112 protein-coding genes and 2 pseudogenes (1 of these 114 cut by a window edge) are annotated in these 110,209 nt (G+C 72.4%); 61 read left to right on the top strand and 53 right to left on the bottom strand.

The window, feature by feature from the left end; all coding sequences use genetic code 11:
* The 4 genes and pseudogenes from ACIQU4_RS35955 to ACIQU4_RS35970 form a co-directional block, all read left to right on the top strand.
* Nucleotides 1-347, top strand: a 347-nt coding sequence (locus ACIQU4_RS35955) for a hypothetical protein (protein ID WP_403740072.1), incomplete at its 5' end; no start/stop codon positions are given.
* Nucleotides 348-1,050: 703 nt separating this feature from the next.
* Nucleotides 1,051-1,447 (top strand): annotated as a pseudogene (locus ACIQU4_RS35960) (transposase); the annotation flags it as partial.
* Nucleotides 1,448-1,748: 301 nt separating this feature from the next.
* On the top strand, nt 1,749-2,708 hold the full coding sequence (locus tag ACIQU4_RS35965; RefSeq protein ID WP_403740075.1) for a RimK family alpha-L-glutamate ligase: 960 nt from the start codon (nt 1,749-1,751) through the stop codon (nt 2,706-2,708).
* Nucleotides 2,709-2,725: 17 nt separating this feature from the next.
* Nucleotides 2,726-3,994: an MFS transporter gene (locus ACIQU4_RS35970; protein WP_403740078.1), complete on the top strand. Its 1,269-nt coding sequence runs from the start codon at nt 2,726-2,728 to the stop codon at nt 3,992-3,994.
* A gap of 363 nt (nt 3,995-4,357) precedes the next feature.
* Here ACIQU4_RS35970 and ACIQU4_RS35975 read toward each other — a convergent pair whose 3' ends face one another.
* Both ACIQU4_RS35975 and ACIQU4_RS35980 read right to left on the bottom strand, forming a co-directional pair.
* Nucleotides 4,358-5,344 (bottom strand): hypothetical protein, encoded by a 987-nt coding sequence (locus tag ACIQU4_RS35975; RefSeq protein ID WP_403740081.1) that lies wholly within the window; start codon nt 5,342-5,344, stop codon nt 4,358-4,360.
* A gap of 257 nt (nt 5,345-5,601) precedes the next feature.
* Nucleotides 5,602-6,162, bottom strand: a complete 561-nt coding sequence (locus ACIQU4_RS35980) for a hypothetical protein (RefSeq protein WP_403740084.1) — start codon at nt 6,160-6,162, stop codon at nt 5,602-5,604.
* Between the two features lie 682 nt (nt 6,163-6,844).
* Here ACIQU4_RS35980 and ACIQU4_RS35985 point away from each other — a divergent pair.
* The gene (locus ACIQU4_RS35985) at nt 6,845-7,246 is read left to right on the top strand and encodes a hypothetical protein (protein ID WP_403740087.1); all 402 of its coding nucleotides are present in this window, start codon (nt 6,845-6,847) and stop codon (nt 7,244-7,246) included.
* Between the two features lie 11 nt (nt 7,247-7,257).
* Here ACIQU4_RS35985 and ACIQU4_RS35990 read toward each other — a convergent pair whose 3' ends face one another.
* Nucleotides 7,258-7,437, bottom strand: coding sequence for a hypothetical protein (locus tag ACIQU4_RS35990; protein ID WP_403740089.1), 180 nt, complete (start codon nt 7,435-7,437; stop codon nt 7,258-7,260).
* 49 nt (nt 7,438-7,486) lie between these two features.
* Nucleotides 7,487-7,693, bottom strand: coding sequence for a hypothetical protein (locus tag ACIQU4_RS35995; RefSeq protein ID WP_403740092.1), 207 nt, complete (start codon nt 7,691-7,693; stop codon nt 7,487-7,489).
* 240 nt (nt 7,694-7,933) lie between these two features.
* Here ACIQU4_RS35995 and ACIQU4_RS36000 point away from each other — a divergent pair, with 240 nt between their 5' ends.
* Nucleotides 7,934-8,161: a hypothetical protein gene (locus ACIQU4_RS36000; RefSeq protein ID WP_403740094.1), complete on the top strand. Its 228-nt coding sequence runs from the start codon at nt 7,934-7,936 to the stop codon at nt 8,159-8,161.
* Between the two features lie 31 nt (nt 8,162-8,192).
* On the opposite strand, the gene ACIQU4_RS36005 is transcribed toward ACIQU4_RS36000, so the two are convergent.
* The 3 genes from ACIQU4_RS36005 to ACIQU4_RS36015 all read right to left on the bottom strand — a co-directional run bounded on the left by ACIQU4_RS36005 (nt 8,193) and on the right by ACIQU4_RS36015 (nt 10,968).
* Entirely contained in the window at nt 8,193-8,993 is an 801-nt protein-coding gene (locus ACIQU4_RS36005) for a tyrosine-type recombinase/integrase (protein ID WP_403740096.1), read from the bottom strand.
* Nucleotides 8,994-9,663: 670 nt separating this feature from the next.
* A complete protein-coding gene (locus ACIQU4_RS36010; protein ID WP_403740099.1) occupies nt 9,664-9,990 on the bottom strand; it encodes a helix-turn-helix domain-containing protein in 327 nt (108 codons plus the stop codon).
* Nucleotides 9,991-10,251: 261 nt separating this feature from the next.
* On the bottom strand, nt 10,252-10,968 hold the full coding sequence (locus ACIQU4_RS36015; protein ID WP_403740102.1) for a hypothetical protein: 717 nt from the start codon (nt 10,966-10,968) through the stop codon (nt 10,252-10,254).
* Nucleotides 10,969-10,996: 28 nt separating this feature from the next.
* Between ACIQU4_RS36015 and ACIQU4_RS36020 the strand changes: the two are divergent.
* Nucleotides 10,997-11,395 (top strand): annotated as a pseudogene (locus ACIQU4_RS36020) (hypothetical protein); the annotation flags it as partial.
* An 8-nt stretch (nt 11,396-11,403) separates the two neighbouring features.
* Here the strand turns inward: ACIQU4_RS36020 and ACIQU4_RS36025 are convergent.
* Nucleotides 11,404-11,910, bottom strand: a complete 507-nt coding sequence (locus ACIQU4_RS36025; protein ID WP_403740104.1) for a DUF6233 domain-containing protein — start codon at nt 11,908-11,910, stop codon at nt 11,404-11,406.
* Between the two features lie 111 nt (nt 11,911-12,021).
* Nucleotides 12,022-12,459: a cupin domain-containing protein gene (locus ACIQU4_RS36030; RefSeq protein WP_403740107.1), complete on the bottom strand. Its 438-nt coding sequence runs from the start codon at nt 12,457-12,459 to the stop codon at nt 12,022-12,024.
* A 572-nt stretch (nt 12,460-13,031) separates the two neighbouring features.
* Here ACIQU4_RS36030 and tpg (ACIQU4_RS36035) point away from each other — a divergent pair.
* Nucleotides 13,032-13,430 (top strand): telomere-protecting terminal protein Tpg, encoded by a 399-nt coding sequence (gene tpg, locus ACIQU4_RS36035; protein ID WP_403740110.1) that lies wholly within the window; start codon nt 13,032-13,034, stop codon nt 13,428-13,430.
* Nucleotides 13,431-13,596: 166 nt separating this feature from the next.
* Here the strand turns inward: tpg (ACIQU4_RS36035) and ACIQU4_RS36040 are convergent, their stop codons facing one another.
* Together ACIQU4_RS36040 and ACIQU4_RS36045 are read right to left on the bottom strand one after the other, a co-directional pair.
* Nucleotides 13,597-14,040, bottom strand: a complete 444-nt coding sequence (locus ACIQU4_RS36040) for a hypothetical protein (protein WP_403740113.1) — start codon at nt 14,038-14,040, stop codon at nt 13,597-13,599.
* A gap of 268 nt (nt 14,041-14,308) precedes the next feature.
* The gene (locus tag ACIQU4_RS36045; RefSeq protein WP_403740115.1) at nt 14,309-15,157 is read right to left on the bottom strand and encodes a hypothetical protein; all 849 of its coding nucleotides are present in this window, start codon (nt 15,155-15,157) and stop codon (nt 14,309-14,311) included.
* 40 nt (nt 15,158-15,197) lie between these two features.
* Here ACIQU4_RS36045 and ACIQU4_RS36050 point away from each other — a divergent pair, with 40 nt between their 5' ends.
* Genes ACIQU4_RS36050 through ACIQU4_RS36060 form a run of 3 tightly spaced genes read left to right on the top strand, consistent with a single transcriptional unit; the run spans nt 15,198 to nt 17,269 of the window.
* On the top strand, nt 15,198-15,521 hold the full coding sequence (locus ACIQU4_RS36050; protein WP_403738547.1) for a type VII secretion target: 324 nt from the start codon (nt 15,198-15,200) through the stop codon (nt 15,519-15,521).
* A gap of 3 nt (nt 15,522-15,524) precedes the next feature.
* The gene (locus ACIQU4_RS36055) at nt 15,525-16,826 is read left to right on the top strand and encodes an amidase domain-containing protein (RefSeq protein ID WP_403740118.1); all 1,302 of its coding nucleotides are present in this window, start codon (nt 15,525-15,527) and stop codon (nt 16,824-16,826) included.
* Nucleotides 16,826-17,269 (top strand): hypothetical protein, encoded by a 444-nt coding sequence (locus tag ACIQU4_RS36060; RefSeq protein ID WP_403740121.1) that lies wholly within the window; start codon nt 16,826-16,828, stop codon nt 17,267-17,269. Before ACIQU4_RS36055 ends, ACIQU4_RS36060 begins: the two co-directional genes overlap by 1 nt.
* Here ACIQU4_RS36060 and ACIQU4_RS36065 read toward each other — a convergent pair.
* Nucleotides 17,263-17,868: a transposase gene (locus ACIQU4_RS36065; RefSeq protein WP_403740410.1), complete on the bottom strand. Its 606-nt coding sequence runs from the start codon at nt 17,866-17,868 to the stop codon at nt 17,263-17,265. The two genes, ACIQU4_RS36060 and ACIQU4_RS36065, sit on opposite strands and share 7 nt — an antisense overlap.
* A gap of 123 nt (nt 17,869-17,991) precedes the next feature.
* Between ACIQU4_RS36065 and ACIQU4_RS36070 the strand changes: the two genes are divergently transcribed.
* Together ACIQU4_RS36070 and ACIQU4_RS36075 are read left to right on the top strand one after the other, a co-directional pair.
* Nucleotides 17,992-18,528: a hypothetical protein gene (locus ACIQU4_RS36070; RefSeq protein WP_403740413.1), complete on the top strand. Its 537-nt coding sequence runs from the start codon at nt 17,992-17,994 to the stop codon at nt 18,526-18,528.
* Between the two features lie 486 nt (nt 18,529-19,014).
* Complete coding sequence (locus tag ACIQU4_RS36075) at nt 19,015-20,295, top strand: LuxR C-terminal-related transcriptional regulator (RefSeq protein ID WP_403740124.1); 1,281 nt, start codon at nt 19,015-19,017, stop codon at nt 20,293-20,295.
* 151 nt (nt 20,296-20,446) lie between these two features.
* Here ACIQU4_RS36075 and ACIQU4_RS36080 read toward each other — a convergent pair whose 3' ends face one another.
* From ACIQU4_RS36080 to ACIQU4_RS36105, 6 genes are all read right to left on the bottom strand, one after another.
* Entirely contained in the window at nt 20,447-21,040 is a 594-nt protein-coding gene (locus ACIQU4_RS36080) for a hypothetical protein (protein ID WP_403740127.1), read from the bottom strand.
* Nucleotides 21,037-21,318, bottom strand: coding sequence for a hypothetical protein (locus ACIQU4_RS36085; RefSeq protein ID WP_403740129.1), 282 nt, complete (start codon nt 21,316-21,318; stop codon nt 21,037-21,039). The genes ACIQU4_RS36080 and ACIQU4_RS36085 overlap by 4 nt, the downstream gene beginning before the upstream one ends.
* Before the next feature lie 112 nt (nt 21,319-21,430).
* The gene (locus ACIQU4_RS36090; RefSeq protein WP_403740132.1) at nt 21,431-21,871 is read right to left on the bottom strand and encodes a hypothetical protein; all 441 of its coding nucleotides are present in this window, start codon (nt 21,869-21,871) and stop codon (nt 21,431-21,433) included.
* A 17-nt stretch (nt 21,872-21,888) separates the two neighbouring features.
* Nucleotides 21,889-22,302 carry a hypothetical protein gene (locus ACIQU4_RS36095; RefSeq protein WP_403740135.1) on the bottom strand — a complete coding sequence of 138 codons (414 nt, stop codon included), beginning with the start codon at nt 22,300-22,302 and terminating at the stop codon, nt 21,889-21,891.
* A gap of 59 nt (nt 22,303-22,361) precedes the next feature.
* The gene (locus ACIQU4_RS36100) at nt 22,362-23,741 is read right to left on the bottom strand and encodes an FAD/NAD(P)-binding protein (RefSeq protein WP_403740138.1); all 1,380 of its coding nucleotides are present in this window, start codon (nt 23,739-23,741) and stop codon (nt 22,362-22,364) included.
* Between the two features lie 8 nt (nt 23,742-23,749).
* On the bottom strand, nt 23,750-23,893 hold the full coding sequence (locus ACIQU4_RS36105; RefSeq protein WP_403740141.1) for a hypothetical protein: 144 nt from the start codon (nt 23,891-23,893) through the stop codon (nt 23,750-23,752).
* A 421-nt stretch (nt 23,894-24,314) separates the two neighbouring features.
* On the opposite strand from ACIQU4_RS36105, the gene ACIQU4_RS36110 reads away from it, so the two are divergent.
* The gene (locus ACIQU4_RS36110; RefSeq protein WP_403740144.1) at nt 24,315-24,581 is read left to right on the top strand and encodes a hypothetical protein; all 267 of its coding nucleotides are present in this window, start codon (nt 24,315-24,317) and stop codon (nt 24,579-24,581) included.
* Nucleotides 24,582-24,599: 18 nt separating this feature from the next.
* On the opposite strand, the gene ACIQU4_RS36115 is transcribed toward ACIQU4_RS36110, so the two are convergent.
* From ACIQU4_RS36115 to ACIQU4_RS36125, 3 genes are all read right to left on the bottom strand, one after another.
* The gene (locus ACIQU4_RS36115) at nt 24,600-25,229 is read right to left on the bottom strand and encodes a class I SAM-dependent methyltransferase (RefSeq protein ID WP_403740147.1); all 630 of its coding nucleotides are present in this window, start codon (nt 25,227-25,229) and stop codon (nt 24,600-24,602) included.
* Between the two features lie 68 nt (nt 25,230-25,297).
* Nucleotides 25,298-25,510, bottom strand: a complete 213-nt coding sequence (locus ACIQU4_RS36120) for a hypothetical protein (RefSeq protein ID WP_403740149.1) — start codon at nt 25,508-25,510, stop codon at nt 25,298-25,300.
* A 176-nt stretch (nt 25,511-25,686) separates the two neighbouring features.
* Entirely contained in the window at nt 25,687-26,448 is a 762-nt protein-coding gene (locus ACIQU4_RS36125) for a hypothetical protein (RefSeq protein WP_403740152.1), read from the bottom strand.
* A gap of 317 nt (nt 26,449-26,765) precedes the next feature.
* Between ACIQU4_RS36125 and ACIQU4_RS36130 the strand changes: the two genes are divergently transcribed.
* Together ACIQU4_RS36130 and ACIQU4_RS36135 are read left to right on the top strand one after the other, a co-directional pair.
* Nucleotides 26,766-27,239, top strand: a complete 474-nt coding sequence (locus ACIQU4_RS36130; protein ID WP_403740154.1) for a hypothetical protein — start codon at nt 26,766-26,768, stop codon at nt 27,237-27,239.
* 299 nt (nt 27,240-27,538) lie between these two features.
* Nucleotides 27,539-27,784, top strand: coding sequence for a hypothetical protein (locus tag ACIQU4_RS36135; RefSeq protein WP_403740157.1), 246 nt, complete (start codon nt 27,539-27,541; stop codon nt 27,782-27,784).
* Nucleotides 27,785-27,819: 35 nt separating this feature from the next.
* On the opposite strand, the gene ACIQU4_RS36140 is transcribed toward ACIQU4_RS36135, so the two are convergent.
* Both ACIQU4_RS36140 and ACIQU4_RS36145 read right to left on the bottom strand, forming a co-directional pair.
* Nucleotides 27,820-28,707 carry a DUF1648 domain-containing protein gene (locus ACIQU4_RS36140; protein ID WP_403740160.1) on the bottom strand — a complete coding sequence of 296 codons (888 nt, stop codon included), beginning with the start codon at nt 28,705-28,707 and terminating at the stop codon, nt 27,820-27,822.
* A gap of 74 nt (nt 28,708-28,781) precedes the next feature.
* Nucleotides 28,782-29,129, bottom strand: a complete 348-nt coding sequence (locus ACIQU4_RS36145) for a GntR family transcriptional regulator (protein ID WP_403740163.1) — start codon at nt 29,127-29,129, stop codon at nt 28,782-28,784.
* An 84-nt stretch (nt 29,130-29,213) separates the two neighbouring features.
* Here ACIQU4_RS36145 and ACIQU4_RS36150 point away from each other — a divergent pair, with 84 nt between their 5' ends.
* The 5 genes from ACIQU4_RS36150 to ACIQU4_RS36170 all read left to right on the top strand — a co-directional run bounded on the left by ACIQU4_RS36150 (nt 29,214) and on the right by ACIQU4_RS36170 (nt 34,771).
* Nucleotides 29,214-29,783, top strand: coding sequence for a GNAT family N-acetyltransferase (locus ACIQU4_RS36150; protein WP_403740166.1), 570 nt, complete (start codon nt 29,214-29,216; stop codon nt 29,781-29,783).
* Nucleotides 29,780-30,577, top strand: coding sequence for a methyltransferase domain-containing protein (locus tag ACIQU4_RS36155; RefSeq protein ID WP_403740169.1), 798 nt, complete (start codon nt 29,780-29,782; stop codon nt 30,575-30,577). Before ACIQU4_RS36150 ends, ACIQU4_RS36155 begins: the two co-directional genes overlap by 4 nt.
* 904 nt (nt 30,578-31,481) lie before the next feature.
* The gene (locus ACIQU4_RS36160) at nt 31,482-32,534 is read left to right on the top strand and encodes a bifunctional DNA primase/polymerase (protein ID WP_403740415.1); all 1,053 of its coding nucleotides are present in this window, start codon (nt 31,482-31,484) and stop codon (nt 32,532-32,534) included.
* Complete coding sequence (locus ACIQU4_RS36165; protein ID WP_403740171.1) at nt 32,531-34,210, top strand: phage/plasmid primase, P4 family; 1,680 nt, start codon at nt 32,531-32,533, stop codon at nt 34,208-34,210. Before ACIQU4_RS36160 ends, ACIQU4_RS36165 begins: the two co-directional genes overlap by 4 nt.
* A 183-nt stretch (nt 34,211-34,393) precedes the next feature.
* The gene (locus ACIQU4_RS36170) at nt 34,394-34,771 is read left to right on the top strand and encodes a DUF6009 family protein (protein ID WP_030872546.1); all 378 of its coding nucleotides are present in this window, start codon (nt 34,394-34,396) and stop codon (nt 34,769-34,771) included.
* 155 nt (nt 34,772-34,926) lie between these two features.
* Here the strand turns inward: ACIQU4_RS36170 and ACIQU4_RS36175 are convergent, their stop codons facing one another.
* The 7 genes from ACIQU4_RS36175 to ACIQU4_RS36205 form a co-directional block, all read right to left on the bottom strand.
* On the bottom strand, nt 34,927-35,682 hold the full coding sequence (locus ACIQU4_RS36175) for a VOC family protein (protein WP_403740175.1): 756 nt from the start codon (nt 35,680-35,682) through the stop codon (nt 34,927-34,929).
* A 67-nt stretch (nt 35,683-35,749) separates the two neighbouring features.
* Nucleotides 35,750-36,304, bottom strand: a complete 555-nt coding sequence (gene tpg / locus ACIQU4_RS36180) for a telomere-protecting terminal protein Tpg (RefSeq protein ID WP_403740178.1) — start codon at nt 36,302-36,304, stop codon at nt 35,750-35,752.
* A 6-nt stretch (nt 36,305-36,310) separates the two neighbouring features.
* A complete protein-coding gene (gene tap, locus ACIQU4_RS36185) occupies nt 36,311-38,485 on the bottom strand; it encodes a telomere-associated protein Tap (protein WP_403740181.1) in 2,175 nt (724 codons plus the stop codon).
* A 136-nt stretch (nt 38,486-38,621) separates the two neighbouring features.
* A complete protein-coding gene (locus ACIQU4_RS36190; protein WP_403740184.1) occupies nt 38,622-39,629 on the bottom strand; it encodes a ParB/RepB/Spo0J family partition protein in 1,008 nt (335 codons plus the stop codon).
* Nucleotides 39,626-40,921: a ParA family protein gene (locus ACIQU4_RS36195; RefSeq protein ID WP_403740187.1), complete on the bottom strand. Its 1,296-nt coding sequence runs from the start codon at nt 40,919-40,921 to the stop codon at nt 39,626-39,628. The genes ACIQU4_RS36190 and ACIQU4_RS36195 overlap by 4 nt, the downstream gene beginning before the upstream one ends.
* 204 nt (nt 40,922-41,125) lie before the next feature.
* Nucleotides 41,126-41,803 (bottom strand): ScbR family autoregulator-binding transcription factor, encoded by a 678-nt coding sequence (locus ACIQU4_RS36200; RefSeq protein WP_403740190.1) that lies wholly within the window; start codon nt 41,801-41,803, stop codon nt 41,126-41,128.
* Nucleotides 41,804-42,145: 342 nt separating this feature from the next.
* Nucleotides 42,146-42,706, bottom strand: a complete 561-nt coding sequence (locus ACIQU4_RS36205; protein WP_403740193.1) for a flavoprotein — start codon at nt 42,704-42,706, stop codon at nt 42,146-42,148.
* A 166-nt stretch (nt 42,707-42,872) separates the two neighbouring features.
* Here ACIQU4_RS36205 and ACIQU4_RS36210 point away from each other — a divergent pair, with 166 nt between their 5' ends.
* The 3 genes from ACIQU4_RS36210 (at nt 42,873) to ACIQU4_RS36220 (ending at nt 45,063) form a co-directional block, all read left to right on the top strand.
* The gene (locus ACIQU4_RS36210) at nt 42,873-43,088 is read left to right on the top strand and encodes a DUF4287 domain-containing protein (RefSeq protein WP_403740195.1); all 216 of its coding nucleotides are present in this window, start codon (nt 42,873-42,875) and stop codon (nt 43,086-43,088) included.
* Between the two features lie 81 nt (nt 43,089-43,169).
* Complete coding sequence (locus ACIQU4_RS36215) at nt 43,170-44,006, top strand: NAD(P)H-binding protein (protein ID WP_403740196.1); 837 nt, start codon at nt 43,170-43,172, stop codon at nt 44,004-44,006.
* 40 nt (nt 44,007-44,046) lie between these two features.
* Complete coding sequence (locus tag ACIQU4_RS36220; RefSeq protein ID WP_403740199.1) at nt 44,047-45,063, top strand: AraC family transcriptional regulator; 1,017 nt, start codon at nt 44,047-44,049, stop codon at nt 45,061-45,063.
* Here ACIQU4_RS36220 and ACIQU4_RS36225 read toward each other — a convergent pair.
* Both ACIQU4_RS36225 and ACIQU4_RS36230 read right to left on the bottom strand, forming a co-directional pair.
* Nucleotides 45,060-45,539, bottom strand: a complete 480-nt coding sequence (locus ACIQU4_RS36225) for a GNAT family N-acetyltransferase (RefSeq protein ID WP_403740202.1) — start codon at nt 45,537-45,539, stop codon at nt 45,060-45,062. The genes ACIQU4_RS36220 and ACIQU4_RS36225 overlap by 4 nt on opposite strands.
* 210 nt (nt 45,540-45,749) lie before the next feature.
* Nucleotides 45,750-46,244, bottom strand: a complete 495-nt coding sequence (locus ACIQU4_RS36230; protein ID WP_403740205.1) for a DUF1772 domain-containing protein — start codon at nt 46,242-46,244, stop codon at nt 45,750-45,752.
* A 154-nt stretch (nt 46,245-46,398) separates the two neighbouring features.
* Between ACIQU4_RS36230 and gdhA the strand changes: the two genes are divergently transcribed.
* The 10 genes from gdhA to ACIQU4_RS36280 all read left to right on the top strand — a co-directional run bounded on the left by gdhA (nt 46,399) and on the right by ACIQU4_RS36280 (nt 58,330).
* On the top strand, nt 46,399-47,805 hold the full coding sequence (gene gdhA, locus ACIQU4_RS36235; protein ID WP_403740207.1) for an NADP-specific glutamate dehydrogenase: 1,407 nt from the start codon (nt 46,399-46,401) through the stop codon (nt 47,803-47,805).
* A gap of 162 nt (nt 47,806-47,967) precedes the next feature.
* A complete protein-coding gene (locus tag ACIQU4_RS36240) occupies nt 47,968-49,320 on the top strand; it encodes an AMP-binding protein (RefSeq protein ID WP_403740417.1) in 1,353 nt (450 codons plus the stop codon).
* A gap of 251 nt (nt 49,321-49,571) precedes the next feature.
* Nucleotides 49,572-50,090 (top strand): hypothetical protein, encoded by a 519-nt coding sequence (locus tag ACIQU4_RS36245; RefSeq protein WP_331742549.1) that lies wholly within the window; start codon nt 49,572-49,574, stop codon nt 50,088-50,090.
* Between the two features lie 86 nt (nt 50,091-50,176).
* Nucleotides 50,177-51,019, top strand: coding sequence for a DUF4097 family beta strand repeat-containing protein (locus ACIQU4_RS36250; RefSeq protein ID WP_403740210.1), 843 nt, complete (start codon nt 50,177-50,179; stop codon nt 51,017-51,019).
* A gap of 63 nt (nt 51,020-51,082) precedes the next feature.
* Nucleotides 51,083-52,117: an ATP-binding cassette domain-containing protein gene (locus ACIQU4_RS36255; RefSeq protein ID WP_403740212.1), complete on the top strand. Its 1,035-nt coding sequence runs from the start codon at nt 51,083-51,085 to the stop codon at nt 52,115-52,117.
* Nucleotides 52,114-52,902 carry an ABC transporter permease gene (locus ACIQU4_RS36260; RefSeq protein ID WP_403740215.1) on the top strand — a complete coding sequence of 263 codons (789 nt, stop codon included), beginning with the start codon at nt 52,114-52,116 and terminating at the stop codon, nt 52,900-52,902. The genes ACIQU4_RS36255 and ACIQU4_RS36260 overlap by 4 nt, the downstream gene beginning before the upstream one ends.
* A gap of 573 nt (nt 52,903-53,475) precedes the next feature.
* Nucleotides 53,476-54,588 (top strand): bifunctional DNA primase/polymerase, encoded by a 1,113-nt coding sequence (locus ACIQU4_RS36265; RefSeq protein WP_403740218.1) that lies wholly within the window; start codon nt 53,476-53,478, stop codon nt 54,586-54,588.
* Nucleotides 54,589-54,617: 29 nt separating this feature from the next.
* Nucleotides 54,618-56,207 carry a phage/plasmid primase, P4 family gene (locus ACIQU4_RS36270; protein WP_403740420.1) on the top strand — a complete coding sequence of 530 codons (1,590 nt, stop codon included), beginning with the start codon at nt 54,618-54,620 and terminating at the stop codon, nt 56,205-56,207.
* On the top strand, nt 56,204-56,593 hold the full coding sequence (locus ACIQU4_RS36275; protein ID WP_053692515.1) for a DUF6009 family protein: 390 nt from the start codon (nt 56,204-56,206) through the stop codon (nt 56,591-56,593). The genes ACIQU4_RS36270 and ACIQU4_RS36275 overlap by 4 nt, the downstream gene beginning before the upstream one ends.
* Nucleotides 56,594-56,818: 225 nt before the next feature.
* The gene (locus ACIQU4_RS36280; protein WP_403740222.1) at nt 56,819-58,330 is read left to right on the top strand and encodes an FAD-dependent monooxygenase; all 1,512 of its coding nucleotides are present in this window, start codon (nt 56,819-56,821) and stop codon (nt 58,328-58,330) included.
* 65 nt (nt 58,331-58,395) lie between these two features.
* Here the strand turns inward: ACIQU4_RS36280 and ACIQU4_RS36285 are convergent, their stop codons facing one another.
* Entirely contained in the window at nt 58,396-59,067 is a 672-nt protein-coding gene (locus ACIQU4_RS36285) for a ScbR family autoregulator-binding transcription factor (protein ID WP_403740225.1), read from the bottom strand.
* Nucleotides 59,068-59,191: 124 nt separating this feature from the next.
* On the opposite strand from ACIQU4_RS36285, the gene ACIQU4_RS36290 reads away from it, so the two are divergent.
* On the top strand, nt 59,192-60,034 hold the full coding sequence (locus tag ACIQU4_RS36290; protein ID WP_403740228.1) for an SDR family oxidoreductase: 843 nt from the start codon (nt 59,192-59,194) through the stop codon (nt 60,032-60,034).
* 39 nt (nt 60,035-60,073) lie between these two features.
* Here the strand turns inward: ACIQU4_RS36290 and ACIQU4_RS36295 are convergent, their stop codons facing one another.
* A complete protein-coding gene (locus ACIQU4_RS36295; RefSeq protein ID WP_403740231.1) occupies nt 60,074-61,075 on the bottom strand; it encodes a ScbA/BarX family gamma-butyrolactone biosynthesis protein in 1,002 nt (333 codons plus the stop codon).
* A 442-nt stretch (nt 61,076-61,517) separates the two neighbouring features.
* On the opposite strand from ACIQU4_RS36295, the gene ACIQU4_RS36300 reads away from it, so the two are divergent.
* The 6 genes from ACIQU4_RS36300 (at nt 61,518) to ACIQU4_RS36325 (ending at nt 68,057) form a co-directional block, all read left to right on the top strand.
* A complete protein-coding gene (locus ACIQU4_RS36300; protein ID WP_403740235.1) occupies nt 61,518-62,198 on the top strand; it encodes a ScbR family autoregulator-binding transcription factor in 681 nt (226 codons plus the stop codon).
* A 389-nt stretch (nt 62,199-62,587) separates the two neighbouring features.
* Nucleotides 62,588-63,436, top strand: a complete 849-nt coding sequence (locus ACIQU4_RS36305; protein WP_403740238.1) for a BTAD domain-containing putative transcriptional regulator — start codon at nt 62,588-62,590, stop codon at nt 63,434-63,436.
* Between the two features lies 1 nt (nt 63,437).
* On the top strand, nt 63,438-64,244 hold the full coding sequence (locus ACIQU4_RS36310) for a ScbR family autoregulator-binding transcription factor (protein WP_403740240.1): 807 nt from the start codon (nt 63,438-63,440) through the stop codon (nt 64,242-64,244).
* Between the two features lie 64 nt (nt 64,245-64,308).
* On the top strand, nt 64,309-65,133 hold the full coding sequence (locus ACIQU4_RS36315) for an acyl carrier protein (RefSeq protein ID WP_403740242.1): 825 nt from the start codon (nt 64,309-64,311) through the stop codon (nt 65,131-65,133).
* Between the two features lie 84 nt (nt 65,134-65,217).
* On the top strand, nt 65,218-67,239 hold the full coding sequence (locus tag ACIQU4_RS36320; RefSeq protein WP_403740245.1) for a polyketide synthase: 2,022 nt from the start codon (nt 65,218-65,220) through the stop codon (nt 67,237-67,239).
* Nucleotides 67,236-68,057: a 4'-phosphopantetheinyl transferase family protein gene (locus tag ACIQU4_RS36325; protein ID WP_403740248.1), complete on the top strand. Its 822-nt coding sequence runs from the start codon at nt 67,236-67,238 to the stop codon at nt 68,055-68,057. Before ACIQU4_RS36320 ends, ACIQU4_RS36325 begins: the two co-directional genes overlap by 4 nt.
* 56 nt (nt 68,058-68,113) lie before the next feature.
* Here the strand turns inward: ACIQU4_RS36325 and ACIQU4_RS36330 are convergent, their stop codons facing one another.
* Nucleotides 68,114-68,788, bottom strand: coding sequence for a nucleotidyl transferase AbiEii/AbiGii toxin family protein (locus ACIQU4_RS36330; RefSeq protein ID WP_403740251.1), 675 nt, complete (start codon nt 68,786-68,788; stop codon nt 68,114-68,116).
* Nucleotides 68,785-69,156 (bottom strand): hypothetical protein, encoded by a 372-nt coding sequence (locus ACIQU4_RS36335; protein ID WP_403740254.1) that lies wholly within the window; start codon nt 69,154-69,156, stop codon nt 68,785-68,787. The genes ACIQU4_RS36330 and ACIQU4_RS36335 overlap by 4 nt, the downstream gene beginning before the upstream one ends.
* A 290-nt stretch (nt 69,157-69,446) precedes the next feature.
* Here ACIQU4_RS36335 and ACIQU4_RS36340 point away from each other — a divergent pair, with 290 nt between their 5' ends.
* Nucleotides 69,447-70,370: an MBL fold metallo-hydrolase gene (locus tag ACIQU4_RS36340; protein WP_403740257.1), complete on the top strand. Its 924-nt coding sequence runs from the start codon at nt 69,447-69,449 to the stop codon at nt 70,368-70,370.
* On the opposite strand, the gene ACIQU4_RS36345 is transcribed toward ACIQU4_RS36340, so the two are convergent.
* Complete coding sequence (locus ACIQU4_RS36345) at nt 70,296-71,261, bottom strand: BTAD domain-containing putative transcriptional regulator (RefSeq protein WP_403740260.1); 966 nt, start codon at nt 71,259-71,261, stop codon at nt 70,296-70,298. The two genes, ACIQU4_RS36340 and ACIQU4_RS36345, sit on opposite strands and share 75 nt — an antisense overlap.
* A gap of 213 nt (nt 71,262-71,474) precedes the next feature.
* On the opposite strand from ACIQU4_RS36345, the gene ACIQU4_RS36350 reads away from it, so the two are divergent.
* From ACIQU4_RS36350 to ACIQU4_RS36375, 6 genes are all read left to right on the top strand, one after another.
* Nucleotides 71,475-72,296: a BTAD domain-containing putative transcriptional regulator gene (locus tag ACIQU4_RS36350; RefSeq protein ID WP_403740263.1), complete on the top strand. Its 822-nt coding sequence runs from the start codon at nt 71,475-71,477 to the stop codon at nt 72,294-72,296.
* A gap of 158 nt (nt 72,297-72,454) precedes the next feature.
* Nucleotides 72,455-73,237 carry a thioesterase II family protein gene (locus tag ACIQU4_RS36355; protein ID WP_403740266.1) on the top strand — a complete coding sequence of 261 codons (783 nt, stop codon included), beginning with the start codon at nt 72,455-72,457 and terminating at the stop codon, nt 73,235-73,237.
* The gene (locus tag ACIQU4_RS36360) at nt 73,234-74,499 is read left to right on the top strand and encodes a beta-ketoacyl-[acyl-carrier-protein] synthase family protein (protein ID WP_403740269.1); all 1,266 of its coding nucleotides are present in this window, start codon (nt 73,234-73,236) and stop codon (nt 74,497-74,499) included. The genes ACIQU4_RS36355 and ACIQU4_RS36360 overlap by 4 nt, the downstream gene beginning before the upstream one ends.
* Nucleotides 74,496-75,764 carry a ketosynthase chain-length factor gene (locus tag ACIQU4_RS36365; protein ID WP_403740272.1) on the top strand — a complete coding sequence of 423 codons (1,269 nt, stop codon included), beginning with the start codon at nt 74,496-74,498 and terminating at the stop codon, nt 75,762-75,764. The genes ACIQU4_RS36360 and ACIQU4_RS36365 overlap by 4 nt, the downstream gene beginning before the upstream one ends.
* 56 nt (nt 75,765-75,820) lie before the next feature.
* Nucleotides 75,821-76,084, top strand: a complete 264-nt coding sequence (locus tag ACIQU4_RS36370) for an acyl carrier protein (protein ID WP_403740274.1) — start codon at nt 75,821-75,823, stop codon at nt 76,082-76,084.
* Nucleotides 76,085-76,088: 4 nt separating this feature from the next.
* Nucleotides 76,089-77,375, top strand: coding sequence for an FAD-dependent monooxygenase (locus ACIQU4_RS36375; RefSeq protein ID WP_403740276.1), 1,287 nt, complete (start codon nt 76,089-76,091; stop codon nt 77,373-77,375).
* A gap of 41 nt (nt 77,376-77,416) precedes the next feature.
* Here the strand turns inward: ACIQU4_RS36375 and ACIQU4_RS36380 are convergent, their stop codons facing one another.
* On the bottom strand, nt 77,417-77,857 hold the full coding sequence (locus ACIQU4_RS36380; RefSeq protein ID WP_403740279.1) for a nuclear transport factor 2 family protein: 441 nt from the start codon (nt 77,855-77,857) through the stop codon (nt 77,417-77,419).
* 174 nt (nt 77,858-78,031) lie between these two features.
* Here ACIQU4_RS36380 and ACIQU4_RS36385 point away from each other — a divergent pair, with 174 nt between their 5' ends.
* The 7 genes from ACIQU4_RS36385 to ACIQU4_RS36415 all read left to right on the top strand — a co-directional run bounded on the left by ACIQU4_RS36385 (nt 78,032) and on the right by ACIQU4_RS36415 (nt 86,844).
* On the top strand, nt 78,032-79,627 hold the full coding sequence (locus ACIQU4_RS36385) for a class I adenylate-forming enzyme family protein (protein ID WP_403740281.1): 1,596 nt from the start codon (nt 78,032-78,034) through the stop codon (nt 79,625-79,627).
* A 65-nt stretch (nt 79,628-79,692) separates the two neighbouring features.
* Nucleotides 79,693-81,471 carry an FAD-dependent oxidoreductase gene (locus ACIQU4_RS36390; protein WP_403740283.1) on the top strand — a complete coding sequence of 593 codons (1,779 nt, stop codon included), beginning with the start codon at nt 79,693-79,695 and terminating at the stop codon, nt 81,469-81,471.
* Entirely contained in the window at nt 81,468-82,295 is an 828-nt protein-coding gene (locus ACIQU4_RS36395; protein WP_403740286.1) for an SDR family NAD(P)-dependent oxidoreductase, read from the top strand. The genes ACIQU4_RS36390 and ACIQU4_RS36395 overlap by 4 nt, the downstream gene beginning before the upstream one ends.
* Nucleotides 82,295-83,254, top strand: a complete 960-nt coding sequence (locus ACIQU4_RS36400; protein ID WP_403740289.1) for an aromatase/cyclase — start codon at nt 82,295-82,297, stop codon at nt 83,252-83,254. The genes ACIQU4_RS36395 and ACIQU4_RS36400 overlap by 1 nt, the downstream gene beginning before the upstream one ends.
* A gap of 98 nt (nt 83,255-83,352) precedes the next feature.
* Nucleotides 83,353-84,309 (top strand): aromatase/cyclase, encoded by a 957-nt coding sequence (locus ACIQU4_RS36405; protein ID WP_403740292.1) that lies wholly within the window; start codon nt 83,353-83,355, stop codon nt 84,307-84,309.
* A 127-nt stretch (nt 84,310-84,436) separates the two neighbouring features.
* Entirely contained in the window at nt 84,437-86,245 is a 1,809-nt protein-coding gene (locus ACIQU4_RS36410; protein ID WP_403740295.1) for a condensation domain-containing protein, read from the top strand.
* 56 nt (nt 86,246-86,301) lie between these two features.
* Entirely contained in the window at nt 86,302-86,844 is a 543-nt protein-coding gene (locus tag ACIQU4_RS36415; RefSeq protein ID WP_403740298.1) for a GNAT family N-acetyltransferase, read from the top strand.
* Between the two features lie 5 nt (nt 86,845-86,849).
* Here the strand turns inward: ACIQU4_RS36415 and ACIQU4_RS36420 are convergent, their stop codons facing one another.
* Nucleotides 86,850-87,128 (bottom strand): PqqD family peptide modification chaperone, encoded by a 279-nt coding sequence (locus ACIQU4_RS36420; protein WP_403740300.1) that lies wholly within the window; start codon nt 87,126-87,128, stop codon nt 86,850-86,852.
* 270 nt (nt 87,129-87,398) lie between these two features.
* Here ACIQU4_RS36420 and ACIQU4_RS36425 point away from each other — a divergent pair, with 270 nt between their 5' ends.
* The 5 genes from ACIQU4_RS36425 (at nt 87,399) to ACIQU4_RS36445 (ending at nt 93,799) form a co-directional block, all read left to right on the top strand.
* The gene (locus ACIQU4_RS36425) at nt 87,399-87,695 is read left to right on the top strand and encodes an antibiotic biosynthesis monooxygenase family protein (protein ID WP_403740303.1); all 297 of its coding nucleotides are present in this window, start codon (nt 87,399-87,401) and stop codon (nt 87,693-87,695) included.
* Nucleotides 87,685-88,503 carry an acyltransferase domain-containing protein gene (locus tag ACIQU4_RS36430; protein WP_403740305.1) on the top strand — a complete coding sequence of 273 codons (819 nt, stop codon included), beginning with the start codon at nt 87,685-87,687 and terminating at the stop codon, nt 88,501-88,503. The genes ACIQU4_RS36425 and ACIQU4_RS36430 overlap by 11 nt, the downstream gene beginning before the upstream one ends.
* Before the next feature lie 193 nt (nt 88,504-88,696).
* Complete coding sequence (locus tag ACIQU4_RS36435) at nt 88,697-90,478, top strand: acyl-CoA dehydrogenase (RefSeq protein ID WP_403740309.1); 1,782 nt, start codon at nt 88,697-88,699, stop codon at nt 90,476-90,478.
* Between the two features lie 16 nt (nt 90,479-90,494).
* On the top strand, nt 90,495-91,331 hold the full coding sequence (locus ACIQU4_RS36440) for a 4'-phosphopantetheinyl transferase family protein (protein ID WP_403740312.1): 837 nt from the start codon (nt 90,495-90,497) through the stop codon (nt 91,329-91,331).
* 194 nt (nt 91,332-91,525) lie between these two features.
* Complete coding sequence (locus ACIQU4_RS36445) at nt 91,526-93,799, top strand: peptide synthase condensation domain-containing protein (RefSeq protein WP_403740315.1); 2,274 nt, start codon at nt 91,526-91,528, stop codon at nt 93,797-93,799.
* 22 nt (nt 93,800-93,821) lie between these two features.
* Here the strand turns inward: ACIQU4_RS36445 and ACIQU4_RS36450 are convergent, their stop codons facing one another.
* Nucleotides 93,822-94,904, bottom strand: coding sequence for a serine hydrolase domain-containing protein (locus ACIQU4_RS36450; protein ID WP_403740423.1), 1,083 nt, complete (start codon nt 94,902-94,904; stop codon nt 93,822-93,824).
* 334 nt (nt 94,905-95,238) lie between these two features.
* On the opposite strand from ACIQU4_RS36450, the gene ACIQU4_RS36455 reads away from it, so the two are divergent.
* Nucleotides 95,239-95,442 (top strand): EF-hand domain-containing protein, encoded by a 204-nt coding sequence (locus ACIQU4_RS36455; RefSeq protein ID WP_134076314.1) that lies wholly within the window; start codon nt 95,239-95,241, stop codon nt 95,440-95,442.
* 75 nt (nt 95,443-95,517) lie between these two features.
* On the opposite strand, the gene ACIQU4_RS36460 is transcribed toward ACIQU4_RS36455, so the two are convergent.
* From ACIQU4_RS36460 to ACIQU4_RS36520, 13 genes are all read right to left on the bottom strand, one after another.
* Entirely contained in the window at nt 95,518-96,933 is a 1,416-nt protein-coding gene (locus ACIQU4_RS36460) for an MFS transporter (protein WP_403740318.1), read from the bottom strand.
* A gap of 99 nt (nt 96,934-97,032) precedes the next feature.
* Nucleotides 97,033-98,283, bottom strand: a complete 1,251-nt coding sequence (locus ACIQU4_RS36465; RefSeq protein WP_403740321.1) for an MFS transporter — start codon at nt 98,281-98,283, stop codon at nt 97,033-97,035.
* 23 nt (nt 98,284-98,306) lie between these two features.
* Nucleotides 98,307-99,662, bottom strand: a complete 1,356-nt coding sequence (locus tag ACIQU4_RS36470; RefSeq protein WP_403740324.1) for a M16 family metallopeptidase — start codon at nt 99,660-99,662, stop codon at nt 98,307-98,309.
* Nucleotides 99,659-101,008: a M16 family metallopeptidase gene (locus tag ACIQU4_RS36475; RefSeq protein ID WP_403740327.1), complete on the bottom strand. Its 1,350-nt coding sequence runs from the start codon at nt 101,006-101,008 to the stop codon at nt 99,659-99,661. The genes ACIQU4_RS36470 and ACIQU4_RS36475 overlap by 4 nt, the downstream gene beginning before the upstream one ends.
* Nucleotides 101,005-101,535 (bottom strand): GNAT family N-acetyltransferase, encoded by a 531-nt coding sequence (locus ACIQU4_RS36480; protein WP_403740330.1) that lies wholly within the window; start codon nt 101,533-101,535, stop codon nt 101,005-101,007. The genes ACIQU4_RS36475 and ACIQU4_RS36480 overlap by 4 nt, the downstream gene beginning before the upstream one ends.
* The gene (locus ACIQU4_RS36485; protein ID WP_403740333.1) at nt 101,532-102,458 is read right to left on the bottom strand and encodes an aminoglycoside N(3)-acetyltransferase; all 927 of its coding nucleotides are present in this window, start codon (nt 102,456-102,458) and stop codon (nt 101,532-101,534) included. The genes ACIQU4_RS36480 and ACIQU4_RS36485 overlap by 4 nt, the downstream gene beginning before the upstream one ends.
* The gene (locus tag ACIQU4_RS36490) at nt 102,445-104,460 is read right to left on the bottom strand and encodes an alpha/beta hydrolase family protein (RefSeq protein ID WP_403740335.1); all 2,016 of its coding nucleotides are present in this window, start codon (nt 104,458-104,460) and stop codon (nt 102,445-102,447) included. Before ACIQU4_RS36490 ends, ACIQU4_RS36485 begins: the two co-directional genes overlap by 14 nt.
* The gene (locus tag ACIQU4_RS36495) at nt 104,460-105,803 is read right to left on the bottom strand and encodes a TfuA-like protein (RefSeq protein WP_403740338.1); all 1,344 of its coding nucleotides are present in this window, start codon (nt 105,801-105,803) and stop codon (nt 104,460-104,462) included. The genes ACIQU4_RS36490 and ACIQU4_RS36495 overlap by 1 nt, the downstream gene beginning before the upstream one ends.
* The gene (locus ACIQU4_RS36500) at nt 105,800-107,008 is read right to left on the bottom strand and encodes a YcaO-like family protein (protein WP_403740341.1); all 1,209 of its coding nucleotides are present in this window, start codon (nt 107,006-107,008) and stop codon (nt 105,800-105,802) included. Before ACIQU4_RS36500 ends, ACIQU4_RS36495 begins: the two co-directional genes overlap by 4 nt.
* A complete protein-coding gene (locus ACIQU4_RS36505; RefSeq protein WP_403740344.1) occupies nt 107,005-107,949 on the bottom strand; it encodes a JmjC domain-containing protein in 945 nt (314 codons plus the stop codon). The genes ACIQU4_RS36500 and ACIQU4_RS36505 overlap by 4 nt, the downstream gene beginning before the upstream one ends.
* Nucleotides 107,949-108,812, bottom strand: a complete 864-nt coding sequence (locus ACIQU4_RS36510; RefSeq protein WP_403740347.1) for a JmjC domain-containing protein — start codon at nt 108,810-108,812, stop codon at nt 107,949-107,951. The genes ACIQU4_RS36505 and ACIQU4_RS36510 overlap by 1 nt, the downstream gene beginning before the upstream one ends.
* A 101-nt stretch (nt 108,813-108,913) precedes the next feature.
* Nucleotides 108,914-109,087: a hypothetical protein gene (locus ACIQU4_RS36515; RefSeq protein ID WP_159044106.1), complete on the bottom strand. Its 174-nt coding sequence runs from the start codon at nt 109,085-109,087 to the stop codon at nt 108,914-108,916.
* A gap of 184 nt (nt 109,088-109,271) precedes the next feature.
* Nucleotides 109,272-110,209: the end of an SDR family NAD(P)-dependent oxidoreductase gene (locus tag ACIQU4_RS36520; protein WP_403740350.1), read on the bottom strand. It continues 4,327 nt past the right edge of the window; 938 of the gene's 5,265 nt are visible here — the last part of the coding sequence; the start codon falls outside the window, past its right edge; it ends in the stop codon at nt 109,272-109,274.

Consider the following 110,209-nt stretch of genomic DNA (forward strand, 5'->3'; position numbering starts at 1 on the left):
GGGACGTGAATCATCCGGTGCCCGTCCCCGGCGACGACTCACCCGGCGGCGGGAACATGGGGGCCGTGTTCGCCGTGCCGCTCTTCGCCCTCCTCTCAATCGTCTGCCTGCTCTTCCCGCTGCTATGGGGGATCACGGTGATGCGCAGGCGGAAGGGCCGGTCGGTGCAGGAGCTGGTGGTGCTCTCCACCGTCCTGCAGGGGGTCGCCCTGCTGCTGGCTCTGCCGGTCGCGTCGAGCCTGCCGTACGGCTGGGCCGGTGTCACAGCCCTCGCCGCCGCTGAGCTGCTCGCCCTCGGCATCGCCCTGCAACCGCTCTGGTCGCGACGCCGGGCCGCGACCGCCTAGTATCCGGCTACAGATCGTGATCTTGATCGTTTTCGGCAGGGTTCTCCGGGGTTCGTGCGGGGGCGTGCTGTCCTGAGGCTGTCCGAGTACCTGATCCATATCCCGTTTTTTGACGGGCTTGGGGTTCTAGGCTGGAGAGGTGTCCGAGGGATCCGGGCGGCTCGGGGAGCGGGTGTGCAGGGGTTGTGGTGACCGGCTGGGGCCGGCCTCGCGGTCGGACGTGGTGTTCTGCTCGGCGACGTGTCGTGCCAGGTCGTGGCGGTGGGAGCGTCGGTTGCGGCGGCGGGTGCAGTCGGAGTTGAGCGGGTCGGGCAGGGTGGTGTGTCCCTTGTGCGGGACTGCCTGGGTGGCCGGGGTGGATCGGCGGTCAGACGCCGTATTCTGCTCGCGGCGGTGCCTGATGAGGGATTGGCGCTCCCGAAGCGAATCGTTCGACGAACGGTCACAGTGACCGCTGGGCGAACGCGTCCGAATCGGATTTTCGGTGACCGGAGCTGGTGGCTCGCGAGCACGTAAGAGGTAGGCCCCGCAGGAGGCTTGGACCACGATCATCATCGGTGATCACGTAACAGCGCTCGACGCCGACTGCGAGCGTCAGTCTTCTTTGAGGGCTCAAGGGCCCGGATCAACGGAGGACGTCGTGCTGACGCCAGCGGCCAGCGTCGAACTGATGCCTTCAGCGGTCCCATCTACTGCCCATTAGATCAACGGCAGGAAGCGGCACCTGGTAGTCGACACCAAAGGCCTGCCACTGTTCGTGATAGTCACCCCCGCCGACATGACCGACCGTGACGCGGCGAAGGAAGTCCTGTTCCGGCTGCGGCTCATGCACCCCGAAATCACGATCGTCTGGGCCGATTCCGCCTACGCCGGACAGCTTGCCGAATGGGCGAAGAAGTACCTGAAGACGGTCAGTCGGCCAAAGAACGCGGTCGGGTTCGTGATCCTGCCTCGCCGTTGGGTGGTCGAGCGGTCGATCGCGTGGGTCATGCACGCCCGCAGACACGCCCGAGACTACGAACGCCTCATCCAGCACTCAGAATCGCTGATCACCTGGGCCGCGATCACCCTCATGACCAGGCGAATCACCCGCCGACAGTCCCGCCGAGCCGGTCAGTCGGCCCCTCGCGAACACACCCGGGACTGACCCTCTCACCGCCACCAACCGGACCCAGCCCCACCCTTCGCCCACTGTGACACGGTGCCGCCCGGGTGGAGTCGCGTCCCCTGCACCTCACCGCAAAGAGCGACGCCTTCGTTGAGAACTCCAACCCGGATCCCGGCCTGCGCCATCTGGGTGAGACCAGCAGCGTTCTGCCTGCCTTCGTCCGATATGGGCAGGGCTTGGTAGGGGTGGCGGATTGTCCGGCGGCCCGTTGATCGGGAGGAGTCCAGGTGTCCGTGGCTGGCAGTGACGGGAGCCGTACGGATCTGGTGGATGGTGGTTCCGATGTGTGGCTGGTGCTGGGTGCCGGCCTGTCGCAACGGCCGGTGACCAGCCTGATCACGGGTGCTCTGGAAGGTGAGTTCGGCGACCGGTTCGCTGTCGTGGGCAGCGATGAGCTGTTGATGAGGGCGGGGCGTGGCGGTCTGACGCTGCATGGTCTGGATGGGCGTGGGCTGGCAGCTCCTCGGGTGGCGTACGGGCGGGTTTGGACGCCCGGTGCGGGCGTGGATCGGGAGATCACGCTTTTGCGGCATCTGGAGACGATGGGCAGCGTCCTGCTGAACCCGGCGGATGCGGTGCTGGCATGTCTGGACAAGTTCTGGCAGATGCAGCGTCTCGCGTCGGCGGGACTAGCGGTACCCGAGACCCACATGAGTGCGGGCGGCTCGCTGGAGGCGGTGATCGGTGCCGGGTTACCGCAGCCATGTGTGGTGAAGGCGGTCCGGGGGCACCGCGGTGAGCAGGTGTTCTTGGCGCCGGACACTGAGACCCTCCGCACCGTCCACGGCGGGCTCGCACCGGATACTGCCTGCCTATTTCAGGAGTACGTCGGATATTCCCATGGCCGTGACCTGCGGGTGGTGGTCGTCGACGGACGTGCGGCCGGTGCGGTCGTGCGTACCGCCAGTGGAGGGGAGTTCCGTTCCAATCTGGCTCTGGGCGCGACCCTCACGCCCTGCACGGGCCGTTACCCCCAGGGGGAGGAACTCGCGGTCCGGGCCGCCTCCGTCATGGGGCTCGGTGTCGCAGGGGTGGACCTGCTGTTCGCCCCGGACGGCGACTTTACCGTCTGCGAAGTGAACGCCAACGCCGGCTGGCAGCCCAAGATGAAAGAGATCGCCCCCGCGCTCGCGGCCGCCTGCCGGACCCGTCTGACGGCTGCTGAAGGCCGCGTCGCATCGTCGGGCCAATAGGCCGAGGAGCCCAACCCGTGCCCGTGCCCCCGCCCCGGTTGAACCGCTGGCCGCTGCTGAAGAGCCCGAATTTCCGGCTCTTCGCCCTTGGCCAGACGGCGTCCAACACGGGGACGTGGATACAGAAGGTGGCCCAGGACTGGCTGGCCCTGGAGCTGTCACACGGTAACGGCACGGTCCTGGGCATCACCACGGCCCTGCAGTTCCTGCCCCTCCTACTGCTCGGCCCCTACGGCGGTGTCCTCGTGGACCGGCACTCCACGCGGCGGATCCTGCTCGCCTCCCAGACGGTCATGGCAGCCCTGGCGCTGATCCCCGCCCTGCTCGTCGCCACCGGCACAGCCTGCCTGGACACCCTCTACATCCTGGCCCTCGCCCTCGGGCTCACCATGGTCGTCGAGAAGCCCGCCCTGCAGGCCTTCATCGGAGAATCCGTCGCACCCGGCCAGCTCGTCAGCGCCCTCGCCTTCAACAGCGCCGTCCTCAACCTCGCCCGCATGGCCGGCCCCGCGCTCGCCGGCCCCCTCATCGTCCTCTTCGGCCCCGGCCCCGCCTTCCTCGCGAACACCTTCTCCTACCTGACCGTGATCGTCTGCCTGCTGCGCATGGACCCGGGGGCCGGCCGCCCGGCCCCTCCAGTTCCCCGTGGGAAGCAGCAAGTGCGGGCGGGACTGCGCTACGTCCGCGACCGTCGCGACCTCGCGCTCACCCTGATCCTTGTCGCGGTCGTTGCCGCGTTCGGCATGAACTTCCAGATCACCACCGCACTGATGATCACCCGCGTCTACCAGGCCCCGGCCGCCGTGTTCGGGCTCGGCAACACCGCCCTGGCCGCCGGCTCCGTGATCGGCTCACTCCTGGCCGCCCGCCACCCGCGGGTGACCGGCCGCCGACTGGCGGCCGCCGCTCTCGCCTTTGGGGCGCTGGAGACCGCGTGCGCCCTGATGCCCGGCCCGGTGTCCTTCCTCGTACTTCTGGTCCCAACGGGAACCGCACTGCTGATCTTCCTCACCGCCGCCAAGGCCCGCCTCCAGCTCGGCGTCGGCGATGGCATACGCGGACGGATCATGAGCCTGTACCTCCTCGCCACCCTGGGCACCACACCCCTGGTGGCCCCCGGCATCGGATGGGTCGCCCAGAACACCGGCCCCCGCACTGCCCTCGCCTTGGGCGGCACCGTATCCGCCGCCGCAGCGATCACGATCGGCGTGCTCTACCCACGCCCGCCCGCACCTCCCGAAGTCAGACCTCATCCGGTCGGTACCCACCAGCCACACATCATCTGAACAGACCCCGTACGTTCGCCCGCCGCCGACGACCCGGCCACGACAAAGACACGGTGGCTGCCGGCGACCCACCTGCGGCGCGGATAAATCCGGTACCCAGCAGCCGCGGCCCTCGCCCAGGAACGTCCAGGGTGAGGGCCGCAGTACTGCCGAGGCACGATCCAGAATCCGAGCCGCTCGCTCCAGTCAGCCGACAGGGACCATCAGCTGGCCTCCGGCGAGACGTGCCGAAGGCCACAGCCGACGGGCCGCTCAAGCTGCCTGACCTGTACGAGTACGCCGGCATGACCGAGGAGAACGACTTCAGCCCCCACTCGCGAGCGCCATGCCCGTATCTGCGCCCCGCAAGGTAGGGCGAGTGACTCAGCGAGGACAGGTGACAGCGCCGACGGGAACACCGGCAGCAGTCGACCCCCCGGACTCAAGCCAGCGGTCTACCCCGGCGGGCACTGGGAGTGCGAGCTGTTGCTGGGCCGCGTAGAGCGCTGGGTTGTCCTGCTCGATCCGCTTCAGGCGGTCGCCGCGGCGATGGATGGTGCGCACTTCCAGCACACCGGGCTGCTCCGCCCGTACGGCGCCGAGGGTGGTGGTGCACTGGTCGGTGTAGCCGGGCGGCAGGTGGCAGTTGCAGTGCTCGTCCGCGATGGCGACGGGCAGGCCCCAGGCGGGTGCTGCGAGCAGGGCCGTCAGCCGTCGGTGGCCGGTAGCGCCGTGGCCTTGAGCGAAGGTGGGGTCGATGATCCAGCGCTCGCCGCCTTCGCGTTCACGGCAGTTGAGCCAGCCGGTCACAGCCAGCGGCACACCCAGGGAACGGATCAGACCGCCCCGGCGTAGCAGTCCGCTGGTCAGCCAGGCCGACGCCGTGGCGCCCCGGCGAATCGGCCGCCGGTAGGGGCGCTCTGCCAGGTGCCACCGGTCCGGCCGATCTCGGTGGCACGGCGTCATGCCATAGGTGCTCATTTCGTGGTCCTGGGCATCGACCGCCTTCTGCCATTCATCGGGGTCCAGGCCCAGCAGGGTGACGGAGGCGGTTGTGCCCGGCCGACGCAGCACCACTTGGTCGTTCTCGACATGAGTGCGGGCCCCGGGCACCCCCGTGATCTCGCCGTACTCGTCGGCGCGCGGCAGCAGCACCTTGGCCAGATCCCGGGCCTGGGTCTCCTCCGGGGCGCGCCGCCCGACCACGTCGCTCTCGAATCGGATCGCGAGGCGGTCGGGGCGCGGGTCGACGTACTTGATGCCCCACGGGTGCACGGTGGCGATCTGCCGCCAGGCCAGTGCGGCCATTACCCCGGACTCCAGCAGCAGCTGGTCAGCGTTCGGCTGCGGGATCAGCAGGAATGATGGCAATTCTTGAAAGCGACCACCCGTGCTCCTCGCCTCACTTGGTCCCGTTCTCAAGCGAGTGGGGAAGTTCGGTGAGCGGCGAATGCGGAGTGGGCCGAGGCCCCCCGCTCGATCAGTGCGCAGGCCCCGTCGGCCCGTCAAGGGCGCCTTCAGCGTTGCTTACGCGGTGCGCTTCGCGCACCCCTGGACGGGCGCCGCGCCCCTGGTGCTGGCCAGCTATCAGGCGGCCCTTTGCTGCTCGCCGTCGGCACGAGGACCGTTCAGGTGCTTGCCTCGTCCGCTCGAGCCGCACCCTGGCTGCGGGTCCGGCGCAGGTAATAGGCCCGGGTCGCCACCGCCAGCAGTGGCCCCCAGGCAAGAATCGGGGCGTAGCAGGCCCACAGTGCCCAGGCGCCCGGTCCGCTCGTCGGGAACGCCTCGCCGTTGTCGTTCAGCGGCGAAACGAAGTGGAAGAAGTAGTTGAGCGTGGCGTAGGCGGACAGCGCCGTGGCGAGGAAGGCGCCCACCGAGGCGGGGACCACGGCCACGCGAACCGGCAGCACGCGGCCGCCGACGAACGGCACCCAGGCGGGCAGCCGTTCACCCCAGGGCTGGACCAGCCCCAAGGCGAGCAGCGCCAGGCACTCGGCGACCAGCGAGAGCGAGAGCACGTACGACCGCTCCCCCGGCAGCCAGACGTGCCCGGCGTACCAGTCGGGCCAGCCGGCGACGAGCGCGATGCGCCACAGCCCCGAGGGCAGGGCGCACAGGGGGATGGCGTGCGCCGCCCACCTGATGCGGCGTGGCACGTCGAGTACAGCCTCGGAATAGATGGCGCTCATCGTGGTCTTCCTTTCGCCCGGAAGTTCCGGTACCGCCATGCTCGCCCCGGCGTCGGAGGCCTCGCGTCCCTCGATGGTGCGGACCATCTCCCCCCTTGCGAGGGAGACATGGGGATACCTGAGGCCTACCCGGCCCCGGTGGGCAACCACCACCGGGGCCGGGCGCCGGTGAATTCCGGGGCAGTGCGTGAATCCACTGTCGTACGGCGGTCTGGCGAGTACATCGAGGACCTCTTCAGGAGGTGCGGCCCGCTGTCTCTCCCCCTGGTCGCCGGGCCGCAGGTGAGCGCGGATCTGGCTGGGGAATCAAGCCGAGCAACTCTGAGGCAGCCCCGAGCGCCTGGTGGGGAGATTCAGATGTCGCCATCAGTGCGGGCTGCTCCTCGGTGGTTGCGGTGTCCAGCTGACGACGAAGCTGTACACCGATCGCGTCTGCCACTTCGCCCACCACCCGGGTGCGGACGTGCCTTCGCACCGGTGCGGCCGGCGTGCCCGCGGGGTGGCGAGCGCTGACCACCTGTACGTGAAGGCCGCGGCCGCCGCCTGGCTCCGCACGGCCGGCCACCCCGAGGACCTGGTCGACTTCGACTTGGGGCTTGAGACTGGTAGGCCCGCATGTTCAGGAGTCGCGTATTCGCCGTAGCCGCCAGTCGATCGACACCCTGTGTCGATGCTTTGCGGCATGATGATCGCCGTGAACACCGAGGTACTGATAGATGTCTGGCAGCGGCTTCTTGCCGACCCCCGCACGTCGTGGGTGCTGTTCGAGCATGGCACTTGTGTCGTGCTGACCGCTCCGGAAGGGAAGCTGGCTGAACAGGCCACCACCCTCCTGAAGGAGTTCGGCCCGGTGCATGCCGGATCTTCGGCAGGAGATTTTGGGGTGATCGACCTCAAGGACGCCGAGGGATGGGTCGTCACCGGGCACCACAACGACGTCCTTACCTATGTCGGCCCTGATGAGCCTCAAGATCAGTCGGAGATCGCTGTCGGGCTGTTCGGACGCTCCAAGCGCCATCGGGATGGCACAGAACTTCACGTCGTCCACGTTGAGGACAAGCGAGGCTCAGCCGACTCAGCGTGAGTGCTCACGTTTCACCGCTCGTGGTCACCGGGGGCGTATCGGCTCCAGGTGCCACCGGCCTCGGTGACGAGCCGGGTGGCGGTTTCCTCGTGATAGCCGAGGGCCTTGGCGATGACCGGCGCGGGGGGCCTGGAGGACGAGGTGCCGAAAGGCGGAGGTCCGTGCTCGTTGGGCCGGGACACCGAGGTCACGGAGGGGGCCCAGCAAGCTGGTCGGGTTCGCTTGGCCGGTTCGGCAAGATCAACGGACGAAATCACAGACCTTGTCGGCCGGGCACGGCTTGCCACCGCCGGGGCCGTTGGTGAGCGCAATCAGGTAGAACACCGCCACCAGCAGCAAAAAGCCGCCTATGACGACCCACAGCACATTGCGGCCGTACCAAGCCGTCATCTTCTCGCGCCGGGTGCGGCGAGCCGGGCTGGCCGCGTCGTGACGGTCACCCGTCATGATTCCCCCCAGGATTGCTCACTCTGCGGACATGAGTACCTGGGCTATTCCCACCTCTGCCCGACGGCATGCGGATCGCCCGGGGGCGCTTGACTGGTAGGCCCGCATATTGAGGTGTCGCGTGTTCCAGCTTGGACGGCTCTCCTTGGTCACTCTGGGTGGCGAGGCCGGTGTTCGTGGTCCGTCCTCGGACGATAGGTTCACCGTGGTGTGTTCGAGCCACTTCTGGAGGGGTCACCGGTGGACATTTTCGCGATCATGGAGGCGCTGGCCGAACAGGGCATAACCGTGCTGTTCAAGGCTGATGCTGAGCGGATGGCAGAGAGGCGGAAGCCCTGGACGTTCGTGGCCAGTGGCGCCCCGTTGCGTGACGACATCCTCGTGCGTACCGATGCTGCGTCGGTGGAGCAGTGCCTCGAAGCCTGCCTGCCCCGCCTGCGCGAACTGGGCTTCACTATTCCCGAGTGACGAGGCATGCCAGCTGGAGCGGCGCGACAACTCACCGTGTGTGGTCACCGGGGGCGTATCGGCTCCAGGTTCCCCCGGCCTCAGTGACCAGGCGGGTGGCGGTCTTGTCGTGGTAGCCGAGTGCTTTCGCGATGACGGGGGCCGGGGCTTGGAGGACGAGCTGACGGATCGCGGAGGTCCTGCTGCGCTGCGGAGGGACGCCGATCTCGCGCAGGTGGGCTTGCAGGCTGACCGGGTTCATCGGCTGTCCAGGCTGACGGCCGGGGAAGAGCCACTGTGAACTCCTGCTGCTGGCGTAGGGCAGGTGCTGGCGAGACTGCATGTAGGCCCGCATCAGGTCGGCGACGGGTTCCGGCAGCGGTGACGGCGGGTCTCCCAGCCGGACGGTGACGGTGGTCTCGTCGTCGGTGATGTCGTCGATGGTGAGGCGGACGATGCGGCTGACGGGTTGCGCGTAGAGGAGAACGAGTGCGGCGGCGACCCGGGCCCGCAGGGGCAAGGAGTCGTCGTTGAGGACCCGGCGGAGGATCGTGAGCCGGCGGTGCTGGTGCAGCGGTTCCGAGTCCTGGGTGATGACCGCGGGCGGCAGAGTGAGGCGGGGCATCCGGCCGGTCTTCATGCACCACCGCAGGAATGACTGGGACGGGCGGCGGGTTGCCAGGCTCTCGGTGTGCCAGGTGTCGATGTCGGCCTGCTGGCAGTGCCCGATTGCACGTCCTCGGTCGGCGAGCCATGTGAGGAAGGCGCCGGCCTGGGTGACTTCCTGCTTGGTGTGGTTGGTCTGGGAGCGTCCCAGCGGTCCCTTCTCCGCCTTGGTCCGCAGGCGCCGCATCTGGGGCCCAGGTGGCGAAGTGGCGGAGAAGCTGGCGGTGTTCGGGGTCTTCGATGGTGGCGAGCCGTTCGGTCAGCCAGCGTTGGTAGAGCAGTAGCTGCCGGTCGACCTGCGGGAGGACAGCGCTGTCCATTAGCAGGTCACGCAGGTGAGTGACGGTTCGCCAGGGGGTTTCCTGGTGCAGGCTGTCATGGGTGAGCGGGATACTGCCCGTGGCCAGGCCCTGGAGGAGACGGACGACGTTGGGGTTGCGCAGCCAGATGAGACGGCTCTTGGGCCGGTCCATCTCCAGCAGGATCTTGACCAACGGCAGGAACGCCGGGGCGACGCGGCCTGTGCCGTCGTCGAGGAGGCGGACGAGCGTATCGGCGAGGGTGCAGTGTTCGCAGAGGCGTCCGCCAAGCAGCAGCCCCTCGAAGCCGCAGCGATCGCAGAAGAAGTCGCGGACGATGCCCGCGCAGTCACGGCAGATCGGTGCGCCGTCGGTGTCCCGCCCGGGCAGCAGCCGGTCGGTGTCGCAGCAGGGGCAGCGGCCACGGACTCGCATCGCGCGGTCGTAGCAGGTTCGGCAGATCGGACCGTCCGACCACTCGGCGGACTTCGAGGCGCGACGGCCGCAGCGTGCGCAGTCGCGGATCATCCACCGCTCGTACTCCTCGGGCGTCACCGCTCACCCCTCGGGCGTCAGCCGGACCCGTGTGGGTCGGCGGGCGGCCAGGTTGATCGGCGCCTCTTCGCCGGCGGCTCGGCGGGCCGGGAGGTTCTGGGCCGAGGTGGCGATCAGGTCGGTGGGCGTGCAGTCGAGGATGTCGCAGAGCGTGGCCAACACCGGCAGGGACAGTCGTTCGGGGGTGCCGGAGACCAGACGGTGGACCTGGGAGGAGGACAGTGTGATGCCGCGTTCGCTCAGGTGAGGCATCAGTTCGGCGACGGCGAACATGCCGCGGGCGGCCATCAGCTCGCGCAGGCGCCACCGGTAGCTGATCTGGCGTGGCATCAGGAGGTCCTTCCCTGCCGCAGAGCGGCCTCGATGGTGGCGTCCAGGACGCGACGCAGGGAGCGGGTGCGGAAGTCGGAGGAGACGCAGGTGTAGATCGCGGTGGTGGACGGGTGTCGCCTATTCGCATCCGATGCAATTGGCGTCGGTAGGAACATCGGTACAGCGGTTGGCGCTGAGATCGATCATGGTCGGCTAGGACACCGGCTGAGGACTGCGCTGGGGTTCGCGGAAAGATCGCCGGGCGGGTGCCGGGGCTGGCTACGGTCCGCTCGTGCCGGTGGAGTTGACGAGCTTTCGGAAGCGAGGATCTGACTGGAGTCCCGTCAAGCAGGGGTCGCCTTGAGCGTCTTTCTTGTCGTCTTCAGTGACGATGGCGTATCGGAGGTCCTCGATGGCGTACTCCATCTGCTGTTGTCGCGCCTCTGCGATGAGGTCTTTCCGACGCGCGATGAGCATGTGGGTGCATGCGTGGTCATAGGCCAGCCTTGGCGAGGCGGGTGGACCTTCGTGAGAGTGAATTGCCGTGACTTGCCCCTCTTTGAGCGGATCCAGCAGTGCTTTGAGGCTGTCCAGGAGGTTGCGGGCGAGAAGATGCATCACCGCTTGCTGGTGCTGCAACTCCTTCCCTTTCCACGCGACCTCGCTGGGATCGCACAGGCGGTCGAGCTCGGCAGCGTAGTCGCGGATCTTGCCCTGCTCGGTGCGGTCCGCGTCTCCGGCGTCGACGGAGCCGTAGCCGTTGACCCACTGGGTGACAGTGCTGTAGAGGATACGGATCTTGAGCGGCATCCATCCCTCGTCGCGGTCGAGAGCCTTCGAGACCTCGGAACGGTCGTACTGCGCGTAGATGGCGCGGGCGAAGCCACCGAAGTCCGTTTCCTCGTGGAGCTGTAGCCCGTAGGCGGCCCACACAAACTCGAATTGCGCCAGTTCGTTCTGCGGGTCCTCGTCGACCGCTTTGGCGAGAAGTCCCACCTTGATGGCATTTCGGGTTTCGTCTTCGGCGAGCAGCGAAGAGGACCTCGGGCGCCTGGTCGCCGTCACCGACGACGCCCGCGGCGACCTGGTGCATCGTGCCCTCAACGACAGCCCACCCGACACGGCCGCCGGCGTCCGGCACGCCATCGCCCTCTTCCGCGGCCGCGACGCGTCGCCCGAAAGTAAGCGTTCGGCCATCTTCAACCTCGGCCGCATCCTCGAGGAACGCCGCGCCCTGATCAACGAGCAGCTCGGAAAGAGGGACGAAGGCGCTCTCTTCGAGATCGCCAACCGCTTCGACCTGCGCCACCGCCGGGCCGACCAGCGCAGTGAGTACGACGAGGCGTTCCTCGACTGGATCTTCTGGTGGTACCTGGGCACGGTGGAGCTGACCAACCGGCTGATCGCGTCGCGAAGCGCCTGACGTCGCGGTCAGTCGTCGAAACCGGCGTCGAAGCCCTTGAGCACCGGGTCCAGCTCCAGGGCCGCCCCGCACATGGAGCACAGTCGGGTGCCCGGGTGCTGCGCCACGTCCAGGGCCTGGTCCAGGGTGAGCACAGGCGCCCCGGCCGGGGCCTCCTCGCAGTCGACGGCGTGGACTACGCCCCGGCTCGGCCCGCGGACGCCTGCCTTCGCCAGCACCCAGCCCGACGGACGACGCGGCCCCAGCTCCCGCTCCAGGAACGAGGGCGGGTCCAGGTACTCGTTGGGCACGTCGTCGTACGAGACGCCGTCCACGGGCCGTACGTGGTCCGGCGCGCGCACCCAGACCCGGTACTCGGCAGCCTCCACCGCGTCCCCGAACTGATGGAGAGACAGTATTCCGAAGGTGCGGTATTCGGCGGCTGAGCATACGTCGGTCCTGCGGGCCAAGCGCGACCGGCCGGTCACGTCCGCAAAGAAGCATTGGCGTGCGACATCCGCCCAACAGGGTTCCACGACCGCCGGGTGGCCGTCTCGGGCCTGGGCGGCCCACCGCTACCTCGCGGACACCCTCAGCGCCGGGGCCTGGCAGGCCCCGGCTTCCCGGCTGTCAGATTCTGCCCCTACTCAGGCGCAGGAACAGCAGTAGCAGTAACACATCAGCGCGCCGTATCGGCCGACCTCGAAGGAGTACTCCATGCCCGCCGGGACGTACATCCAGTCCCCGGCCGTGAGCTCATAGCCGTTGTAGACGATCGACCCGCTCGCGATGAACCGGATGCCGGCACCGTCGTTGTGCGCGTGCGGGGACGCCTGTGCACCCGGCTCGGCAACCGTGATGTAGAGCTGGGACTCACAGGCCATGTACACCGGAAGCTGCCACTTGCGGAACCCCGGCGGGACATTGTCGACCTCGAGAATCTTGAGCGCCTTCTCGACCCCCTCGTCCTTCGACGTGATGATGCGGCTCTCGACATCGAGTCCGCTCTCGCGGACCGCGTTCTTGATGCGCTCCACTCCCTGCTCGAACGTGAGCCTGTTGGGATCGAAGGTCCGCTTCGCCATGGACTTCTCCTTCTGTGCGACCGTCCCGTGCGTCCGGTCGAAGGAGTGGGTTCCCAGTCTGCTCCGTGGCCCACGGCAGCCGGGGAGGTTTCACTGCGACAGCGTCGTCGGAGTAACTGTGTGGCGCAGTCGCGTTCTCGTTCGGACCGTTGCGGTACGCGGGGAGGCCGTCCTCGTACAGCCAGCCGTCGCGGACCTGGCGCCTGGACCACAGGTGCGCGACGACCTCCTGGTCCCCGGGCAGCAGCACCCGGATGGGGACCGGCACCGGCTCGGGGGCAGAGGACGACGTCATGCCTCCACCGTAGGCGCCGACCCCGACAGGACCAGAGGTGACCTGCACGAACGCAGACTCTGTCCACAGGGCGGGTCCCCGAGCATGCGGCCATGACGATCAACGACTCAGCCGGCCCCGGGCCGCGGCATGGTCCTGGCGGCCCTCGCGCGGGCGGAGCGGAAGGTCTTCACCCGGCCCGCGCCGAAATCCGCAAAGGCCCAGATGAAATTCCTCCTCACGCGGGCGAAGGGGTCCACCAAGGCCCTGGCCGAGCGCCTGGGCGTCTCGCCGGACGGTGGAGCGCTACCGCGCCGGGACCCTGACGACCCCGCAGAAGCACCTCCAGGCCGCACTGGTGGAGGAGACAGAATCCGAGTGGCAACCGCAGGTCAGAGCACAGGTACGCGAGCGGGCGGCCACCTCCAGCGGCATGATGGTGGACGTCACGGCCTACTTCGGATTCACCGGCAAGGGCAGCTCGGACGACGGCCGCGAGCGCTCCATCACCACGGCCATCTCACCCACCTACGTCAAGCAGATCCAGGAGCTCCAGGCAGCCGGAGCGACGGAGGAAGACCTGCATCCGATCGTCGCCGATGCCATCACCGAGTTCTATTTCACGGAATGGGGCACCCGGGCCGCTGGCCTGCGCGCGGATTTCACACACGTTGTGTCCATAGAATTCCGGTTCTGAAACGGCCGAATTCCGAGGCTGCTATAAACCATATTCGTGAGCCGAAGCGCGACAGCTGACACAGACTCGGGCTTGTTCTCACCCGGCAAGCGGCTGTTGTGGGCGGGGCTGCGTTTTCGGGGCGGTGCCCGGGTCGGCTGCCGACCCGGGCACTCGGTTCACGCCTCTACTCCATGAACTGGAAGGTCCACGCCTGGCGTCGGTTGCTGACGTCGAGTGGCCTCAGGGCGATACGGGGCGGGAAGATCCGCAGCAGGCTGAGGTCCAGGGCCAGCTCCGCGCCGTCGACGGGGCCTCCGGGGACGACGACATGGAAGGTGTGCGGCTGGTCGCTCTGGTAGAGCGCCCACTCGCGGGGCTCGGGGTATCCGACGACCGGCTTGTTCATCTCCGGGTCGCCGTCGTAGGAGAGATAGGTTTCGCCGCGGAGATTGCGGATCGTGTAGTTGCCGTTGCTGAGTTTCTCCAGCTGCCATTCCTGCTCGCCGGGGTTGCCGGTGGGCGGCAGCAGGACAACGGGTGTCTTGGGTTCCGATGCCCCGTCCAGCAGCGTGAGCAGTTGCTCGGGAGGGCGGGTGATCGTGTAGGTGCCGTTCGGTACGGGTGCCATGGCGCGACTCCACTTCTGACGTGCGGCGCCCGCGCGGGTCGCCGCTGATCTTTCGGGCCAGGCGAATCCCTTCCCTGCCAATGTGCGACAGAGGGTCGGAAAGGCTCTGTGTCACCCTTCAGGAGTACAGCGGATGCGTCCCGGTGTTCGAATCATCTCGGTGAAGGTGTCCCTCCGGCGCCTTCCGTGATGTGTCCGGTGGCAGTTGCTCTGCGGATCCCATGGCCGGTGACAAGTAGCGTGCCGATCCGGTGACAACTACGGCGCCTCACCAACGCGAAAACGCAGGTCGACAGCTGCCGCTAGTGACACCTACCGTGCGCCGGCACAATTCGGCGGGTCGCCGACAACACTCTGGCGGCGGCCCGCTCCCTGATTCCGGACCACGATTGCGAGGCCGATGATGACCACGCCCTGGACGCCCCGGCGCACCGCTCGCCGTCCGCTCCCCCCGCGCGTAGCCGCGCCCCGCGAGCCGGTTGATCCGGCCCGCATCGGCCGCCGTGTCGTACGGCGCCGGGCGAGGGGCATGGACGCCGCCGTCGCGGCGGCCCTCGAGGAAGCGCGGTTCGACGCGCGGCAAGCGTCCCGGTACGAGGACCTGGCCGACGAGGTCCGCGGCCCGGCGGAGGTCGCGGAGTGGGAGCGCATCGCCGAGCTGCTCGCCGCCGCCGGTCCGGGCACCGTCTACGACCCGGACGTCGACGTCGTCGTCCAGGCCGAGCTCGCCGCCGACGCTGCGGCCGCCGCCCCCGAGGCCGAGCTGCGCGAAGCCGCCCGGATCGCGGCCCGCGCCGACCAGCTCCAGGCGCTGCGCGAGCTCGGCGCCCTGGACCAGGCCGAGCCGGCAGAAGGCGACGAAGCCGTACGCGACGAGCTCACCCGCCGCGCGGGCGGATACGTCCAGGCCGACGTCGACAGCTGGCTCGCCCACGCCCTGGCCGCGCACCGCGGGCACTACCGTGACCCGGCCGCCCGCGCGGCCGCCGTCGGCCTTCTGACTCCGCCGGTCCTCGCGCATGCCGCCCTGCTCGGCGAACTCCTCCGCCTGGTCCCCGGCGCCGGCGCCGACCAGCTGGCATTTCCGGTCAGCGCGGGTTGTCAGATCCGCCCACAAGATCCAGTTACGCTGTTCTCCAGTATTTACGGGGGATTACATGGACATAGACGTCAAGACGTACTACGTGCGGCAAAGCGCGGGTGGTGCCGACTCGGCCGCCGAGAAGGCGTTGGAGAACCTCCGCAAGTCCCTCGATTCGAGCGACACGGCAGCCGGTGGGCACCACGGCTGGGCCTCCGCTGGGGCGTTGAAGCGGTGTGCGACCGCGTGGGAGGACCACATGGTCGACCTGGGGAAGCAGATGAACACCATGGCCGACAACCTCCACACCACGGCCAACGCCTACGACACCACCGACGCCCAGGCGAGGGACGCCTTCGGCAGGCTGCGGCACGGCCTCGCCGACTTCGGGAGGAACTGACCCGTGGTCGCCTATCACGACCTGTACGACTGCCGCGTGGACCAGTGGCAGAAGGCCGCGGACGACTGGGTCGACCTCGCCCGGCGTTCCTCTTCCGCCTGCGAGGACATTCGCGCGCAGGGCAAGAAGCCGCTCGACGACCACTGGGCGGACGCCACCGGCAAGCAGGCAGGCAAGCGCCTGGAGGACCTCGCCGACCGCCTGGAGTCCGGCGGCGACATCATGAAGGGTGTCGCCATGGTCCTCGACGCCCTGGCCCATTCCATGGGCTTCGCCCAGCGCACCCTCTTCCATGCGGCCGAGCTGGCGAACGAGCACGGGCTGGGCATCCAGGACGGCCGCGCCGTGGGCGCGTACACGGGCGCAGCCCCCGTCGGCCCCAACGTCCCGCAGAACGTGCGTGACGCCTACACCAAGGAACTGGGCCACATGGGCACGGTCAACGGGCTGATAGAGGAAGCCCTGCGCGAGGCCTCCCAGGCGGACGCGAAGGCCTCCGCCGAACTGGACAAGCTGGCGAAGACCATCAACGTCGCCGACACCTCGCAGGCGCACAACGAGATCCTCGTCGAGGCGTCCCACGTCGAATTCGACATGCTCAGGGCGGACATCCCGGTCGGGAAGGACCCGCACCTCCAGCGCGCATGGTGGGACGGCCTGACCCCGCAGCAGCAGAAGGACCTCATGCGGGCCGATCCCGTCACCCTCGCCGACCTCAAAGGCCTGCCGCCCGAAGTCGGGCGCGAACTCCGCGGACCCGACGGCAAGATCGACCGGGTCGAGATGGTGCGGTACGCACTCGACCACTGGGACAAGAAAGACGACCTGGACTACGGGGCCTCCGGCAATTGCACCAACTTCGTGTCGTCCAGCCTGGAAGCGGGCGGCATGAAGAAGAAGCTCTCGCCGTGGACGGGGCTGATGGGCGACGACACCTGGGGCCGCCAGAGCGGGATCGGGTGGGACTGGTTCGACCAGAACGCGTACCACTCCGAGTCCTGGGCGCGGGCCGAGGGGCTGCAGAACTTCCTGCTGCGCCACGGCAGCAAGGAGGTCCCGAGGGCGGACGCGCGCCCCGGTGACATCATCTTCTACGAGCAGGTGGCGCCCGGCACGGAAACCGCCCCGGGCGAGACCCACCATGCCGCCGTCGTCACCTCGGTCACCCCTGACGGGGACATCAAGCTGACCCAGCACACGAGCTCCTTCCAGAACGTGAGTCTGGACAGCCGGGAACACATCGCGAACAGGAACGGCGGCGAACAGCGCATCCGCATCGTCCGCCCGGAACCGGATTGGTACTGATGGCCGCCACCTCACCCTCCCCCGCTACGAGCGACGGCACCGCGCGCCCGCGTGCCGTCACGTTCGGCACCGTGACGGCGGCGCTGATGGTGCCGCTCATGATCGTGGCGGGTGTGGCGACCTCCCTGCACACGCAGGAGATCCAGCATGAGTGGGCCGACCGGCAGCGGGAAGCCTGTCGGCACTTGCCCTTCCCGATGGCGGAGTACGCCGCTGGGTGGGCTGGTGCGATCCTCGGCGTAGCGGCGGTGGCGGTGTGCGTGCTGCTCGCGCGGCGGCTGCGCGGCCGGTATGGCCTCCGGCTTGGGGAGACCTGGCCAGGTCTGCTCGCCGGCACCACCGTGTGGTTCAGCGTCCTGGCGATTCCGATGGAGCTGATCCAGCTGTACGTCGTGTACTCGGCCGCCGCGTCGGGGATCAAACTCGGCGACGGGTGTTACTGAGCTTGTAAGCGTGGTGTCGTCGGTGTGAGACCGGTTGCGGTGAGGCATCCGTCGATGGTGTCGCTGCGGTATTGGATCTGGCGGAGGCCGTGTCGTAGCCGGCGGATGAGGTGGTCAGGGTCGGTGAAAGCGGTGTTGGCCTGGCTGGTCCGGCAGAGGACCGACCAGATGCCTTCCCCGGGGTTGAGGTCAGGTGCGTAGGACGGCAGGTGGTAGGCGGTATCCCAGTCGTGGGCGTCGATGAAGTCCCGCATGCGGCGGTCTTTGTGAACGTTGAGGTTGTCCCAGACAAGGACGATCGGGCCCCCGAGCTGCTGGTGGGCGGCGATGAGGAGGTCGCGGTATTCGGTCCGGGCGAAGCTCTTGCGGCCTCCGCTCTTGTGGTCGGTGTGCCGTTTGGGCCGGTAGATCAGGCGTGAGCGTTCGCCGAGTTTGTAACAGCACGGAGCCGCGATGGAGAAGCGGCGCTGAGAGCGTCCGCGGACCCGGATGACCGGTGTGGTGCCGCGCCGGCTCCGAGTCGGCCTACGCCAGCAACCACGGGTCTGACCGCGCTCGGCTTCCACGCCCGTCGCGGGGACAGCGGCCACCTCGACCATGCCCGTCGCATCGCCGACCGCGTCGCGGAGCGCATCGAAGCCGCACTGGACCACCCGGCCGGCAAGAGCCCCGGTGCGGGCCTCACCACCGGAGCGGCCGGAGCCGCGCTGTTCCTCGTCCGCCTGCACGAACGCACCGGCGAGCCCGGTTACCTCGACCTCGCCGAGAAGGCACTGCGCCGCGACCTCGTTCAGTGCGCGGACATCGACGGATCCCTGCAGGTCAACGACGGCTGGCGGTCCGTGATCTACCTCGGCACCGGATCCACCGGCATCGGACTCGCCCTGGCGGCCTTCCTGAAGCACCGCACCGGCACGGGTCTCGTCGACGCCCTCGCCTCGATCCGGCTGGCTGCACGCGGTCAGTTCACCGTCTTCCCCGGTCTGCTCGACGGCCGCGCCGGACTGCTGTACTTCCTGACGGCCGCCGGCCACGGCGCCGACGACGACGCCGCGCTCCAGGGGCACCGGCGCGACGTGTGGCGGCACGCCGTACCCCACGGCGACGGCCTCGCCTTCCCCGGCAGACACCTGGTCCGGCTGTCGATGGACCTCGCCACCGGATCGGCGGGAGTACTCCTGGCGATGGACGGCGCCCACCGCCGCACCGACCATCTCCTGCCCCTGCTCGGCGGGCCGGCACCGGCCACCGCCGCCTGAAGCTTGCTGCACCGATCCCGGTCCAGCGAAACCCCTACCGCAGACAGGAGGTGACCGACATGTCCATCCTCAACCTCCAGCAGCTGGAAATCGCCGAGGAGGAGCCGGCCTGCTGCTCATGAGCACCGCCAGCTTCCAGTGCCACAACACCAGCTTCCACTGAACCACGGGTGACACACCCGTTCAGCTGGTGCGGTGACGATCCGTTCGCGGATCAGGACGGTCTGCGGGGCAGTGCCCCGCAGACCGTCCCGTCATGTACGGCGACGGGTGCGACCACTCCGAAGCGGAGACGCCGCATGCGCGCCGTACTGCCCTTCCACCGGGTTTGGGCCCACATCCACCCCAACCGGCGGCGGATGGATTCCGCCGCCCCCGCACCCGGTCACCCGGGCGGTCTCAGTGGAGCCGCGTACGGGAGCAGTCCCCGCTGCCCCACGCGGTCGTGGAGGCGCAGTCCTTGATGCACCTTTAGGAGGCAAGCACATGGAGACGGGCATGGACGCGGGCATGCCCGAAATCGACAGCGCGGCGATCGTGCTGTACCGGTGGATGCTCGTGCAGGGCGGGCTGCGCGCATCGGCTCTGCCGAGGGCCGCAGCCGAGACCGGTCTGACGGAGGAGGAATGCCGCACCGCGGTGGCCCTGCTCACCGACACCTGTCTGGTGCAGGCCGACAGCGGGAGATGGCAGGCCGTCAGCCCACAGGCGGCGGGAGCGCGGCTGCTGTCCGGGCCCGAGGCCACGCTGCGCGCACATGAGGAAGAGCTGCGTGCGCGCAAGGAGGAACTCCAGCGCCGGCGCGATGCGTTCACCGACCTCACCCCCGTCTATCTCCAGGCACGGCAACACGCCTTCCCGCAGGGCACGATCGACCACCTGCCCGACCAGTTCGCGGTACGAGCGCTCCTGACGGAAGTCATCGACAACTGCCGCGCCGAGGTGCTCGTGTCCAAGCACGGCGGCTCCTTCCCGGAGGCCGCGCTGCGCGAGGCGCTGCCACGTGACCTGTCGCTGCTGGAACGCGGTGTGCGGATGCGCAGCCTCTACCAGCACGCCACCCGCTTCGATCCGGCGACGCGGATACATGCTGAGCAGCTGATCGGAGCGGGGGCGGAAATCCGTACGCTCCCCGAGGTGCTCCCGCAGATGATCATCGTCGACAGGGAGCTGGGCTTCCTGCCGTCCCGGTCCGGCGGGGCGTTGCTGATCCGCGAACCGGACCTGCTCGGCTACCTCCTGGACGTCTTCCACCGGGACTGGGAGTACGCGGCGCCGTTCGCGACGGGCCCTCAGGCGGCGCACGACATCTCGGAGACCGTCAAGCAGAGCATCCTGGCGCTCCTGGCCAAGGGGCTGAAGGACGACTCGATCGCACGACGCCTGGGCATATCGCTGCGGACCTGCCGTCGGCACGTCTCGGAGCTGCTGATCAGCCTGGGCGCACACAGCCGCTTCCAGGCCGGGGCCATCGCCGAACGGCAGGGCCTCACGGGTACGCACGGGCCGTTCCCGCAGCGGAAGGCAGCGGCGGCCCCGAGCCCGGCCCTCGCGTCGGAGCGGGCACCGGTGCGCGTTCCGGGCCCGGCCGGATCGGACGGTCCCGTCCGCTGTCCCGGCTGTGGTGACGCGCTGCCGGCGGCCGACGGCCGTCGGCCGGCACCGGGCCGACCGGCCCGGCACTGCTCGGCTGCCTGCCGGGCGCGGGCCTACCGGGCCCGCCGCAAGCCGGAGCCCGGAGCCGGCGGGCCCGCTATCGGCGCGTGACGAAACACGGCCCCGTCACGAAATCCTTCGTGTGGGCGTGGGCGTGTGCGTGGGCGTGGCTCGCGGCGCGTGGTGGCGGGTACGAGCGGCGCGACTCCTACGTCCGGTACGCCGATCAGGGCTGCCCGGAGCGGACCTTCCGCAACACCCTTCAGGTGCCGGGGGCGACGGGCCGCTTGTAGTAGCGCCACGGGAACCATCCCGCGCCGACCGGGATCCATCCTTCTGCTTCCATCCGCCGGTGCCGCGCTACGGAGGGGAGTGTGACCCGGCAGTGCTCCCAGGGGTTGCCGGACGCCTCCACCTCGTGGAAGAAGGGGCCGTAGCCGACCATGTGCCAGCCGTCACGGCCGGCTTCCTCGAGGGCGGCCATCTCGTTGAACGCGGTCAACCCGCTGAGGGTGCGGCGCTTCGGGGCGTTCGGTCCCTCGGCGGGCGGCGCCGACTGGCCCACGGCCGCGGCCTTGCCCGCGAAGCGCTGCTGGGCGGCCTGGCGGCTCACTCCCAGGACGCGGCCCACCGTGTCCCAGCTGTGGCCGGCGGCCCTGGCGCCCTGGACGGACTCGCGCAGCAGCCGGCTCGCCTCCTCGGCGCCGACGCGCGAGGCGTCCAACAGGCGCAGGTATCCGTGGGCGTCGTGTTCGAGCGAGTCGGCCAGCCCCTCGGGGGCCCCGAGGACGGCTGCGGCGATCCCTTCCCGGATCCGGGCGGTCTCCACCGGGTGGAGGAGCGGTTCGTTGCTCATCGGCGTAGTCCGGCAAGGGGTTCGAGGGCGTCGAGGACTTCCTCGTCGCGGCGCACCTGCTCGGCGTCACAGGCCGCGGCTCGGGCTGACAGGCCCGCCGTGCAGGCGATGAGCGCGAGGCCCGCGCAAGTCAGGGCGGCGGTGGCGGAGTTGGCGAACCGGTCGCCGAACACCACCGCCGTGGCCGGCAGGCTCACGGCGAGCGGCAGTGCGAAGGCCATGGATGTGGTGGCGGGAAAGGGGACCCGTTGCCGGGCCTTCAACTTCAAGATCGACATTCGTCAAGGAAACCTTGACACGGTCGAGTTGTCAAGAATTCCTTGACGCCCGAGGTCCCGCACGGTGGCGACCAGGGCCCCTACAGGGCGCTGCCGAGCGGCCTGCCGATCATCACGGCAGGTCGGTACGTCCCAGCCATGCCGGTTTCACCGGCACGCCGTCCTCGTCGCGCTCCACCAACGGCGGCAACGAGGGAGGGGGCGGGGACTCCGGCGTCGCGGCCGGCAGCGCCTCAGCCTCGGCCGGCTCATCGCCGACCCGTTCGGCCGGGGTGGGGCGGTCGGTGTCGTCCAAGAGTTCGACAGCCGAGAAGCGGGTGGCGTGGGACTGCCACGCGCCGTCGACAACCAGCAGGAATCCATCACCATCGCGGAAGAGGCGGCGACGCTTCGGGCTCCTGGGATGCTCCGGCGTATAGGCGCGCGCCCGCCTCTCCAGCTCCGCCAGAGCCGCCTCCCGCTCACCCTCCACATGCACCATCACGTAGGCCTCGATGTGTTTGCGCTCCCCCAAGCCCACCGTTGTCTCGAGGATCAGTCCCCACGTCGCCATGGCCGTTCCCCTTCCTATCAGCCACCACTGACACTCCCGGCGGTACCCCGGGGGTCGCATTCGACGGTCACTTCGGCGGGCCAGGTCCCGTGCTCGATCATGTGCGCCACGGCGTGGCCGGCGACGTCGAAGGCGACGGTGTCCCGGTCGGCGTAGCCGTCGACCTGACCGTTGGACAGCAGATAGCCACCGGAGGAGCCTTCGGCGCGCGGATCGACCAGATGCTCACCCGGGCCGTCTTCCCCGTCCAGCAACACGACCATCGCGCGTTCGCCGTTGGTGAGCACGGCCAGGAGCCGCCCCGCGTCGTTCTCGAACCACGTCTCCTGGTTCGCCCAGTCCCACCGATGTCGAAGCAGTTGCCGAGCTTCCTGGCCGGAGTAGGCGTGGCCGTCAGAGCCCTGCAGGTGCCACGGGTTGGTGGTGGTCAAGGTGATCCTGCCTCGATCTGGTGTCTCCGAACAGCCGGGGGGCCGTCGCAGCGTAGCCGTCAGCCCGGGTCGGGTACTTGGGCAAGGGTGGTGAGGACGGTCGTGGCGATGTCGTGGGCCTGGGTGCGGATCTCGGGGATGGCAGTGGTTTCCAGGAGGGCGCCGCGGCGGAGGGGGCCGAGGGTCCAGAGGGGGGCCGGCGGGCTCTCGGTACGGGGGTGGAGCCGACCGCAGGGGGCGACGCTGAAGCCGAGGCCGGTGGGGTCGGGGGCGGCCAGCCCGGAGGTGAGGAGGCCGGTGACGAGGGGGTCGTCCAGGCGACGGACGTCCTCCTGGGGCCCGGTGCAGTTGACGACGGCGCCGACGCGCAGGGTGCGGCCGTCGCGGAAGCGGACCATGACGGAGTCCGCGACCGGCACCGCGTCGGCGACCTCACCCGGGGTGACCCGGATCCGGCCCGCGTCCATCTCCTCCCGCAGGGCCCGGGCGCTGGCCTGTGGGATGCGGTGCCGGTGGACGCTCCACAGGCTCTGGTACTGGCGCAGGAAACGGGCCCGGTCGGTGACGGGGAGCCGCTGCCAGATCTCGGCGGTGACCGGGCGCAGGCTGTCGATCCCGACGCGCCAGTTCCCGTACGTGCGGCGGCAGGCCGAGACGTGGCTCAGCAGGGCGCGGCGGATCTGGTGGATGCCCGCGCCCGGGTCGAGGGACGGCGGCGGGGCGGTGGGCAGCGCCGACTCGGCGTGCGGCCGGGGCAGCAGGCCGTGCCGGGAGACCGCCCGTACGGTGCGGCCCGCGCGACCGAGGGTGAGTGCGACGTCGACCATGGTCAGCCCGGTGCCCACGAGGAGGACGGCTCCCTCGCGCGGCAGGGCGGCGAGGGCGCCCGGCGCCCAGGGGTCGGACAGGTAGCGGGGGGAGCTGCGCAGGGCGGGCGGGACCCAGGCCTCGCCGGGGGGAAAGTTGCCCAGGGCGAGGACGGCCGCGTCCGCCCGCAGCGGCTCGCCGGAGCCGAGGATGAGGGTCACGCCGCCGTCGGTCCGGCGCACGCCCACGACCCGCTCGTGGATCCGGTGCAGCCGCCCCGGGCCGGGTCCGGCCGCCGCGTCGGCCAGCACCCCGGCGAGGTACTCGCCGTAGAGCGCCCGGGGTACGTGGTGGGCGCCGGTGTGGACGCCCGGTACGCGGCGGTCCAGCCAGTCGGTGAAGTCCCCCGGCACGTCGGGGTACCCGCTCATCAGGGCGGCGGGGACGTTGAGCAGGTGGTGTACGGAGTCGGTCGCGTAGGCCACGCCCCGGCCGGTGGTGGCGGCCGGGTCGATCAGCCGCACCTCCAGGTCGACCCGGAACGCGGCGGACCGGCGGAGCAGTTGCGCGGCGGTCAGGGTACCGGCGGCTCCTGCGCCGATCACGGCGACGCGGAAGGACGTCTCAGGCATCGGCTCGGTCACCTCCGAAGGGGAGTGTTCCCCGCCTGCCATTGTCGCAGTGAGGTGGTGCCGCCGGCCGGGGCGATCAGGACAAACGAGCCGGTGCTGCGGTGGTCCGCGTACGCGCCGATCGTGAGCGGCTCGGCGGTGCGCAGCACCACGTGGCCGACGGTGCGACGACGGCGCCCTGGTTCGACTACCGGTTCGCGCCGCCGGACGAACTCGCCGCTGCCGTCGCCGAGTCAAGGAGTGCCAGACACCCCCTGGGGCGTGGTGGGCGGCGGGCTGGGCCTCCCGGACGCCGCCCCGTGGTGTCGCCCGTCGCAGGATCTCGTCGATCCGTTCACGCGCCGTGTCTACCTGGCCGAAGGCTGCCGCGAGGACGGCCTGGCCGGATCCTCAAATCCTCTGGCGCATCTCGACGTCGGCCAGATGGTCGCAGACCCGCACGAACCCGGCGGCCTGACATGCTCTCGGAGACTTTCGGATCGTGCCTCGGGGGCTTTCCGCGACGAAAGTTGCCCGCGCGGTCATCCTTCGTGCGGACGAAGGTCGCCGCCCCGGGTCCCTAGCCTGGTCCGCATGACCAGTGACACGGGGGACCGTAGCGACGGGCGGCGATGGCGGCGGGCTGCGATGGGTGTCGTGGCGGGAGTGCTCGCCGCGGCAGGGGTGTGTGCGATCTTTTGGTGGCTGGGCCTGAACCTGGGCGTCGGCGCGGCCTGGCTGTCGGGCAAGGCCGCGGTGAAGGTCGGCTTCTTCGTCGCCGCCGGGGGCCTCGCCGCTGTGACCGTACGGTGGCAGGCGCGCCGTGCGTCGCGGGCCACGCCACCGGAGAAGACGGACTGAGGCCCGTACGCGGACCCTCTACTGGCGGCGGGCCAGCACGTGGGCGTCGAGGAAGCCCCGTTCGGATGCCGGGTCGTGGAGCAGCCGGGCGAAAGGTGCGAGCCCGGCTTCGGCCAGCAGTTCGGCGAACCGGTCCACCGGCCAGCTGTAGGCGGGCGTGACCTTGTGGTCGAAGCGGACCGGCTCCGGTGCGTCGGTCGCGAAGAACGAGACCAGGAGAAGGCCCCCTGGTGCCAGGACGCGTACCTGCTCGGCGAGCAGCGCGGGCAGTTCCCCGGGCGGGGTGTGGATCATCGAGTAGTGGGCCAGCACGCCGCCGAGCGCACCGTCCTCGACCGGCAGAGCCTCCATCCGGGCCTCGCCGAACCGCAGCGCCGGATGGGCCCGCCGGGCGTGGTCGATCATGGCCGGGGAGATGTCGAGCCCGAAGGCATCCAGCTCCAGGTCGTGAAGCATGGCCGTCAGATGTCCGGGCCCGCACCCGACGTCGGCCGTCCGCAGGTTTCCCGTCGCGCGCACCAGCTCGGCGAAGGTACCGATCATGGCCCGCGCGAACGGCCGCGTCTCCAGCCGGTCGGCGAACATCGACGCATAGAGCTCGACGATGTCGTCGTAGGCCGCCTTGGTTTCGTGCTGGTGTTCCGCCACGGGTAGGAAGCTAACATCCGTGCTGTTCGCAGCCGTCTTCCCGACCGAGACCAGCGGGCGGAACGGGGTCAGGGCCTGTAGCCGCTTCCGTACGTGGCTGAATTGTGCACGGCGTTCGAACTGTACGAACTCCGGTCACTGCTCGCCTGCGCCGTGCGGGCCAGCTCTATCAGCAGGCCGTCCGCATTCTCCGTACGCCGCTTGCCACGACGCAGCAGAGTCCGCACCATCCACACCGCCGCCAGACCCATCAGGCCCAGGAAAACAGTCAGCTCAACCACGCCGTATCCCCCGTGCACGCACCGAACTCGAACTCGTCCATGTGATCACTATGTCGCCCGGACCACAAGGCTCCCGCGGATCGTGCCCGGCGAGCGGGGCGCACGCAGGGTCCGGACCGGGAATTCGGACCGGACCCCGCGCCCTACGTGAAACTCGGCCCGGGCGGGCTGTCCCTTTACTTCATCGGCGCCGCGGGGAGGGAGCAGGAGCAGGCGGTGTGGTCCGTGTGGTGGTGTCCGTGGTCGAGCTCGGCGCGCTCGCGGCGGGCGGTGTCGGCCTCTTCGCGGACCGCGTCCAGGCGCTCCTCCAGGTGCGTGACGCGCTCGCGGTAGCGTTCGAGCTCGGCCCGTACGAACTCGACGTCGGCCACCTGCTGCGCGGCCTCCTTGCGGATCCGCTCCGTCTCCTCTTCGAAGCCCTGTTTGGCCTTGTCCAGTTCGGCGATGGCCAGTTCCGCGGCCTCTTCCGCCAGGGCGGTGCGCTGCTCGGCGGCCAGCGTCCGCTGGGCCGAGGCCTTGGTGACCGTCTCGATGCGCTGCTCGGCGGCGGCCGAGTCCGTGATGATGGCCAGCTCTTCGATGTAGACCGGCAGGTCCGTCGCCAGCCGGGACATCAGGGCCAGGATGTCCTCGCGGGTTCCGGATTCGTTCGGGACGGCCTCCATCGTGTCCATTGCGGTCTGGGGGGCGGCCGCCTCAGGGGCTGCGGGTGCGGTTGCCGTCGTCGCCTTGGCCGACTTCTTGGCCTCGGCCGCCTGACGCTTCTCCTCCTTGCGCTCCTGTCGCTTGGCGCGGAAGCGGCGGAAGGCGCCGAGTGCGTTGTGGTCCGGGTGGGCGCAGTAGCGGGGCGCCGGGGCGTCCGGCGTCGGCGCTTCGGCGTGGTTGGTGCAGTCCGGGTAAGCGCACACCGGAAGCGTCTCAACGGCCCCAACAGTCATTTTTTTCCGTCCTTCAAATCAGAAGATGTACCGATCACGCTAGACGCGGACAGGGGTCAACGGGCGTCGCGGAGAGGCCTCGTAAGCAATCGGTAAGATCACGCGCCCATGTGCGCGTTCGGGTCGGGCGGGTGTGCCCTTTCCCCTTTTGCGGACGGGCCGTCGGGCCCGTCTTAGATGGGCTGGAGGTTTCTTGGCTTTTCGGGAAAGGACGTTCATGCACCTGCGCGACGGCGGCAAGGCGCCTGACGGGGAAGATCTTCGAAGCCGCCTCGGGTGACTGGTACGTCACTCCCGACTCCAGCGCGCTGGAGTTCGTGACGGTCCCCTTCGAGGAGGAGGGGGACGCCCCGGAAACGGAGAGGATGGCCATGGCCATGGCGGTCGGCGAGATGGCCGCCGCGTTCGGCATGCTCCACACCCGGGCGGAGTTCGGATCCGTCCTGGGGACGGACACGCGGCTCGAGGACGTCCTGTCCGAGGGCACGACGCATCGGCACGGCGGGAGCGATGTGTACGTGTCCGGCGAGGACCGTGTGTACCCGGCGACGGCGAAGCCGCAGGCGACCGGGGGCGTCAGCCTGGAGAGGATGCTCGCCCTGTTCGAGGCGGTGGTGGGCCAGGAACTCCCGCTCGAATCCCCGTCGAACCCGGCGGATGTGGAATTGCTGGGGGACGAGGCGGAGGAACGCGCCGTTCAAGACCGCGCTCGGCGGCGCCGACCCGAAGCGGGATGCCGCGATCCTCCGGGACGCCCGGCACTTCGCCGGGGAGTACCTCGCGGGCCTTGACGGGCGGACGGCCGAGACGGGAGGGCTGGAGGGGCTGCTGAACCTGGTGTTCTCGTACCTGCTGGCCGGCGCCCGGCAGTCCGTACGGCACGATCAGGCGAAGTACTTCCTGCCGCTGATGAGCCGGATGAGCTTCTCCGCGATGTACGCGGCGCTGCCGCAGGAGGCGAAGTCCGCATTCGACCCCGGCCGCGTCCTGGGAGTTGCCGGTCTCTCGCCGGGCGAACCCGTCTACCGAGTGGGCTTCCAGGACCGTGGGGCGGGCGACGAGGCGGTGTCCCGGGGGGCCGGGGCGCAAGGTGTGGCTGGAGAGCATCGCCTCCGGTGGTCCGGACCTGATGTCGGCGGGTGGCGGGTCCACGGTGACCGAGGGGATGAAGGCGAGTTCGCCGGCCATGGGCCAGCACCGGCGGCTCGATGCCGGGCATGCGGCCGGTGCGGCCGGGCGGGTGCAGGTCGAGCTCCGGCGCCTGCCCGGCGACGTTCCGCCGCAGGAGTGGCTGCCGGTCGCAGCCACCCTGTTCGAGATGTTCCGGAAGGTGTAGGGGGGAACGGGAACGTCCTGACGCCGGGCGCGGGTTCAGGGGCAGGGGCGCTCGGTGTGCAGGGCGGTCAGGGAGTTCAGGAGGGCTGCGGCCCGTTCGGCGTCGTCCACGCTGACCCCGAAGTCCTTGCCCTTGGAGCGGATCACCAGGCATTCGCCGCTGCGCAGCATCACCGTCGCGCCCAGGCCGCTGAGCCGGTAGCCCCAGCCGCCGACCTGCGCCGGGGTGCGGTGCTCCGCGCGGGCCCACTCGATGTCCGCGGCGGGCCAGCGCCGTACCGGCCAGCCGAGGGGGCCGAAGGCCACGTCCAGGCCGGGCTCGGCGATCCGTACCCGTACCGAGGAGCAGGCCAGCACCGTCATCGAGACCGCCGTGAACGGCACGATCAGCAGCCACATCGGCTTCGTCGGATCGCTGCCGGTCCCGGCGAGGAGGGCGGCCAGAGCGATGAGTCCGATGACGGCGGCGAGGAGGGTCAGCCAGGGGTTCGTGGTGCGGGCGAGCCATACGCGGCGTTCGCCCGCGGGGATGTCCATCCTGGGGCCCTGGGCGGGCGAGGCGGGGGCGGTGGGCCGACGGGTTGCCAGCATGCCCGCGAAGGCGGCCACCGATGCCGCCACGACCGTGACCACGGCTCCGACGGTGACCGGGTCCGCGTCGTGCCAGTCCGCGTGGTGGAGGTTCGCCCGTACGATCGAGATCTGCTCCCCCGCCAGCAGCACCCCGCACGAGACCAGTACCGTTCCGCGCCACCGGCGGGCCGCCCGCCAGAACACGGCGCCGGCGACGAGCACGATCCAGACCGAAGCCGGCAGGAGTACGGCCGCCCAGAGCGGAAGCGAGCCGTCGGGTTGGCCGAAGGCCCCCCAGTGCGTCGCCAGTCGGTCCCGGAAACCCCTGCGCGCCGCCAGTGGCGGCGCCACGAGCAGCACGAGGATCCCGGCCGCCCAGGCGGCCGTCCCCCACGCGGCCCCGCTCTTTAATCCCCCACGGTCCTTCACTGTGCCTCCTCGATCATCTCTATGAGATCGGCCTTGCCGTACCCCAGGCGCGCGCCGTCGGCCACCAGCTCCCGTACGCGCACCAGCAGCGCCGATCGACCGTCCGCCCCGCCGGCCACGGTGACCCCGCGGCCGCGCCGGAACTCCAGCAGCCCTTCGTCGCGGAGTGCGCGCAGGCCCCGTAGGACGGTGTTCGCGTTGACGCCCAGCGCCTGTGACAACTCCCGCGCGGGCGGCAGCCGGTCGCCCGGACCGCACTCCCCCTCGGCGATGGCGCGCCGGATGACGCCGGCCACCTGTTCGTGGAGGGGGCGGTTGTCCGCGATGTTCAGCCTCAGCAGCATGATGCCAATGACGCTAGCACCATTCATTTTATTCGGGATCGAATTCGATCGACATTCGGGACGTGAGGGCGTTGGCTCTGCGGTATGCCAGAGCTGCGTACCGATCGTCTTCTGCTCCGCCGGTGGCGGGAATCCGACCTCGAACCGTGGGCGGCGATGAACGCCGATCCCGAAGTGCGGGAGCACCTGGGGGAACTGCTGACACGGGAGCAGAGCGATGCCGTGGCGGCGCGTATGCAGGCCGAGTTCGACGAGCGGGGTTTCGGGTGGTGGGCGCTCGAAAGACGGGAGACCGGTGAGTTCGTCGGCCGTGCCGGCTTGGACGTGGTGGACGAGGGCATGCCGTTCGCGGGGGTGGACGTCGCGGACGTCGTGGACGTCGGGTGGCGGCTGACGCGTTCTGCGTGGGGGCACGGCTACGCCACCGAGGCGGGTCTGGCCTGTTTGGCCTTCGGCTTCGAGGCCCTCGGGCTGGCGGAGATCATTGCCACTACGACCGTCGCCAACGTTCGTTCCCAGTCCGTGATGCGCCGGATCGGCATGACGCGGGACCCGGCCGCCGACTTCGAGGACCCCAGCGTGCCCGAGGGGCCCCTTCGCCCATGTGTGCTGTACCGGACCTCGCGTTCGGCGCCTGGGACCATGGCCCCATGACGCGTGACGACGGCCATCTTCTGGACAATGCGCAGGTCGAGGCCGGTGTTCGGTTCGGTGCGCTCAGTGCGTTGTTCGATCCGACGACCTTCCGGCACATGGAAGGGCTGGGCATCGCTTCCGGGTGGCGGTGCTGGGAGGTGGGGGCGGGCGGGTCCTCGGTGGTGTCGTGGCTGGCCGACCGGGTCGGGCCGGCCGGGCGGGTCGTGGCGACCGACATCGACACGTCCTGGGCCTCCCGGGTCGCGGGAGGGGGCGTCGAGGTGCTGCGCCACGACGTGGGCCGGGACGAGCCGCCGGGGAGCGGGTTCGACCTGGTCCACGCGCGGTTGGTGCTGGTGCACGTGGCCGACCGGGAACGGGCCCTGCGGGCGATGGCCGGCGCGCTGCGGCCCGGTGGGTGGTTGTTGGTGGAGGATGCCGATCCGGCGTCGCAGCCGCTGATCTGCCTGGACGAGTACGGGCCGGAGCAGGTGTTGGCCAACAGGTTGAGGACCGCCTTCCGCTCACTGCTGGCCGCTCGCGGTGCCGACCTGGCGTACGGGCGCAAGCTGCCCCGGCTGCTGCGGGGTGCGGGGCTGGCCGATGTGACCGCGGACGCCTACTTCCCGGTGACCTCCGCCGCCTGCGATGTGCTGGAAGCGGCGACGGTCAGGCAGGTGCGCGGCCGGCTGGTCGAGGCGGGCCTCGCGACCGACGAGGAGATCGACCGGCATCTCGCGAGCGTCGAGTCGGGCCGCCTCGACCTCACCACCTCCCCGATGATCTCCGCCTGGGGGCGCCGCCCGGGCTAGCCGGTCCCGTCGGTGCGGCCGGCTGCTCCGGAGAACCTGGCGCACAGTCCCTCGGCGCGGGGCCGCTCGGCCGGCTCCGCCGTTCGTCATGATGACTTCTCGTAGCGGAATCTGCTGATCCGGTTGTGGCGCGTCGCCCCTCCCTCGGTACCCCCTCCCCCGACAGGTACTGAACGCCGGTGGGTCGGCTTCGGTCCCTGTCCCTTCAGTCACTGCCTAAACCTGCAGGTCAGGGGGGTGAGGCCGGTGGTCCAGGGACTGAAGGGACCCAACTTTCCAGTTATGAGCCGGATATGAACTACCAGGCTTCTTATATGCATGCGCGCATACACACACGCACATAAAGAGTGGAAGTAGTGATTCCCAGTCCCTTCAGTCCCTGCGTCTCCAGGTTCAACGCTCTGACCTGCATGTTTGTTCAGGGACTGAAAAGAGAGGGACTGAACGGGGGTCCGAGTGGTTCAGTACCTGTCTCCGAGTCCGTCTCCTGACACGCTTTCGGGGGCTCCGTCGGGCATGCGGTCCTTGCGCCGTACTTGAGGGCCGCTGGAGCCACCGGTCGGGGGCCGGGTCCCCGGTCGCGACACGCCCGGGGTGACAGCCGAATCGAAGACGGAACTTTTCCGGACGAACCAGGGTAGAACTTCAGGGACTGAGGGACTGAAGGGACTGAATTCTCAATATGGCGGTGCCTGCCGCCCGAGCCCCCGCAGTCCCTGCGGTAATCTCCGCGATAGTGAATCTTCAGTCCCTCTGGTCCCTGAGGCGCAGGTCAGCCAGCCTGTACGCCAGGGACCGGGCCGGGGACACGAATAGCCGCCCCCGACACCGCGTCAAGGAAGAGCCAGTGCTGGTCCATCCCGAGAACCCGCGCCCCGGCGCGACCGGCGGGACGGCGCTGGACGTGGCGGCCTGGCTGGCCTCGCGCGGCTATCCGGTGCACCCCCTGGCCCCCGGGACCAAGACGCCCGCCGCGAACTGCCGGGAGTGCACGGGCCGTCACCACTCCCCCGAGGCGTGCCCCTGCCATGCGCAAGGCCGTTGGTGCCACGGGTTCCACGCGGCCACGACCGACCCGGACACCCTGCGCGAATGGTGGCGCAGGGAGCCCGAGTTCGGCATCGGCGTGGCCTGCGGCGCCGCAGGGCTCGTCGTCATCGACGTGGACGCCCACGCGACCGAGCTGCCCGACCGGCAGCGGCTGCTGCCCGGCATCCCCATCGACGACCGCGTCGACCTGACCGGACTGCAGAGCGGATTCGACACCTTGGCGCTCCTGGCCGCCTACCGGTCCCGGCCCGACCCCTGCGAGGACACCTCGACCCTGCGGGTCCGTACGCCCTCCGGGGGGATGCACATCTGGTACCGGGCGCCCAAGGGAGGTCCGCGGCTGCGGTGTTCCAGCGGGTCGAGCTCCAGGGTCGCGCTGGCCTGGCAGGTCGACGTACGGGCCGAGGGGGGCTACATCGTGGCGCCGACGACGCGTACGGCCGCCGGTGTGTACCGGGCGCTGCCCGGGGCTCGGCTGCCCGCGCCCCTGCCGCTGTGGCTGGCCGCCGAGCTCGTCCGCACGGGGCACGTGGACTCCCCCGCGCCCACCGCACCTCCGACGCCCTCCCCCGGCCCTTCTCCGGCCGCCGGACCCGCGTCGGGTCTTCCCCTGCGCGGAGGTCGACAGGAGGCCGGGAGACGGCTACTGAGGGGCCTTCTGGAGGAAGTCGGCTCCTGCGGGGCGAGCCCGTCCGGAACGGCCTTCAGCGAGAAGCTCAACCGGGCGGCCTTCACCGCGGGCGGGCTCGTCGCCGGCGGCCACCTCGACGCGGCGGATGGCCGCCTGCTCCTGCTCGAAGCGGCGGACCGGGCGCGGCCCCGCCAGTCGCGCCGCAACGTCCTCATCGTCGACTCAGGGCTGCGCGCCGGAAGCGATCGGCCGATCCACCCCAAGGAACGCACATGAGCAGCGCCAAGAGCACGGGGTTCAACGCCCAGGCGGCGGCGGAACAGCTCGCCGCGTTCACGGCCGAGACGACCGTGGAGCCGGGTGTGTCCGGTGAGTCCGCCGCCGCGCCCGCCGGGTCGCCGGCGCCCACGGCGTCCGCCGTGTTCGCCGCCGCGGCGGCGCGCGGCAGGCGGCGCCTGCCCGCCCAGCAGAACGCGGCCCCGATTCCCGGGGGCGGGGGCGCCGCCGACTTCATCCAGACCGGCCTCCTGCACAACCTCAGCGACCGGGGCAACGCCAAGCTGTTCGCCCACCTCCACCACGACCGGTTCCGGCACGTCGAGGGGCTCGGCTGGTACGTCTGGGACGAGTACCGCTGGAAGCGCACCGGCGGCGAGAAGGCCGCCATCTGGGCCGCGGGCGACATGGCGGAGGAACTGCCCCTCCACGACCCGCGCGGCGCCTTCACCGACCGGGAGCTGGCCCAGCACCGCAAGCGCGCGATGTCCACCTCGGGCGTCAAGGCCATGCTCACCCAGGCGAAGGCCTCCCCCGAACTGGCCCTGGACCCCGACACCCTGGACGGCGACAAGTACGCCCTGTGCACCCCGGCGGGCGTCGTGGACCTCCGTACGGGTGACCTGCACAAGCCCGACCCCACGCGGGACCTGCACTCGCGGGCCACCCACCTGGCGCCCGAGGCGATGCCGACGCCCCGGTTCCACCGTTTCCTCGACGAGACGTTCGGGGACGACGAGAAGGGCCAGGAGATGATCAACTTTCTTCATCTCCTGCTCGGCTACTCCATCACCGGCGACGTCGGCGGGCAGGTCCTGCCCTTCCTCTACGGCGTCGGCGCGAACGGCAAGTCCGCCCTCCTCGACGTCGTCATCAAGATCCTCGGGGACTACGCGGACGTGGCGCCGCCCGGCTTCCTGATGGAGCGCGGCAAGTTCAACGAGCACTCCACCGAACTGACCGAACTGCACGGCCGGCGCCTGTTCGTCTGCAGCGAGCTCAAGCCGCACGACAAGTTCGACGAGGCCCGGGTCAAGCTGCTGACCGGTGGTGACCGGCTCAAGGCCCGGCGGATGCGGCAGGACTTCTTCAGCTTCGAGCCCACCCACAAGCTCTGGCTGCTCGGCAACCACCGTCCCGAGGTCGGCACCGGCGGACATGCGTTCTGGCGCCGCATCCGGCTCATCCCGTTCGAGAAGGTCGTCCCCGACCACCGCAAGATCGACAACCTGGCGGAGACGCTCGTACAGGAGGAGGGTCCCGGCATCCTCCACTGGATGATCCAGGGGGCCAAGGCCTATCTCGCCGCCAAGCCGGCCCTGACGGGGCCGAGCGTGGTGCGCAGCGCCACGCAGGCGTACGCGACGACCGAGGACCACATCGGGCGGTTCCTCGCCGAGTGCTGCACCACGGGCGGCGCGGACCTGCCCGACCCCCGCGACCTCAAGGTCGAGCAGGGCGCCCTGTACCGCGCGTACAGTGCCTGGTGCCTCGACGGCGAGGGACTGCGGCCCGCGACCACGCGCGCGTTCGCGACACGCATCCGCGCCGAGGTCGGTGTCGCCTCGCCGAACGAGATGCTCCGCTCGAACGGGCAGAAGTTCTACCCCGGACTGGCCCTCCTGGCCGATGAGGAGCAGACTCCGCGCGAGGCGAACAGGGCAACCACGACGTGATCGGACGATGGGTGATGCCGCCCCGGGGTGGGCACGCCTACGATGGACAAGGACGATGAACAGACCCACCACCCGGCTGCGGCCCGCAGGGCCCTGCTGTATACCGGCATCGGCGCCGCCGCCCGCGGCGTGGAGGGACCAGGGGCCCCACCGGGCCCACGTGATCGAGGAGGGACCCAGGCCATGAGCTCGCTACTGACATCAAGCGATCTCGCCCACGAGGACAAAGTGGTGTGGCTGGAGGACCCCGAAGAGCTCGACTACGTGCGCCAGGCCCTGGACAAAACGCCCCGCCGCCGGGGCAAGCCGCGCTATCACCGCGACGGGCGCATGATCGGCTTCACCGAGCTCGGCGACACCGCCGAGGCGGACCCGGACAGCGGCCTGCAGAAGCGGCGCGTCTTCTACCTGCTGCCGCACGACCGGGATGCCGAGCCGCACGGCCTGTACCGGGAGGGCGCGCCGGGCGAGGCGGTCGATCCGCGGACGATCGGGCCGCGGCAGGTGGGCAGGAAGACCGAGCGCTCGCAGCGGGGTCTGTCGGCGCCTACGGTCGCGTGACGTGGGTCGCGTGACCTGGGTCGCGTGACGTGGCGCCTGCTTGGGCGCCTGACTTCCGGATTCCTGGTCTCCGTTTCTGATTCCTGATTCCGTTTTTCGGTCCCTTGAGTCCCTCCGGTCCCTGTTCGGTCCCTCTCCTGTCCCCCGCTGCGGCGTCAGGACGGGGCGAGGACGCAGAACTCGTGGCCTTCCGGATCGGCCAGGCACGTCCATGGGACGTCGCCCTGGCCGAGGTCGAGGTCGGTGGCGCCGAGGGCCCGCAGCCGGGCCACCTCCGCGTCTTTGTCGTCACCGGGGTACGGCAGCAGGTCGAGGTGGACGCGGTCCGGCACCGTCTTCACGTCGGGCGTACGGATGAACTCGAGGTACGGGCCGACCCCCTTGGCGGAGCGGAACACCGCTTGATCGTCGGTCACCTCGTGCAGGGTCCAGTCCAACGCCTCGTCCCAGAACCGGGCCATGGCCCGCGGATCCGAGCAGTCGACCACCACCGCGGCGATCGGCCCGGTGTCCCGGTAGACCTCCCGGGGCTCCAGCACGCAGAACTCGTTGCCCTCGGGGTCGGCCAGGACCGTCCACGGGACGTCGCCCTGGCCCACGTTGACGGGTGTCGCGCCGAGGGACCGGAGGCGTGCGACCAACTCCGCCTGATGGGCCGCGGAGGTGGTGGCGAGATCGAGGTGCACACGGTTCTTCGTCGTCGTCCTGGGTTCCGGGACGGTGACGACGTCGATGCCGACGGCGACCGGGTCCGGCCAGGCGAAGGGGCCGACGGGGCTGACGGGGCCGACGTACGTGGTTCCGCCGGGGGTCCCGGCGGAAGTACTCCAGCCGAGCGCCGCCGCCCAGAAACGGCCGACCGCCGCGTCGTCGAGAGCCTTGATGTTCACCTGGACGGGTCGCAGAGCCATGCCGGGGATCCTGTGCACTCGCGCTGACACCTCACATCTCGGTCACTTCAGACCCTGTGGGCGGTCCTCAGAACGCGAAGTCGACGTAATCGATGTCGGTGAACTCCACCAGCAGGCCGCCGGCGCGGGCGCCGTTGTCCTTGAAGTAGATCTCCTGGAGGCCTTCCGCGGCGATGGCGCGGAGCTGTGCCTCGCCGGCGCCGGCCTCCTGGGCGGCGAAGAGGCGGCCCGCGTACTCCGGGGGCAGGTGCTGGGTGATCCGGCGCATACGGCCGTCGTCGGTGGTGCCGGGGGCGGCGGTGAACCCGAAGCGGGCGCGGGTCTCGATGACCAGACCGGTCGTCCGGGCGGCCTTCGTACGGGCGCGCTTGCGCACCAGGGGCTGCCAGCGGCGGCGCACCTCGGACTCCAGGCGGGCGGCGAGGGCCGGCTTGGGCTGCCTGAGCTGGTCCCTGACGTAGCGCTCGACCGTGCGCTGGGAGATGCCGAGCAGGCGGGCCGCTTCGCGGGTGGACTTGAGCTGCTTGACGAGGAAACGCATCTGGGCGCCCGCCGACTTGGGGACGGGGCGGGTGAAGTGCTGTTCGTCGGCGCGGGTGAGGCTGTCGTCGATCTCGGGCATGTCCGGCTACTCTCCGTCGGCCGCGGCGTCGTGGCCCTTGATGTGGCGGGCGGGGTTGAGTCCCTGGTCGAGCATCTCGACGGCCCACAGGAGGGGCTGGGTGCCCTCGTGCTTGACCATGCCGGGGCTGACGCCGAGGCGGAAGCCGCCGGGGAGCGGCTTGCCCTCGGGGGTGCGGGGGAGGAAGTCGAGGGGGCTGGGGCCGTCGGAGAGGTACACCGCGCAGTCTGAGAGGACCGCGATGGGGTGGAGGCCGGCGGCGGCGAGCTTGACCATCTTGCGGTGCATGTTGACGCGGGCCGTGGAGATGACGGCGGCGCGGATGTCGGGGCGCCAGGTGGGGCGTTCGAGGGCGGGCCAGGGCTCGCCCGGGCGGTACGCGGCGCCCTGGGGGCGTTCGCGGAGCTTGCCGATGCCGCCCTTGACGGTGGACTTGATGGCCGAGAGGACCGGCTTCAGGACGGGGTCGGGGTGCTCCTGGAGCTCGGCCATCGCCGCGAGGAACTCGGGCTCGGGGAGCGCGGAGGTGACGCCGAGGTCCGCCATGGTGGCCACGTACGCGTCGCGCAGGCGGGTGTACCAGGCGTCGAGGTACGGGCCGTGGTCCGGGCGGAGCCAGGCCTCGGTGGGGTGGACGGGGTGGCCGAGCTCCTGGGCGTAGGCGAGGGTCGGGGTCGCGTACCAGGCGGGGCCGGTGGGCGGATGGCCGCCGGGGGTGAAGGGGCTGGGGAGGCGCGGGTCGAGTTCGAGGGAGGAGAGGTCCGCGAGCCAGCAGCCGGGGATCTTCGGGTCGAAGCGCGGGGCCCGGGTGTGGACGGCCGGGCCGAGGCCGACGGGGAGGCGGTTGGCCGCCGCGGCGAAGGCCATGTTCACGTCGACGCCTACGGCGTGGGTGCGGGTGCACTCGGCGTCGGTGAGGAGCTGGGGGTCGCGGATCCAGTCGTACGCCTCCTCGTCGAGGACCTGGTCCGGGGTGCGCTGGTGGGCGCGGGGGTACAGGGCGGCGACGACCGGGTGCTCGTCGGGGGCCTCCGGGGGGGCCGGGTCGGCGGGGCGGGTGAGGGAGCCGGCGACGGGTGCGGACTCCCACGTGTTGGTGTCGGGGTTGCGGGCGGCGCGGGTGGGCGGGCGCAGGGCCGTCATGAGTTCGAGGCCGGACACGGCGGTGGAGCCGCGGGGGGTGAGGACGCGGGTGGCGTACGTGGTGAGCAGCGCGGCGAGTTCAGGGGCGGGGAGTTCGGCGGTGTGCTCGCCCCAGGCGCGGGCGTCGAGGGCGCCCCAGGGGAGGATCGCGAGCTGGACGCACTGGCGGCCGGTGGTGGGGGTGGCCGGGCGGTAGATGCGGGGCCAGGGACCGAAGCCGCGGCGGGTGAGCTGCCACTTGGCCTTGGCCAGGAGCTTGAGGGTGGGGTGGTTGTCCGGGAGGCGGAGGGTGCGGCGGTCTTCGAGGGTGGGGGGAAGGCCGAGCGCCTCGGCGGCGGCGGGGGTGAGGACGAGGAGGGGGTCGCCGTCCTTGCCGTTGCGGTGGAGGCGGGGGGAGCGGAGGTCGGCGTCGGGGCCGAGGGCCCAGGCGATGAGGGTGGGGAGGTCGGTGCGGGCCTTGGGAGGGAGGGGGAGGAGCAGGCCGGAGTGGGCGTGGGCCTTGTCGGTGCCGTCGAGGACGACGAGGGGGCCGTTGCCTTCGAGGGGGGTGGGGAGGGGGGCCGTGGCCTTGGCGGGCCGCTGCGGGGTGGGGGGAGCGTTAACGGCGTTAACGGTCGGTGGGGCTGCCGGAGCTGCGGCCTGTGCCGGGGCCGGGGCGTTAACGGCGTTAATGCTCGGCGGGGCCGGAGTCGGCGCCTGGGCGTTAACGGCGTTAACGGCGTTAACGGTCGGCGAGGACGCCGGGGGAGGGGGCGGGGCGTTAACGGCGTTAACGGTCGGGGTGGGGTGGAGGGTGGAGAGGCCTTCCAGGAGGCGGGCGTAGGCGGCGCGCTTGGGGGCGCGCGGGGCCGTACGGCCGGTCTCCCAGGACGTGACCGTTTCGCGGCGGACGGAGAGGGTCTTGGCGATCTGGTCCTGGCTCAGGCCTGCGGCTTCGCGCAGGCGCTTGCGCTCGTCCGGGTGGGGGAGCGGGTCCTGGGCGGCTTCCTCCAGCAGCGCGTCGACCGCTGCGAAGAGGCTCTCTTGTTCGTCGGGCATCGGTACTTACCTCCGTGTGCAGCCTAGGTGAACCGCACGGCTGAACGCACATGAAGCGCACGTGGGGGCGCTGACAGCATTAACGGCGTTAACGGCGTTAACGCCCCCTGCGTGGGTGTTGCCCCGGATGCCCGGCTCAGAGTCGCTGCATCAGGAGCTCGGTGACGGCCTTGAGGTCGTCCGGGGTGAGGTGGGCCGTCAGGCCGTCCGCGATCGTCTCCGGGGAGTCCGTCGCGATCGTGATCCGGGGGGCGGCGGGCGCGGGGGACCGGGTGGGTTCGGGCGCCTGTGCCGCAGCCGGAGCGTTAACGGCGTTAACGGCGTTAACGCTCGGAGGGGCCGGAGCCGGATTCGGAGCCGCAGCCGGGGCCGGGGCGTTAACGGCGTTAACGCCGTTAACGGTCGGCGGGGGAGTGTGCGTGCGCTGGCGCGGCGGGTTGGGGGCGTTCAGGGTCTCGTCGGCCGCCGCCTCCTGCCGCTCCTGGGGGAGCCGCCCGATCCGGCGGGCCGGCTCGACCTTGAGCTCCCCCGTGTCGACCTTCTCCTGGAGGGCCGGGGTGAGGTTCAGGAGGGTCAGGCGCTGGGAGACCCAGGCCGCCGTCTTGCCCAGCCGCTTCGCGACCTGGGCCTGGGAGCCGTGGACGTCGACGAGCTCCTGGAGTGCACGGGCCTGGTCCATGGGGGCGACGTCCACGCGGTGGACGTTGGCGATCAGGGCCGATTCCAGGATGTCCGCGGCGGAGGCGGAGAGGGCGTCGTTGACATGGATGTGCATGGTCTTCAGCCCGGCCAGCTGGGCCGCCGCGAGACGGCGGTTGCCGTCGATGACCACGTACGGGGCGCGGCCCAGGCCGTCGGTCTGGCCCGGGTGGGCTTCCATGAAGGCCATGCGGGTGGCGACCGCGAGGGGCTGGAGCTGGCCGCGGGAGAGGAGGGACTGGGCCAGCTCGTCGAGTTCGGTGAGGTCCTCGCGGAGGTTGAACGGGTTGTGTGCGAGGGCCTCGATGGGGACCTCGGACGGCGAGACCATGCCGGAGGTGGGTGCTCCGGTGGCCTCCGCGATCGCCGCGCGGCGGGGGCTGACGCCGACCGGCTGGGCCCGTGCGAAGGATGCCGAGACTCCGAGTTTGTCGGCCTTGCTCATGAGATCTCCCTGGCGAGGGCGCGCAGCGCGATGGCCTGGTCGCCCTTGGGTGAGTAGACGAACAGCGGCTGCTTCACGCGGACGGCTTCGCGCTGTTCCTTGAGGTCGGGAACGATCGCGACGACACGCGGATCCTTTATGTCCATCCAGGCCTGGAGCGAGGAGGTCGCGATGTAGCCGCGGCGGCCGTCGTAGAGGTTGACGACGAGCCCGAGGTAGTCGATGTCCAGGCTGAGGTCGTCGCGCAGGTCGTTGATCTGGGAGGTGAGGAGGTCGTACGCGTCGGCCGACGAGTCCTCCGCCTGTACGACGATCAGTGCGCCCGAGGCGCCCGGCTGCTCGGCGTCGCGGCGGCGCCCGTAGTAGATGGCGGCGTCCATGCTGAGGCCGAGGCTCGGCGGGCAGTCGATGAGGATGACGTCGTACTCGGACTCGACGGGGGCCAGCGCGCGTTCGAGGGCGGCCTCGCGGGCGCGGACGGTGGAGAGGCGGACGTCGAGGAGGAAGGCGTCCGTGCAGGCGGGCAGGAGGTGGAGGCGGTTGCCGAAGCGCTGGTCCGGGACGGGGACGATCAGGTCGGCGAGGGGGCCCTTGGCCTCGCTGGCCATGTGGCAGGTGAGGCTGTCGCCGCCGATGGGCAGCGGCTGCTGGCCGAGCTGCTTGGTGAGGTGGCCCTGGGGGTCGAAGTCGACCAGCAGGACGCGCATGCCGAGGCCGGGCAGGTCTTCGAGGTCGAGGGGCGTCGTTTCGGGGGGCTGGTGCCCGCTCTCCCTTCCGTCCCTTCCGTCCCTTCCGTCCTCGCCGTCTTCGACCGCCGAGAGGCGGGCCAGCTGGCGGGCGATGCGGACGGGGTGGAGGCTGTCCGGGTCCTCGGCGAGGGCCTCGGCGGTGCCGGCGGTGATGGCGGTCTTGCCGACGCCACCCTTCTGGTTGCACACGACGATGCGGCGTACGACGGAGGGCCGCTTGACCGTGGGCGCCGGGTTCATCTCCAGCCAGAGGCGGACCGCTTGGGCGAGACCCTGGATGAGGGAGACGCCGCGGTCCTTGGAGCCGGCGCGGAAGGACTCCCACTGGCCGGAGGGCAGCCAGGTGGAGAACGATTCGGCGCCCGAGGTGTCGACGGGGGAGGGGGCGGAGGCGAGGGCGCTCCAGTGGGCGATTCCCTGGTGGACGGCGTCCTGGATGTCCACCCGCAGTTGTGCGGTGCGGATTTTCAACTCCTGGCGGAGCCACGGGGGGAGCTTGGAGACGACCTTCTCTCGGTCGCTCTGAGGCGAGGGCGAAGTCATGAGAGGGACTTTACTAACGTTCTTGGGCCGATGTGCGCGCCACGCTTGGGTTTTGCTAACGAAATGGTCCGCCATTGCGTGTCGGATTGGGTGCGGGACTCGGCGTGACGGGATCCGGGTACGCGACAGGGCGGCCTCGCACACGCCGTAGCGAGCACCCCCGTGGTTCACCACGGCGTGTGCGAGGCCGCCCTGGATACGTCGTCAGCCGACCGGTACCGCCGGGGAGTCCGGGGCGGTGGCCAGTCCGAGTTCGGCCCGGCACTCGGGCGAGCCGGCCGGGTCGAAGTGGGGGAGGCGGCCTGCGGGGACGATGCCCGGGAGGAGGAAGTTCCACAGGTCGACGATCCGCGTGTGCAGGTCGCCGCGGCCGGTGCGGACGTGTGAGGTGACCTGGATCCCGGTGAACGAGCCGACGAGGAGCGTCGAGAGGTCGTACAGGTCGAGCGACGGGAGGATGTCGCCACGGTCCTGGGCCGGCTTCAGGCAGCCGAAGACGGTGTCGATCCAGATGTTGTACGGGGTGGGGTCGGGGTTGGTGAAGGAGCCGAACTCGATGACGAGGCGGATGGCGGCGCGGATGCGGACGTTGGAGCGCAGTCCGTACGCCATCTGGTGGGTCAGGTCGATGACCGTCTGGAGGCCGGGTTCCTCGATGGCGGGGACGCCGTCGGAGACCTGGAACTGCTCGTCCATCAGGGCGCGGGCGAGGGATTCCTTGGACTGGAAGTGGAAGTACAGGGCGCCCTTGGTGACTCCGGCGTGCTTGACCACGTCGCTGAGGCTGGCGGCGCCGAAGCCGAAGCGGTCGAAGGCGATGGCTGCGCCGTCGAGGATCGCTTGCCGGGTGATCTCGGCACGTTCCTGGCGGGCCCTTGCCATGTGGGGGTCTCCTGGTGCAGTGGCGCTTGCCGCTTGTCTTTTGATGCTTGCCGTTGCTGGTGTGCGGGCTCTGGGCCCGCTGCTGCGGCCAGGGCTCGTACAAGGTTCAATTTAGTCGGATGACGTCAAAGAAAACCAGTCGACAAGTACTTTTTAGTGGGAGGCGACTGACGTGCTGTAGGAGTTGACGCCTTCGACGGCGTTAACGGCGTTAACGCCGTTAACGGTCGGACCCCCGGACCACGGACCCCCGGACCCCTCCGGCACGGTCGGCAGCCTTCGGCGTTAACGCCGTTAATGATCCACAAGGGATGGGCTCCCGCGTTAACGGCGTTAACGCCGTTAACGGTCCGCGGTGTGCGCGGTGGTCGCGGAGTCCAGGGCGGTGAGTGCCGCCGGCCAGGGGAAGTGGGGCGGGGCGTCGGGGCCGGCCGGGCCGGGGACGAAGCCGCCCTCGCCGTAGAGGACGGTGACCCCGGCGCCGCGCAGGGTCGCCAGGGACTGGTCGAACTGCGGGTGGGCGGCGAGGGCGGCGTTCATGCAGGGCATGGTGACCACGGGGGTGCCCTTGCCGATCGCCTCGGCGGCGACGCCGACGGCGAAGCGGTCGGTGAGGCCGAGGGCCCAGGCGTTGAGGGAGTTGAAGGTGGCCGGGGCGAAGAGCAGGGCGTCGGCGGCCGGCCACACGTCTGGCTCGCCCGGGAGTTTGTACTGCCAGCGCACGGGGTGGCCGGTCAGGGCGGCCAGGCCGTCGAGGCTTCCGGAGAGCCAGTGCGCGGCGGTGGGCGTGAGGCCGAGGCAGACGTCCCAGCCGCGGGACTGGGCGTCCTCGATCACGTGGGCCACGTCGAAGACGGGCGGGGCGGCGGAGCAGAGCAGGTAGAGAGTCCTCGTGGGGGTCATACCGACATGTGATCACATTGCTTGATCTCGACCCTAGTTGAGGGGCTGTGATCGGCCACTTTGAGCGAAGCACGAGTCTTTTCGCGGAGCGGCGATGAGTTTTGGGCCGGGGCGGGGTCTACCCCTGGACAGAGGATGGCATCAAGTGCGACAGGAGCATGTGGAGATGAGCAAGCCGGTTGAGGGCCCTGCCAGTTACTTCCCTTCGATCGAGAAGAAGTACGGGCGTCCCGTCGCAGAGTGGAAGGACCTGATCCGGTCCTCGCCGCTGACCAAGCACATGGAACTCGTCTCCTGGCTCAAGGCCGAGCACGGAGTGGGCCACGGCCACGCCAACGCCCTCGTCGCGCACACCCTCGGCGAGGACGCGGGACGGGCCTGAGCCGCCGCCCGTGGACGCTCGCGTATGGAGTTGAGCTTTTCGGCGATGTCGCGTCTCGTCGGTGCGGGCTTGACTTGAGTCATGACACAGACACACGCATCTACGGATAATTCGGCTGCCACCCTCGTCATCGGAGGGAACGGCAAGACCGGGCGGCGCGTTGCGCAGAAGCTCCGCGTCCAGGGGCGTCCCGTACGGATCGGGTCGCGGACCGGGGTTCCCGCCTTCGACTGGAACGTACCCGGAACCTGGGGCCCGGCGCTGGAGGGCATCGACCGGGTGTACGTGACCTACCACCCGGACCTCGGCTTTCCCGGGGCCGCCGAGCAGGTCGGGGCGTTCTCGGAGGCGGCCGTGGCCGCCGGGGCGGGCCGGCTGGTCCTGCTGTCCGGCCGGGGCGAGGAGGCCGCTCGGCGTGCGGAGGAGCGCCTGAAGGCGTCCGGGGCCGACTGGACGGTCGTCCGGGCCAGTTGGTTCAACCAGAACTTCGACGAGGACTTCTTCCTGGAGCCCGTACGGGCCGGGGAGATCGCCCTGCCGACCGCGGACGCCGTCGAGGCCTTCGTCGACACCGACGACATCGCCGACGTGGTGGTGGCCGCGCTCACCGACGACGGGCACATCGGCCGGACGTACGAGCTGTCCGGACCGCGGCTGATCAGCTTCGCCGACGTCGCCGCCGAGCTGTCGAAGGCGACGGGGCGCGAGATCGGGTACGTGCCCGTCTCGGACGAGGAGTACCGGGCCGTGCTCCGCGAGAACGGCCTGCCGCAGGAGTTCGCCGACCTGTTCGCGCAGATCCTCGACGGGCGCAACGCGCATCTGGTGCACGGGGTGGAGGAGGTGCTCGGCCGGCAGCCGAAGGACTTCGCCGACTACGCGCGCGAGGCGGCGGCGAGCGGTGTCTGGGAGGTCTGAGTCTCCGGCACGGGCCGGGCTCGCGGGGGAGGATGGGGCCATGGACACGCTGACCGGTCTCCTCGAAGGGCCCAAGGCGCGGGGCGCCTTCCTCCTCAAGGCCGTCTACAACCCGCCCTGGGCGGTACGGATCGAGGACCGGGCCCCGCTGTCGGTGGCCACGATGGTGCACGGATCGAGCTGGCTGCTCCCCGACGGCGGCGAGCCGGTACGGATCGGCCCCGGTGACGTGGCCGTCGTACGGGGGCCCGAGCCGTACACGATCGCCGACTCCCCGGACACGCCGGTGCAGATCACGGTGGACCCGGACCAGCGGTGCAGCACCGCGGACGGCGAGGACGTCACCGACAGCATGGCGCTGGGCGTGCGCACGTGGGGCGCGGAGCTCCAGGAGGCCGGGTCGGCGGTGATGCTGAGCGGCACGTACCAGGCGCCGAGCGAGATCGGCCGCCGGCTGCTGGGCGCGCTGCCGACGGTCGTGGTCCGGCCGGCGGCGGCCGCGGACGCCACGCTGATCGGGCTGCTCGCCTCGGAGATCTCCCGGGACGAGCCGGGCCAGGAGCTCGTCCTGGACCGGCTGTTGGACCTGCTGCTGATCGGGGTGCTGCGCACGTGGCTCGCGGATCCCGGCTCGGGGGCCCCGGGCTGGTACCGGGCGCAGGGCGATCCGGTGGTCGGCCGGGCGCTGCGGCTGCTGCACGAGAACCCGGCCCACGGCTGGACGGTGGAGGAGCTCGCGCACAAGGCCGGGGTCTCGCGGGCCTCGCTGGCGCGGCGGTTCACGGAGCTGGTGGGGGAGCCGCCGATGGCGTACCTGACGGGGTGGCGGCTGGCACTGGCGGCCGATCTGCTGCGGGAGCCGGACGCCACGGTGGCGACGGTGGCCCGGCGGGTGGGGTACGGGTCGGCGTTCGCGCTGTCGACGGCCTTCAAGCGGGTACGGGGCGTGAGCCCGCAGGAGTTCCGCACGGGGGCGGCGGCTGGGCCGTCGGCCCGGCCGGCGGCCGCTGCCGCCGCCGGGCCCTCGCGCACGGTGGTCCTGCCGGGGACGGCCTAGGCCGGCGGGAGGTCCAGTACGGCCACGGTCTGGCCGCCGCTCAGCTCGCCGGTGAGCTGGAAGCCCAGGCCCAGGTAGAACGGCTCGGGCGTGCCGGGGCCGGGCTCCCAGGTCACGTACGCGCGGTCGGAGCCGCGGCGGCGGAGCTCGGCGGTGACGGCCTGGACCGCGAAGCGGCCGTAGCCCTTGGCCTGGTGGGCGGCGGAGACGTTCAGGCGCCAGATGCCCGAGCGGATGTCGGCGGGGTCGCGCTCCGGGTCCCAGGCGATGTCGACGAAGGCCATGACGAAGCCGACCACCTCGTCGCCGTCGAGGACCGCGCGCGGCCAGGCGGTGTCCCCGTGGACGTAGGCCTCGGCGAGGGACTTGACGACGGGGGAGACGAGACGGGTCTGGTCGGGCCGTACCTGGACCGCGCACACCGCATCGAAGTTGGCTGCGGTGACCGGCTCCAGGCGGAGTGCGGAGGTGCTCATGGCCGCACCCTAACCGAGGGCGTGTCCCGCGCCGGCAGCGGATGTTTCGAGGTGGGATCAGTACCGGTGGAAAGGAGCTTCCCATGCCGACGAACACCGCAGGCGGCGGCCGTGGAACCGCGCAAGGGCCGGCGCGGCCCGGCTGACGGACTCGGGCGCTGGTGCTGTACGGGCGGGCCACCCCGTGTGGTGAAGGCCGTCAGGGCCCCGTCAGAGGCGGCCGCTCAGGACCAGGGCCCAGGCCAGGCAGCCGAGGGCGACCGTGCACAGCAGCGTCCGCCAGCGGTTGGCCGCCGCCCAGCGTGATGCGAAGGCCTGCCGGACGGCGGCCGGGTCGGCGATGCGCTCGACGGGGCCGGCCTGCTCCAGGGCGTTGTTGAGCGGGATGTTGACCCTGCCCGTGACACCGAGCTGGAGGGCGTACGCGACGAGCGCGGCGATCAGCGGTGGCGCGACGGAGCCCGCGCCGGAGGCGAGGTGCAGGATCAGGGCGAGGGCCGTCAGCAGCAGGGAGCCGAGGAATGCGGTCATGAACAGGCCGTTGATGATGGCGACGTTGACGCGCTGCATCACCTCGATGACCGTCCGGTCGTCCGAGCGCCGCAGCGCCGGCATCACGGACACGTCGAAGGCGAAGAACAGACCCGCCATCAGGCCCGTGGTGATGGTCGCGGCGATGAGTGCGGCGAGTCGTGCGACGTCCACGTGCGGTTCCCCCTGCTGAGGTCTGCTTGCGGTCGCTTACGGGTCATCGAATGGTCAAGGCTGCTGATCGTATGGTGGAGGAGTCCTCGGAAAGTGTGTGTCCACGCCACAACTCTGCCGGGAAACGACCGGTTCTCGCGGACCTGCTGGCACCATGCATCCACCTGCCGTCGTCTACGCACCGCGCACTCCCTGGAGGACACACGTGAAGGACTCGAAGGACAGGCTGGAAGCACTGCGGGCCGAGATCGAGCGCCGCAACCCCGCGCAGCCGGAGTTCCACCAGGCGGTGCGGGAGGTCCTGGAGACGCTGGCGCCCGTCTTCGCCGCCCGGCCCGAGTACGCGGATCCGGCGGTGGCGTTGGTGGAGCGGCTGACGGAGCCGGAGCGGCAGATCGTGTTCCGGGTGCCGTGGCAGGACGACCGGGGCCGGGTCCACGTCAACCGCGGCTACCGCGTCGAGTTCAACAGTGCGCTGGGACCGTACAAGGGCGGTCTTCGCTTCCACCCCTCCGTGGACATCGGTGTGGTGAAGTTCCTGGGCTTCGAGCAGATCTTCAAGAACGCGCTGACGGGGCTGGGGATCGGCGGCGGCAAGGGCGGCAGCGACTTCGACCCGCGCGGCCGCTCGGACGCAGAGGTCATGCGGTTCTGCCAGTCGTTCATGACCGAGCTGCACCGGCACATCGGCGAGCACACCGACGTGCCCGCGGGGGACATCGGTGTCGGCGGCCGCGAGATCGGCTACCTGTTCGGCCAGTACCGGCGCATCACCAACCGCTGGGAGGCCGGCGTCCTGACCGGCAAGGGGGCCGGCTGGGGCGGCTCCGCGATCCGGCCGCAGGCCACCGGCTACGGCAGTGTCCTGTTCGCCGCCGAGATGCTGAAGGTGCGGGGCGAGTCGCTGGACGGCCTGTCGGCGGTGGTCTCGGGCTCGGGCAATGTCGCGCTGTACACGATCGAGAAGCTCCAGCAGCTCGGCGCGAACCCGCTGACCTGCTCGGACTCCCACGGCTACGTCGTCGACGACAAGGGCATCGACCTCGCGCTGCTGAAGCAGATCAAGGAGGTCGAGCGCGGGCGGGTGAGCGAGTACGCGCAGCGGCGCGGCTCCTCGGCGCGGTACGTGCAGGGTGGGCGGGTCTGGGAGGTCCCGGCGGACGTGGCGTTCCCGTCCGCCACACAGAACGAACTGGACGGTCAGGACGCCCGTACGCTCATCGCGAACGGGGTCAAGGCGGTCTCCGAGGGCGCCAACATGCCGACCACCCCGCAGGCGGTACGGATCCTGCAGGAGGCCGGGGTCGCGTTCGGGCCCGGCAAGGCCGCCAACGCGGGCGGGGTCGCCGTCAGCGCCCTGGAGATGAGCCAGAACGCCGCCCGCATCGCCTGGAGCGCACAGCGCGTGGAGGACGAACTCGCGGGCATCATGCGCTCGATCCACGCGGTCGCGTACGAGACCGCCGAGCGGTACGGGACCCCGGGCGACTACGTGACCGGCGCCAACATCGCCGGCTTCGAGCGGGTCGCCGACGCGATGCTGGCCCAGGGCGTCATCTGACCGCCGGGCCGACACGCGGACACGCGGACACGCGGACACGCGGACACGCGGACGCGGGGTACGGAGCTCAGGCTCCGGACCCGGTTCCTCAAGCGCCGGTGGGGCGGGCGGGCCGTAGCCTGGGGCCGAGCTGCCGGAGTGAACACCGAGGGGGACGTGACCGTGCTGACGGCGTTGGACGGGGTGTACGGGGATCGGAAGGACGCGATCTCCGTCGCGGGGCGCAGTGCCTCGTACGAGGAACTGCTGGGCGCGGCGCGGGCGGTGGCCGCCGACGTGGCCGGGGCGAAGTCCTTCGCGATGACCGCGACGGCCTCCCTGGAGACCGTCGCCGCCGCGGTCGGGGGGCTGCTGGCCGGGGTGCCGTTCGTACCGCTGCCGCCCGACGCGGGGCCCAGCGAGCGCGAGCACATCCTGCGGGACTCCGGGGCCGAGCTCGTGGAAGTGGACTTCGCCCGGCGCTCCGACTGGACCGGGTCCGCGGTCGCGCCCGAGGACCCGGCGCTGGTGCTTTACACCTCCGGGACCACGGGCGCGCCCAAGGGCGTGGTGCTGACCGGCGCCGCGCTCGCCGCCGACCTGGACGCACTCGCCGGAGCCTGGCAGTGGAGCGCCGAGGACACCCTCGTGCACGGGCTGCCGCTGTTCCACGTGCACGGGCTCGTGCTCGGCGTCCTCGGAGCCCTGCGCACGGGCAGCCGCCTCGTGCACACCGGGCGCCCGACGCCGGAGGCGTATGCGTCGGCGGGCGGGAGCCTGTACTTCGGGGTGCCGACCGTGTGGTCCCGTATCGCCGCGGACCCCGAGGCCGCGGGCGCGCTGTCCGGGGCCCGCCTGCTGGTCTCGGGCAGCGCGGCGCTGCCCGCGCCCGTGTTCCGGGACCTGGAGCGGCTGACCGGGCTGCGGCCGGTGGAGCGGTACGGAATGACGGAGACGCTGATCACGGTCAGCGGGCGGGCGGGCGGCGAGGTCCGGCCCGGTACGGTCGGCACCCCGCTGCCGGGGATCCGTACCCGGATCGCGGCCGAGCCGGGCGCCGAGATCGGGGAACTCCAGCTGACCGGGCCGACGTTGTTCGCCGGGTACCTGGGCCGGCCGGAGGCCACGGCGGCCGCGTACACCGAGGACGGGTGGTTCCGTACGGGCGACATCGCGGCCGTGGACGAGGTGGACGGCGTGCACCGGATCGTGGGGCGGGCCTCCATCGACATGATCAAGTCGGGCGGGTACCGGATCGGCGCCGGGGAGATCGAGAACGCGCTGCTGGACCACCCCGCGGTGAGCGAGGCGGCGGTGGTGGGGCTGCCGGATGCGGACCTGGGGCAGCGGGTCGTGGCGTTCGTGGTGGCGCAGGGGGTGACGGGGGCGGAGCTCACGGACTTCGTCGCCGCGTACCTGTCCGCCCACAAGCGGCCGCGCGAGGTGCGGTTCGTGGCGGCGATCCCGCGCAACGCGATGGGGAAGCCGCAGAAGAAGCTGCTGCTGACGGGGGAGTTCGACCCGCAGTCGGACTGACGGCGGCACGGTGTGGCGTCGTCGTGGCGCCATCTGGCATCACCTGGCAGCAGATGGCACCAGATGGCGTCGGGTGGCGTCGGGTGGTGCCATTTCGTGTTTCCGAGGGTGCCTGAGCGCGCGTGGCGCCACCGTGGTGCAGGGTTTTTCCTCTGCGTTTTCGCAGGTGGGGCTCAGTTTCTCGGGCTCGGCGCCAGGAGTGGTGCCATCGGGGGTTGCATGTGGCGCCACAGTGGTGCCATCATTGAGTCATGGACCTCACGCCCTATGTCGACAACCTCCGCCGCGAACTCGCGGTGGCCGCCGAAGCCGGCGGGGAAGATGCCCGCCGGCTGGCCGAGCGGCTCACTGCTCCTCTGGAGTCGGCGACCCGCCTGACCATGCTCAACGTGCTCTCCGCCGCCATGGACGAGATCACCCGCGAGCTCGCCCCCGGCTCGGTCGACGTACGGCTGCGCGGACTGGACCCCGACTTCGTGGTGACGCTGCCGCCCACCGAGGGCGGCGCCCCCGCCGAGCCGGACGCGCCCTTCGAGCCGCTCCCGAGCCCGATCGCGGCCGACGGCGACGAGGGTGGCACCGCCCGCGTCAACCTGCGCCTGCCGGCCCACCTCAAGGCGCGCGCCGAGGAGGCCGCCAACCGCGAGGGCCTGTCGGTCAACGCGTGGCTGGTACGGGCCGTGTCGGCCGCGGTCGACGGCGGCACCCGGCCGCGGCCGGCGGAGAAGACCCGGACCGTCGGACAGAGCATCACGGGCTGGGTGCGCTAGCCGGGCCCCTGCCCGCACCGCACCACGTCACCCACACCACGTCACCCGCACCACTTCACCCACAGACCCAAGAGGACGGGACAGCCATGCCTTCTTTCGACACTCCCGAACCGATCTCGGCCACGGCGCGCGTGGAGGCCGGTTCCATCCAGTTCGCCGCGGGCGACCGCCCCGACACCGTCGTCGAGGTGCGCCCCCGCGACCCGAAGAAGGACCTGGATGTGCGGACGGCCGAGCAGACCGAGGTCGCGTACTCGGGCGGCGTACTGACCGTCAGGACGCCCAAGTCCAACATGTTCGGCCGCACGGGCGTCGTCGACGTGACGGTCGACCTGCCCACGGGCTCGCGCATCGACATGACCGGCTCCTGGACCCAGGTGCTCGGTGAGGGCCGGCTCGGCGAGGTCCGCGTGAAGACCTCGTCCGGCGATGTCCGCCTCGACACCACCGGGCCGCTGTACCTGAAGGCCTCGCACGGGTCCATCACCGTCGACCGGGTCGAGGGCACGGCCGAGATCACCACCAGCTCCGGCAGCCTGCGCGTCGGTCTCGTCGACGGGTCCGCCGTCCTGAAGAACTCGCACGGCACCACGACCGTCGGCGCCGCGACCGGCGAGCTGCGGGTGAGCGGAGCCAACGGCGACATCGAGATCCGGCGCGCCGAGGACTCGGTCACCGCCACCACCGCCCACGGCACCCTGCGCGTCGGCGAAGTGGTCCGCGGCACCGTCCAGCTGGAGACCTCGTACGGCGCCATCGAGGTCGGCGTCCGCGAGGGCACGGCCGCCTGGCTCGACGTCAGCTCGGCCTCCGGCCAGGTGCGCAACGCGCTCACCCCCTCCGAGACCCCGGAGGGGACCGAGGAGACCGTCCAGGTCCGCGCCCGCACCCGGCACGGCAACATCGACGTCCGCCGCGCCAAGGCCTGAGCCCTCCCCCCCCTTCAACCGGCGCCGTCTTCCGCTCACTTCAGCCTTCGAATGGAGGGCCCCATGCCTTCTTCTGACATGTCCATGCCCAGGCCCAGGCAGGCCGGCGGTCACGCCACGCCCGCCGCCGTCTCCACCACCGGTCTGCGCAAGTCGTACGGTGACAAGGCCGTCCTCGACGGCGTCGATCTGCACATCCCGGCCGGGTCCGTGTTCGCGCTGCTCGGGCCCAACGGTGCCGGCAAGACCACCGTCGTGAAGATCCTGTCCACGCTCATCACCGCCGACGGCGGGCAGGCCCGGGTCGCGGGCCACGACATCGCCACGTCACCGGACGGGGTGCGCGCCGCGATCGGCGTCACCGGGCAGTTCTCCGCCGTCGACGGGCTGATCACCGGCGAGGAGAACATGCTCCTCATGGCGGACCTGCACCACCTCTCCCGCAGCGAGGGGCGGCGCGTCGCCGCCGAACTGCTGGAGCGCTTCGACCTGGTGGAGGCCGCGAAGAAGCCCGCCTCCACGTACTCCGGCGGCATGAAGCGCCGCCTCGACATCGCCATGACGCTGGTCGGCAACCCGCGGATCATCTTCCTCGACGAGCCGACCACCGGTCTCGACCCGCGCAGCCGCCACAACATGTGGCAGATCATCCGCGAGCTGGTCACGGGCGGCGTCACCGTCTTCCTCACCACGCAGTACCTGGACGAGGCGGACGAGCTCGCCGACCGCATCGCCGTGCTCAACAACGGCAGGATCGCGGCCGAGGGCACCGCCGAGGAGCTCAAGCGGCTGATCCCCGGCGGACACGTCCGGCTCCGCTTCTCCGACCCGGCCGCGTACCGCAGCGCCGCTCTCGCACTGCGCGAGGTCACCCGGGACGACGAGGCGCTGTCGCTGCAGATCCCCAGTGACGGCAGCCAGCGCGAGCTGCGCTCCCTCCTCGACCGGCTGGACTCCGCCGGCATCGAGGCGGACGAGCTGACCGTGCACACCCCCGACCTCGACGACGTGTTCTTCGCCCTGACCGGCGGCACCGACCAGACCGACCAGACCGCCCAGACCAGCCAGCCGAACCAGCCCAAGGAGACTGCCCGATGAGCTCGCTCGCCCTCGCCGTCCGCGACTCGTCCACGATGCTGCGCCGCAACCTCCTGCACGCGCGGCGCTACCCGTCCCTCACGCTGAACCTGCTGCTGACGCCGATCATGATGCTGCTGCTCTTCGTCTACATCTTCGGCGACGTGATGAGCGCGGGCATGGGCGGCGGCGCCGACCGCTCCGCGTACATCGCCTACCTCGTACCGGGCCTCCTGCTGATGACCGTCGGCTCCACCACCATCGGCACCGCGGTGTCCGTCTCCAACGACATGACCGAGGGCATCATCGCCCGCTTCCGCACGATGGCGATCCACCGCGGCTCGGTGCTCGTCGGGCACGTCATCGGCAGCGTGCTGCAGTCGGTCGCCAGCGTGGTCCTCGTGGGGGCCGTGGGCGTGGCCATCGGCTTCCGCTCCGTGGACGCCACGGCCCTGGAGTGGCTCGCGGCGTTCGGGCTGCTCACGATGTTCGCCCTGGCGCTCACCTGGATCGCGGTCGGGATGGGCATGGTCAGCCCGAACGCCGAGGCGGCCAGCAACAACGCGCTGCCGCTGATCTTCCTCCCGCTCATCTCCAGCGCCTTCGTCCCGGTCGACGCCATGCCGGGCTGGTTCCAGCCGATCGCCCAGTACCAGCCGTTCACGCCGGCCATCGAGACCCTGCGCGGGCTGCTGCTCGGTACCCAGATCGGCAACAACGGGTGGCTCGCGCTCGGCTGGTGCCTGGCCCTCTCCGTGCTCGGCTACTTCTGGTCGAAGGCGGTCTTCAACCGCGACCCGAAGTAGCCGCCGCAGTCCTTCCCGCCCCGAGGGCGGCGTGCCCCGACACCACGTCGGCGTACGCCGCCCTCGGGCGCGTTCCGGGGGCTCGGCGTTCAGTCGCTGCTCGCTTCCCGCTGGAGCCGGGGTTCAGGGGGGCTCAAGAGGGCCCGGAAGACGCGGAGCCGGGGGCAGCGACTGAAGGAAAGCGACTGAGCGACTCTTCGGTCGCTCGGAGAGCGGGAGAGAAAGTGCAGGTCAGAGGCGTTGGTTGAAGGAAACAGCGACTGAAGCGACTCAAGGTCCGGGTATATGGAGACATTGGCGTGCGCGTGCGCATGCGCGTGTGCGCGTCATATATAGGGGTCTTCAGTCGCTTCAGTCGCTGTTTTGCCTTGCACAGGGCTGTGACCTGGTGTTCTGTGAGCTACTCAACGAGCGACCGAACGAGACTGAGTCGCTGTCCGTTCAGTCGCTCAGTCGCTGGGACTGAGCGTGGACACGTACATCTGTTCTGGCCCATATGCCTCTCGGCACCCAGTGGTTTCGCTAATCTGTTGTTGGGCGTTGAGTCGCTTCAGTCGCTGATGGGGGAAGTGAATGGCAGCTGAGCTGCGGGTTTCGCGCAGCGACCCAAGGCAGTTCACGAGAGCTGCAGCGGTCGTGTCGCAGCCTCTGACGACTGCCACGTGGTGCGCGCGCCAGGGGTGGCCGGTTCACCCTCTTGCGCCGGGCCGCAAGACGCCCGTGGGCAACTGCGACGCCTGCCGCGCGGCGGGCCACGACCGGGGCGCCTGCGACTGCCTGCGGGCGGGCCGCTGGTGCCACGGGTTCCATGCCGCCACGCTCGACTGCGAGCGGATCCGCCAGTGGTGGGGTGCGCGACCCGATCTCGGGGTCGGCGTCGCCACCGGTCCGGCCGGCCTGGTGGTCATCGACATCGACGCGCACGCGACGGAACTCCCCGGCCGCGAACGGCTGCTGCCGGGCATCCCCATCGCCGACACCGTCGACCTGACCGGACTGGCCAACGGGTTCCACACCCTGGGCGTGCTGGCGGCGTTACGCGGTGCCACGAGCCCGGCGGACGACGAGACGACCCTGCGCGTACGGACCCCGTCCGGGGGCCTGCACGTCTGGTACCGCAACGAGAGCGGCCGGCGGTGGCAGTGCTCCGCCGGGTCGGGCAGCGGCCGGGCGCTGGCCTGGCAGGTCGACGTACGGGCGCACGGCGGGTACATCGTGGCCCCGGGGACCGTGACCCCCGCCGGGGTCTACCGGCCGCTGGGGTCCGTACGGATGCCCGCGCCGCTGCCGCTCTGGCTCGCAGGGGAACTGGAGCGCACCGGGCACCTGCCCGCCGAGGCCGTTCCCGGGCCCCGGCCCGTGCCGCCCCGGGCCCGGCAGGCCGTCATCGCGGCAGGCGGGGGACGGGCGGTGTCGGACCGGGTCCTGGCGGGAGTGCTGGCCGAGGTCGCCGGCTGCGCCGCGATGGCCGAAGGGGCCGCGTTCTCCGAGAAGTTGAACCGCGCCGCCTACACCGCCGGGGGACTCGTCGCCGCCGGGCACGTCACCGAGGCAGAGGCCCTGCGGGCCCTGGAGGACGCGGCCGGAGCGGCCCGCCCCGGGCAGGAGCGCCGCTGCCGCGCCATCATCCGCGGCGGGCTGAGTGCGGGCCTTGCGCGCCCGCTGGCCCTCCGAGGCCGCGTGTGAGGCCGCGTGTGAGGCCGGAGAACGACGGAATGCTGGCCGGTTTCGACGTGGAGCCCGGTTTCGACGTACAGGCCGTCGCGGCGCAGATCCTCGCGCAGCCCCTACCGGCGCCCCGCGGCTCCCAGGAGTCCCTGGAGCCCGCCGGATACCCGACAGGCCGGGAGACGGCCGACAGCGGCCCGGGAGAGCCGGTGCCGGGGACCTTGGAGGCCCTGGCGGTGGCGGGCGGTGAGGCGACGGCCGACGGGCTGTTGCCCGACACGCTCACCGACCGGGGCAACGCCAAACTGTTCGTCAAGCTCTACCGCAACGACTACCGGCACGTTCCCGGGATCGGCTGGTTCCGCTGGGACGGCACGCGCTGGCAGATCGACGAGGACGACACCGTCATGTGGTCCGCGGGCGACCTCGCGGAGTCCATAGCCACCACCGACCCCCGGGGCGTCTACACCGCGGCCGCGCTCCAGCAGCACCGCCGCCGCACGCTCAGCACCAGCGGGATGAACGCCATGCTCACCCAGGCGAAGTCCGCCCCGGGCATGGTGCTCAACGCCGCGCGCCTGGACGCCGATCCGTACGCGCTGTGTACGCCCGCCGGTGTCGTGGACCTGCGGAGCGGGCACGTCCGCCCCGCCGAGCCCACGAAGGACTTCCACTCCCGCTCCACCTCGGCGGCGCCGCAGCAGATGCCCACGCCCCGCTGGAACCGCTTCCTGACCGACACCTTCGGCGAGGGGCCGGAGGGCGCGGAGATGATCGACTTCCTCCAGCTGCTGCTCGGCTACTCGGTCACCGGGGACGTCGGCGCCCAGGTCATGCCGTTCCTGTTCGGCTCCGGCAAGAACGGCAAGTCCGTACTGCTGGACGTGCTGATGAAGCTGCTCGGGGACTACGCGGACGCGGCGCCCCCCGGGTTCCTGATGTCGCGTCCGTACGAGGGGCACCCGACCGACCTCGCCGAACTGCACGGCCGCCGGGTGATCGTGTGCAGCGAGGTCAAACCGGGCGACCGCTTCGACGAGGCCCGCGTCAAACTGCTGACGGGCGGCGACCGCATCAAGGCGCGCCGGATGCGCCAGGACTTCTTCAGCTTCGAGCCGACGCACAAGATGTGGCTGCTGGGCAACCACCGGCCTGAGGTCGGCACCGGCGGATTCGCGTTCTGGCGGCGCATGCGGCTGATCCCGTTCGAGCGGGTCGTCTCCGACGACCGCAAGATCGACAACCTGGCGGACGTCCTCGTCACCCAGGAGGGTCCGGGCATCCTCAACTGGCTCATCGACGGCGCCCGCCGCTACCTCGGCGGCGACCGGGACCTCACGGGGCCGGAGCGGGTCCGCATCGCGACGACGGCGTACGCGGAGACCGAGGACCACACCGGGCGCTTCATCGGCGAGACCTGCCGGCTGGAGGCCGATCTGAGGGCGGAACAAGCACAGCTCTACGCGGCCTACAGGGGCTGGTGCCAGAATGAGGGCGCCCCGGCGATCTCTTCCCGGGCCTTCGCGGCGCGCGTACGCGAGTCGGTGGGACTGGCCTCGCCGAAGGAAATGATCCTGTCCAACCAGCGCAAGTACTACCCGGGCATCGGCCTGCTCGCGGACGAGGAGACAGTGTGAGCGCCCTCATCGCAGAAGACGAGATCGTGCACGAAGTGGACCTCGTCTGGCTGGAGGACATCAGCAGGCTCGACTACGTCCGCCAGAGCCTGGACCGGCTGCCGACGCGGCGCGGGCGGCCCGCGTACCACCGCGACGGGCGGATGGTCGGGTACGCGCTGCTGGGGCCGAAGGCGAAGCCGTCGCGTTCCTCCGGCACCTTCCGGCGGCGGGTGTTCTGGCTGCTGCCGCACGACCGGGACACCGCCCCGGAGGGGCTGTACGCGACGGGGGCGCCGGCCGAGGCGGTGGACGCCCGGACGCTGGCACCGGGCAACAAGGGGCGCAAGACGGAGCGTTCGGAGGGCGGGCCGATGTCCTCGGCGGTGCGCGGGCTCCTTCCGTAGCTCCTTGGCTCCTTGGCTCCCAGCGGTGCTCGCTGCCGTGCTCGCTTGCCGTGGTTCCCTGCCGTGGCTCCTCGCGCAGGCCTTGATCCCTCGTACGGCCCGCGTCCCCGAGCGCCTTGCTCCCTCCTTGCGTCTTCCTTGGAAAAGAAACGGGCCACCCGGTATATTTCCGGTCCTGAGGGGTCGTCAACGGGGGAGGGCACCGCTGTGCAGGGGGAACGTCGTATGCGGGCGCAGGTGGCGGTGGTGGGCGGGGGGCCCGTCGGGATGCTCGTGGCGGCCGAGTTGGCCGCGTACGGAGTCGACACGGTGCTCCTCGAATCCCGGGCCCGCGTGTCCGAGCGGCCCAAGGCGACCACGCTGCACGCCCGGGCCGTGCAGTGCCTGGCCCGGCGCGGCCATCTGCCGGCGCCGGCCGTCCCGTACTCCGGCGCCCGGGGCGTCCGGACCGGGAGCCCCTTCCACTTCGCCGGGCTGCCCGGCCTGTTCATCACCGCGCCCGAGACTGAGCCGGAGCCGATCCTCAAGTGCCCCCAGGCGCAGCTGGAGCGGCAGTTCGAGGAGCGGGCCCGGGAGGCGGGCGCGCGGATCCTGCGGGAGCACCGGGTGACCGGGGTGGTCCAGGACGAGGAGCCGGACGGGGTCCGGATCACGGCCGAGGGGCCGCAGGGGCCGGTGGTGTACGACGTGCGGTACGTGGTGGGGGCGGACGGTGCGCGCAGTACGGTCCGCGAGCGGGCGGGCATCGCCTCCGACACCCATCCGGCCACGATCTCCGCGCTGATGGGCGCCGTCAGGCTCGCCGAACCGGACGCGCTGGCTCCGGGCTGGCACCGGACCCCGCGCGGCTGGATCGTGGCCAAGGGCGACGCCGAGGGCAGGACGCACATCCGGACGCTCAACTGCGCGGGGGCGCACGCCGACCGGCACCTGCCGCCCACGCCGGAGGAGCTGCGCCGCGAGGTGTCCTGGATCGCCGGACGCGAGATCGCGATGGGGGAGGCGCGCTGGCTCGGCCGGTTCAGCGATTTCTCCCGGCTGGCGCGGACCTTCCGCGAGGGGCGGGTCTTCCTGGTGGGGGACGCGGCGCACGTGCACTTCCCGATCGGCGGGCAGGGCCTGAGCACGGGGGTGCTCGACGCCCTCAACCTGGCCTGGAAGCTGGCGCTCACGGTGCGCGGGGAGGCGGGCCCGGACCTGCTCGGCACGTACGACGCGGAGCGCAGGCCGGTCGCCCGGCGGGTCATCGAGAACACCCGGGCCCAGCTCGCGCTGATGCGGCCGGGGCCCGAGCTCGACGCCCTGCGCGGGGTGTTCTCGGGGCTGCTGGCGCAGGAGGGGGCCCAGGGGCATCTCGGCGGCCTCATCAGTGCGCAGGACACGGTGCTCCCGGCGGTGCTCCCGGCGCATCCCGGGCGTTCCTGCCCGGGTGCAGGAACGTTTCTGCACAATGCCGCACTGACCACCTCGACCGGCGAGACGGACGTCATCCGGCTGCTCCAGGGCGGCCGGCCGCTGCTGCTGCTCCTCGGCGAGAAGGGCGCCGGCCACCGCGAGGAGGCGCGGGACTGGGACGGGATCCTGCGCGTGGTGCGCGCCCGGCCCACGCCCGACGTGCCGTACGAGGCCCTGCTGGTGCGGCCCGACGGCTACATCGCGTGGGCGCCGGGCGGCGCGGACCTGGCCGACGCGCTGTCGGTGTACTTCGCCAGGGGCGCCCGTGCGGGGTGCCGGTGACGGCGTACCGCCGCCCGGTGCGGGGGTACGGCGCGCCGGGCGGCGGCTCCGACTCCCGCGCGGGGTCAGCCGGGGGTGGTCGCGAGTTCCAGGGCGTCCGCCGCCTTGAGGGCTTCGGCGTAGACCGCGCCTCCGCGGCTCTCGGCGAGGTCGAGCGAGGCGAGGACGGAGGAGACGGCGACGCTGGGCAGCAGGTGGCGCACCAGCGCGGAGGTCCGGGCCGCCAGGTCGCGGTAGTCGCAGATGGCCTGGGACATGGACTGGATGCCCGCGAACGTTCCCACGATCACGTCGGCGGTCTCTTCGGGTACGACCTGGGGCAGCAGCTCGCCCTGCTGCTGGGCCTTCTGGAGCGTGACGGTGACGACCTCGGCCCAGCGTACGAACGGGCCGCTGCGGTCGAGGCCCTGGGCCAGCTGGTCCATGGTCAGCCGTACGCCGGCGCGGACCATGGGATCGGTCTGCAGGCGGTAGGCGTGGAGCATCACCATGTCCACGATCTCCTGCACCTTGGAAGCCCGCTCGGGGACCAGGATCCGCTGGTCCTGCCCGGCGAGGACTCCCTGGGCCAGGTCGTCCTTGGACTGGAAGTGGAAGTACAGGGCGCCCTTGGTCACCCCGGCCTCGGTGAGGATCTGGGAGATCGTGGCGGCTTGGTAGCCGTACTCCTCGAAGATCTTGGCCGCCGCGGTAAGGATCGCCTGCCGAGTGCGGATGGCCCGGACTTGCTCAGCCACGTTGCCTCCTCCCTCCTCTGTTCATGGGGCATGTAAAAAAACCGCCCAGTTCGTATCTTACAGCGGGTGACGGTCATCGGATGGTGGCCGGTGGCGGAAAATGTCAGGTCAGGGAGGGAAGGTCATGATTCTGGTCACGGGGGCCACGGGGACGGTCGGACGCGAAGTGGTCCGAAGACTGCCTGTCGACCTGCGGTTTCGCGTAATGTCGAGAAATCCGGAACGGGTTGTGGGCCTCCGCCCGCCTGTGGAGGCCGTCCACGGCGACCACCGGGACCGGCGGTCGCTCGTACGGGCCCTGCGCGGCGTGAGCGCGGCCTTCCTGGTGACCGCGGACGTCGGCGGCGACGGGGATGCGCGGTTCATCCGGGCCGCGCGGTCGGCCGGCGTACGGCACATCGTGAAACTGTCCGCCGCGGCCGTGGCGGACCCCGGGGCCGATGACCTGATCACCCGGTGGCAGCGCGGGAACGAGGAGCTGCTGCGCGGCTCGGGGATGGAATGGACGCTGCTGCGCCCGCGCTCGTTCATGTCCAACACCCTGTCCTGGGCGGCGACGGTGCGCGCGGAGCGGGTGGTGCGGGCGCTGTGCGGGGCGTCGGGCAACGCGTGCGTGGATCCGCGCGACATCGCGGACGTGGCGGTACGGGCTCTCACCGGGGACGGGCACGCGGGGCGTTCGTACACGCTGACCGGCCCGGAGGCGATCACCGCGGCCGAGCAGACCGCGCAGCTCGCGGAGTTGCTGGGCCGTCCGCTGCGCTTCGAGGAACTGGGCCGGGAGCAGGCGCGGGCGGCGCTGCGGGTCAGGTACCCGCACGAGCTCGTCGAGGCGCTGCTGCAGAGCGCGCAGCGGCAGCGCGCGGGGGCGAAGGCCCAGGTGGACGGGACGGTGCCCGTGTTGCTCGGCCGTCCTGCCGGCTCCTTCCGCGGGTGGGCGAGGGATCACCTGGGTGCTTTCGTGTGAGGGTGCCGCGCGGTCCCGCCGGCGCCGGCTCCCGGGCTGTCAGACGTCGTACGACGCCGCGGACACGGTGGAGCTGAAGACGGGGCTGCCGTTCTGATGACCCGTGACCACAACGGCATCCCGGCCCTCGGGTACGGCTTCACGGGGCAGCGTGTGCGCCTCGATGACACACGGAGCGTCCAGTTCCGCATACCGCTCGAAGGTGCTGTCCATGCCGAGCGGAAGGAAAGCTGAACGTCCCAGCACGGCGGAGGCGGCCTGCCGGGCGGCTTCGAGCAGTGCCATGCCCGGTACATGGTCGACGGGGTGGTCGAACAGCACCGGGTGGCGGGTGTCCGCCCGCAGGAACCAGCGGTTCGGCTGATCGGTGGGGGAGAGGACGACGTCCATGGGCGAGACGCGTCCCACGCTCTGCGGGGCCGCCGGGGCGGTGAGCGGCAGGCGGCGCTGCTCGCCGCTCAGGGCGCGGTCGCCGCGCAGCCGCTCGTAGACGGTGGGCGCGATGCACGTGTACGAGGCGGCCGCGGTCGCCGCCAGTTCGCCGTCGCGGCGCAGGGCGGCCTCGTAGCGCAGTCCGGCCAGCCGGTTGCCGCGGCGCCGTACGTCGGTGCAGGTGACTTCGATGTCGATGGAGGCGGGGGCGCTGCCCACGACGAGCTGCTCGGGCCGCACCGCGATGCTGAGGTCGCGCATCAGGAACTGGTGCCCGAACGGGACACCGAACTCGGCGTGGCCGAGGAGCGCGCCGACCTGGCGGAAGGTCTCCACGGCCATGAGGGGGTCATGGTGGGTGCCGTGTACGGGTATGAAGAAGCTATGGCTGCGGGGCCATTGGGCGGTGACGGTGAAGTGGGTGTCGTCCTGGCGCTCCCAGTCGGTGAGCATGACCTCGGCGACGGCTGCTCGGTGCACTAATTCCTTGGGGACCGTGGTGGTCCATGTGGAGAGGATTGCGGGGCGACTGGCCGAAGTCCAAGTGGCCCGTCGCTTCATTTCTCTGTCGAACCCGGTTAGTTCAACTTGAAACGTGCTCGCAGACATTGCTCCCCCTGGGCTCCGCTGGCGAGAAGGGCTTGTTGCCTCTGGCGGGAAAGATACATACCAACCGGTTTAATTTCTAGCGGTATCCGACCGTCCGTTCGTGCGAACGGCGGATGCTTTCCTTCCGAATATCGCGTTTCCGCTGGTCGGAGCCGGTTCTCTCGGGCCCCGTCCCACTCTAGTCGCACCCTGGGTGACCTTTCGTGGTCCCGGGTGAGTTGAGTGCCATCAGAGCGATTCTCAAGTCTGCTGATCAATGGTGACCGAATGTCTTCGGTCGCTCGGCCCGATCTTCGGTCGCCTTTGGTCCGGCTTGAGCCGAAGGTAAGGCGTAAGAGCCTTCCTCGCCGGAAACCGCGCAGACGGTTTGTTATATTGGGGAGCGGGAGCGACCACCTCGCGACGCTCCATGGCAAGCACCTGCCGGCCCGCCCTCGCGGGCGTGGCACCCCTCGCAGTGACGGAGCAGTCGATGGTCAAACAGGAACGCGCGGCGCGTACGCGCGAAACCCTGATCCGATCCGCAGCCGAGACCTTCGATCGGGACGGCTTCTCGGTGGCCTCGCTCACCGCGATCAGTTCGCTGGCCGGGGTGAGCAACGGGGCGCTGCACTTCCACTTCCCGAGCAAGGCCGCACTGGCGAACGCCGTGGAGGAGGCGGCGCTGACCCGGCTGCTGGCGCTCACGGGGAATGCGCGTGTGGATGTGGAGGGGGGTGTGCTCCCGGCCGGGGAGGGCCGGGTGCAGCTCCTCGTCGACGTCACCCACGGGCTCGCGGGGGCGCTGCGCGCCGACCCGGTGCTGCGGGCCGGGTTCGCGCTGAGCGGCGAGCTGTCCCGGCCGCGCCCGGGCGACCTGCGCGAACGCTGGCGCCGCTGGGTCGAGGAGACGCTGCGGCAGGCGGAGGCGGAGGGCGAGTTGCGTCCCGAGGCGGCGGCCGGGGACGTGGTGACCGCCGTGGTGGCGGCGACCGTGGGCTTCGAGGTGCTCGCCGTACGGGACGGGGCGTGGCTGTCGGCGGCGACGGTGACCCGGTTCTGGCGGCTGCTGCTGCCGACGCTCGTACCGGCGGACCGGCTCGCCGGTTTCGAGGCCGCCGGGACGGCCCGGCGGTCCGTGTAGTCATCGCGTTGGTCCCTCTGGTCCCTCTAGTCCCTCCTGGTCCCTCGCGGGGTGGCGGGGCGGTGCCCCGGCCCTTCGCGTACGAGCGCGGGGGGCCGGGGCGCTTCTGTTCGTGGTGAACGGGTGGGGCAGACGCGTGTGTTCACTCTGTCCGTACGCGGACTTCGCGGTTTGTTTTGCCAAATCTAGGGCCGTCCTGGAGAGAGTACGGAGTGGGGCTACAGCGGCCTCCGCACTCTGACGGTCCGACAAACACGCAGGTCAAGACCGTATTTTGAGGGTTCGTTAGGTGGGCTAAGAAACAAAACAGCGCGGTCGGTTTCGTATTGACAAACCGCCGGTCCTGTTTTTTACTGGCGGAGGCTCATCCACGGACAGGGGAGTATGGCGTGGACATCGAAGTACTGGGCACACTGGCGGTGCGGGAACGCGGAATCTCCGTTACGCCGACCGCCCCGAAGCCGCGACAGGTGCTGGCGCTGCTGGCGCTCCATGCCGACCAGGTCGTTCCGGTGTCGGCTCTGATAGAGGAACTGTGGCAGGGGGCACCGCCGCGCAGCGCACGGACCACACTGCAGACCTACGTCCTGCAGCTGCGGGCCCTCATCGCGACAGCCCTGGAGCAGGGCGAGGCCGCCGGCGAGGGCGAAGCGGCCCCCGCGGGACGGCGTACCGCCAAGGACGTGCTCGTCACGCTGCCCGGGGGCTATCTGCTCAACAGCGGCGGCGGCACCAGCGACGTCCGCGAGTTCGACCGGCTCGCCGGCATGGGCTACCGGGCGATGGACGCGGGCGACTTCCCGGGCGCGGCCCGGCTGCTGCGCGAGGCGCTGTCGCTGTGGTCCGGACCGGCCTTCGCCGACGTACACGGCGGCATCCAGCTGGACATGGAGACGCGGCGGCTGGAGGAGACCCGGCTCTGCGCGCTCGACCAGCGCATCGAGGCCGATCTGCGGATCGGGCGGCACCGTGAACTGCTGGCCGAACTCACCGTGCTGGCCAGCCGCTACCGCACCCACGAGAACCTGCACGGCCAGTTCATGCTGGCCCTGCACCGCTCCGGCCGGCGCGGCGAGGCCCTCGACGTCTACCAGCGGCTGCGCGCCACGCTCGTACGCGAGCTCGGGCTGGAGCCGTCGGCCGCCCTGCGCCGGCTGCAGCGCTCGATCCTCATGGCCAGCCCCGAGACTCCGGTGGCGGCGGAGACCAACAGCGAGCGACTTGTACGCGTGGGCTGAGATGGCCGCCGCACGCGACACCGACACCGACACCGGGAACGCGGCCGGGACCGGGGCCCGGGGCCGCAAGCGCGCCCGGACCACGGGCCGAGGAGGCAGCGCCGTGCAGGAGAGGTCGGAGCGGACCCGCAGGAAGCTCGTGCACGCGGGCGCCGAGATGTTCCACCGCAACGGCTACGCGAACGCGACGCTCCTGGAGATCGCCTCGTTCGCCGGAGTGACCAAGGGGGCGCTGTACTTCCACTTCGCCTCCAAGGACGAACTGGCGGAGGCGGTCCAGCTGCGCGGCTGCGAGCTGCTGCGCGAAGCGGTGCGCGAACTGCGCGCATCCGGCAGCTCCCCGCTCCAGACCCTGGTCGACACGACGCACTGGCTCGCGCTCAACCTGCGTGAGGAACCGGCGATTCCGGCCAGCTTCCGCATCACCAAGGAGTGCGCGGGACTGCCCGCGCTCGCCACCGACTTCCACCGGATCTGGCTCGCGGAGGTCTGCGGGCTGCTGTGCGAGGCCCGGGACGCGGGCGAACTGCGCGCCGAGGGCCGCTGGGAGAGCATCGAATCCCTGGTCGCCGCGGCGGCCTGCGGCATCGAGGCGCTGGCGGCCACGGGCATGCCGTACGCCGAGCTGCAGCGCCGGGTGTCGGGGCTGTGGTCGCTGCTGCTGCCGAGCCTGGTGCCGGAGGGTGCGGAACGGCAGTTCCGGCTCGGGATGCCGGATCCCGACACGGCGCCGCGACGGGTGGCGGACGTACGGGGCGAGAGCGCGCACTGCCCGTCTCGTCCGGTGTTCTCCGGCAGCAGCGCGTGACCGCGACCGTGATTGTGACCCTGACCCTGACCGTGTGCCACCCGACGGCTTGGAGGAGCCTGCGATGACGATGGATCATCCTGCGGACATACTGACCGACCTCATCGGAGTGCTCGGCGACGTCCTGCGGGTCAAGTCGGAGAAGATCGACCCCGAGCAGACCTTCCAGTCCATGGGGCTCGACTCCCTGCTGGTCGTGGAGTTCGTGGCCGTCGTCAACACCCGGTACGGACTGCGCGTGCGCGCGACCGACCTCTACGACTTCCCGACCCCGGTGTCCTTCGCGCGCGAGGTCGCGCGGGCGGCGAGCAGTGCGGCCGGCAGCGCCGCTGCCGCGCCTGCGCCGGTTGCCGCGGCGGCGGCTCCCGTTGCGGCGGCGGGGTACGAAGCGCCGGTCGCCGTCCCGTCCGCCTCCGCCGCTTCCTCCGCTTCCGCCGCCGCCCGGCAGTCGCCGGCGGCCGCCGCGGCGACCCGGATCGCGGAGGTGCTGCGCGAGCAGCTCGCGGGGATCCTGTGCTGCGACCCCTGGGACATCAACACCACGGCCGCGTTCAACGTGCTCGGTGTCGACTCGATGGTGGGCGCGGAGTTCATCGCGGTCGTCAACCGCAGCTTCGGCCTGCAGGAGCGGTCCGTCCTGCTGTACGAGCACCCGAACCTGGCCGCCATGGCCGCGTACATCGCGACGCGGACGGGGGCGGCGGCGCAGGCGGTCCAGGCCGCGCAGGTGGCGCAGGCAGCGCAGGCCCCGGCTGCCCCGGCTGCCACGGCCCAGGCACCCGGCGTACGGCCGCTTCCGGGCGGCGACCTCGACGTCCTGCTGGACGCGATCCGCGACGACCGGCTCACCGTGGACGAGGCTCTCGTGCTGCTCGGCCGTCGCGGCTGAAGCCATGTGGTGTCCGGCGGATCACGGCCGGGCCCGAGGCGTCCGGCCTGATCCACCAGACATTTTCAGAAGGAGCACGTCCAGATGGACGAGAAGGAAGTCCTGACCCGGTTCAAGAACGGCCATCTGGACCGGGCCCAGGTGGCCGCGCTGCTGACCGGCGCCGCAGGTGTCGCCGGCACCGGGGCCGCCGCCACCGGGGCGGGACCCGTCGTCCTCACACTGCCGGACCATCGGCCGGAACCGATCTCCACGACCGGGCCGGAGGCTCCCGCGCGGGACGCGCAGCCGGTCGCCGAGCCGGTCGCCGAGCCGGTCGGGGAGCCGATCGCGGTCGTCGGGATGGCCGGGCGCTATCCGGGGGCGCCCGACCTGGCCGCGTTCTGGCGGCAGGCGCGCGCCGGGTACGACAGCGCCTCGACTCCGCCGCCCGGTCGGCCCGGGGACGAGCCCGGCCACTACCTGGAGCGAGTACAGGACTTCGACCCGGAGTTCTTCGGGATCGACGCGCACGAAGCCGCCCTGATGGACCCCCAGGAGCGGCTGTTCCTCGAAACCGCGTGGGAGGCCCTGGAGGACGCCGGCTGCACCGGGGCCCGCCTCGACGCGCTGACCGCCGCCGACGGGACGCCGCGCAGCGTCGGGGTGTTCACCGGCGCCGGGCCCGGCGACTACGCGCTGCTCGCCGCCCGGACGTGGCGGCGCGAGAGGCCCCGTCCGATGCCGCGGGGCGGCCAGTGGAGCCTGCCCAACCGGCTCTCGGCCCTGCTCGGTCTGACCGGCCCCAGCCAGTCGGTGGACACCGCGGAGTCCTCGGTGCTCGTCGCCCTGCATCTCGCGGTGGCCGCCCTGCGGCGTGGCGAGTGCGCCGCCGCGCTCGTCGGCGGCGTACGGCTGCTGCTGCACCCCTCCAGCCGGCACCCCGGCGCGGGCGAGGGCGTGGGCGCGCTGCTGCTCAAGCCGTTGACGCGGGCCTTGGCGGACGGTGACGGCGTCCACTGCCTGGTCCGCGGCAGCGCGGTCGGCCACACCGCGCCCGACCCCACGGCTTCCGGCCCGGGCCGCAGGTCCCGCGGCGCGGGCACTCGTACGGGGACCGCGGGCGGGCGTACGGCGGCCGCCGCCCGAGCCGCGAGGTCGCTGCGCGAGGCGTACGCCGAATCCGGTGCGTGGCCCGCCGGGTCCGCCCGGCCCGGTACGGCGGATGCCCCGGCCGCCGCCGTACGCCAGGACGCCGCGTCCGGGTCGGATGGAGCCGGGGCGCCTGCGGGGCGGGTGTTGCGGGAGGCGTTGCGGGTTGCCGGGGTTGCCGGGGTTGCCGGGGTGGACGGGGCGGCTGTCGGTGTTCGTGAGGATGCCGGGGCCGTGCGTGCGCTCGTGGGGGACGCGGGCGCTGCCACCGGGGTCGCCGTGCTGACGCGGGCGGTGCTGCAGCTGGGGCACCGGGTTCTGGCGCCCGGGCCGGGGCGCGTCGAGGCGCGGCCTTGGGAGAGCGAGGGGCGCGGGCCGCGGCGGATCTGCGTCGGGGTGCGGGGTGCGGGGGGTGCGGACGCGGAGGTGGTGCTGGAGGAGTACCTGCCGGCCGCCGCCGAGTCGCGTGTGGCCCCGGACCGGGCTTCCGTGGGTCCCGAGCTGTTCTTGTTGTCCGCCCCGACCCCGTCCCATCTGGCGGCCACCGCTCGGCGGTTCGCCCAGATGCTGGGCGGGACCGGGCCGGTGCCGCCGCTCGGCGGGCTCGCGCGTGCCCTGCGGACCGGCCGGGCCGCCATGGACTGCCGGTTCGCGGCCGTCGTCGGTGACACCGGCGAACTGCTGCGGGTCCTGGAGCAGTTCGTACGGGACGGGGCGCCCTGCGCCGATCTGCGGGACGGCGGCGCCGACCCGCTGGGGCTGGGCGCCGTACCGGAAACGGACGGCTACCTCGCCGCGCTCTGGCAGGCCGGGCACCTGCACCAGCTGCGCGGCCTGTGGCTGTCGGGGCTGGACGTGGACTGGGCGGTGCTGGAGCCGGCCCGCGGGTCGTCCGCCGCGGACGTGGTGGCGCTGCCCGCGTCCGCGTTCCTGCGGGTACCGCTGTGGCTGGGCGGCGAGGAGGGGCCGGCATGACGGCGCTGCCGCTCGACCCGGCGGGGCCGGGGGAGAACGAGCCGGCCCCGGTCAACCTGTGGTTCTGCCCCAACGAGGACCTCGCGCCGGGTATCGCCGCGACCTTGGCCTCGTACTGGCTGGACGAGAACGAGCAGGAGGTGGCGGGCCGGTTCCTGTTCGAACGCGACCGCCGGCAGTACCTCGTCGCGCACGCGCTGGTGCGCCGGGTGCTCGCGCTGGAGACCGGCATTCCGGAGGCCGAGGCGATCATCTGGCGGTCGTCGCGCGGGCGGCCGTTCCTGCAGACGCCGGCCGGGGGGCTGCCGCGGGGGGCCGATGCGCTGGACTTCAACCTTTCGCACGCCAACGCGTACAACCTGCTGGGGGTTGCGCGGGGTCTGCGGATCGGTGTGGACGTGGAGCGGCTGGACCGGGGCGAGCGGGGGCTGGACAACATCATCGCGACGTTCTCCGGGGAGGAGCAGGACTGGATCGCCAGTGCCGCGCCGGGGCGGCCGCGGGATCGGCGCGCGCTGCGGCTGTGGACGCTGAAGGAGGCGTACTCGAAGGCGCGGGGACTGGGGCTGGGGCTGCCGTTCGACTCCTTCGCGTTCGCGCTGGCCGAGGACCGGGGGGTGCTGTCGTTCCGGCCGCCGGCCGACGACTCGGCGCAGCGGTGGCGGTTCCTGGAGGTGGAGCCGGTGCCGGAGGTACTGGCGGCGGTGGCGGTCGAGGTCGACGCTGCGCGCCCCCCGGCGGTCCACCTCCACCACGGCTTCCCCTGGGGCCGCGCGGCCCCCCGCCGCCTGGTCCTCCCGGCCCCCGCGGGCATCTGACCCCTCCCGTTGCGCTGCCGAGTGCGTGGCTCGGTGTCCCGGCCTCGGCCTCCCGGTCAGAAGGTCTCGTCCTCCGTGTCGTGGATGGCGAGGCGTTGTTCGAGGTCGGTGGTCCAGGACTGGGCCCAGTGCCTCAGGGCGGTGACGGCTGTGCGGTCGAGGCCGTAGGCATGGAACTCCTCGTCGTCGTACCAGCCGGTGCCGGCGAGGCGGTCGTGGAGGTCTTCGAGGCGGAACTCGTCGCGGCCGTGGCGTCGGCCGAGGTGCTCGAGTTCGGTGATGGTGCGCATGCGGGAGGCTGCGTGGACGTCGATGAGGTCGCGTACGGCGCCGCGGTCGGCGAGGGCGCGGACCTTGGTGCCGATGACGTCGTCGAGGGCGAGGACCGGGCCGTACTCGGTGTGGGCCGGGCTGCTCCACAGGTTCTCTTTGAGGATGTCGACCTCGCATTCGGCGCCGTCTGCGGGGTCGGTGACCATCAGGCGGGCGGACAGCGGGTCGACGGCGATGACGGCGACCTGCCATCCGCGTTTGGCCAGCTCGTGGGCGAGGTCGGTGCTGATGTCGGTCATGGGGGCGGGGTTCTCGGTGGCGACGTCGAGGTCCTGGCTGAGGCGGTCGACGAGGCCGTGGGCCTGCACCGCGTAGCCGCCGGTGATCACGAGGGGGTAGGGCGTGCCGATGGCGATCACGTCGGCCAGGAGCCGGCGGTGCAGCGCGCTGAGGTTCACGCGGCGGGCGTCGTCCGTGTCCGGGCCGTGAGCCGGGGGAAGTGCTCTTCCCACACCTGGCGGATGTGGCGGCTGACCAGGGTGCGCAGGACGGGCCACTGCTCGGTCAGCAGGTCGCGGTCCAGGAACGCGGTCAGGTCGTCGCGCTGCCCCTCGGCCAGGACGGTGCGGTACATGCTCATCCGCTGCCGGGGCCGGTCCAGGTCGTAGACGCGCAACCCGGACCACGCCACGTGCAGGGGCAGCTCCACCACCCCGCGGGACGGGCCGGCCAGCTCGTCGAGGGAGGCGGGCAGGCGGCCGGTGTACCGCTCGCGCAGGACCTCGCCCGCGGGCACCGGTGAGACGGGGGACGACAGCTGAGCCATGCGGCCAGTATCCCGTGCCACGGCCCCCACTGGTACAGCGGACGCGACATCGTGCCCCAGCCGCCCTGTGCTTGGCACGTGCTCCACTCGCACCGTGAGTCGAACGTGCGTTCGTGTGAGCCTTGCGGTTTTCGTATCCGCGGTCGACGGGGGAAACAGGGTTGTTGGAAATCTGCTTGACGGGGGATTGAGGGGCGGGGATTTTCCGGTGGCTCGGGTGTCGGGGAGATTGGAAATCCAGTGGGAATTGAGTGGGGCGGGAGAGGATTTGAGGTCCGGGATTCGGTGGAATGGGAGAGGTGCGCGTGGGCGGGGAGCGGGGCGTTCTTGAGGTGGGGGACGGGGTGCACGCCTATGTGCAGCCCGAGGGCGGGTGGTGTCTGAACAATGCGGGGATCATCAGCCATCGCGGGTTCAGTGCGCTCGTCGACACCGTTGCCACCGAGGAGCGGGCCCGGGAGCTGCGCAGGGCCGCGCTGCGGGTGGCGGGGCGGGCGCCGCGGGCCCTCGTCAACACGCATTTCCACGGCGACCACACGTACGGGAACTTCCTCTTTCCCGAGGCGCTCACCATCGGGCACGAGCGGACCCGGGTCATGGTCCAGGCGGCCGGGCTGCACATGGCCGGGCTGTGGCCCGACGTGTGCTGGGGGGACATCGAGGTCAGGCCGCCCGAACTGACCTTCCGGGACCGGACGACGCTCCATGTGGGGGACGTCCGGGCCGAGCTCATCCACATCGGCCCGGCCGCCCACACCACCGACGACACCGTCGTCTGGCTGCCCGATCAGGGCGTGCTGTTCACCGGCGACCTCGTCATGAACGGGGTCACTCCGTTCTGCGTCATGGGGTCCGTCGCGGGGAGCCTGAGGGCCCTGGAGCGGTTGCGGGGGCTGGGGGCCACCACCGTCGTTCCCGGTCACGGGCCTGTCGGGGGGCCCGAGGTGTTCGATGCCAACGAGGGGTACCTGCGCTGGGTGCAGGGTCTGGCCCGGGAGGGCGTCGCGGCCGGGGTGAGTCCGCTGGAGCTGGCCCGTGCCACCGATCTCGGGCCGTACGCCGAGCTGCTGGACGCCGAGCGGCTGCTGCCCAACCTCCACCGCGGCTACGCGGAGGCGCAGGGCCGGCTGCCCGAGGGCTCACCCCTCGATGTCGGCGCCCTGTTCGCGGAGATGACCGCCTACCACGGGCGGCCCCTGGAGTGCCACGCCTGAGGTCAGCCTGTTCAAGCGCTGGATCAGCCGCTTCTGCTCGCGCGCCAGCGCCTCGATCCGCGTGCCCAGGCGGGCTATCGCGCTGCCGAGTTCGTGGAGCGAGGCGTCCGGGTCCGGCGTCGACAGGGACGGGGCGTGGTGCAGGATCGCCTCCATGCGCTCGCGCAGGGCCGGGCCCGGTTCCACGCCGAGTTCGTCCGCCAGGCGGCGGCGGGCGCGCTCGTACACGCCCAGGGCCTCGGCCTGGCGGCCGCAGCGGTACAGGGCCAGCATCTGGAGCTCGTAGAGCCGCTCGCGCACCGGGTGGCGGGCCGTCAGCCGCTCCAGTTCCCGGGCGGCCTCGGCGGGCCGGCCGCTGCGCAGGTGGGCGTCGTACAGCGTCTCCAGCGTGGTCAGCCGCAGTTCCTCCAGCCGCTCCGCCTCCCTCGTGCACAGGGGCCCCTGCCCGCTGCCCTCCAGCGCCGGGCCGCGCCACAGGGTGAGCGCGTCGCTCAGCAGGTCCGCCGCCCGTACGGGATCGGCGGCGAGCGTTCCCCGGCCCTTCGAGGAGAGGTCGTGGAAGTGGTGGGCGTCCGTCCGCGTCGCGGGCCGTCCCAGCGTGTAGCCCGTCGCGTGCGTGGAGATCGGGTCATGGCCCGCGGCGTCGTGGAGCAGCCGGCGCAGGCGGGCCACATGGGCGTGCAGGGCGTTGGCCGCGCCCGCCGGCGGGCGGTCGCCCCACAGTTCGTGGATGAGCCGTTCGGCGGGCAGCACCTGGCCCGCCCGGACCACCAGTGCGCCGAGCAGCGCCCGCTGTTTGGCGCCGGAGGGCGCGACATACCTCCCCGTGCGGCGGTCGAGCACCTCCACCGGCCCCAGGACGCGGAAGTCCATTTCGGTGTCGTCGTCCACGGCTGCGCTGCCCCCTCCCGGCGGAAATGAAATATGTGCCGGTTTTAATGCCCTGAGCGGAATCTACCAGCTTGTATTTCGCCTGCAACCGTCCGGAGCGGAGGGCTGCTCGACACCTGCTCAAGAATTCCGGGACGGTGCACTGGACACCGCTACCGTGCCGGAGTCGAAGGCTGAAAATCGATGGGAACTCGACGAAATACGGAGGACACCGTGAAGATTCAGGTTCTGGGTCCGTTGAGTGCCGAGGTCAACGGGGGCTCGATTGTTCCGACGGCTGGCAAGCCGCGCCAGATCCTGGCGCTGCTCGCGCTCTATCCGGGGCGGGTGATGCCCGTGCAGACCCTCATGGAGGAGATCTGGGGCACCGACCTCCCGCAGAGCGCGCTCACGACGCTGCAGACGTACATCCTGCAGCTGCGCAGGAGACTCGGCACGGCCATGGGGCCGGGCGTCCCGGGCAGCGCCAAGGACGTGCTCGCGACCCGGCACGGCGGCTACCTGCTGCAGATACCGCCGGACGCGGTGGACGTCCACGCGTACGAAAGCCTCGTGGTGGGCGGACAGCACGCGTACGAGGACGGGGACGACGAGCGCGCGGCCGACCTGCTGCGCAAGGCGCTCGGACTGTGGAACGGCCCGGCGCTGGTCGACGTACGTGTGGGACCGATCCTGGAGATCGAGGTCATGCGGCTGGAGGAGAGCCGGCTCGTGACGGTCGAGCGGCGCATCGACGCGGACCTGCGGCTCGGCCGGCACGTCGAGGTCATCGCCGAGCTGACCGAGCTGATCGCCCGGCACCCGCAGCACGAGGGCCTGCACTCGCAGGCCATGGTCGCGCTGTACCGGTCCGGCCGCCAGGCCACCGCCCTGGACGTCTACCGCAGGCTGCGCAACCGCCTCATAGACGACCTCGGGGTGGAGCCGTCCCCGCAGCTCCAGCGCCTGCACCAGGCGATGCTGACGGTGGATCCGGCGCTGGACGTGGTGGCGGGGGCGCGCCGCGGATCCACTTTCGACCTCTACGCCGCCTAGAGCGGTCCATCCGGTCGCATCCGGTCCCATCCGGTCCCTCTCAGTCCCTCCAGTCCCTCCCAGTGCCTTCCACGGCGGTCTGCACACCGATTCGAGCCGGTCTCAAGCGCGGTCGGTGAGTGTCGAGGCCTACGTAGTGCGGTTCCTGGGAGGTGGCGATGGGCGACAGACAGGCCGTACGGCTGCACTGCTTCGCACATGCGGGTGCCGGAGTGTCCTCGTTCTACCGGTGGGACAAGCTCGCCGGGAGCGGGGTGTCGACCACGCCCTGGCTGCTGCCCGGGCGTGACGAGCGGCGCCGCGAGATCCGGCTGACCGGCCGCGACGAGCTCCTGGCCGACCTCAAGCCCCTGTTCGAGCAGATCGCCGACGGGGCCGGCGCCCCCTACGTCCTCTACGGGCACAGCCTCGGCGCGTCGGTCGCCCTCACGGTCGCCCACGCCGCGATGGAGTACGGGCTGCCGATGCCCGCGCTGCTCGCCGTCGGGGCCAGCCCGCCGCCGGACCTGCCGGCCGCCCTCGCGAACTCCGCCGAGCTGCCGGACGAGGAACTGCTGCGCGTCCTGGACCGGTTCGACGCGCTGCCGCCCGGCGTGCGGCCCGGAGACGTGTGGTTCCGGTCCGTCTTCCCCGTGCTCCGCGCCGACCTCCGGCTCGCCCGCAACCTGCGGGCCGCCGCCGTCGCGCCGACCGCGCCCGGCCCCGTGCCCGTACCGCTGCTCGCGGTCACCGGCACCGAGGACCCCCTCGTCGGCGCCGAGGCCGCCGCGGGCTGGCAGCGCTGGACCACCGGCCGGCTGGTGCGGCGGACCGTGCCCGGCGGCCACTTCTTCGTCCGGGGCGGCGAGCTGCCCCGGATGCTCGGCCGGGCCGCCCGCATCGTGCTGCGCGGACACCGGACGGGCCACCGCGAACCGACAGGACAGGGGGAAGGGCGATGAGACGAGTCGTCATCACGGGCATCGGGGTCGTGGCCCCGGGCCGCCCGGGCACCAAGGAATTCTGGTCGCTGCTGACCGACGGCCGTACGGCCACCCGCGCCATCACCCTCTTCGACGCCTCCGGATTCCGCTCCCGGATCGCCGCCGAGGCCGATTTCGACCCCCAGGAGTCCGGGCTCAGCGCGGAACAGTCGGGCCGCCTGGACCGCGCCGCCCAGTTCGCCGTCGTCAGCGCCCGCGAGGCCCTCGCGGACAGCGGCCTGGCCGGCTCGTACGACGCCGCGCGCACCGGGGTCACCCTCGGCAGCGCGCTCGGCTGCACCACCGGCCTCGACGCCGAGTACGGGGTCGTCAGCGAGCAGGGCACCCGTACGCTCGTCGACCACACCAAGGCCGTGCCCCACCTGTACGACTACTTCGTCCCCAGCTCGATGGCGGCCGAGGTGGCCCGTACCGTCGGCGCCCAGGGGCCCGTGGCCCTGGTGTCCACCGGCTGCACCTCCGGCCTCGACGCGATCGGGCACGCCGTCGACCTCGTCCGCGAGGGCAGCGCCGACGTGATGGTCACCGGCGCGGCCGAGGCGCCCATCACGCCGATCACCGCCGCCTGCTTCGACGCGATCCGCGCCACCTCCACCCGCAACGACGAGCCGGAGACCGCCTCGCGGCCCTTCGACCGCACCCGCAACGGGTTCGTCCTGGGGGAGGGCTCGGCCGTCCTCGTCATCGAGGAGTACGAGCACGCCCGAGCCCGCGGCGCGCACATGTACGCCGAGATCTCGGGTTTCGCCTCGCGCAGCAACGCCTACCACATGACCGGACTGCGGCCCGACGGGATCGAGATGGCCGCCGCCATCACGGCCGCGCTCGCCGAGGCGCGGCTGGTGCCCGGGGACATCGACTACATCAACGCGCACGGCTCCGGCACGAAGCAGAACGACAAGCACGAGACCGAGGCGTTCAAGCGGAGCCTGGGACAGCGGGCGTACGAGGTCCCCGTCAGCTCCATCAAGTCGATGATCGGGCACTCCCTCGGCGCGATCGGGGCCCTCGAAGTGGCCGCCTGCGCCCTCGCCATCGAGCACGACACCGTCCCGCCGACGGCGAACCTGCACGAGCCCGATCCGGCCTGCGACCTCGACTACACCCCGCTGACCGCCCGCCGGCAGCGCACCGACGCCGTCCTGACCGTCGGCAGCGGCTTCGGCGGGTTCCAGAGCGCGATGATCCTGACCAGCCCGAACCCGAAGGCGGACCGATGACCACCGTTCTCGCCGCCCCGATCGCCCCCGCCGCCACACCCGCCTCCCGTACGGCCGCCCCCGTCGTCACCGGCATCGGGGTCGCCGCGCCCAACGGGCTCGGCACCGAGGCCTGGTGGTCCGCCGTCCTGCGCGGCCGCTCCGGCATCCGGCCGGTCAGCCGGTTCGACGCGAGCGGCTACCCGGCCAAGCTGGCCGGCGAGGTGCCCGGATTCGTCGACGCCGAGCACGTCTCCAGCCGGCTGATGCCGCAGACCGACCGCGTCACCCGGCTTTCGCTCGCCGCCGCGAAGGAGGCGCTCGACGACGCCGGGGCCGACCCCGCGCAGCTGCCCGAGCACGCCGCGGGCGTGGTCACCGCCAACTCCTTCGGCGGGTTCGAGTTCGGCCAGCAGGAGCTCCAGGCACTGTGGAGCAAGGGCGGCCAGCACGTCTCCGCGTACCAGTCATTCGCCTGGTTCTACGCCGTCAACAGCGGCCAGATCTCCATCCGGCACGGCCTGCGCGGCGCCTCCGGAGTGATCGTCTCCGAGCAGGCCGGCGGCCTCGACGCGATGGCCCACGCCCGCCGCCAGATCCGCAAGGGCGCCGAGCTCGTCGTCACCGGCGGCATCGACTCCGCCCTGTGCTCCTGGGGCTGGGCCGCCTACCTGGCCGGCGGCGGGCTCACCCACCGCGAGGACCCGGCCCGCGCCTACCTGCCGTTCGCCGAGGACGCGAGCGGCTATGTGGCGGGGGAGGGCGGCGCGCTCCTCGTCCTGGAGGGCGCCGAGGAGGCACGCCGGCGCGGCGCCCGCGCGTACGGCGCCATCGCCGGGCACGCCGCCACGTTCGACGCCGACGGGACCTCCCGGCTCGGCGCGGCCGCGGAACTCGCCCTCGCCGACGCGGGCGTCCACCCCGACGAGGTCGACGTCGTCTTCGCCGACGCGGCGGGCGAGCGCGGCGCCGACCGCGCCGAAGCGGAGGCGATCACTGCACTGTTCGGCCCGTACGGGGTGCCCGTCACCGCGCCCAAGTCGATGACCGGGCGGCTCGCCGCCGGAGGCGCGGCCCTCGACGTGGCCGCCGCCCTGCTCACCCTGCGCGACCAGCTGATCCCGCCGACCACCGGGACCGAACTCCCGGCCGACGAGTACCTGCTGGACCTGGTCACCGGCGCGCCCAGCCCGGCCCTCGGGCTGCCGCTGCGGACCGCGCTCGTACTGGCCCGCGGGCGCGGCGGCTTCAACTCCGCCGTCGTCGTACGCGCCCCGGACGCCTGAGCCCTGACCCGTATCCCCACGAAAAAAGAAGCCCCCCACCAGAACAGAGGGAGACCATGGACCGGCTGGAACTCGACGACCTGAAGCGCATCCTGCGCGAGTGCGCGGGCGAGGAGGAGGGCGTCGACCTCGACGGCGACGTCCTGGACCTGAACTGGTTCGAGCTGGGCTACGACTCGCTCGCCATCCTCCAGACCACCGGCTACATCGAGCGCGAGTACGACGTGCTCCTCGACGAGGAGGCCCTCGACGACGCGGACACCCCGCGCCGCTACCTCGCCATGGTCAACGAGGTGCTGTCCGCACGGGCTGCGGTCTGATTCCGTGATCCAAGAGACCCTCATCACCACTGACACCGCCGCCACCGTCGACACCGACGTCTGCGTCATCGGCGCCGGTCCCGCCGGGCTGGCGCTGACGCTCATGCTGCTGCGCTCCGGAGTCCGCGTGACCCTGGTCGAACGCTCCACCGCGTTCCGCCGCGAGTTCCACGGCGAGATCCTCCAGCCGGGCGGCCAGCGGATCCTCGACGAGCTCGGCGTCCTGGCCGGGGCGGTGGCCCGCGGCGCGGCCCGCCTGCGCGGGTTCCAGGTGCTGGAGCGGGAGCGGGTGCTGCTCGACATCGACTACGGGCGGCTGCCCGCCCCGTACGACCACCTGCTGGCCCTCCCCCAGCCGCACCTGCTGGAGGAACTCCTCGCCGCCTGCGAGCGGCTGCCCGGCTTCACCCTGCTCGAAGGGCACCGGATCGCCGCGCTCCGCCAGAAGCGCCCGGACAGCCCCTGCACGGGCGCGGTGGTCAACGGACCCGACCGGGTGCCCGTCACCGTCCGCGCCCAGGTGGTCGTCGGCGCCGACGGCCGGTTCTCCAAGACCCGCGCGCTCGCCGGCATCGACGCCGGGCGCCGGGAGTCCTTCGCCCACGACGTGGTGTGGTTCTCGCTGCACGCGCCCGGCCGGGCGACCGGGCAGGTACGGGTGCACCGCGCTGCGGGCAGCGCCGTACTCGTCCACGACACCCACCCCGACCGGCTGCGGATCGGCTGGACCCTGCCGCACGGCGGCTGGCGCGGCGCCGTCCGGCGCGGCATCGAGGACATCCGGTGGGAACTGGCCGAGGCACTGCCGCAGTACGCCGACCTCGTGCACGAGCAGATCACCTCCATGGCCGATCTGACCCTGCTCGACGTGTTCGCCTCGCACGCCGGGGAATGGGTGCGCGACGGGCTCGTGCTGCTCGGCGACAGCGCCCACACCCACGGGCCGATCGGCGCCCAGGGCATCAACCTGGCCCTCCAGGACGCCGCCGCGCTGCACCCCGTACTCGTCTCCGCGCTCTCCGACGGGGAGCCGACGGCGCCGCGCCTCGCGCCCTACCGGGACCGGCGCGCCCCGGCGGCGGCCGCCGTGCACCGCATGCAGGTCATGCAGGCCCGCTCGCTGTTCGGCGGGGGCGGGCCGGCCGCCGCGTTCCTGCGGGCGCGGGCGGCGGCGGTCGTCACCCGCACCCCGATCGGTGCGAAGATCACCCGGAAGGTCGCGCACGGCCACGACCCGGCGGGGGTCCGCACCGACCTGTTCCCGGTGCTGCACGTCAACCGGTCCCTGTAGTAGGCCGTTCCCGCCGCCGGTCACCGGTCACCGGTCACCGGTCAAGGCAGGTCGTCGCGCGTCACCAGGCGGTGGGCGACCTGCCAGCCGCCCGGCGCGGGGACCAGTACGTCCTCCATCACGCACACCCGGTGCACCTTCGACTCACCGTCCCGCGGGGTCAGGTACACCAGCGCGTAGCTGCGCGTGTGCACCGTGCCGTCGGGCTGCGGCCGCGCGTCCAGCATGCCCAGCCAGTGCCGCAGCTGCTCGCCGCTGCCGGCCTGGACCTCCGCGTTGCGCCGGACGTTCGCGGCGAGGGCCGCGCGCCCGACCACCGGCGCGGGCAGCGTCGGCACGTCGAAGACCGCGTCCTCGGTGAAGGTCTCCGCCCACGGCTCGGCCTCGAAGGAGTCGAAGAGCTGCATCTGGCGGGAGTAGAACTGCTGGACCTCCGCGTACAGCAGGCCGAACTCCCTCACTGCTGTCGTCGTCGCTGTCATCGGTGGACTCCGTTCGATCGGTTCCCGACAGCATCTGCGCCGCAGATCGAGCGCTCTTCGAAGACTCCTCAAGCGCCGCTGCCCAGGCTGGGCCGACAGGGTCCAAGGGCCGACAGGGTCTAGGGGTTCCGCCGCAGCCGCGGGCGCCCCTTCGGGAGCCAGGAGGAGAGCACCATGGCGAGATTCGTGTACCCGCAACTCCCGCTGGACGGCCTGCTGCGCCGGGCGGCGGTCCGCGACCCCGCCGGCCGGGCGATCCGGACCGCGACCGGCGCCGGCTTCACGACGACGGTGACCTTCGCCGAACTGGACGGCCGGGCCGACCGCTTCGCCTCCTACCTGGAGCACACCCTCGGCCGCCGCGGGGCGCGGGTCGGCGTCGCCAACTTCCTCGACCCGGTCTTCGCCGCCGCCTACTACGGGACCGTGCGCAGCGGGAACACCGTCGTGCTGGTCAACCCGCTGATCAAGGAGGCGGGCCTGGTCCACGTCCTGCGGACGGCCGAGGTCGAGGTGGCGTTCGTACCGGCCGCCACCGCCGAACTGCTGGTCAAGGTGGGCGACCGGCTTCCGCACCTGCGGTCCGTCGTCGTGACCGACGCGCCCGACGGCGTGGTCCCCGGTGACGCCGTGCCGCTGGCCGCCGCGCTGGCCGCCGCGCCGGAGCGGGCGGTGCTGCCCGGGGCCGTCGACCTGGACGCCGAGGTCTGCATCCAGTTCACCACCGGCACCACGGGCCGCCCCAAGGGCGTCCGGCTCACCCACCGCAACCTGGTGGCGAACGCGGCCCAGACCGCCACCGCGCACGACCTCGGCAGCGACTCGGTCACCCTCAACCACCTGCCGCTTTACCACACCATGCACCTCAACTCGGGTGTGTACGCGGGCGCCTGCCAGGTGCTGTGCACCGACCCCGACCCGGTCGCCTCGCTCGCCGCCTCCGCCCGCGCCGAGGCCACCCACTACTACGGGCTGCCCGCGCGCCTGCACCGGCTGGCCCAGGACGAGCGGCTCACCCACGACTTCCCGGCCGGGCGGCGCCTGACCGCCGTGCTCTCCGGCGGCACCGCCCTGTCCCCGACCGCCGCCCGGACCCTGCGCGCCCGCCTCGGCGTCCCCGTCATCCAGGGCTACGGGCTGGCGGAACTCTCCCCGCTCTCCCACTGCCAGGACCCGCGCCGCCCCAAGAGCGGCTCGGTGGGACCCGCCGTACCGGGCACCGAATGCCGCATCGTCGCCGTGGACACGAGTACCCCGCTCGACGTCTACGCCACCGGCGAGGTCCAGGTCCGCGGGCCTCAGGTGATGGCCGGCTACCTCGACGACACCGCGCCCTCGCCGATCGACGCGGACGGCTGGTTCTCCACCGGGGACGTCGGGTACCTGGGCGAGGACGGCGTGCTGTTCCTGGTGGACCGGCTCGACGACGTCTTCAAGTACGACAACGAACTCGTCTCGCCCAGCGGCGTCGAAGACGTCATCGGGGCCGATCCGCGCGTCGCCGAGTGCATCGTGGCGGGCTGGCCCGACCCGGTGCACGGCGCGCTCGTGTGGACGGGCATCGTGCTGCGCGACCCCACCGCCCCCGGTCTGCTCGACGTCCTCGATTCCATCGTGGAGCGCGCCAACGCCCGCCTGAACGACTTCGAGCAGATCCGCCGCGTCGAGGTGCTCGACGCCGTGCCGCGGGGCCCCGTCGGCAAGCCCGAGCGGCGCGCGCTGCGGCTGAGCCTGCGCGGCCGGGCCGCCGCGGAGGCCGCGGCCGTGTGACCTCCCGCGGCCCCTGATGCCCGCGCCCGTCCTTCCGTACGTACGAACAGCAGAGGAGCAACCACGTGGCGAGCAGTGCCGGCACACCGTCCGGAGCCGGGTCCGCCCGGGTACTCGTGGTGGGGGCGGGCCCCGTGGGCCTGACCGCCGCCCATGAACTGGCCCGGCGGGGGCTGCGCGTACGCCTGGTCGACGGAGCCCCCGGACCGGCCCGCGAGAGCCGCGCCGTGGCCGTCCACCCGCGCACCCTGGAGACCTTCGACCAGATGGGGGTCGTGGACGGGGTCCTCGCCCGGGGCCGCAAGAACCGGGCCTTCACGATGTACGCGCGCGGCAGCCGGCTGGTCCGCCTCGACGCGGACTACGAGACGATGCCCACCCGCTTCCCGTACAGCCTCATCATCGGGCAGGCCGAGACGGAGGCCGTGCTGCGCGAGGCCCTCGCCCGGCTCGGCGTCGGCGTCGAATGGGGGGTGCGGCTGGGCTCGTTCGAGCAGGACGGGGAGGGCGTACGGGCCCGCCTGGAGCACCCCGACGGCAGCGCCGAGCAGTACGAGGTGCCCTGGCTGGTGGGCTGCGACGGCGGCCACAGCACCGTGCGCAAGCAACTGGGGCTGCCGCTGCTCGGCGAGTCCAGCGAGACCTGGGCACTGGCCGACGTGCCCGTCTCCACCGACCTGCCGCCCGACACCATCTACTGGGTCCACACCGGCAGCCAGGCCCTGATGATGGTCCCGTACCAGAGGGAGGGGTACTGGCGGCTGCTCGACACCGCCCCCGGAGCACGGCCGGGGGACGCGGCGCGGCGCTTCTCGGAGAAGCTCAGCGCCGGGCTCGGCCGCCCGGTGCGGGTCGGCGAGCCCGAGTGGACCTCCGTCTTCACGTTCCAGCAGCGGATGGTGCCGCGCATGCACGACGGCCGCTGCTTCGTGGCGGGCGACGCCGCGCACGTGCACAGCCCCGCCTCGGGGCAGGGCATGAACACCGGCATCCAGGAGGCGTACAACCTGGCCTGGAAGCTGGCGATGGCCGCCCGCGGGCAGGCGGGGCGGGAGCTGCTGGCCACGTACGGGCAGGAGCGGGTGCCGATCGGCAAGGCGCTGATCGGATCGACCCGGAAGGCCACCTTCCTGGTCCAGTTCAAGAACGCCCTGGCCGGGGTGGCGCTGCCCGTCGTCTTCACCTTCGTACGCACCCTCGGGCCGCTGCGCCGGGCCATCCAGCGCAAGGTCCTCGGCGGCATGTCCGGGCTGCGGCTGTCGTACGAGGACAGCCCCCTGAGCACCGCCGACCCGCTGATGGGGCTGCCCGTCGGCTCCCGGGCCGCCGCGGCGGCCGAGCGGCGCGGGGATCCGGGCTCGGAGGCGCTGCGGGCCGAACTGCGGGACGTCCGCTGGTCCCTGGTGTGGGAGGCGGGCGGTCCGGGCGAGGTCGGGCGGGGCGCGGCGGCCGCGGCCGCCCGCGCGTACGGCGACTGGCTGTCGGTACGGACGGTGGGGGAGGGGGCGTCCGGTGTGGCCGGGGCGTCCGGTGTGGCCGGCGTGCCCGACGGCCCCGGGCCGCTGGCCGATCCCGACGGGGTGCTGCGGCGCGCGCTGGGACTGCGGCCCGGCGGCTGGCTGCTGATCCGGCCCGACGGCTACGTGGCCGCGGGCGGCGCCGCCCTGACCCGGCGCGCCCTCTCCCGGGCGCTGGCACCGCTGGGGCCGCTGGCACCGCTGGGGCCGCCGGCCGCCCTGCCGTCCGCCGAGCCCGAACCGGGCCTCGATCCCGCTTCCACCGCATCTCCAGAGCTCCGCGACACGGTCGGAGTTCCACCACGGGTACTGGAGGCGCACCGATGACGACAACGTCCACGACGACAACACGGTCAGCGCCGTCGGCGGCACCGGAGAAGCCGGTCGCCCTCGTCACCGGCGGTACGAGCGGCATCGGCCTGGCGGTCGTACGGGACCTGGCCGCACGCGGGCACCGGGTGTTCCTGTGCGCCCGGACCCCGGAGAACGTCGAGCGGACCGTCGAGGAGCTGCGCGCGGAGGGCCTGGACGTCGCCGGCGCCGCCGCCGACGTCCGCTCCCGCGAGGAGGTCGCGGCGCTGGTCGCCGCCGCCGTCGCGGAGTGGGGCGGCCCGGTCTCCGTCCTGGTCAACAACGCCGGGCGCAGCGGCGGCGGTCCGACCGCCGACATCACCGACGAGCTCTGGTACGACGTCATCGACACCAACCTGAACAGCGTCTTCCTGCTGACCCGGGAGGTCCTGGGGCGCGGCGGCCTAGGCGGGGCGCCGTGGGGCCGGATCATCAACATCGCCTCCACGGCGGGCAAGCAGGGCGTCCTGCTGGGCGCCCCCTACTCGGCGTCCAAGCACGCCGTCGTCGGCTTCACCAAGGCCCTCGGCAAGGAGCTGGCCCCGGCCGGGATCACGGTCAACGCGGTGTGCCCCGGCTACGTCGAGACGCCGATGGCGCAGCGCGTCCGGGCCGGCTACGCGGCGGCCTGGGACACCACGACCGAGGACGTGCAGGAGCAGTTCGAGGCGAAGATCCCGCTGGGGCGCTACGCGACCCCGGAGGAGGTGGCGGCCATGGTCGGCTACCTGACCACGGACCTCGCCGCGTCCGTCACCGCGCAGGCGCTGAACGTCTGCGGCGGGCTGGGCAACTTCTGATGGCGGCCGAGCGGGTGCACCGTACCGTGCACGAGACCGAGGTGGCCGCCCCCGCGGGCGTGGTCTACGGACTGATCGCGGACCCCGTGCAGTGGCCGCTGTACTTCCCGCCCAACGTGTACGTGGAGCGGCTGGAGTTCGACGGGGTCCACGAGCGGCTGCGGATGTGGGCGACGGCGAACGGCCGGGTCAAGTCCTGGACCTCGCGCCGGATGCTCGACGCGGCCGCGCGGCGCATCGAGTTCCGCCAGGAGGTCCCCGCGGCCCCGCTGTCGGCGATGAGCGGTACCTGGATCGTGGAGCCGCTGGGCGCCGAGCGCTCGCGGCTGGTCCTGCTGCACGACTTCTCGGTCGTGGGCGACCGGGCCGAGGACGTCGAGTGGGTCGAGCGCGCCACCGACACCAACAGCCGGGCGGAGCTGGGGAACCTGGCGCGGCTGGGTGAGCGCTGGGGCAGTCTCGACGACCTCGTGATGTCCTTCGAGGACACCGTCCGCGTGGACGCCCCGCCGGAGCTGGTCTACGCGTTCCTGGAGCGGGCCGAGCAGTGGCCGCAGCTGCTGCCGCACGTATCGCGGCTGGAGCTCACCGAGCCCGCGGAGCTGCCCGGCGTGCAGGTGATGGCCATGGACACGGTGACCGCGGACGGGTCCGCGCACACGACGGAGTCGGTGCGGGTGTGCTTCCCGGCGGCCGGCCGCATCGTCTACAAGCAGACCCGCACCCCTGCCCTGATGTCCGCCCACACCGGCGTGTGGACGGTCACGGGCGGCGCGTACGGCTCGACGGTCACCTCGCGGCACGGGGTGGTGCTCCGGGAGGAGGCGATCGCCGGGGTGCTGGGCGCGTCGGCCGATCTCGCGGCGGCCCGCCGGTACGTGCGCGAGGCGCTCGGCCGCAACAGCACGGCCACGATGACGTACGCGAAGCAGTATGCGGAGGCGGCGCTCGCGCGCTGAGGCCGAGCGTGCTTCCGGCTCGGGCTCCAGGTCGTCTCGACCGGAGCTCCGGCCGGTACGGACAGACTCTGGATCACTTGTGACGGAAAGGTGTGGCGATGTCGGTCCAGCAGGTGCACCGCACGTCCTATTCGGTGGACGTCAACGCGCCCGCGGGCGTGGTCTACGGGCTGATCGCGGACACGACCCAGTGGCCGCTGTACTTCCCGTCGAGCATCCACGTCGAGCGGCTCGACTTCGACGGCTCCCGGGACCGGTTCCACATGTGGGTGACCGCGAACGGGACCGTCAGGTCCTGGCTCTCGCGCCGGACGCTGGACGCGACCCGGCTGCGCATCGACTTCCGCCAGGAGGTCCCCGCCGCCCCCGTCGTCTCGATGGGCGGCAGCTGGATCGTGGAGCCGCGGGGCACCGGGCGCTCGCGGCTGGTCCTGCTGCACGACTTCGCGGTCGCCGGTGACCGGTCCGCCGACGTGGACTGGACCAAGGAGGCCACCGACACCAACAGCCGGGCCCAGCTGGCCACGCTGAAGGAGGCCGCGGAGGGCTGGACCCGGCTCGACGGCCTGCTGCTGTCCTTCGAGGACTCCGTACGGATCAAGGGATCGGCCGATCTGGCCTACCAGTTCCTGTACGAGGCCGCCGACTGGCCGGACCGCGTCCCGCACGTCTCGCGCGTCGCCGTGACGGAGGAGGCGCCCGGCGTGCAGCTGCTGAGCATGGACACGGTGACCGCGGACGGGTCCGCGCACACGACGGAGTCGGTGCGGGTGTGCTTCCCGGCGGCCGGCCGAATCGTCTACAAGCAGACCGCGACCCCGGCCCTGATGGCGGCGCACACCGGCGAGTGGTCGCTGATCCCGGACGAGAGCGGGGTCACCGCCGTCGCGCAGCACAGCGTGCTGCTGCGCGAGGAGGCGGTCGAGCGGGTCCTGGGCCCGGGCGCGGACCTGGCCGCGGCCCGGACGTACGTGCGCGAGGCGCTGGGGCGCAACAGCCTCGCGACGCTGGGGCTGGCGAAGCAGCACGCGGAGACGGCGATCCGCATGCTGTGAGGCGCCGGAGCCGTGAAGCCGGCTCCATCGGCACTCCATCGGCATGTCAGGAGCGCGTCAGCGAAACGTGGGAACCCCGCGCATACTCGACCCCTTTGAAGTGCGAGGCCGAGACGAGGGGGAGAGGATGAGCGTCGGTTCCGAGCAGGCCGGGCCGCCCGCACACCCCGGACCCGCACGTTCCGGGGCCGGACTGCCCGCGTCAGCCCGGCAGCGCGAGGTGCTGCTCGACGCGATGGCCGCCCGGCCGGGATCCGGATCACACGTCGAGCAGCTGCACTGGCGCTGGTACGGGCAGCTGGACACCCGGCGGTTCCTGGCGGCCTGGCAGTCCGTGTACGACCGGGAGGCCGTGCTGCGGGCCGCGTTCGCGCCGTACGGGACCCGGGGCGGGCCCCGGGTCGTCGTGCACCGGCGGGTCGTCCCGCAGCTGGTGCGCCATCCGTACGGATCCGCCGACTGGCAGACCCTGCTCGCGGGGGAGCGGCGGCGCGGCTTCGACCCCACCCGGCCCGGACTGCTGCGGATCGCGCTGCTCGACGAGCGGGCCGGGCCGGGGGCCGCGTCGGGGCCGGGGCCGACGCGCGTGATCCTGACGTACCACCACGCCGTGCTCGACGGGCGCAGCGTACGGCTGCTGATGCGCGCGTTCGCCCGTGCCTACCTCGCGGACGGGAGCGGGACGGGCGGCGAGCGGCGCCCCGACGTCCGAGACCACCTGCGCTGGCTGGCGGGCCAGGACCGAGGCCCGGCCCGCGCGTTCTGGTCGGCGGCCGCGCCGCCGGCGGGCGCGGCCACGCTGCCGCCGGGGGGCGGCGGCGCGGCCGGCCCGGTCCGCGCCACGGTACGGCTGGCCCCGTACGAGGCCTCGCTCCTGCGGGACTGGGCGGCCGGGCAGGGCGTCACCGAGAGCACGGCCCTCCAGGCGGCATGGGCCCTCCAGTTGCGCCGGTCCGTGCCCGACGGCGGCCCGGTCCCGGTGGCGTTCGCGACGGCGGTGTCCGGCCGCGGCATCCCCCTCGACGGGGCGTCCCGCCTGCCCGGCCCGCTGCGCACTCCGCTGCCGATGTCCGTGGAGGTCGACCCCGAGGGGCTGTTCGGCAGGCTGCTGTCCGATCTCGCCGACCGGGCGTTGGACCTCTCGGGGTACGAATGGGTCTCGATGGGCCAGGTGCGGGCATGGAGCGGCCGGCCTCCGGCCGAGCCGCTCGCCCGGACGGTCCTGTCCTTCGACCCGCCGCCGCCGACGGACGCGGACCCCCTGGACGAGGACCTGGCGGCCCAGGGCATACGCCTCACGGGACCGGAGACGGTCGGCACACCCGGCGGCCACGCACTGTCGCTCACCGCGCACCACGACCGCGAGGGCGGCCTGGTGCTGACCGGTGTGCAGGACCGGACCCGGCTCGCGGACGCGCGCGAAGCCGTCCACCACACCGCACGCCTCCTGCGCGGGTTCCCCACCACCGACCGCCGGTCCACGACGGTGGCGCAGACCCTGCGCCTCCTGGGCCCCTGGCCGGCACCGACCGCCGCTCCCGCAGCCGGGCTCCGGCATCCGGCGCCCGGTGCCGCGGCGCGCGCAGGGCTCGTCGTCCTGCGGCAGGGAGTCCGGCCCGGGGCCGGGACCGTCGTGTTCGTCCCGTCCCCGGGTGCGCCCGCCGGCCGCTTCGCCGCGCTGGCCCGGACGCATCCGGGGACCGGGCAACTGGCCGCGCTCGACGCCCCGGTCGACGCCGCGGGCTGCGTGGCGGCGCTGCGGCCGGTCCTGGCGGCGGGTGAGCCGCTGGTGCTGGGCTGCCATCCGGCCGGGGCCCCGCTGGCCCACGAGATCGCCCGCCGCATGGCGGCCTTCGGCTGGCCCGCACCCGCGGTCGCCGTGGCCCGGGACCCCGAGGCCCTCTCCCGCACCCTGACGACGTCCGCGCCCCGCTGAACCGCGGTCGGCTTATTGGTTTGCCGCCGGTCGGAGCGGTCGGATAGGAAGCTCGCATGCTCAGTGGCAGTAAGGTCGGGCTCAGGGCCCGGCACGAGGAAGACATCCCGGTCCTGCGGACCGAGCTCTACGACGACGTGGTCAACGGCTCGCGGGCCGAGGGACGGCCGTGGCGGCCGATCACGCCCGGCTCGAAGGACTCGCGGCTCGTCGTGGACGACAACGAGCAGGGGCATGTCCCGTTCTCCGTGGTCGAGCTGGACGGCGGCACCCTGGTCGGCACCGCGAACCTGTGGGGCATCGACAACCACAACCGGTCCGCGCACATCGGGTTGGGCCTGCTGCCGGCCGCCCGCGGCAAGGGCTACGGCACCGACGTGGTCGCCGTGCTCTGCCACTACGGCTTCGTCGTGCGCGGCCTGCAGCGGCTGCAGATCGAGACGCTGTCGGACAACGACGCGATGCTCCGCTCCGCCGAGCGAAACGGCTTCGTCCGCGAGGGCGTGCTGCGTTCCTCGGCCTGGGTGCTCGGCGAGTTCATGGACGAGGTGTTGCTCGGGCTCCTCGTCCAGGACTGGAAGCCCGCCCAACGAGCCTAGGGCGGTCAGGCGACGGCGTGGAGGAGGCCCGCGTCGCGCATTTCCTCCACCCAGATGTCCAGGTCGGCGCGGGCGTTCTCGGGGACCGTGTCCCAGAGGCGGGCGAGGAGGTCGGCCGCGGCCGCCGTGTCGCCGTCGTGCTGGCGCAGGGCGATCCACATCGCCGTGCCCACCGGGCCGCAGCGGTAGCTCTCCGGGCCCGCGGTTGACGCGGCCAGCAGTTCCAGGCGGCCGTCGGCGTCCACGGAGGCGACACGCACCCCCGGCATCGGTCGGATGCGCACGGGCACCTCCAGGGCCAGCGGTCGAGGAATCCTCAAGCTATTACGGAAACCGGGCAGGATCCATGGCCGCTCCCGCATTCTGGGGTTCCCCCTCCCACACCCCCTGTACGGCTGATTCCCGGAGTTAGGGGGGTGGGCGCTTGCGCCCGGGGAAGGATCCTCCGAGCGGGCTGGAGGGGTGGTCGAGCCGTCTTCCAGGGCTCTTCGAGCGGCGCCGCCGAGCGTGGCACCCGGACCCCCCCCGAAGACCTGCACACCCGAGGAGCCCCCATGGTGACCTTCGTCAACAAGCTGACCGTCCACGGTGACATCGACCGGTTCCTGGAGGTCAAGGACCGGCTGACCGCCTATATGAGCAGCCAGCCCGGCTACATCGGCCACGAGGCCCTGCGCCACCTCGGCGACCAGCGGGTCTTCCTCGAACTGGCCGTGTGGGAGGACGCCCGGGCCCACGCAGACGCCGTCCGCAGCGAGCAGTTCCAGGCCCTCGTCAAGGACCTCGGCCCGCTGGCCACCCCCGAGCCCGGTCTGTACGAGACCGTGGAGGCGGCGCCCGGTGTCCGATGACGCGGCCGCCCTCCTCGCCCGCCGGCCCCGCCGGCCGCGCCCGCCCCGGCGGTCCGCCGCCCCGCCCCTGACCGTCCTGTTCACCGGTCACGCGGGCCGCCGCCTCGCCCTCGGCCGCGAGCTGTACTGCGCCGTCCCCGCCTTCCGGACCGCGTACGACGGCGTACGCGACGCACTGGACCCCTGGCTGCGCCTGCCGCTGGCCGCCGTGGTCTTCGCCCCCGAGGGCGGGGTGGACTCGGGCCTGATCCGCCGCGCCGAGTTCGCCCAGCCGGCGCTGTTCGCCTTCCAGGTCGCCGTGTACCGGCTCTGGCAGAGCTGGGGGCTGCGCGCCGACGCCGTCGCCGGCCAGGGCGCCGGGGAACTCTCCGCCGCCCACGTGGCGGGCGTGCTCACGCTGGCCGACGCGGCCCGGCTCGTCGCCGTGCTCGGCCGCCTCGTCCCGCCCCGGCCCGCACCCGGCGCCGCGCGGGCCGCCGAGGCCGAGTTCCTGAAGGCGGCCCGCGAGAGCGCCACCGCGCCGCGGTCCGTCCACCTCGTCTGCACCGCGACCGGCCGGGCCATCGGCCCCGGGCCGGACGAACGCCCGCTGCGGCCCGAACGGCTGCTGCTCCAGACCCACCAGGTCATCCGTACCGCAGACGCCGTACGCACCCTGGAGGCGGCCGGGTTCACCCGCCCCCACCCCTGCGGGCCCGACCCCGAGGACACCCTGCCCGGCTGCGAACTGCGCGCCGCCCGGGCCGTGCTGCTGCACATCGAAGGACCCGAACGAACCGAAGGACAGGCCGCAGGCCGCCACCGGTGATCCCGGTGGCCGGTCTCCGGCTTCCTTGGGGCGCCGCTGCACGACGCCTCAAGCGGGTGTCGAGCGGATGCCCGCACGCTGAAGAGCCACAGGACCCGTACCACCGCAAGACCCGTAACAGAGGACGGACCAGCCCCGCGGACTGCGCGCAGCAGGCCGAGAGTCCCGGACGAAGGAGCTGATCTCCGCCGCCATGGCCACCATCACCGAGACCCCCACCCGTCCCGAGAGCGGAGCCGCCGGCCGCGCCGCAGGTCGCGCCGCCGAGGAGACCGAGGCGCTGCGCCGGGCCGCGCGCCTCGAAGCCCTGCTCGGCGACCCGTACGACCCCGCCAACCCGCACGGTCTCGGCGCCCTGTTCGCCGCCGACGAGCGGCGCGAGCCGCCCGCGGCCACCGAGCGGCTGCTCGTCGGGGCGGGCCTGGGCGCGGAGTTCGTCCCCGCCGAGTTCGGCGGCCGGCTCACCCGCGCCGACCTGCTCGTCAAGGTGCTGCGCCCGGTCTTCCGCCGCGATCTCGCCCTCGGCTTCGGCTCCGGCATCACCTCGCTGTTCGCGACCTCCGCCGTCTGGGCGGCCGGCAGCACGGCCCAGCGCCGGGCCACCGCCGACGTCCTGCTCGCCGGCGGGCGCGCCTCGATCGTCCACCACGAGCTCGCCCACGCGAACGCCATCCTGCGCGACGAGTTCACCGCCGCCCCGCTGGCCGGCGGGGGCTTCTCGCTCAGCGGCCGCAAGGACGTCATCATCAACGCCGCCCGGGCGCAGGCGTACGTGGTCTACGCCCGGACCGACCGCGCCCGCAGCCCGCTCAGCCACTCCGTCCTCCTGCTCGACCCGGACGAGCTCACGGCCGCCGGCGGGCTGGCCCGGCTGCCGCGCGTACCCACCGCCGGCATGCGCGGATCCCTCTTCTCCGGGCTGCAGTTCACCGACTGCGAGGTCCCCGAGAGCGCCCTCGTCGGCCGCGCCGGCGAAGGCGTCGCCCTGGCGCTGCGCACGTACCAGGTCAACCGCTGCGTCATCGCCGCGACCGCCGTCGCCGCCGCCGGCACCGTCCTGCACTCCGCCGTACGGGCCGCCACCACCGGGCGCAGCCGCCCCGTCGCCCGCCGTTTCCACAAACCCCTGGCCGGGGTCTTCGCCGACCTGCTGGCCTGCGACAGCATGGCCACCGTCGCGCTGCGCGCCCTGAGCCTGCTGCCCGACCGCACCCACGTGCTCGCGGCGGCCGTCAAGTACGTCGTCCCCGACCTGCTCCGCGAGAGCCTGGAGGAGCTGGCGGCCGTACTCGGCTCGCGCGGCTACCAGCACGGCACGCCCGAGTACGGGGCGCTGGACAAGCTCTCGCGCGACCTGCCGGTCGCCGGGCTCGGGCACGCCGGGACCGCCGCCTGCCAGGCCGTGATCGTGCCCCAGCTGCGGGCGCTGGCCGAGCGGGCCTGGTTCAAGGAGGAGGAGCCGCCTTCCGAGTTGTTCCACTCCGGCGCGAGCCTGCCGCACCTCGACTACCGCCTCCTGGGCATCGCCGACGGCGGGGACTTCCTCGCGGCGTCCCTCATCGGGTCGGCCGCCCGGCTGGCGGAGGTCCGCGGGGTCGGCGGGCAGCTCGCCGTCCTCGCCGACCTGGCCGAGGCGTTCGTCACCGAACTGCGGGCGCTGCGCGAGCAGTGCCGGGCCATTCCGCAGGGCGTCGCCGCCCTCACCGACCCCGCCTGGTGCGTGCTCAGCGACCGCTACGCCCTGGTGCTCGCGGCGGCCGCGATCCTGGGCACCTGGGAGGGCCAGGACGGCAGCGAGCCCTTCCTCGCCTCGCCCGCCTGGGCGGTGCTCGCGCTGACCCGGATCGGCGGCCGGCTCGGCATTCCGGTGCCGGAGCTGCCCGACGACTGCCTCGGGCAGGTGCTGGAGGAGCTCGTACGCCGCTACCGGGCGGGCCGCAGCTGCGACCTCGACGCCACCGAGCTGGCCCAGTGACCGGAGGGGACACGCGATGAACCGGAACAACTCACCGCTGCTGAGCGTGCCCGTGCACGCGGCGGGGCCCGACGGGCCCTGGGCGCAGGTGGCCGCGGGCATGACCGGCAACGGCAACGCCTGCGTCCACACCACCTGGGCGGAGTGGCCGGCCGAGCCGGGCTCGCCGGCCGCGCTGCGGATCCTGCTGGGCCGTGACTGGTCGCGCTACCGGGACACGGCCGACGCCACCGCCCGGCACCGCTTCGTCGCCTCCCGGCTGGCGATCCGGTACACGGCCGCCGCCGCGCTCGGCTGCGGGCCCGCCGAGCTGGACCTCTCGTACAAGCCGGGGGGCCGTCCGTACCTGCGCGGGTTCGACCAGATCGACCTGAGCCTGACGCACACCGACGATCTGATCGCGGTCGGCATCAGCCGCAACGGGCGCATCGGCGTCGACACCGAACCCGCCGACCGCAGGCTGTCCTTCGAGCTGCTGCAGGACCAGGTCTGCACTCCGGCCGAGCGCGCCGAGCTCGCGGCGCTGGGGGAGCGCGGGCGGGCGGCCGGGATCCTGCGGCTGTGGACGCTGAAGGAGGCGTACACGAAGGCGCTCGGCCAGGGCCTGCGGATGGGCTTCTCCGAGTTCGGCTTCGCCACGGCGACCAGCGGTGAGACCGGGCTGCTCACCCCCGACGGCTCACCCGCCACGCACGGCGAATGGGCCTTCGGCACCTACCCGGTGGCCGGGCGCTACCTGCTGAGCGTCGCCTGCCACGACGCCGGACTGGACACGTCCCGTGACAGCTCCGTGGCCACCATGCTCGACGAGGGCTTCGTCGGCATGGTGTCGGCGCTGCTCGATCCGGCCTGATCCGGACGGTTGGCCTGAATCGCCCTGAAAGCCGGGCAGTTCCACACGGAACTTGCCAACTTCCATGTGGAATAAGACACTCCGTGGCTGAGGGCATGTCGTTTGACCAGTTTTTACCTTAGAATTGACCCCGACTTGACTCGTCCTTTTCGGAGGCGTTTCTGCGGCATGCTCTGGGGTACGGGAGAGGGTGTATGGACGGCGCCATGACCGTGGTGATCGCGCCCGGCACACCGCTCGCACTCGACCTGCTAGGGCCCCTCGACGCCCCGCTCCTGGCCAGCGCCCTCGCCATGGCCGCACCCTGCGGGCCGACGCTGCGCCGGCACACCGCGACCCACCACACGCTCCAGCTGACCTGCCGGCCCGGTGAACGGCCCGCCGGCCGGCCCGGCCTGGCCGGCCGGCTCGCGGACCTGCTGACCGACCCGGCCGCGGCCGACGGCCGCCCGGGCTGGTGGTCGGGCGTGCTGGCCGCCCTGCCGCAGCAGCCGGCCCCCGGCCGGGAGGCGCATCCCGCCGGAGCGCCCGCCGGACTGCCCGCCTCCGCCCGCCAGCGCGAGGTGCTGCTCGACGCCATGACCGCCCCGCCAGGTCCGCAGCTCCACGTCGGACAGCTGCACCTGCGCTGGTACGGGCCGCTGGACCGGCACCGGTTCGACGCGGCCTGGCAGGCGGTCGCCGACCGCGAGGCCGTGCTGCGCGCCGCGTTCGCACCCGGCCCCGGCCGGGGCGGCAGCGGGCCCGTCGTCACCGTGCACGAGCGGGTCGAGATCGCGGTACGGCACGATCCGTACGAGCCCGACGGCGCGGCCGGAGGCTCGGCGGGCGGTTCGGCGGGCGGGGCGGCGGGCGGTTCGGCGGGCGGCTCGACCGGCGGTTCGGCGGGCGGTTCGGCCACGTGGGCCGCCGTGCTCCGCGGCGAGCGCGAGCAGGCCTTCGACCCCGGCCGGCCGGGCCCGCTGCGCATCCGCCGCGTCGACGGGGAGCCCGGCGCCCACGGCCCCGACGCCCGGATCGTCCTGACGTACCACCAGGCCCTGCTCGACGCCCCGAGCGTGCAGCAGCTGCTGCGCTCCTTCCTGCGGGCGTACGCGGCCGACGGCCGCGCGGCGGGCGGCGAGCGCCGCCCGGGACTCCCCGACCACCTGCGCTGGCTGGCCGCCCGGGACCCGGACCCGGCCCGGGAGTTCTGGGCCCGGGCCGCCCCGCCCGCCGGGGCCCGTACGCTGCCCGCGGCCCGCGCGGTCCCCGCGGGCGGGGCGGCGGACCGGCCGCCGGTTTCGGGCGGGGGCGCCGTCGGGTACGGCCGCGCCGTGGAACGGCTCAACCCCACCGAGGCGCTACGGCTGCGGGGGTGGGCGGCCTCGTGCGGGGTCGCGGAGAGCACCGCCCTGCACGCCGCCTGGGCCCTCCAGCTGCACCGGGCGGCTTCGCCCGGTCCCGGCTCAGAGCCCGTCCTCCCCGTCGCGTTCGGGGTGACCGTCTCCGGGCGCGGCATCGCCCTCGAAGGCGCCGACCGGCTGCCCGGCCCGCTCGGCAACCCGCTCCCGCTCTCCGTGGACGTGGACCCGGCGGGCCCGCTGGCCCGGCTGCTGACCGACCTGCGGGACCGGGCGCTGGGACTGGCCGCGTACGAGTGGGTCTCCGCCGGGCAGATCCGGGAGCAGACCGGCCGCTCCGGGGAGCACACCGGCCGCTCCGGGGAGCAGCCGCCGACCGAATCGCTGATCACCTTCGACCGGGTGCCCGCCCGCCTCGGGGTGGGCGCGAGCGGCGATCCGGTGGACGGGGAACTGGCCGCGGCCGACGTACGCGTGGGCCCGCCGGAGGCCGTCGAGGCGTACACCGGGCTGCCGTTCGCCCTCACCGCCCGCCACGACCGCGCGGGCGGCCTCGTCCTGACCGCCGACAGCGACCGGGCCCGGCTCGCCGACGCCGACGCGGCCCGGATCCTCGCCCAGACCGCGCTGCTGCTGCGCGAGCTCCCGGAGGCGGACCTCCACCGCGCCACCGTCGCCGACGCGCTGACGCTGCTCGACGGCCTGCCCGTGCCGGGCGCGGTGGCCGCGCCGCAGACCGCCGCGCCCCGGCTGGTCACGCTGCGCCCCGCCGCGTACCCCGGCGCCGGGACGGTGCTGCTCGTACCGCCCCCGGACGTGCCGCCGGACTGCTATGCGGCGGTGGCGCGGGCGCACCGGGGGCTACAGGCGCTGATCACCCTCGATGCCCCGGCCGACGCCACGGCCTGCCTCACGGCGCTGCGGCCGGTCCTCGCCGCGGCGCAGCCGCTGCTGCTGGGCTGCTTCTCCGGCGGCGGAGCCGTCGCGTACGAGGTGGCCGAGCGGATCGGCGCGCACGGCTGGCGGGCCCCGCTGGTGTCGATCGGCGGCACCGCCGACGGCGGCCCGGCCTCGGCCCAGGACCTCTCCCGGGCCCTGTGGGCGGCCGCCGGTCACGAGTCGTGACCGGCCTGTCGGAAGGCGGGGGTCAGCGGCAGAGGGCCGTGTCCACGAGGCGCTCGAAGCGCTTCATGGCTGCCGCGTCCGACGGCTTGGCGGTCACCGCGATGTCGACGGCGCGGCCGGTGTCGCTTACTCCGCCCCGGGTCTCGTACCCAGGGAAACTGCCGCCGTGGCCCCGGAAGACGGCGCCGCAGGACAGCGGCGTGCTCACGAGCCCCGGTCCGTAGCGCGCGCGGGGGTCGAAGGGGTACCCGGCCGGGACGGTGGTGCGCATCTGGGCGAGCTGGGCCTCCGGCAGGAGGCCGCCGCCCAGGAGTTCGGTGAAGAACCGGTCGAGGTCGGAGTTGGTGGAGACCGGCTGGCCGGCCGCCCAGCCCCAGGAGGGGTCCGTCTCCGTGATGTCGCGCAGCGGCGCGCCCGCCTCGTCCCGGTAGTAGCCCCGGGGGTGGGGTTCCCGGATGGTCGCGTCACCGGGGGCGGGGAAATAGGTGTGGCGCAGGCCGATGGGCTGGATGATGCGCCGGTCGATCTCCTCGGCGAGGGGGCGCTCGGTGACCTTCTCCACGATCAGGCCGGCCAGGACGTAATTCGTATTGCTGTACGCCCATCGCTCGCCGGGGGCGAAGACGGCCTTGTACCGGAGGGCGAAGTCGACGAGTTCGCGGGGCCCGTAGTACCGGGGCTGGAGCTCGGCCTTGGTGTGGTCGGGAAGTCCGCTGGTCTGCTGGAGGAGCTCGCGGACGGTGATGCGACTGCCGTCGATCCCCTCCCCGCGTACGAGGCCCGGCAGATAGGTGTCGACCGGGGCGTCGAGGCGGATCCTTCCCTCGCCGACCAGTTGCAGTACGACCACCGAAGTGAATGTCTTGGTGTTGCTGCCGACCCGCACCTGCCCGTCCCGGGGCACCTGCGAGCCGGTCGCCAGGTCGCCGAAGCCCGCGGTGTACGTACGGGTGCGGCCGTCGGGGCCGGTGACGCTCGCCAGCGCGGCGGGCAGGCCGTCGTCCCGCACCAGAGCGTTCAACCCCTGCTGGACGGTGTCCGGCCGGGCGGCGGCGGAAGCCGCCGGCGGGGCCGGGGCGCCGATCGCCAGGACGCCGACGGCCAGGGCGGCCGCGGCCCTCGCGGCTCTGTGCGGGCCACCCCGCTGCTGCTGCTGCCGCTGCCGACCGGACGGACGAAACGTCTGCGGTTCCTGCTCACGCGCGGGCCAACTCCTACGGAATGATGGGGAAACCAGCGGTATGTGCCGGTCCCGGCATGTCCGGATGCGGCCGACCGGGACGATCCCGCCACCCACCCGCTCCGAGGTGGGGCTAACCCCCGATGCACGTGGGTGATACACCCGTACGGGTGGCCGGTGCATGCGTCCCGGAGCGGATCTGCCAGGGTGGTGGGCCATGTGGACCTTCGGGGTCCTGTGAATGCGAGAGGGGAACGTCATGACCGAGGCCGAACTCAGGGCACTGTTCGACGAGATCGACACGGACGGCGACGGGCGGATCAACATCGTCGAACTGGCCGAGGGGTTCAAGGCCGAGGGCGCCCAGGGGCACCTCGCGGAAGAGGTCAAGAAGGCCATGGCGGCCGACGCGAACCACGACGGGGTCCTCGACTTCGAAGAGTTCCGCACCCTGCTGAAGTAGCGCCACCCCAGACAGCCCCCGTCGGTCCCGGCAAGGATGTCCGTACGGGGGCTGACGTATGTCCGGCGCGGGCGGTTACGGGCGGCGGGGGCGGAGGGAGAGGGCTATCAGGAGGGCCGCCGACGCGAAGGCGGCCCCTGTGGTGAAGCCCGCGGACATCGTGTCCGCGAAGTCGGCGTGGCCCGCGGACGCGGTCACCATCAGGGCTATGCACAGCGAACCGCCCACCGACTGCAGGGCGTTGAGCACGGAGGCCGCCGAGCCCAGTTCCTCGGGACGCAGCCCCGACGTGGCGAGCACGGTCGGCGGGATCACGCAGAACGCCATGCCCGCGCCCAGCAGGAGCAGACCGGGCAGCACACCCGTCAGGTACGCGTCGCCCGGACCGAGGTGCGAGAGCCACAGGTTCTCGGCGACCAGCGCGGTCGTGCCGATCGCCATCATCGGCTTCGGGCCGATCGCCCGTTCCACCCGTACGCCCACACCGGCCATGGCGGCCATCGTCACCGGCACCGGGAGCAGGCCGAACGCCGCCTCCAGCGGGGACCAGCCGTGGTGCTGCTGGAAGAACTGGCTCAGGAAGAAGTAGGCCCCGATCAGGCCGCCCGGCAGGACCAGCATGCTGGAGAAGGCCAGCGCCCGGTCCCGGTCCCGGAAGAGTCCGAGCCGGACGATCGGCTCGGCGGCGCGGCGCTGCGTAGCGACGAACACGGACAACAGGACGAGGCCGGCGAGCAGCGGTCCGGCGACGAGGACGTCGGTCCAGGGGTGTTCGGCCGCCTGCGACAGCCCGTACACGAGCGCGGCGGCGCCGAGCGCGGAGAGCAGCGCGCCGCGCAGGTCGAAGCGGCCGCGGATCCGCTCGGTCTCCGCGATCACCCGCGGGGCGAGCAGTACGATCGCCAGGCCCATCGGGACGTTGAGCAGCAGCACCCAGCGCCAGGAGCCCGCCGAGGTCAGCGCGCCCGCCAGCAGCAGGCCGCCGGCGGTGGTGGCCGCGCCCACCGCGGTGCAGACGGCGATGGCCCGCTTGCGGGCGGCCCCCTCGGCGAACGTGCTCAGCATCAGCACGAACCCGTTGGCCGCGGCGCACGCGGCTCCGGCGCCCTCCACGGCGCGTACGGCGATCAGCAGTTCACCGCTCGGGACCACCGCCCGGACCGCGGCGGCGGCCGTGAACAGCGCCACGCCCGCGACGAAGACCTTGCGCCGCCCCAGGATGTCGCCGGCCCGGCCGCCGAGCAGCAGCAGGCCGCCGAAGGCCAGCAGGTAGGCGCCGATCACCCAGGACGCGGCGAGCGCCGACAGCCCCAGATCGGCACGGATGCCGGGCAGCGCGATGTTCATGATGGGGTCGTCGAGCTGGATCATCGCGTTGCAGCCCGCGATGACCGCGAGCGCGAGCCCGGGGCGTGCGAGGCGCTCGGGGCGCGCGCCGACCGCGGCCGGCGTACCGGCTCCGGCGGGGCGCTCGGTTACGGACGCGGACATGCGCTGCCTCCCAGATGACGACTTGACCACTTGACCACTTGAAGATTTGTCGAGGTGAAGTCCTCACGGTTCCAAGGAGCGCTGGAGAAGTGCTGCACTTCAGACGGAGGCGGGTGCCTGTGCCCGGGTCCCCTCGCGGCGGTCGGCCGTACGGCGCGCCCAGGCCACCGACGGGCCGATGGCCGCCGTACCGGCCAGGAATACGGCGCCCATCGCCAGCCAGCCGAGCGAGTCGTCGACGGACACCAGGAAAGACACCACGGCCGGTCCCAGCGTGGCCTGGACGACCACGTGCAGGTGGAAGGCGCCCAGGTACTCGCCCCGGTTCGCGTCGGGTGCCAGGCCGAAGCCCAGTCCGAAACCGCTCGCGGACTGCCACAGTTCGGCTGCCGTGAACATCAGGACGGCCGCGATCGCCACCACACCGGTGAGCCAGGCCCCGGTCCAGCCGGCCACCGCGAGCGCGGCGCAGGCCGCCACGCTGACCAGGCCGGCCTTGCGGGCCGCGACGACGGCGCCGTCCAGCGTGTCGGCGCCCTTGGCGGCGGCGACCTGGCACAGCACCACCAGCACCGTGTTCACCGCGAGGATCAACGGCACCACGCCCCGCGGCAGATCGGTCGTGCGCACGATCCACAGCGGGATGCCCACCAGCAGCACCGCGCTGTGCAGCGCCAGCAGGCTGGACGCGCCGATGACGCTCAGGAACGGCCGGTCCCGCAGCACCTTGAAGTGCCCGCCGCCGCCCGCGTTCGGCCGGGCCCCGGACGCCGGCAGCCGCAGCACCAGAGCCGCGGCCGCCAGGAACGTCAGGCCGTTGCCGAGCGGCAGCAGCTCCAGCCAGCCCCCGCCCAGCCCGATCAGGGCGGCCGCGGCCAGGGCGCCGCCGGAGAAGCCCACGTTGAACAGGGAGCGCAGCGCCGCCCGGGCGGTGACCCGGTCGGGCTCCGGCACCAGGTCCATGATCAGCGCGCCGAAGGCGGGCCCGCAGCCGAACTCCAGGGCCCCGATGGCGATCACCACCGGGAAGAAGCTCCAGGCCGACCCGACCAGCGGGTACAGCACGTACAGACCGGCCAGCAGCATGAGCAGCACGGCCAGCATCCGCCGGGCCCCGAACCGGTCGGCGACCCGGCCCAGCAGGATGCTGGAGACGAACCCGCTGAAGCCGGCGAGGGAGAGGCCGAGGCCGACCGTGGTGATCGGCAGGCCCGCCACGACGACGAAGTACACCGCCGAGCCCGCCATGAACAGGCCGCTGCCCAGGCTGTCCACGAAGTGCAGCGCGCCCAGCGTCCGGGCCGGGCCGCGCAGGGAGGAGAAATTGCTCTGGAGGAAGGATTTCAGCACGGCAGGTCCGATCGTCGAACGCGTCAGGACTGGGGGAGGGGGGTGGGCTCGGGGAGCGGGCGTACGGGCGGCAGGCCCTCGGCCGGGGCGGGGGCCACCAGTACTCCGGTCAGCCCGGGCTCCAGCAGGTACGTACGGGCCGCGCGGGCCACGTCCGCGGCGGACAGGGCGCGCACCCGCTCCTCGTAGCCGCCCAGCCACTGCGGGGACAGGCCGCTGACCAGCGTTCCGGCGAACACCGAGGCCAGTCCGGAACGGGAGGAGCAGGCCATGGCCATCGAGCCCACCGTGAAGTTCTGCGCGCCGAGCAGTTCGGCGGGGGCGAAGGCCCCGGCCGCCAGCCGCTCCAGCTCCTCGTCGATCAGTACGAGGGCCCGCGCGGCCCCGTCGGACCGTACGTCGGCCTCCAGCGTGAACGCGGCCGAGCCGCCCAGCGGGTCGAGTACGGCGCGCGGCGCGTACGACAGGCCCTCGCGCTCGCGCAGTACGGCCGTGAGCCGGCTGCCGAAGTAGCCGCCGAGCATCAGCACGGCCACCTGGAGAGCCGGATAGTCCGGGTGGACCCGGCCCGGCACGTGGCCGCCCAGCCGGATCAGGGTCTGCGGCACGCCGGGGGAGACCAGCGTGGCCGTGCCGCCCGCCGGGCGGTCCTGCGGTGCGGCGGCCGCCCGCGGGGCGAGCCGCGGCGGGGCGGGCAGCAGGGGCCGGGCCGCGTCGAGGAGTTCGCCGGCCGGCCCGCGCCCGACGACGACCGCCCGCCGGGCCGATACCGGGGCCCCGGCCAGCAGGGCGGCGAGTGCCCCGCCCGTCACGCCGGGCAGGCGGGCGGCGGTGGCGGTGTGCCCGTACGCGTGGGTGCCGTACACCGCGGACAGGAAGCCCGCGCGCGCGACCACCGTGGGGTGACGCTCCGCCGCGGAGAGCCGGGCGGCGACCGCGGACCGGGCCCGGTCGACCCGCTCGGCGCCGAACAGGCCGCCGGGGGCGGGGCCTTCGGACTCTTCGGGGCCGGGGCCGGGGCCGGCGCCGAGGGCGGCGCCGATCCGCGCGCACACCTCCGCGAGGTCGCCGGTGAAGGAGCGCGCCGAGATCACGATCCGGTCCGGGCGCGCCTCCGCCCGTACGACGGCCAGCGCGCCGGCCGCCTCCTCCAGCGCCTCGCGCAGCGCCTCCGCGGCCACGTCCACCTCGGTGGCGTGCGCCGCCGCGGGCCCCGGGACCAGGGGCAGCAGCAGCCGGGCCTCGGCGAGGTCCCCGGTGCCGGCGCGGTCGACGGCGACGAGGGTGCCGCGGTCCAGCTCCAGCTGCCGGTGGGCGGGCGCGGTGAAGTGCGGTGCGGGGGTGGTGGGGGTGGTGGGGGTGGTGGTGGCCGTCGTCATGCCGGGGCTCCCGCGGTCGTGGGCATCGGATCCGGTACGGGCGCTGCGGCCCCCGGGAGGCTGGTGATCCGGGCCACCGGGGCCTTCGCGTACACCGCGGCGAGGCGGGCCACATCGGCGGCCGACACCGCGTCGACGGCAGCGGGCAGTCCCGCCAGATGGCCCGGGTCCCCGTGGACGGCCGCGCCGACGCCCAGCCAGGACGCCTGGCCCGCCACCGAGTCCAGCTCGGCGTGCAGGTGCATGGCCAGCCGGCGGCGCAGCGTCGCGAGCGGCTCGGCCACCGGCAGGGAGCCGTCGGCGATCCGCGCGAACACCGACCGCAGGCAGTCCTCGGCCGCGTCGGGGGAGGTCTCCACCGGATGCGGGAACTCCACCGCGAACAGCGAGGCGCGGGCCACGTCGAAGGGGTTGCCCGTACGGTTCACCCGGGCCCGGAACGCCCCCCAGGGGTGTTCCCCCGCGCCGTGGCGGCCGCAGTCGCCGCCGACCGTCTCCAGCAGCTCGCTCAGCAGTACCGTCGCGAGGTGGTCCGCCGGCGCGGCCTCCGGGTCCGGGACCCGCCAGCCGAGCACGGTACGGCCCGCGGGCGCGACCTGTTCGGCGCGCCGCCCGTACCGGCGCTCCGTCAGCGGGGGCTCGACGGCCGGCTCGCGCTGCCAGGTGGGCCGGGCCGGCACCGGCCCGAGCAGCCGCTCCACCAGCTCCCGCGCCCGCTCCGGGTCGAAGTCGCCCACGACCGCGAGGTGGATGTTGCCGGGGGAGTAGGAGCGCTCGAAGAAGGTGCGCAGCTCGGCGGTGCCCAGCGACTGGAGCGCCTCGATGTCGCCGTAGCCGTTGTGCCGGTTCTCCCAGGTGTCGTGCAGCAGCTCGGGGAGGTCGAACAGGACCAGGCCGCCGTGCGGGCGCTGGAGCACGTTGCGCCGGATCTCCGCCTGCACGACGGCGATCTGGCCGCGGATGTGCTCCGGGCTCAGGTCGGGCTCGGTCAGCCGGTCCCGCTCGATGCGCAGCCCGAGCTCCAGGCCGTCGGCGGGCAGGATCTGCGTGTACTGGGTGTGGTCGGCGGAGGTCCGCGCGTTCATGGTGCCGCCCATGGCCGTGACCGCCGCGGTCAGCGGGCCGTCGGCCGTGGAGCCCTGGACCAGGACGTGCTCCAGGAGGTGGGCCGCACCGGCGACCGGCTCGTTGCGGAAGCCGGTGCCGACGTGCAGGCAGGTGGCGACGACCTGGCAGCCGGGCAGCGGCTGGAGCAGCACCCGCATGCCGTTGGGCAGGGTCAGGTCCGTCAGGTCCGTCAGGTCCGTGAGCTCCGTCAGGTCCGTGAGCTCCGTCGGCTCCGTCATGATTTCTCCTCGTCGCCGCGCAGGATCGAGAACAGCACCTGGTCGTGCCAGCGGCCGCCGCGCCACTGGGCGCCGCGCAGCACGCCCTCGCGGGTGAACCCGGCCTTCTCCAGCGCCCGCTGCTCGGCGAGGTTGCGCACATCGGTCCAGGCCTGTACCCGCTCCACCCGCGTGTGCTCGAACAGATAGCGGGCCAGCTGCCGCTGCGCCTGCGTGCCGAAGCCCCGGCCGCGGGCGCCGGGCACCAGGCCGATGCCGAGCGTCCAGCAGAACGACGTGTCCATCCGGCCCCACGTGGACTTGAACCACTCCACGCGCCCGACGGTGTCCCGGCCCGCGAGCACGCTCAGCATCCCGCCGTCCGGGCCGAGCAGCCCGTCCTCCGCGTGGCGCCGGCGCAGCCGCGAGGCTGTGAAACCGAACCACTGGAAGGGGCCCGTGCCCTCCTCGCCGGCGAAGGCCGTCTCGAACAGGTCCAGGTCCTCGGCCGCGACGGGGCGCAGCGACACTCCGCCGGTCCTCGTCATGCGGCCACCCCTTCCGGTACGCGTTCCACCGGCAGCGGGCCCTCGGCGTCGACGACCTCGCGCCAGCCGGGCGGGGCGATCCCGCGCCGCAGATCGCGGTGGCCGGGCAGCCAGCCGGCGGCGAAGTCGACCAGGGGCCGCAGCGGCACGGCCCGGCACACGGCGGTGCCGACGAGCGTGCGGGCCAGCGGGGCGCCGCAGGCCTCGTACGCCGCGCCCAGCCGGTCGAAGTCACCCTCCCAGACGAGCAGTTCGGGCACCTCGTGCCAGCGCGTGCCCACCGGGCCGGCGACGGGCAGCGGCCACAGGCCGGCCCGGCGCCCCGGATAGGCGGCGGCGTACTCGGCCAGGTGCAGGGCGGTGCACTTGTCCCAGCCGGTGCCCAGCATCAGGACCGTGGCGTCCAGCCGCCACAGCGCGCCCAGCGGGCTCTGCGCGGACAGCCGGTACGCGTCCGGATGGGACCGGGTGATCTCCCGCGCGCGCGGCCCCTCGGCCACGAACGACACGTGCGGATGCGGCGAGCGCAGGCTGCCCGGCAGCGCGCGCAGCAGCTCCGGCAGCACGCCCATGGTCCGGGAGACCGGCGTGCGCAGCGGATCGAAGACCGGCATCGCGGCCGCGGCGGCGGCCAGGTCGCCCCGGACCAGGTCCGGGGCGCGCCAGGTGCCCGGATGGCACAGCTGCGGGGTGAAGGCGGGCATGACGAGCGTGCCGTCCGGTCCGACGGCCTCGCGCAGGGCCTCGTACACGGCCTGCGCGCCGCCCACGACGAACCCGAAGGCGCTCAGCGAGGAGTGGACGATGGCCGTGCCGCCGGGGCGGACGCCCAACGCGGCGAGCGTGTCGGCGAGCGTGTCGGCGAGTTGCCGCCGGGTGACGACCTCGCGCCGGACGTCGGAGCCGAGCTCATGCCGCGTCATCGAGGCCTCCCATCGCCAGTTCGGCGAACCGCGCCGCCAGTTCACCCGTCAGCTCGTCGGCCGGATCGGCGGCCGCCTCGCCCGCGAGGGTGCTCGCGCAGGCCGTCAGCACCCACCGGTACCAGGCCCGGATGTTGCGCGGCCGGCTCAGCGGATGCGCCTCCGAGCGGAAGAACGCCACCTCGGAGCGGACGCCCTGGCGGGACAGCTGCCGGTGCACGCGCAGCGTCTCGGTCGGCGGCACCAGCCCGTCGTGCATGCCGTGCGAGAGCAGGACGCGGGTGCCCTCCGGCACCGGCCGCATCGGCAGGCTGTTGTCCCGGTAGCGCACCTGCTCCGCCGTGCCGGGGTCGCCGTACTCGCGCAGCCACTGCCAGCCGACGTCGCTGCTCTCCGCGACCTGTACGAGGTCCAGCGGCGCGGCGTGCGAGGCGATCAGCCGGGGCTCCAGCGCCGCGGCCGTACTCAGCGACAGGTAGCCGCCGAAGCTGCCGCCCATCAGGGCCAGCGGCAGTTCCGCGAGGCCCGTCTCGGCCCGCAGCTGCTGAACCTGGCGTACGGCCACGGCGGCGATCCCGGAGCGCCAGTTGGCCCAGCCGCCGGGGACGGCCGAGGCGTAGCCCAGCGACATCGGGGGCTCGATCAGCGCCACCGCGTACCCGGAGGCCACGAACGGCCACGGGTTCCACCGCCAGGACCACTCGGTCCAGCTCTTGAAGGGGCCGCCGTGGAAGAACACGACCAGCCCGCGCGCCGGGCCCCCGGCGGGCCGGCACAGCCAGCTCGCCAGCGCCCCGGTCGCGCCGGGCACGGCCTGCCGGTGGTAGGACAACGTGCCGGGCAGCGGGGGTCGTTCGCTGGCCTCCACCCGCTCGGCGGGCCCGTCGCCCGACAGCGGGACGACGTCGACGGCCGGGGGCGTGTCCAGCGCGGAGACCAGTACGGCGGCCCGGCCGCCGCGGACCTGCACGCTCTCCACCGATGCGGAGAGGGGGACCTCGCGCCAGCTGCCGCGGGCCACCTCGTACGCGTACAGGCGGCGCTGCGGGCCGTCCTCCGCCGTGCACAGGAGCCGGCCGGGGCCGTCCCAGCCGACCGGGCGCTGCCAGGTGCCGGCCGGGGCCGCGAGGACGGTCAGCTCCAGGGAGCCGGGGCGGACCAGGCAGGCGGACTGGACGGGCGGTGCGTCGTTCGTCGGGACCGAGGTGCCGAGGTAGGCGACCTGGCCGCTGCCGTCCGGATCGGCCACCGGGTAGCAGAGGTCGATCCCGTCGAAGAGCAGGCTGCGCTCGGTCGTACCGTCCTCGGCGCGGACCGCGAGGAGGCCGAACCGGCGGGTTCCGTCGGGGCGGTGGTGGGCGAGGCCCAGCAGCAGGGTGTCCGGGCCGGACCAGGCGGCCTCGCCGGTGAGCGAGGCGCCGTCCGGGACGGTGACGGCCAGGTCGCGGCCGGTCGCGTCTTCGTCGATCGGCAGCAGCAGGATCTGCCAGGCGCCCTCGGGCCGGCGTACGGCCGCCAGGCTGGCGTCGGCGCCGGCCGACCAGACGGCGTCGGACCCCTGGAGCAGCCCCTCGGGGTGGGCGCCGAGCGGGCCGGCCGTACGGATCACGCAGGCGACGGTGGTGGCGGCGGCGGGCCGCGGTGCCAGGGTGGCGACCTCGCCGCCCACGTGTTGCAGGACGCGCTCGGTGCCGTCGTGGGAGGACCGGAAGGTGACGGCCCGTTGGCGTACGTAGAGGAAGCCGCCCGGGACGGTGATCGTCTCGCCGGCTTCGGTGACCGACCAGTCGGCCGCCCAGGTCCCGGCGGGGCCGCGGCGGTATCCGACCAGGGTCGGGACGAGCGAGCCGAAGCCGTCCGGGGCGTCCGCGCGCAGCAGCAGCTGCCCCGCGCCGTCGTAGGCGGCGACGGCCTTGGGCCGGGGCTCGGCGGCGAGCGCCTCGACGAAGGCGGTGGCGGGGTCCTGGGCGGTGGTCTTCATGGTCGGTTTCACGGGGGTCATCAGGCGGCCGCCCTCTCGGTGAGCAGGGCGACGAGCGCCGGGTGGAACGCGGCGGCGAGCCGGGCGGCCTCCGCCTCGTCGCGGAAGCCGCGCTCCAGGGCGGCCAGGCGGTACTCGTGCGGGCGCCGTACGCCCCACAGCCGGCGCAGCAGTGCGTGCCAGCTGACGGGCGGTACGGGGGGCTGCCCGGCCGGGGCCGCCAGCCGCAGGCACCACTGCTCCAGCTCGGCGAGGCCGGTACCGGCCAGGGCCTCCGGCGGCAGGTCGGCGTAGACGAGCCGGCCCGGGCGCAGCCGGAACGTACGGGCCAGCAGCCGGTCCTCGGCGGACCAGTGCGCGGTGGCGGCGGTCGGCCGGGCCAGCCGGGCGTCGGGCCGGGTCGCGGGCGCGAACCCGGCGGCGCCGAGCAGGGCCCCGGAGCCCACGCCGCCGGGCAGGCCGACGGAGTCGGCGGCCATCCGGCGGGCGTAGGCGCGGTGCCGCTCGGGGAAGTCGGGCTCGAACAGTTGCAGGCAGGCGAGCGCGTGCCGCGACCCGACCACGGATCCACCCCGTACGGGCCGCCGCTCGAAGGCCCACTCGGCTCCGTACGAACTCCCCCAGACGGCCGCGGCCGAGGCGTCGGCGGCGACCCCCCAGCCCGAGTCCCGGGCGGACTGCCCGGCGGATTCTTCAGCGGACTCCGCGGCGAACTCGGCTTCCAGGAGGCGGAGGGCCGACAGGGCGTCCTGCGTCTTGACGTCACCGTGTGCGGCGAGGTGGTCGAGAAGGCGCCGCATCGCGGGGCGGGCGGGGCCCGCGTGGTGGAGGAGCGCCTGCTCGGAGCGTTCCGTGAAGTGCAGGGAGTCCGCCACCTGCCGGATCTGTGCCCCCTCGGCGGCGGAGAGCCGCCCGGCGGCCGCCAGTTCCGCGACCGCGTGCCGGACGGCGACCGTCGCCACCGTGAGGCGGCGCCCTCCGTCGCCGTCAGCGGCATGCAGCACGCCCACATCGGCATCCGCGACCAACTCGCCGCAGCGGGCCGCCGTATAGACCTGGCCGAGGCCGCGCATGCCGAAGCCGGCCAGCTCCGCGGCGCGCAGCGCGCCCAGGCTGGCCGTGCCCGCGACGCGCACCCCGAGGGCGAGCACCGCGAGGATCTCCTTGTGCCGGATCGGTGCGAAGTGCTGGTAGACGCCGTCGATGACGAGCACCTGGTCGCCCGGCCGGAGATCCAGCGCGAACAGGTCGCCGTGCCGGACCGGCGGCAGGTACGTGAACGAGCCCTCGGGCCGCTCGGCCGCAGCCAGCGTCGGCCCCACGAAGGCGATGCGGCGCGGTGGACGGGCTGGACGGGCTGTCACACGAAGCTCCTGCTCGTCAGTTCCTGTGGGCGCGGGTGTTCCAGTACGAGGCCGAGGCCGGGGGCGAGGACCTGGACGACCGCCGGCCACGGGCGGCCGGGCGGGGTGAGGTCCACGGCGATGACCGGCCGGCCGGTGCGGGCGTGCACGGCGTCGACCAGTCCGTCCAGCACCTCGTCGAGGGAGGCAGGGGGTGCGGAAGGGGATGCGGCTTCCGGCGCGGGGAGGGGCTCGGTGCGGGTCGGGACCGGGCGGGGGCGGCCCGCGGGGGCGCCCTGGAGGCGGAACGTCCATTCCGGGATGTCGTCGCGGCCGCCGCTGATCGTCGAGCCGCGGCTCTGCACGGCCTCCAGCAGGGCGCGTTCGGCCGCGATCGCCGCGTCCGTGTGGCAGCCCGATCCGGCGAAGACCTGCCACATCTCCGGCTGCGTCAGCCAGCAGGTGTACGTGTACGTCCCGGGCAGCGACGGGATCCGCTCCAGCACGGCCTCGCCGCCCGCCTCGCGGATCCGGTCCACGACCGGCCCGAGCCGCCCGCCCAGGCTGTCCGGCTCCACCCGTACGGCGTCCGCCTCGCCCAGGCGCGCCAGCGCGTCGCGCTCGCACAGCTCCAGCAGCCCGTGCAGCGCCGCCTCCACGTGGTCGTTGCCGCCGGCCAGGCCGTTGGTCGTCGTCACGAAGGTGCTCGGCTGCCACTGCCCGGCCGCCCAGCCGCGCAGGCCGACGGCCGCCGCGGGCAGCAGCGCGGGGGCGCCGCCGGCCAGGTCCCAGCCCGCCACCCAGTCGAGCTCCGTACGGTCGTCGACCAGCGAGACGGGATGCAGGGACAGTTCGGCGACGCCGTAGCCCGGCTCCACGTCCCGGGCGCTGCCGTACGCGACGTGCTCGGGGCGGGCCTGCTCCGAAGCGGCCACCTCCAGCGACTCCATCACCGCGGAGATCCGGGCCGACGCATGGTCGATGCCCTTCCCGGCGCTCGCCACCAGGGTGGCGGCCGCGGGCCGGATCGCGGTCCACACGGGAGTGCCGAGGGTGTCCAGGCCGGTCAGGTCGGCCACCCGCGTGATGCCCCGGTCGGCGAGCAGCGGCGCCAGCCGGGCCCACGTCTCCTGCGGGGTACTGCTTCGCAAGGTGCCCCGGGTGACGGCTGCGGGTCCTCCGCCGGTCAGCCAGGGCGGACGGCGGGAGGCCCGCAGCCGGCTCACCGGTGCTCCCTGCGCAGGGTGACGGCGGCCTGGGTGACGGCCTTCTCGTTCGCGTCGGCCAGGTGGGCGAGGAGGGCCTCGCGCAGCAGCTCCGTACGCTCCGCCAGGGAGTGGCGGTGGTGGTTCTCCTCGAAGGCGGTGAAGCGCGGGTCCGCCATGAAGGAGGCCAGCAGGACGTTGGCCAGGTTCTCGGCGGTCGGCTCCTCCACGGTGATCGCGATGTGGATGGAGTTGCCCTCGCGGGCCGTCGCGTAGTGCGGCGTGCCGTGCGGCATGTACAGCACGTCGCCGGGGCGCAGGGTGACCTCCACCCGCTCCTCGTCGGCGATCGGGCCCTCGTGGATGGTCGAGTCGCTGGTCGAACCGGGGTGGATGCGGCCGAAGACCCAGTCCTTGGTGCCGGAGACCTGGAGCACGAAGACGTGCGCGCCGTCGTAGTGGGCCTGCATGGCGGTCTTGCCGGGCGGGCTCAGAAAGACGAAGGACTCCAGACCGCCGCGGAAGTGCGGCCGCATGCCCTGGACGAGGGTGCGGATCCGCGGGTGCCAGTGCTCGGCCTGGTTGAACTTGAAGGTCGCGCCGGCCTCCCAGTCCTTGTGGATCTGCTCGGGCCGGATGAAGCCGGTGAGCTCGTGCCCGACCACGCGCCGCTTGGTGGACATGTCGCTGATCGCGGTGCGCACGCCCTCGTTGAACACGGTGAAGTAGGGCCGGGACAGCAGGCCGCACTCGACCTCGTCCCACATCTCCTGCTCGGAGATCAGACCGGACAGGTCCGTCTGTGCGCGCAGTACGACAGGCTGGTTCGCCCAGTGGTCCCGGAAGAACACGGCGGGGTCGCCCACCAGATGGTCCAGGAGCGTGGGGGTGGGGGTGGGGGCGTGGGTGTGGGTCTGGGTCTGGGTCTGGGTCTGGGCCCGGGTATCGGTCGTGGGAGTCATCAGCCGATCGCCTCCCGCATCGTGTCCACCGCCGTGCGCGACCACCGCGCGCCGTCCAGGGTCTTGGCCTGCTCGTACAGGGCCGTGCGCACCGCGCTCGTCCGCTCGTCCAGCGGGCGCTGGTGGAAGTGGTGCACGAGCTCCGGCTCGTCCTCCAGGAAGCGCTGCAGGAACGCCTCGACGAGGTTCTCCGGGGTCGGGTCGGTGAGCGTGAACGTCAGGTGCAGCGACGGGCCGTCCACCGCGACCGCGTCGTGCGGCCAGCCGTGCGGGAGGTAGAGCACGTCGCCGGGCTCCATCGTGAACACGTGGGTGGGGCGGGACGCGTCGACGTCCAGTCCCGCGCCGGCGCCGACCTGGTCGGGCTCGGCGTACAGGTGCCACTCCTTGCGGCCCTCCAGCTGGATGGCGACCACGTGGGCGGCGTCGCGGTGCGGCAGCATGCCGCGCGACTCGTCGGGCGTCCAGAAGACGTACGAGTTCGCCGCGACGGGCAGGAACTCCTCCAGCCCGCGGGCGATGTCGCGGGTCCGCCGGTGCCAGTCCTGGAGCTGGTTGAGCTTGAGGGTCGCGCCGCGCTCCATGTGGCGGCGGACGGCGACCGGGTCGGGGAAACCGTCCCGCTTCTGACCGATGACGTCGCGCACCGACGTGTACGAGGTGACGGGGGGAACTTCGCCGTGCTTCAGCAGCGTGAAGTACGGCCACTTCAGCAGGCTCGCGTCGAGCCAGCGCTCGATGTCGGCGGAGCCGAGGAGATCCGACACGTCCACGGCGTTCTTGAGGATGCGGTGCGAGACGCCCCAGGCGTCTTCCAGCAGCCTGTCGCGGAGCGTGGCAGTCAGGGAAGCGGCTGCGGTCATGCGGGGAGCCAGCCTTTCGGTCGGGAGGAGCCTTCGGGACCAGAGGCGCCCGGGAGCGGGAAGCTCCCGGGCGGCCTTCTTATCTGCTACCTGCCGAGCGATCAGGCCTCGTTGATCTGGCTGAGGACCATCATCGGGGCGTCGTACGCCTCGTCGTTGCTGAGGACCGCGGCCTTGGCCGGGTCGATGACACCCTCACCGGCGAGGCGGGCCTCGGTCGGGTTGGCAACGAGCTCGGTGTCGTTCAGGTTGTTGAGGACGTCACGCAGGGCCATGGGAGTACCTCCTTGGAGCGCCACTGCGATTCAGTGGCGGCTGTTAACAGCATGTTCATGCGAACTTGACGGACCCTTAGGCGCCGCTGGAGTGCGGGCAAAGCCGCACCGGGGCCGTGGTACGACGCACGCAGGCCCCCGCCACGGGGGTGGCGGGGGCCTGCATGGGCGGGGCGGGGTCGGGCTACTGGAAGATCTCCTCGCCGTCGAGGATGTCGAACAGTTCATCCGCCGTGGCGGCGCTCAGGTCGTCTTCGGGGGACTCGGTGCCGAAGAGGAGCTCGCGCAGGTGCGTGGCGAGCTTGACCGGGGACGGGTAGTCGAAGATCAGCGTGGGCGTCAGGCGGGAGCCGGTGAGGGCGCCCAGGCGGTTGCGGAGTTCCAGGGCGGTCAGCGAGTCGAAGCCGAGGTCCAGGAAGCCGCGGTCCGCCCGGACCGCGTCCTGGCCGGCGTGGCCGAGTACGGCTGCGGCGTGCGCCCGTACGACGTCCAGCAGTTCCTGTTCGCGCTCCTTGGCGGGGAGGGCGGACAGGCGCTCGACCAGCGCCGCGGGGTCGGTGCCGCGGTCGGCGGTCCGGGTCGTGGAGCGGGTGGGCTGGGGGATCAGGCCCCTGAGGAGTGCCGGGAGGTCGTCCGCGCGGGAGCGGAGCGTGGCGGTGTCCACGCGGAGGGGGACCAGGGCCGGGCGGCCCTTCGTGTGCGCTGAGGTGAAGAGCCGCAGGGCCTCTTCGACCTCCAGGGCCGGGAGGCCGCGCGCCGCCATCAGGCGGATGTCCTCCTCGATGGACTCGGTGAGGCCCGTCCTGGCGGCCCAGAGACCGTACGCCAGCGACTGGGCCGCGAGGCCCTGGGTGTGGCGGTGGGCGGCGAGGGCGTCGAGGAAGGTGTTCGCCGCCGCGTAGTTGGCCTGGCCGGCGGCCAGGGTGAGGCCGCCCGCCGAGGAGATCAGCGTGAACAGGGCCAGATCCAGGTGCTCGGTCTGCTCGTGGAGGTGCCAGGCCGCGTCGGCCTTCGGTGCCAGGACGGCGCCGAGGCGCTCGGCGTCCATCGTGGCGATCAGGCCGTTGTCGCCCGTGCCGGCCGCGTGGACCACGCCGGTCAGCGGGTGCGCGGCGGGGATTG

Source organism: Streptomyces sp. NPDC090741 (genome assembly GCF_044769045.1).
Lineage (GTDB): Bacteria > Actinomycetota > Actinomycetes > Streptomycetales > Streptomycetaceae > Streptomyces.

Excerpts from the sequence above, each read along its gene's own strand:
- ACIQU4_RS35980 (WP_403740084.1), bottom strand. The coding sequence starts at position 6,162 with ATGAGCGCCATCTATTCCGAGGCTGTACTCGACGTGCCACGCCGCATC.
- ACIQU4_RS35985 (WP_403740087.1), top strand. The coding sequence starts at position 6,845 with ATGATGATCGCCGTGAACACCGAGGTACTGATAGATGTCTGGCAGCGG.
- ACIQU4_RS35995 (WP_403740092.1), bottom strand. The coding sequence starts at position 7,693 with ATGACGGGTGACCGTCACGACGCGGCCAGCCCGGCTCGCCGCACCCGG.
- ACIQU4_RS36005 (WP_403740096.1), bottom strand. The coding sequence starts at position 8,993 with ATGCGGCGCCTGCGGACCAAGGCGGAGAAGGGACCGCTGGGACGCTCC.
- ACIQU4_RS36010 (WP_403740099.1), bottom strand. The coding sequence starts at position 9,990 with ATGCCACGCCAGATCAGCTACCGGTGGCGCCTGCGCGAGCTGATGGCC.
- ACIQU4_RS36030 (WP_403740107.1), bottom strand. The coding sequence starts at position 12,459 with ATGGCGAAGCGGACCTTCGATCCCAACAGGCTCACGTTCGAGCAGGGA.
- ACIQU4_RS36040 (WP_403740113.1), bottom strand. The coding sequence starts at position 14,040 with ATGGCACCCGTACCGAACGGCACCTACACGATCACCCGCCCTCCCGAG.
- ACIQU4_RS36050 (WP_403738547.1), top strand. The coding sequence starts at position 15,198 with ATGGACATAGACGTCAAGACGTACTACGTGCGGCAAAGCGCGGGTGGT.
- ACIQU4_RS36060 (WP_403740121.1), top strand. The coding sequence starts at position 16,826 with ATGGCCGCCACCTCACCCTCCCCCGCTACGAGCGACGGCACCGCGCGC.
- ACIQU4_RS36065 (WP_403740410.1), bottom strand. The coding sequence starts at position 17,868 with ATGGTCGAGGTGGCCGCTGTCCCCGCGACGGGCGTGGAAGCCGAGCGC.
- ACIQU4_RS36075 (WP_403740124.1), top strand. The coding sequence starts at position 19,015 with ATGGAGACGGGCATGGACGCGGGCATGCCCGAAATCGACAGCGCGGCG.
- ACIQU4_RS36080 (WP_403740127.1), bottom strand. The coding sequence starts at position 21,040 with ATGAGCAACGAACCGCTCCTCCACCCGGTGGAGACCGCCCGGATCCGG.
- ACIQU4_RS36085 (WP_403740129.1), bottom strand. The coding sequence starts at position 21,318 with ATGTCGATCTTGAAGTTGAAGGCCCGGCAACGGGTCCCCTTTCCCGCC.
- ACIQU4_RS36090 (WP_403740132.1), bottom strand. The coding sequence starts at position 21,871 with ATGGCGACGTGGGGACTGATCCTCGAGACAACGGTGGGCTTGGGGGAG.
- ACIQU4_RS36100 (WP_403740138.1), bottom strand. The coding sequence starts at position 23,741 with ATGCCTGAGACGTCCTTCCGCGTCGCCGTGATCGGCGCAGGAGCCGCC.
- ACIQU4_RS36110 (WP_403740144.1), top strand. The coding sequence starts at position 24,315 with ATGACCAGTGACACGGGGGACCGTAGCGACGGGCGGCGATGGCGGCGG.
- ACIQU4_RS36125 (WP_403740152.1), bottom strand. The coding sequence starts at position 26,448 with ATGACTGTTGGGGCCGTTGAGACGCTTCCGGTGTGCGCTTACCCGGAC.
- ACIQU4_RS36145 (WP_403740163.1), bottom strand. The coding sequence starts at position 29,129 with ATGCTGCTGAGGCTGAACATCGCGGACAACCGCCCCCTCCACGAACAG.
- ACIQU4_RS36150 (WP_403740166.1), top strand. The coding sequence starts at position 29,214 with ATGCCAGAGCTGCGTACCGATCGTCTTCTGCTCCGCCGGTGGCGGGAA.
- ACIQU4_RS36155 (WP_403740169.1), top strand. The coding sequence starts at position 29,780 with ATGACGCGTGACGACGGCCATCTTCTGGACAATGCGCAGGTCGAGGCC.
- ACIQU4_RS36165 (WP_403740171.1), top strand. The coding sequence starts at position 32,531 with ATGAGCAGCGCCAAGAGCACGGGGTTCAACGCCCAGGCGGCGGCGGAA.
- ACIQU4_RS36170 (WP_030872546.1), top strand. The coding sequence starts at position 34,394 with ATGAGCTCGCTACTGACATCAAGCGATCTCGCCCACGAGGACAAAGTG.
- ACIQU4_RS36175 (WP_403740175.1), bottom strand. The coding sequence starts at position 35,682 with ATGGCTCTGCGACCCGTCCAGGTGAACATCAAGGCTCTCGACGACGCG.
- tpg (WP_403740178.1), bottom strand. The coding sequence starts at position 36,304 with ATGCCCGAGATCGACGACAGCCTCACCCGCGCCGACGAACAGCACTTC.
- tap (WP_403740181.1), bottom strand. The coding sequence starts at position 38,485 with ATGCCCGACGAACAAGAGAGCCTCTTCGCAGCGGTCGACGCGCTGCTG.
- ACIQU4_RS36190 (WP_403740184.1), bottom strand. The coding sequence starts at position 39,629 with ATGAGCAAGGCCGACAAACTCGGAGTCTCGGCATCCTTCGCACGGGCC.
- ACIQU4_RS36195 (WP_403740187.1), bottom strand. The coding sequence starts at position 40,921 with ATGACTTCGCCCTCGCCTCAGAGCGACCGAGAGAAGGTCGTCTCCAAG.
- ACIQU4_RS36200 (WP_403740190.1), bottom strand. The coding sequence starts at position 41,803 with ATGGCAAGGGCCCGCCAGGAACGTGCCGAGATCACCCGGCAAGCGATC.
- ACIQU4_RS36205 (WP_403740193.1), bottom strand. The coding sequence starts at position 42,706 with ATGACCCCCACGAGGACTCTCTACCTGCTCTGCTCCGCCGCCCCGCCC.
- ACIQU4_RS36210 (WP_403740195.1), top strand. The coding sequence starts at position 42,873 with ATGAGCAAGCCGGTTGAGGGCCCTGCCAGTTACTTCCCTTCGATCGAG.
- ACIQU4_RS36215 (WP_403740196.1), top strand. The coding sequence starts at position 43,170 with ATGACACAGACACACGCATCTACGGATAATTCGGCTGCCACCCTCGTC.
- ACIQU4_RS36220 (WP_403740199.1), top strand. The coding sequence starts at position 44,047 with ATGGACACGCTGACCGGTCTCCTCGAAGGGCCCAAGGCGCGGGGCGCC.
- ACIQU4_RS36225 (WP_403740202.1), bottom strand. The coding sequence starts at position 45,539 with ATGAGCACCTCCGCACTCCGCCTGGAGCCGGTCACCGCAGCCAACTTC.
- gdhA (WP_403740207.1), top strand. The coding sequence starts at position 46,399 with ATGCATCCACCTGCCGTCGTCTACGCACCGCGCACTCCCTGGAGGACA.
- ACIQU4_RS36245 (WP_331742549.1), top strand. The coding sequence starts at position 49,572 with ATGGACCTCACGCCCTATGTCGACAACCTCCGCCGCGAACTCGCGGTG.
- ACIQU4_RS36250 (WP_403740210.1), top strand. The coding sequence starts at position 50,177 with ATGCCTTCTTTCGACACTCCCGAACCGATCTCGGCCACGGCGCGCGTG.
- ACIQU4_RS36255 (WP_403740212.1), top strand. The coding sequence starts at position 51,083 with ATGCCTTCTTCTGACATGTCCATGCCCAGGCCCAGGCAGGCCGGCGGT.
- ACIQU4_RS36260 (WP_403740215.1), top strand. The coding sequence starts at position 52,114 with ATGAGCTCGCTCGCCCTCGCCGTCCGCGACTCGTCCACGATGCTGCGC.
- ACIQU4_RS36265 (WP_403740218.1), top strand. The coding sequence starts at position 53,476 with ATGGCAGCTGAGCTGCGGGTTTCGCGCAGCGACCCAAGGCAGTTCACG.
- ACIQU4_RS36270 (WP_403740420.1), top strand. The coding sequence starts at position 54,618 with ATGCTGGCCGGTTTCGACGTGGAGCCCGGTTTCGACGTACAGGCCGTC.
- ACIQU4_RS36280 (WP_403740222.1), top strand. The coding sequence starts at position 56,819 with ATGCGGGCGCAGGTGGCGGTGGTGGGCGGGGGGCCCGTCGGGATGCTC.
- ACIQU4_RS36290 (WP_403740228.1), top strand. The coding sequence starts at position 59,192 with ATGATTCTGGTCACGGGGGCCACGGGGACGGTCGGACGCGAAGTGGTC.
- ACIQU4_RS36295 (WP_403740231.1), bottom strand. The coding sequence starts at position 61,075 with ATGTCTGCGAGCACGTTTCAAGTTGAACTAACCGGGTTCGACAGAGAA.
- ACIQU4_RS36310 (WP_403740240.1), top strand. The coding sequence starts at position 63,438 with ATGGCCGCCGCACGCGACACCGACACCGACACCGGGAACGCGGCCGGG.
- ACIQU4_RS36315 (WP_403740242.1), top strand. The coding sequence starts at position 64,309 with ATGACGATGGATCATCCTGCGGACATACTGACCGACCTCATCGGAGTG.
- ACIQU4_RS36320 (WP_403740245.1), top strand. The coding sequence starts at position 65,218 with ATGGACGAGAAGGAAGTCCTGACCCGGTTCAAGAACGGCCATCTGGAC.
- ACIQU4_RS36325 (WP_403740248.1), top strand. The coding sequence starts at position 67,236 with ATGACGGCGCTGCCGCTCGACCCGGCGGGGCCGGGGGAGAACGAGCCG.
- ACIQU4_RS36335 (WP_403740254.1), bottom strand. The coding sequence starts at position 69,156 with ATGGCTCAGCTGTCGTCCCCCGTCTCACCGGTGCCCGCGGGCGAGGTC.
- ACIQU4_RS36340 (WP_403740257.1), top strand. The coding sequence starts at position 69,447 with ATGGGAGAGGTGCGCGTGGGCGGGGAGCGGGGCGTTCTTGAGGTGGGG.
- ACIQU4_RS36355 (WP_403740266.1), top strand. The coding sequence starts at position 72,455 with ATGGGCGACAGACAGGCCGTACGGCTGCACTGCTTCGCACATGCGGGT.
- ACIQU4_RS36360 (WP_403740269.1), top strand. The coding sequence starts at position 73,234 with ATGAGACGAGTCGTCATCACGGGCATCGGGGTCGTGGCCCCGGGCCGC.
- ACIQU4_RS36365 (WP_403740272.1), top strand. The coding sequence starts at position 74,496 with ATGACCACCGTTCTCGCCGCCCCGATCGCCCCCGCCGCCACACCCGCC.
- ACIQU4_RS36370 (WP_403740274.1), top strand. The coding sequence starts at position 75,821 with ATGGACCGGCTGGAACTCGACGACCTGAAGCGCATCCTGCGCGAGTGC.
- ACIQU4_RS36380 (WP_403740279.1), bottom strand. The coding sequence starts at position 77,857 with ATGACAGCGACGACGACAGCAGTGAGGGAGTTCGGCCTGCTGTACGCG.
- ACIQU4_RS36385 (WP_403740281.1), top strand. The coding sequence starts at position 78,032 with ATGGCGAGATTCGTGTACCCGCAACTCCCGCTGGACGGCCTGCTGCGC.
- ACIQU4_RS36395 (WP_403740286.1), top strand. The coding sequence starts at position 81,468 with ATGACGACAACGTCCACGACGACAACACGGTCAGCGCCGTCGGCGGCA.
- ACIQU4_RS36400 (WP_403740289.1), top strand. The coding sequence starts at position 82,295 with ATGGCGGCCGAGCGGGTGCACCGTACCGTGCACGAGACCGAGGTGGCC.
- ACIQU4_RS36405 (WP_403740292.1), top strand. The coding sequence starts at position 83,353 with ATGTCGGTCCAGCAGGTGCACCGCACGTCCTATTCGGTGGACGTCAAC.
- ACIQU4_RS36410 (WP_403740295.1), top strand. The coding sequence starts at position 84,437 with ATGAGCGTCGGTTCCGAGCAGGCCGGGCCGCCCGCACACCCCGGACCC.
- ACIQU4_RS36415 (WP_403740298.1), top strand. The coding sequence starts at position 86,302 with ATGCTCAGTGGCAGTAAGGTCGGGCTCAGGGCCCGGCACGAGGAAGAC.
- ACIQU4_RS36425 (WP_403740303.1), top strand. The coding sequence starts at position 87,399 with ATGGTGACCTTCGTCAACAAGCTGACCGTCCACGGTGACATCGACCGG.
- ACIQU4_RS36435 (WP_403740309.1), top strand. The coding sequence starts at position 88,697 with ATGGCCACCATCACCGAGACCCCCACCCGTCCCGAGAGCGGAGCCGCC.
- ACIQU4_RS36440 (WP_403740312.1), top strand. The coding sequence starts at position 90,495 with ATGAACCGGAACAACTCACCGCTGCTGAGCGTGCCCGTGCACGCGGCG.
- ACIQU4_RS36445 (WP_403740315.1), top strand. The coding sequence starts at position 91,526 with ATGGACGGCGCCATGACCGTGGTGATCGCGCCCGGCACACCGCTCGCA.
- ACIQU4_RS36455 (WP_134076314.1), top strand. The coding sequence starts at position 95,239 with ATGACCGAGGCCGAACTCAGGGCACTGTTCGACGAGATCGACACGGAC.
- ACIQU4_RS36460 (WP_403740318.1), bottom strand. The coding sequence starts at position 96,933 with ATGTCCGCGTCCGTAACCGAGCGCCCCGCCGGAGCCGGTACGCCGGCC.
- ACIQU4_RS36470 (WP_403740324.1), bottom strand. The coding sequence starts at position 99,662 with ATGACGACGGCCACCACCACCCCCACCACCCCCACCACCCCCGCACCG.
- ACIQU4_RS36475 (WP_403740327.1), bottom strand. The coding sequence starts at position 101,008 with ATGACGGAGCCGACGGAGCTCACGGACCTGACGGAGCTCACGGACCTG.
- ACIQU4_RS36480 (WP_403740330.1), bottom strand. The coding sequence starts at position 101,535 with ATGACGAGGACCGGCGGAGTGTCGCTGCGCCCCGTCGCGGCCGAGGAC.
- ACIQU4_RS36485 (WP_403740333.1), bottom strand. The coding sequence starts at position 102,458 with ATGACGCGGCATGAGCTCGGCTCCGACGTCCGGCGCGAGGTCGTCACC.
- ACIQU4_RS36490 (WP_403740335.1), bottom strand. The coding sequence starts at position 104,460 with ATGACCCCCGTGAAACCGACCATGAAGACCACCGCCCAGGACCCCGCC.
- ACIQU4_RS36505 (WP_403740344.1), bottom strand. The coding sequence starts at position 107,949 with ATGACTCCCACGACCGATACCCGGGCCCAGACCCAGACCCAGACCCAG.
- ACIQU4_RS36510 (WP_403740347.1), bottom strand. The coding sequence starts at position 108,812 with ATGACCGCAGCCGCTTCCCTGACTGCCACGCTCCGCGACAGGCTGCTG.
- ACIQU4_RS36515 (WP_159044106.1), bottom strand. The coding sequence starts at position 109,087 with ATGGCCCTGCGTGACGTCCTCAACAACCTGAACGACACCGAGCTCGTT.